This is a genomic window from Rhodobacteraceae bacterium LMO-JJ12 (assembly GCA_021555075.1).
GTDB lineage: Bacteria > Pseudomonadota > Alphaproteobacteria > Rhodobacterales > Rhodobacteraceae > JAKGBX01.
Genome location: JAKGBX010000001.1, coordinates 1,890,497 through 2,002,770 on the forward strand (window position 1 = coordinate 1,890,497; position 112,274 = coordinate 2,002,770).

The 112,274-nt window shown below is 58.8% G+C and carries 114 protein-coding genes and 4 tRNA genes (2 of these 118 running past the window's edge); 66 read left to right on the plus strand and 52 right to left on the minus strand.

What is annotated here, in order from left to right:
- From lexA to LZG00_09000, 6 genes are all read right to left on the minus strand, one after another.
- Positions 1-125, minus strand: the beginning of a protein-coding gene (gene lexA, locus LZG00_08975) for a transcriptional repressor LexA (GenBank protein ID MCF3594132.1). Its footprint begins 574 nt before the window's first position; only the first 125 of its 699 coding nucleotides appear in the window; it begins with the start codon at positions 123-125; its stop codon lies beyond the left edge, outside the window.
- 144 nt (positions 126-269) lie between these two features.
- Positions 270-1,442, minus strand: coding sequence for a molybdopterin molybdotransferase MoeA (locus LZG00_08980; GenBank protein MCF3594133.1), 1,173 nt, complete (start codon positions 1,440-1,442; stop codon positions 270-272).
- Positions 1,439-1,915 carry a cyclic pyranopterin monophosphate synthase MoaC gene (moaC, locus tag LZG00_08985; GenBank protein MCF3594134.1) on the minus strand — a complete coding sequence of 159 codons (477 nt, stop codon included), beginning with the start codon at positions 1,913-1,915 and terminating at the stop codon, positions 1,439-1,441. Before moaC ends, LZG00_08980 begins: the two co-directional genes overlap by 4 nt.
- A gap of 1 nt (position 1,916) precedes the next feature.
- A complete protein-coding gene (gene trpC, locus LZG00_08990; GenBank protein ID MCF3594135.1) occupies positions 1,917-2,729 on the minus strand; it encodes an indole-3-glycerol phosphate synthase TrpC in 813 nt (270 codons plus the stop codon).
- The gene (gene trpD, locus LZG00_08995; GenBank protein ID MCF3594136.1) at positions 2,726-3,748 is read right to left on the minus strand and encodes an anthranilate phosphoribosyltransferase; all 1,023 of its coding nucleotides are present in this window, start codon (positions 3,746-3,748) and stop codon (positions 2,726-2,728) included. The genes trpC and trpD overlap by 4 nt, the downstream gene beginning before the upstream one ends.
- Positions 3,745-4,326: an aminodeoxychorismate/anthranilate synthase component II gene (locus LZG00_09000; protein MCF3594137.1), complete on the minus strand. Its 582-nt coding sequence runs from the start codon at positions 4,324-4,326 to the stop codon at positions 3,745-3,747. Before LZG00_09000 ends, trpD begins: the two co-directional genes overlap by 4 nt.
- A 124-nt stretch (positions 4,327-4,450) precedes the next feature.
- Here LZG00_09000 and LZG00_09005 point away from each other — a divergent pair, with 124 nt between their 5' ends.
- The gene (locus tag LZG00_09005; GenBank protein MCF3594138.1) at positions 4,451-6,169 is read left to right on the plus strand and encodes a divergent polysaccharide deacetylase family protein; all 1,719 of its coding nucleotides are present in this window, start codon (positions 4,451-4,453) and stop codon (positions 6,167-6,169) included.
- A 144-nt stretch (positions 6,170-6,313) separates the two neighbouring features.
- On the opposite strand, the gene LZG00_09010 is transcribed toward LZG00_09005, so the two are convergent.
- The 7 genes from LZG00_09010 to fabI form a co-directional block, all read right to left on the minus strand.
- Complete coding sequence (locus tag LZG00_09010; GenBank protein MCF3594139.1) at positions 6,314-6,871, minus strand: pseudouridine synthase; 558 nt, start codon at positions 6,869-6,871, stop codon at positions 6,314-6,316.
- A 177-nt stretch (positions 6,872-7,048) separates the two neighbouring features.
- A complete protein-coding gene (gene trpE / locus LZG00_09015) occupies positions 7,049-8,563 on the minus strand; it encodes an anthranilate synthase component I (GenBank protein ID MCF3594140.1) in 1,515 nt (504 codons plus the stop codon).
- Between the two features lie 10 nt (positions 8,564-8,573).
- Positions 8,574-10,415, minus strand: coding sequence for a SurA N-terminal domain-containing protein (locus tag LZG00_09020; GenBank protein ID MCF3594141.1), 1,842 nt, complete (start codon positions 10,413-10,415; stop codon positions 8,574-8,576).
- A gap of 96 nt (positions 10,416-10,511) precedes the next feature.
- Positions 10,512-11,699: an aminotransferase gene (locus LZG00_09025; GenBank protein ID MCF3594142.1), complete on the minus strand. Its 1,188-nt coding sequence runs from the start codon at positions 11,697-11,699 to the stop codon at positions 10,512-10,514.
- A 139-nt stretch (positions 11,700-11,838) separates the two neighbouring features.
- Positions 11,839-12,357 carry a xanthine phosphoribosyltransferase gene (gpt, locus tag LZG00_09030; protein ID MCF3594143.1) on the minus strand — a complete coding sequence of 173 codons (519 nt, stop codon included), beginning with the start codon at positions 12,355-12,357 and terminating at the stop codon, positions 11,839-11,841.
- A gap of 13 nt (positions 12,358-12,370) precedes the next feature.
- The gene (locus LZG00_09035) at positions 12,371-12,988 is read right to left on the minus strand and encodes a LysE family translocator (protein ID MCF3594144.1); all 618 of its coding nucleotides are present in this window, start codon (positions 12,986-12,988) and stop codon (positions 12,371-12,373) included.
- 9 nt (positions 12,989-12,997) lie between these two features.
- Entirely contained in the window at positions 12,998-13,804 is an 807-nt protein-coding gene (gene fabI, locus LZG00_09040) for an enoyl-ACP reductase FabI (protein MCF3594145.1), read from the minus strand.
- Positions 13,805-13,946: 142 nt separating this feature from the next.
- Here fabI and pdxH point away from each other — a divergent pair, with 142 nt between their 5' ends.
- The 3 genes from pdxH (at position 13,947) to LZG00_09055 (ending at position 15,705) form a co-directional block, all read left to right on the plus strand.
- Positions 13,947-14,552 (plus strand): pyridoxamine 5'-phosphate oxidase, encoded by a 606-nt coding sequence (gene pdxH / locus LZG00_09045; protein ID MCF3594146.1) that lies wholly within the window; start codon positions 13,947-13,949, stop codon positions 14,550-14,552.
- Positions 14,553-14,665: 113 nt separating this feature from the next.
- Positions 14,666-15,205, plus strand: a complete 540-nt coding sequence (locus tag LZG00_09050) for a cold shock domain-containing protein (protein MCF3594147.1) — start codon at positions 14,666-14,668, stop codon at positions 15,203-15,205.
- A 47-nt stretch (positions 15,206-15,252) separates the two neighbouring features.
- Positions 15,253-15,705 carry a DUF192 domain-containing protein gene (locus LZG00_09055; GenBank protein MCF3594148.1) on the plus strand — a complete coding sequence of 151 codons (453 nt, stop codon included), beginning with the start codon at positions 15,253-15,255 and terminating at the stop codon, positions 15,703-15,705.
- 250 nt (positions 15,706-15,955) lie between these two features.
- On the opposite strand, the gene LZG00_09060 is transcribed toward LZG00_09055, so the two are convergent.
- From LZG00_09060 to LZG00_09075, 4 genes are all read right to left on the minus strand, one after another.
- Entirely contained in the window at positions 15,956-17,038 is a 1,083-nt protein-coding gene (locus tag LZG00_09060; protein ID MCF3594149.1) for a methyltetrahydrofolate cobalamin methyltransferase, read from the minus strand.
- A 3-nt stretch (positions 17,039-17,041) separates the two neighbouring features.
- The gene (locus tag LZG00_09065) at positions 17,042-17,974 is read right to left on the minus strand and encodes a methylenetetrahydrofolate reductase (protein MCF3594150.1); all 933 of its coding nucleotides are present in this window, start codon (positions 17,972-17,974) and stop codon (positions 17,042-17,044) included.
- A 28-nt stretch (positions 17,975-18,002) separates the two neighbouring features.
- Entirely contained in the window at positions 18,003-18,299 is a 297-nt protein-coding gene (locus LZG00_09070) for a virulence factor (GenBank protein MCF3594151.1), read from the minus strand.
- 509 nt (positions 18,300-18,808) lie between these two features.
- The gene (locus tag LZG00_09075; GenBank protein ID MCF3594152.1) at positions 18,809-20,689 is read right to left on the minus strand and encodes a PhoX family phosphatase; all 1,881 of its coding nucleotides are present in this window, start codon (positions 20,687-20,689) and stop codon (positions 18,809-18,811) included.
- 221 nt (positions 20,690-20,910) lie between these two features.
- Here LZG00_09075 and LZG00_09080 point away from each other — a divergent pair, with 221 nt between their 5' ends.
- Positions 20,911-22,023: a Ppx/GppA family phosphatase gene (locus LZG00_09080; protein ID MCF3594153.1), complete on the plus strand. Its 1,113-nt coding sequence runs from the start codon at positions 20,911-20,913 to the stop codon at positions 22,021-22,023.
- A 124-nt stretch (positions 22,024-22,147) separates the two neighbouring features.
- Positions 22,148-22,864 carry an RlmE family RNA methyltransferase gene (locus LZG00_09085; protein MCF3594154.1) on the plus strand — a complete coding sequence of 239 codons (717 nt, stop codon included), beginning with the start codon at positions 22,148-22,150 and terminating at the stop codon, positions 22,862-22,864.
- 16 nt (positions 22,865-22,880) lie between these two features.
- Here the strand turns inward: LZG00_09085 and LZG00_09090 are convergent, their stop codons facing one another.
- Positions 22,881-23,090 carry a hypothetical protein gene (locus LZG00_09090; GenBank protein ID MCF3594155.1) on the minus strand — a complete coding sequence of 70 codons (210 nt, stop codon included), beginning with the start codon at positions 23,088-23,090 and terminating at the stop codon, positions 22,881-22,883.
- A 278-nt stretch (positions 23,091-23,368) separates the two neighbouring features.
- Here LZG00_09090 and LZG00_09095 point away from each other — a divergent pair, with 278 nt between their 5' ends.
- Positions 23,369-23,818: an HIT family protein gene (locus LZG00_09095; GenBank protein MCF3594156.1), complete on the plus strand. Its 450-nt coding sequence runs from the start codon at positions 23,369-23,371 to the stop codon at positions 23,816-23,818.
- Between the two features lie 204 nt (positions 23,819-24,022).
- A complete protein-coding gene (locus LZG00_09100; protein ID MCF3594157.1) occupies positions 24,023-25,900 on the plus strand; it encodes an ATP-binding protein in 1,878 nt (625 codons plus the stop codon).
- Between the two features lie 176 nt (positions 25,901-26,076).
- On the opposite strand, the gene LZG00_09105 is transcribed toward LZG00_09100, so the two are convergent.
- Positions 26,077-26,151, minus strand: a tRNA-Asn gene (locus LZG00_09105).
- A gap of 79 nt (positions 26,152-26,230) precedes the next feature.
- Positions 26,231-27,142 carry an MBL fold metallo-hydrolase gene (locus LZG00_09110; protein MCF3594158.1) on the minus strand — a complete coding sequence of 304 codons (912 nt, stop codon included), beginning with the start codon at positions 27,140-27,142 and terminating at the stop codon, positions 26,231-26,233.
- Positions 27,143-27,201: 59 nt separating this feature from the next.
- On the opposite strand from LZG00_09110, the gene LZG00_09115 reads away from it, so the two are divergent.
- Positions 27,202-28,515, plus strand: a complete 1,314-nt coding sequence (locus tag LZG00_09115; protein MCF3594159.1) for an ATP-binding protein — start codon at positions 27,202-27,204, stop codon at positions 28,513-28,515.
- Between the two features lie 55 nt (positions 28,516-28,570).
- On the opposite strand, the gene LZG00_09120 is transcribed toward LZG00_09115, so the two are convergent.
- The 6 genes from LZG00_09120 to LZG00_09145 form a co-directional block, all read right to left on the minus strand.
- Positions 28,571-28,644, minus strand: a tRNA-Gly gene (locus LZG00_09120).
- Positions 28,645-28,687: 43 nt separating this feature from the next.
- Positions 28,688-30,028, minus strand: coding sequence for a DUF2235 domain-containing protein (locus LZG00_09125; protein MCF3594160.1), 1,341 nt, complete (start codon positions 30,026-30,028; stop codon positions 28,688-28,690).
- Between the two features lie 141 nt (positions 30,029-30,169).
- Complete coding sequence (locus tag LZG00_09130; GenBank protein MCF3594161.1) at positions 30,170-30,571, minus strand: cupin domain-containing protein; 402 nt, start codon at positions 30,569-30,571, stop codon at positions 30,170-30,172.
- A gap of 82 nt (positions 30,572-30,653) precedes the next feature.
- Complete coding sequence (locus LZG00_09135; protein ID MCF3594162.1) at positions 30,654-32,696, minus strand: ASKHA domain-containing protein; 2,043 nt, start codon at positions 32,694-32,696, stop codon at positions 30,654-30,656.
- Positions 32,697-32,865: 169 nt separating this feature from the next.
- On the minus strand, positions 32,866-33,357 hold the full coding sequence (locus LZG00_09140; GenBank protein ID MCF3594163.1) for a hypothetical protein: 492 nt from the start codon (positions 33,355-33,357) through the stop codon (positions 32,866-32,868).
- A 4-nt stretch (positions 33,358-33,361) separates the two neighbouring features.
- Entirely contained in the window at positions 33,362-34,321 is a 960-nt protein-coding gene (locus LZG00_09145) for an agmatinase (protein ID MCF3594164.1), read from the minus strand.
- 135 nt (positions 34,322-34,456) lie between these two features.
- Here LZG00_09145 and guaB point away from each other — a divergent pair, with 135 nt between their 5' ends.
- The 4 genes from guaB (at position 34,457) to LZG00_09165 (ending at position 40,104) form a co-directional block, all read left to right on the plus strand.
- Positions 34,457-35,905 carry an IMP dehydrogenase gene (gene guaB / locus LZG00_09150; GenBank protein MCF3594165.1) on the plus strand — a complete coding sequence of 483 codons (1,449 nt, stop codon included), beginning with the start codon at positions 34,457-34,459 and terminating at the stop codon, positions 35,903-35,905.
- 279 nt (positions 35,906-36,184) lie between these two features.
- Entirely contained in the window at positions 36,185-36,343 is a 159-nt protein-coding gene (locus LZG00_09155; GenBank protein ID MCF3594166.1) for a hypothetical protein, read from the plus strand.
- A gap of 51 nt (positions 36,344-36,394) precedes the next feature.
- A complete protein-coding gene (locus tag LZG00_09160) occupies positions 36,395-37,558 on the plus strand; it encodes an RsmB/NOP family class I SAM-dependent RNA methyltransferase (GenBank protein ID MCF3594167.1) in 1,164 nt (387 codons plus the stop codon).
- 149 nt (positions 37,559-37,707) lie between these two features.
- Entirely contained in the window at positions 37,708-40,104 is a 2,397-nt protein-coding gene (locus LZG00_09165; GenBank protein MCF3594168.1) for an ATP-binding protein, read from the plus strand.
- A gap of 326 nt (positions 40,105-40,430) precedes the next feature.
- Here the strand turns inward: LZG00_09165 and LZG00_09170 are convergent, their stop codons facing one another.
- A complete protein-coding gene (locus LZG00_09170) occupies positions 40,431-41,024 on the minus strand; it encodes a sulfotransferase family 2 domain-containing protein (protein ID MCF3594169.1) in 594 nt (197 codons plus the stop codon).
- A gap of 214 nt (positions 41,025-41,238) precedes the next feature.
- Here LZG00_09170 and recA point away from each other — a divergent pair, with 214 nt between their 5' ends.
- On the plus strand, positions 41,239-42,300 hold the full coding sequence (gene recA, locus LZG00_09175) for a recombinase RecA (protein MCF3594170.1): 1,062 nt from the start codon (positions 41,239-41,241) through the stop codon (positions 42,298-42,300).
- 171 nt (positions 42,301-42,471) lie between these two features.
- Here the strand turns inward: recA and LZG00_09180 are convergent, their stop codons facing one another.
- The 9 genes from LZG00_09180 to LZG00_09220 all read right to left on the minus strand — a co-directional run bounded on the left by LZG00_09180 (position 42,472) and on the right by LZG00_09220 (position 48,913).
- Positions 42,472-43,341 carry a DUF2189 domain-containing protein gene (locus tag LZG00_09180; protein MCF3594171.1) on the minus strand — a complete coding sequence of 290 codons (870 nt, stop codon included), beginning with the start codon at positions 43,339-43,341 and terminating at the stop codon, positions 42,472-42,474.
- A 193-nt stretch (positions 43,342-43,534) separates the two neighbouring features.
- Positions 43,535-44,404, minus strand: a complete 870-nt coding sequence (ccoP, locus tag LZG00_09185) for a cytochrome-c oxidase, cbb3-type subunit III (protein ID MCF3594172.1) — start codon at positions 44,402-44,404, stop codon at positions 43,535-43,537.
- The gene (locus tag LZG00_09190) at positions 44,401-44,589 is read right to left on the minus strand and encodes a cbb3-type cytochrome c oxidase subunit 3 (GenBank protein MCF3594173.1); all 189 of its coding nucleotides are present in this window, start codon (positions 44,587-44,589) and stop codon (positions 44,401-44,403) included. The genes ccoP and LZG00_09190 overlap by 4 nt, the downstream gene beginning before the upstream one ends.
- On the minus strand, positions 44,586-45,371 hold the full coding sequence (gene ccoO, locus LZG00_09195) for a cytochrome-c oxidase, cbb3-type subunit II (GenBank protein ID MCF3594174.1): 786 nt from the start codon (positions 45,369-45,371) through the stop codon (positions 44,586-44,588). Before ccoO ends, LZG00_09190 begins: the two co-directional genes overlap by 4 nt.
- A 4-nt stretch (positions 45,372-45,375) precedes the next feature.
- Entirely contained in the window at positions 45,376-47,028 is a 1,653-nt protein-coding gene (gene ccoN, locus LZG00_09200) for a cytochrome-c oxidase, cbb3-type subunit I (protein ID MCF3594175.1), read from the minus strand.
- A gap of 42 nt (positions 47,029-47,070) precedes the next feature.
- On the minus strand, positions 47,071-47,532 hold the full coding sequence (locus LZG00_09205) for a group III truncated hemoglobin (protein MCF3594176.1): 462 nt from the start codon (positions 47,530-47,532) through the stop codon (positions 47,071-47,073).
- A gap of 105 nt (positions 47,533-47,637) precedes the next feature.
- A complete protein-coding gene (locus tag LZG00_09210) occupies positions 47,638-47,979 on the minus strand; it encodes a carboxymuconolactone decarboxylase family protein (GenBank protein MCF3594177.1) in 342 nt (113 codons plus the stop codon).
- Positions 47,980-48,007: 28 nt separating this feature from the next.
- On the minus strand, positions 48,008-48,448 hold the full coding sequence (locus LZG00_09215; GenBank protein ID MCF3594178.1) for a CBS domain-containing protein: 441 nt from the start codon (positions 48,446-48,448) through the stop codon (positions 48,008-48,010).
- Positions 48,449-48,514: 66 nt separating this feature from the next.
- A complete protein-coding gene (locus LZG00_09220; protein ID MCF3594179.1) occupies positions 48,515-48,913 on the minus strand; it encodes a DUF6522 family protein in 399 nt (132 codons plus the stop codon).
- A gap of 1,138 nt (positions 48,914-50,051) precedes the next feature.
- Between LZG00_09220 and LZG00_09225 the strand changes: the two genes are divergently transcribed.
- The 11 genes from LZG00_09225 (at position 50,052) to LZG00_09275 (ending at position 60,543) form a co-directional block, all read left to right on the plus strand.
- A complete protein-coding gene (locus LZG00_09225) occupies positions 50,052-51,290 on the plus strand; it encodes a tyrosine-type recombinase/integrase (protein ID MCF3594180.1) in 1,239 nt (412 codons plus the stop codon).
- Positions 51,290-52,057 carry a hypothetical protein gene (locus LZG00_09230; protein ID MCF3594181.1) on the plus strand — a complete coding sequence of 256 codons (768 nt, stop codon included), beginning with the start codon at positions 51,290-51,292 and terminating at the stop codon, positions 52,055-52,057. Before LZG00_09225 ends, LZG00_09230 begins: the two co-directional genes overlap by 1 nt.
- A 104-nt stretch (positions 52,058-52,161) precedes the next feature.
- Positions 52,162-52,347: an AlpA family transcriptional regulator gene (locus LZG00_09235; GenBank protein ID MCF3594182.1), complete on the plus strand. Its 186-nt coding sequence runs from the start codon at positions 52,162-52,164 to the stop codon at positions 52,345-52,347.
- A gap of 499 nt (positions 52,348-52,846) precedes the next feature.
- Positions 52,847-53,728 carry a toprim domain-containing protein gene (locus LZG00_09240; GenBank protein ID MCF3594183.1) on the plus strand — a complete coding sequence of 294 codons (882 nt, stop codon included), beginning with the start codon at positions 52,847-52,849 and terminating at the stop codon, positions 53,726-53,728.
- Positions 53,725-55,221, plus strand: coding sequence for a DUF3987 domain-containing protein (locus LZG00_09245; protein MCF3594184.1), 1,497 nt, complete (start codon positions 53,725-53,727; stop codon positions 55,219-55,221). Before LZG00_09240 ends, LZG00_09245 begins: the two co-directional genes overlap by 4 nt.
- A 250-nt stretch (positions 55,222-55,471) precedes the next feature.
- Positions 55,472-56,026 (plus strand): hypothetical protein, encoded by a 555-nt coding sequence (locus LZG00_09250; GenBank protein ID MCF3594185.1) that lies wholly within the window; start codon positions 55,472-55,474, stop codon positions 56,024-56,026.
- Between the two features lie 81 nt (positions 56,027-56,107).
- Complete coding sequence (locus tag LZG00_09255) at positions 56,108-56,398, plus strand: hypothetical protein (protein MCF3594186.1); 291 nt, start codon at positions 56,108-56,110, stop codon at positions 56,396-56,398.
- 673 nt (positions 56,399-57,071) lie between these two features.
- Positions 57,072-58,550 (plus strand): serine protease, encoded by a 1,479-nt coding sequence (locus tag LZG00_09260; protein MCF3594187.1) that lies wholly within the window; start codon positions 57,072-57,074, stop codon positions 58,548-58,550.
- Positions 58,551-58,578: 28 nt separating this feature from the next.
- Positions 58,579-58,860: an excalibur calcium-binding domain-containing protein gene (locus LZG00_09265; GenBank protein MCF3594188.1), complete on the plus strand. Its 282-nt coding sequence runs from the start codon at positions 58,579-58,581 to the stop codon at positions 58,858-58,860.
- Entirely contained in the window at positions 58,851-59,261 is a 411-nt protein-coding gene (locus tag LZG00_09270) for a thermonuclease family protein (protein MCF3594189.1), read from the plus strand. Before LZG00_09265 ends, LZG00_09270 begins: the two co-directional genes overlap by 10 nt.
- Before the next feature lie 310 nt (positions 59,262-59,571).
- The gene (locus tag LZG00_09275) at positions 59,572-60,543 is read left to right on the plus strand and encodes a tyrosine-type recombinase/integrase (GenBank protein MCF3594190.1); all 972 of its coding nucleotides are present in this window, start codon (positions 59,572-59,574) and stop codon (positions 60,541-60,543) included.
- A gap of 380 nt (positions 60,544-60,923) precedes the next feature.
- Here LZG00_09275 and LZG00_09280 read toward each other — a convergent pair.
- Positions 60,924-61,013, minus strand: a tRNA-Ser gene (locus LZG00_09280).
- 125 nt (positions 61,014-61,138) lie between these two features.
- Here LZG00_09280 and LZG00_09285 point away from each other — a divergent pair.
- The 9 genes from LZG00_09285 (at position 61,139) to LZG00_09325 (ending at position 68,950) form a co-directional block, all read left to right on the plus strand.
- Positions 61,139-61,981 (plus strand): DUF2059 domain-containing protein, encoded by an 843-nt coding sequence (locus LZG00_09285; protein ID MCF3594191.1) that lies wholly within the window; start codon positions 61,139-61,141, stop codon positions 61,979-61,981.
- Positions 61,981-62,835, plus strand: coding sequence for a DUF2059 domain-containing protein (locus LZG00_09290; GenBank protein MCF3594192.1), 855 nt, complete (start codon positions 61,981-61,983; stop codon positions 62,833-62,835). Before LZG00_09285 ends, LZG00_09290 begins: the two co-directional genes overlap by 1 nt.
- Before the next feature lie 263 nt (positions 62,836-63,098).
- Positions 63,099-63,761: a 50S ribosomal protein L21 gene (locus LZG00_09295; GenBank protein ID MCF3594193.1), complete on the plus strand. Its 663-nt coding sequence runs from the start codon at positions 63,099-63,101 to the stop codon at positions 63,759-63,761.
- Between the two features lie 20 nt (positions 63,762-63,781).
- Positions 63,782-64,051 (plus strand): 50S ribosomal protein L27, encoded by a 270-nt coding sequence (gene rpmA, locus LZG00_09300; protein ID MCF3594194.1) that lies wholly within the window; start codon positions 63,782-63,784, stop codon positions 64,049-64,051.
- 85 nt (positions 64,052-64,136) lie between these two features.
- Positions 64,137-64,745, plus strand: a complete 609-nt coding sequence (locus tag LZG00_09305) for a LysE family translocator (GenBank protein MCF3594195.1) — start codon at positions 64,137-64,139, stop codon at positions 64,743-64,745.
- The gene (locus tag LZG00_09310; GenBank protein MCF3594196.1) at positions 64,742-65,278 is read left to right on the plus strand and encodes a GNAT family N-acetyltransferase; all 537 of its coding nucleotides are present in this window, start codon (positions 64,742-64,744) and stop codon (positions 65,276-65,278) included. Before LZG00_09305 ends, LZG00_09310 begins: the two co-directional genes overlap by 4 nt.
- Positions 65,279-65,459: 181 nt before the next feature.
- Positions 65,460-66,497: a GTPase ObgE gene (gene obgE / locus LZG00_09315; GenBank protein ID MCF3594197.1), complete on the plus strand. Its 1,038-nt coding sequence runs from the start codon at positions 65,460-65,462 to the stop codon at positions 66,495-66,497.
- Positions 66,485-67,591 (plus strand): glutamate 5-kinase, encoded by a 1,107-nt coding sequence (gene proB, locus LZG00_09320; protein MCF3594198.1) that lies wholly within the window; start codon positions 66,485-66,487, stop codon positions 67,589-67,591. The genes obgE and proB overlap by 13 nt, the downstream gene beginning before the upstream one ends.
- 93 nt (positions 67,592-67,684) lie before the next feature.
- A complete protein-coding gene (locus tag LZG00_09325) occupies positions 67,685-68,950 on the plus strand; it encodes a glutamate-5-semialdehyde dehydrogenase (protein ID MCF3594199.1) in 1,266 nt (421 codons plus the stop codon).
- A 17-nt stretch (positions 68,951-68,967) separates the two neighbouring features.
- On the opposite strand, the gene LZG00_09330 is transcribed toward LZG00_09325, so the two are convergent.
- A complete protein-coding gene (locus LZG00_09330) occupies positions 68,968-69,573 on the minus strand; it encodes a histidine phosphotransferase family protein (protein MCF3594200.1) in 606 nt (201 codons plus the stop codon).
- 24 nt (positions 69,574-69,597) lie between these two features.
- Between LZG00_09330 and LZG00_09335 the strand changes: the two genes are divergently transcribed.
- The 3 genes from LZG00_09335 (at position 69,598) to LZG00_09345 (ending at position 71,467) form a co-directional block, all read left to right on the plus strand.
- Positions 69,598-69,783, plus strand: a complete 186-nt coding sequence (locus LZG00_09335) for a DUF3553 domain-containing protein (GenBank protein MCF3594201.1) — start codon at positions 69,598-69,600, stop codon at positions 69,781-69,783.
- Positions 69,784-69,875: 92 nt separating this feature from the next.
- Positions 69,876-70,643, plus strand: a complete 768-nt coding sequence (locus LZG00_09340) for a GNAT family N-acetyltransferase (protein ID MCF3594202.1) — start codon at positions 69,876-69,878, stop codon at positions 70,641-70,643.
- Complete coding sequence (locus LZG00_09345) at positions 70,640-71,467, plus strand: 1-acyl-sn-glycerol-3-phosphate acyltransferase (protein ID MCF3594203.1); 828 nt, start codon at positions 70,640-70,642, stop codon at positions 71,465-71,467. Before LZG00_09340 ends, LZG00_09345 begins: the two co-directional genes overlap by 4 nt.
- Before the next feature lie 171 nt (positions 71,468-71,638).
- Here LZG00_09345 and LZG00_09350 read toward each other — a convergent pair whose 3' ends face one another.
- Entirely contained in the window at positions 71,639-72,259 is a 621-nt protein-coding gene (locus LZG00_09350) for a thiamine phosphate synthase (protein ID MCF3594204.1), read from the minus strand.
- Between the two features lie 70 nt (positions 72,260-72,329).
- Positions 72,330-72,656 carry a TfoX/Sxy family protein gene (locus tag LZG00_09355; protein ID MCF3594205.1) on the minus strand — a complete coding sequence of 109 codons (327 nt, stop codon included), beginning with the start codon at positions 72,654-72,656 and terminating at the stop codon, positions 72,330-72,332.
- Positions 72,657-72,800: 144 nt separating this feature from the next.
- Between LZG00_09355 and LZG00_09360 the strand changes: the two genes are divergently transcribed.
- From LZG00_09360 to LZG00_09370, 3 genes are read left to right on the plus strand one after another with little or no spacing between them, the layout of a single operon-like run.
- The gene (locus LZG00_09360) at positions 72,801-73,541 is read left to right on the plus strand and encodes an RNA methyltransferase (GenBank protein ID MCF3594206.1); all 741 of its coding nucleotides are present in this window, start codon (positions 72,801-72,803) and stop codon (positions 73,539-73,541) included.
- Between the two features lie 49 nt (positions 73,542-73,590).
- Entirely contained in the window at positions 73,591-74,730 is a 1,140-nt protein-coding gene (locus tag LZG00_09365) for a COX15/CtaA family protein (GenBank protein MCF3594207.1), read from the plus strand.
- 3 nt (positions 74,731-74,733) lie between these two features.
- On the plus strand, positions 74,734-76,209 hold the full coding sequence (locus LZG00_09370; GenBank protein MCF3594208.1) for a carboxypeptidase M32: 1,476 nt from the start codon (positions 74,734-74,736) through the stop codon (positions 76,207-76,209).
- Positions 76,210-76,236: 27 nt separating this feature from the next.
- Here LZG00_09370 and LZG00_09375 read toward each other — a convergent pair whose 3' ends face one another.
- Positions 76,237-76,587 carry a hypothetical protein gene (locus LZG00_09375; protein MCF3594209.1) on the minus strand — a complete coding sequence of 117 codons (351 nt, stop codon included), beginning with the start codon at positions 76,585-76,587 and terminating at the stop codon, positions 76,237-76,239.
- 69 nt (positions 76,588-76,656) lie between these two features.
- Positions 76,657-79,419, minus strand: coding sequence for a DNA gyrase subunit A (gyrA, locus tag LZG00_09380; GenBank protein MCF3594210.1), 2,763 nt, complete (start codon positions 79,417-79,419; stop codon positions 76,657-76,659).
- Positions 79,420-79,619: 200 nt separating this feature from the next.
- On the opposite strand from gyrA, the gene LZG00_09385 reads away from it, so the two are divergent.
- Complete coding sequence (locus LZG00_09385; GenBank protein ID MCF3594211.1) at positions 79,620-79,889, plus strand: usg protein; 270 nt, start codon at positions 79,620-79,622, stop codon at positions 79,887-79,889.
- A 151-nt stretch (positions 79,890-80,040) separates the two neighbouring features.
- On the opposite strand, the gene LZG00_09390 is transcribed toward LZG00_09385, so the two are convergent.
- Together LZG00_09390 and hemB are read right to left on the minus strand one after the other, a co-directional pair.
- Positions 80,041-80,604 (minus strand): twin-arginine translocation pathway signal, encoded by a 564-nt coding sequence (locus LZG00_09390; protein ID MCF3594212.1) that lies wholly within the window; start codon positions 80,602-80,604, stop codon positions 80,041-80,043.
- A 171-nt stretch (positions 80,605-80,775) separates the two neighbouring features.
- A complete protein-coding gene (gene hemB / locus LZG00_09395) occupies positions 80,776-81,771 on the minus strand; it encodes a porphobilinogen synthase (GenBank protein ID MCF3594213.1) in 996 nt (331 codons plus the stop codon).
- Between the two features lie 122 nt (positions 81,772-81,893).
- Here hemB and LZG00_09400 point away from each other — a divergent pair, with 122 nt between their 5' ends.
- Genes LZG00_09400 through LZG00_09410 form a run of 3 tightly spaced genes read left to right on the plus strand, consistent with a single transcriptional unit; the run spans position 81,894 to position 86,488 of the window.
- On the plus strand, positions 81,894-82,418 hold the full coding sequence (locus LZG00_09400; protein MCF3594214.1) for a component of SufBCD complex: 525 nt from the start codon (positions 81,894-81,896) through the stop codon (positions 82,416-82,418).
- Positions 82,419-82,421: 3 nt separating this feature from the next.
- Positions 82,422-85,901, plus strand: coding sequence for a transcription-repair coupling factor (gene mfd, locus LZG00_09405; protein MCF3594215.1), 3,480 nt, complete (start codon positions 82,422-82,424; stop codon positions 85,899-85,901).
- Positions 85,901-86,488: a GNAT family N-acetyltransferase gene (locus LZG00_09410; GenBank protein ID MCF3594216.1), complete on the plus strand. Its 588-nt coding sequence runs from the start codon at positions 85,901-85,903 to the stop codon at positions 86,486-86,488. Before mfd ends, LZG00_09410 begins: the two co-directional genes overlap by 1 nt.
- A 59-nt stretch (positions 86,489-86,547) precedes the next feature.
- Here the strand turns inward: LZG00_09410 and LZG00_09415 are convergent, their stop codons facing one another.
- From LZG00_09415 to LZG00_09430, 4 genes are read right to left on the minus strand one after another with little or no spacing between them, the layout of a single operon-like run.
- A complete protein-coding gene (locus LZG00_09415; protein MCF3594217.1) occupies positions 86,548-87,147 on the minus strand; it encodes an HD domain-containing protein in 600 nt (199 codons plus the stop codon).
- On the minus strand, positions 87,122-87,616 hold the full coding sequence (locus LZG00_09420) for a hypothetical protein (GenBank protein MCF3594218.1): 495 nt from the start codon (positions 87,614-87,616) through the stop codon (positions 87,122-87,124). The genes LZG00_09415 and LZG00_09420 overlap by 26 nt, the downstream gene beginning before the upstream one ends.
- Positions 87,613-87,858, minus strand: a complete 246-nt coding sequence (locus LZG00_09425; protein ID MCF3594219.1) for a hypothetical protein — start codon at positions 87,856-87,858, stop codon at positions 87,613-87,615. Before LZG00_09425 ends, LZG00_09420 begins: the two co-directional genes overlap by 4 nt.
- A gap of 1 nt (position 87,859) precedes the next feature.
- Positions 87,860-88,513 carry an alpha/beta hydrolase gene (locus LZG00_09430; protein ID MCF3594220.1) on the minus strand — a complete coding sequence of 218 codons (654 nt, stop codon included), beginning with the start codon at positions 88,511-88,513 and terminating at the stop codon, positions 87,860-87,862.
- Positions 88,514-88,713: 200 nt separating this feature from the next.
- On the opposite strand from LZG00_09430, the gene LZG00_09435 reads away from it, so the two are divergent.
- The 13 genes from LZG00_09435 (at position 88,714) to LZG00_09495 (ending at position 99,082) form a co-directional block, all read left to right on the plus strand.
- On the plus strand, positions 88,714-89,187 hold the full coding sequence (locus LZG00_09435) for an Rrf2 family transcriptional regulator (protein ID MCF3594221.1): 474 nt from the start codon (positions 88,714-88,716) through the stop codon (positions 89,185-89,187).
- A 39-nt stretch (positions 89,188-89,226) separates the two neighbouring features.
- The gene (locus tag LZG00_09440) at positions 89,227-90,282 is read left to right on the plus strand and encodes a cysteine desulfurase (protein ID MCF3594222.1); all 1,056 of its coding nucleotides are present in this window, start codon (positions 89,227-89,229) and stop codon (positions 90,280-90,282) included.
- Positions 90,283-90,310: 28 nt separating this feature from the next.
- A complete protein-coding gene (gene sufB / locus LZG00_09445; GenBank protein ID MCF3594223.1) occupies positions 90,311-91,834 on the plus strand; it encodes a Fe-S cluster assembly protein SufB in 1,524 nt (507 codons plus the stop codon).
- Positions 91,827-92,033, plus strand: coding sequence for a hypothetical protein (locus LZG00_09450; GenBank protein ID MCF3594224.1), 207 nt, complete (start codon positions 91,827-91,829; stop codon positions 92,031-92,033). Before sufB ends, LZG00_09450 begins: the two co-directional genes overlap by 8 nt.
- Before the next feature lie 15 nt (positions 92,034-92,048).
- Positions 92,049-92,840, plus strand: coding sequence for an FkbM family methyltransferase (locus tag LZG00_09455; GenBank protein ID MCF3594225.1), 792 nt, complete (start codon positions 92,049-92,051; stop codon positions 92,838-92,840).
- 1 nt (position 92,841) lies between these two features.
- Positions 92,842-93,441, plus strand: coding sequence for a hypothetical protein (locus tag LZG00_09460; protein MCF3594226.1), 600 nt, complete (start codon positions 92,842-92,844; stop codon positions 93,439-93,441).
- Between the two features lie 135 nt (positions 93,442-93,576).
- Complete coding sequence (locus LZG00_09465) at positions 93,577-94,110, plus strand: hypothetical protein (GenBank protein ID MCF3594227.1); 534 nt, start codon at positions 93,577-93,579, stop codon at positions 94,108-94,110.
- A 145-nt stretch (positions 94,111-94,255) separates the two neighbouring features.
- The gene (gene sufC, locus LZG00_09470) at positions 94,256-95,011 is read left to right on the plus strand and encodes a Fe-S cluster assembly ATPase SufC (GenBank protein ID MCF3594228.1); all 756 of its coding nucleotides are present in this window, start codon (positions 94,256-94,258) and stop codon (positions 95,009-95,011) included.
- A complete protein-coding gene (sufD, locus tag LZG00_09475) occupies positions 95,011-96,315 on the plus strand; it encodes a Fe-S cluster assembly protein SufD (protein MCF3594229.1) in 1,305 nt (434 codons plus the stop codon). Before sufC ends, sufD begins: the two co-directional genes overlap by 1 nt.
- A gap of 3 nt (positions 96,316-96,318) precedes the next feature.
- Entirely contained in the window at positions 96,319-96,801 is a 483-nt protein-coding gene (locus LZG00_09480; protein MCF3594230.1) for a YIP1 family protein, read from the plus strand.
- Positions 96,798-97,394 carry a YIP1 family protein gene (locus LZG00_09485; protein ID MCF3594231.1) on the plus strand — a complete coding sequence of 199 codons (597 nt, stop codon included), beginning with the start codon at positions 96,798-96,800 and terminating at the stop codon, positions 97,392-97,394. The genes LZG00_09480 and LZG00_09485 overlap by 4 nt, the downstream gene beginning before the upstream one ends.
- 1 nt (position 97,395) lies before the next feature.
- Positions 97,396-98,616, plus strand: coding sequence for a cysteine desulfurase (locus LZG00_09490; GenBank protein MCF3594232.1), 1,221 nt, complete (start codon positions 97,396-97,398; stop codon positions 98,614-98,616).
- Positions 98,617-99,005: 389 nt separating this feature from the next.
- Positions 99,006-99,082 (plus strand) — tRNA-Arg (locus LZG00_09495).
- Positions 99,083-99,156: 74 nt separating this feature from the next.
- On the opposite strand, the gene LZG00_09500 is transcribed toward LZG00_09495, so the two are convergent.
- On the minus strand, positions 99,157-100,143 hold the full coding sequence (locus LZG00_09500) for an LLM class flavin-dependent oxidoreductase (protein MCF3594233.1): 987 nt from the start codon (positions 100,141-100,143) through the stop codon (positions 99,157-99,159).
- A gap of 155 nt (positions 100,144-100,298) precedes the next feature.
- Here LZG00_09500 and LZG00_09505 point away from each other — a divergent pair, with 155 nt between their 5' ends.
- From LZG00_09505 to LZG00_09525, 5 genes are all read left to right on the plus strand, one after another.
- Positions 100,299-101,138 (plus strand): hypothetical protein, encoded by an 840-nt coding sequence (locus tag LZG00_09505; GenBank protein MCF3594234.1) that lies wholly within the window; start codon positions 100,299-100,301, stop codon positions 101,136-101,138.
- A gap of 149 nt (positions 101,139-101,287) precedes the next feature.
- Complete coding sequence (gene lepA / locus LZG00_09510) at positions 101,288-103,087, plus strand: translation elongation factor 4 (GenBank protein MCF3594235.1); 1,800 nt, start codon at positions 101,288-101,290, stop codon at positions 103,085-103,087.
- 156 nt (positions 103,088-103,243) lie between these two features.
- Positions 103,244-103,468, plus strand: a complete 225-nt coding sequence (locus LZG00_09515; protein MCF3594236.1) for a hypothetical protein — start codon at positions 103,244-103,246, stop codon at positions 103,466-103,468.
- A 191-nt stretch (positions 103,469-103,659) separates the two neighbouring features.
- The gene (locus tag LZG00_09520) at positions 103,660-105,336 is read left to right on the plus strand and encodes a tetrathionate reductase family octaheme c-type cytochrome (protein MCF3594237.1); all 1,677 of its coding nucleotides are present in this window, start codon (positions 103,660-103,662) and stop codon (positions 105,334-105,336) included.
- Positions 105,329-105,997: a cytochrome b/b6 domain-containing protein gene (locus tag LZG00_09525; GenBank protein MCF3594238.1), complete on the plus strand. Its 669-nt coding sequence runs from the start codon at positions 105,329-105,331 to the stop codon at positions 105,995-105,997. Before LZG00_09520 ends, LZG00_09525 begins: the two co-directional genes overlap by 8 nt.
- On the opposite strand, the gene LZG00_09530 is transcribed toward LZG00_09525, so the two are convergent.
- The 3 genes from LZG00_09530 to LZG00_09540 all read right to left on the minus strand — a co-directional run bounded on the left by LZG00_09530 (position 105,994) and on the right by LZG00_09540 (position 107,968).
- Positions 105,994-106,701 (minus strand): GNAT family N-acetyltransferase, encoded by a 708-nt coding sequence (locus tag LZG00_09530; GenBank protein MCF3594239.1) that lies wholly within the window; start codon positions 106,699-106,701, stop codon positions 105,994-105,996. The genes LZG00_09525 and LZG00_09530 overlap by 4 nt on opposite strands.
- The gene (locus LZG00_09535; GenBank protein MCF3594240.1) at positions 106,698-107,186 is read right to left on the minus strand and encodes a cupin domain-containing protein; all 489 of its coding nucleotides are present in this window, start codon (positions 107,184-107,186) and stop codon (positions 106,698-106,700) included. Before LZG00_09535 ends, LZG00_09530 begins: the two co-directional genes overlap by 4 nt.
- 212 nt (positions 107,187-107,398) lie before the next feature.
- Complete coding sequence (locus tag LZG00_09540) at positions 107,399-107,968, minus strand: DUF882 domain-containing protein (protein ID MCF3594241.1); 570 nt, start codon at positions 107,966-107,968, stop codon at positions 107,399-107,401.
- A 445-nt stretch (positions 107,969-108,413) separates the two neighbouring features.
- Here LZG00_09540 and LZG00_09545 point away from each other — a divergent pair, with 445 nt between their 5' ends.
- The 4 genes from LZG00_09545 to LZG00_09560 form a co-directional block, all read left to right on the plus strand.
- The gene (locus LZG00_09545; GenBank protein ID MCF3594242.1) at positions 108,414-109,955 is read left to right on the plus strand and encodes a L,D-transpeptidase family protein; all 1,542 of its coding nucleotides are present in this window, start codon (positions 108,414-108,416) and stop codon (positions 109,953-109,955) included.
- 29 nt (positions 109,956-109,984) lie between these two features.
- Positions 109,985-111,076 (plus strand): UDP-3-O-(3-hydroxymyristoyl)glucosamine N-acyltransferase, encoded by a 1,092-nt coding sequence (locus tag LZG00_09550; GenBank protein ID MCF3594243.1) that lies wholly within the window; start codon positions 109,985-109,987, stop codon positions 111,074-111,076.
- 95 nt (positions 111,077-111,171) lie between these two features.
- Positions 111,172-111,432 (plus strand): phosphopantetheine-binding protein, encoded by a 261-nt coding sequence (locus tag LZG00_09555; protein ID MCF3594244.1) that lies wholly within the window; start codon positions 111,172-111,174, stop codon positions 111,430-111,432.
- 7 nt (positions 111,433-111,439) lie between these two features.
- Positions 111,440-112,274: the 5' portion of a beta-ketoacyl-[acyl-carrier-protein] synthase family protein gene (locus LZG00_09560; GenBank protein ID MCF3594245.1), read on the plus strand. Its footprint extends 374 nt past the window's final position; the window shows 835 of its 1,209 coding nt (coding positions 1-835); its start codon is at positions 111,440-111,442; the stop codon falls past the right edge of the window.

A 112,274-nucleotide genomic window follows, 5' to 3' on the forward strand; every position in this document is an offset into this window, starting at 1 on the left:
TGAATGCCAGATTTTGACCGCAGATCGAGTGCGTCCTTCATTTCATCGAAAGAAGGCGGCACGCCATCGCGCTGCACCCGCTTGTGAATGAATTCCAGAAGGTCCAGCTGTTTGCGCGTCAGCATATGTTCCGCCCTTGTGTTGCTTCATTGTTAGCGTTTGTTCTACGCATGTTCCCGTTTTGTGTCAACAGGTTCGCATTTGTGAGGGTGCGAGCGGGGGCCAGCCCCCTGGACCCCCGGGATATATTCAGTCAGAGGAAGGGAGGTTCAGCGCAGCGGAATGTAGGCGATTTCGCTATCGGCGGGCTGTTCGGGTGCGTTGGGTGGGGAGATGGCGAGCGCATTGGACTGAGCGAGAACGCTGAGCAATGAGCTGTCCTGACGATCAAACACGGTGATTGCGCCGTCTGACACATGGGCGCGCTGGTAGTGTTCGCGCGGGCCGTTGGCGCCCAGAGGGCCGGTCAAGCGGGCGGACTTGCGCGGGGCGGGTGCGGCTCCAAGCCCTAGGAGAGCGCGGATCACCGGGGCAAGAAAGACATGGCCGCAGACCATTGCCGAGACCGGATTGCCGGGCAAGCCCAGCATCACCGCATTGCCCATGCGCCCAGCCATCAGCGGTTTGCCGGGGCGCATGGCAATTTTGTAGAAGGCGCGTTGCAGTCCCATGGCCTCGGCCACATCGCCGACCAGATCGTGATCGCCCACCGAAGCGCCGCCGATGGTGACGATCAAGTCGGCGTCGGCTGCGAGTTGGAACGTGGTTTCGAGGCTCTCGCGGTTGTCGCGCGCAATGGGCAGCAGCCTTGGCGTGGCGCCGAGTGCGGACAGCATGCCGTGCAGGCCGAAGGAGTTGGAGGCGATGATCTGATCCGATCCCGGTGTTTCGCCCGGCATGACCAATTCATCCCCGGTGGAGATGAGAGCCACGACAGGCCGACGACGCACGGGAACCTGAGAGATGTTCATGGCGGCCAGCAGCGCGATGTCTTCGGGGGTGAGCACACGGGGGCTTTGCATTGTTTCACCGGTGCGGAAATCCGTGCCAAGGGGGCGGATGTTGTTCTGGCTCTGATGGGCCACGATGGTGATGAGATCGCCGCGGCGTTCGACATCCTCCTGGATAACCACGTGGGTGGCGCCCTCGGGCACCGGGGCACCGGTGAAGATTCGCACGGTCTGGCCGGGTTTGATCGCACCTTCAAAGCGATGTCCTGCGGCGCTTTCGCCGATCACCTTGAATTGCGCATGCAGATCGGCTTCGGCACCGTTCAGTGCGTAGCCATCCATAGCCGAAGAGGCAAAAGGCGGCTGATCGCGGTTGGCTGAAACATCCGTGGCCAGCACCCGCCCGACCGCTGCGATGAGTGGAACGGTTTCAATCTCGAGCGGTGAAGCAAGCGAGAAGAGCTGGGAAAGGGCTGTGTCTACCGAAATCATTTTGACTCGTAACGTCCTGATTTTCCGCCGTCTTTCAAAACGACGCGAATGTCCGAAATGATCATGCCTTTGTCGACGGCCTTGACCATGTCGTGCACCGTGAGCGCGGCGATTGACACGGCGGTAAGCGCCTCCATCTCGACGCCGGTCTGACCTGTGGTCTTGACCGTCGCTTCGATCTGAACGCCGGGCAGATCGGGATCGAGCGTCAGATCAACCGTCACCTTGGTGATCGGCAGGGGATGGCAGAGCGGGATCAGGTCGGGAGTTTTCTTGGCCCCCATGATGCCGGCAAGACGTGCCACGGAGAGCACATCGCCTTTCTTGGCGCGGCCATCGGAAATCAACGCAAAGGTTTCGCGTTGCATCGTGACTTGGCCCCGGGCGACGGCGATGCGCGAGGTCACTGCTTTTTCGGAAACATCAACCATATGGGCGGCGCCCTTGGCGTCAAAATGGCTGAGCCCGGTCATGTTACATGCCCCCTACGGTGAGCGGACGGGCAAGAAGGGTGCTTGTTGCGTCGGCGACATCGTCTTGACGCATCAGGCTTTCGCCAATGAGAAAGCAGCGCACGCCATACCGGGCAATATCGGCCAGATCTTCGGGCGTGGCGAGACCGCTTTCAGAGACGATCATCCGGTCGGCGGGAACGAGCTTCGACAGTTTCCGCGTGGTTTCGAGAGTGGTCTCAAAGGTTTTCAAATTGCGGTTATTGATACCGACCATGCGAGACGAAAGCCTGCTTGCGCGCTCCAGTTCCTCTTCGTCATGCACTTCAAGAAGGGCATCCATACCCCAATCGTTGGCTGCCGCTTCGAGTTCGGCGGCTTGTTCATCCGAGACTGTGGCGAGAATGATCAGGATGCAATCGGCACCAAGGGCGCGGGCCTCGGCGACTTGATAGGGATCATACATGAAATCCTTGCGCAGAACTGGCAGCTTGCAGGCGGCGCGGGCCTCGGTGAGGAATTCCTTGGCGCCCTGGAAGCTGGGCGTGTCGGTCAGCACTGAAAGGCAGGTTGCGCCGCCGGTTTCATATGCCTGTGCCAGCGCGGCGGGGTCGAAATCTTCGCGGATCAGGCCCTTGGAGGGGCTGGCTTTCTTTATCTCGGCGATCAGCCCGTAACCCTCGCGGGCTGACTCGAACAACGCCTCTGCAAAGGGGCGCACAGGCTCGGCGGCGCGGGCTTCAGCCTCGACTTCTTCAAGCGGTTTGACGGATTTGTCGGCGGCAATCTCTTCGAGTTTGTAGGCCTTGATCTTGTCCAGGACGGTGGTTGTCATTTCGCCTCCGATGTGAGTTTCGCAAGACAGGTGATCTTGCGTTTTGCGGCGCCGGAATCGATGCTTTCGCGCGCCATTTCGACGCCTTCGCGCAAATCGTCGGTGCGCCCGGCAACCACCAACGCCGCTGCGGTGTTGAGCAGGACGGCATCACGGTAAGCCGAATGAGCTCCGTCGAGCAGGTTACTGAAAGCCTTGGCATTTTCTTCCGGCGTGCCGCCCATGATACCCTCGAACGGATGCACGGGAAGGCCGAAATCCTCAGGATGTAATTCGACCTCGCGCACGCTCTTGTCCTCTTCCAGGGCTGCGACCCAGGTGATGCCGGTGATTGTCATTTCGTCGGTGCCGTCGCTGCCATGGACGAGCCAGGCGCGTTCTGATCCCAGAGCGGCGAGCGTTTCGGCCATCGGACGGATCATGGCGCGCGAAAATGCGCCTGTGAGTTGGCGTTTGACACCGGCAGGGTTGGTAAGCGGGCCGAGGATGTTGAAAATCGTGCGCGTTCCAAGTTCGGTCCGTGACGGACCGACATGTGCCATGGCGGGGTGATGCATCGGAGCCATCATGAAGGCGATGCCGCATTCGCTCAATGCTCGTTCAACCACCGCCGGGCCGACCATCACCTTGACGCCCATTTGTGCCAAGGCATCGGCGGCCCCGGATTTGGAAGACAAGTTACGATTGCCATGTTTCGCAATGGTTAATCCCGCGCCCGCGGCCACAAAGGCGGTTGCTGTCGAGATGTTGAGCGTGCCTTTGCCATCGCCTCCGGTGCCGACGATATCCATGGCGCCTTCCGGCGCCGTCACCGCATGACATTTGGCGCGCATGACGCTGGCGGCGGCGGTGTATTCCTCGACCGTCTCACCGCGCGTGCGAAGCGCCATGAGGAAGCCGCCGATCTGGCTGGGCGTGGCTTCGCCGTCAAACAGGATCGTAAAGGCGGTCTGCGCCTCTTCGCGGGTTAGCGGACGCTCGGCGGCCGCGCCGATCAGGGGTTTAAGCGCATCGCTCATGCAGGAACCCTCATGCAGTCGAGAAAGTTTTTCAACATGGCATAGCCATGTTCCGAGGCGATGGATTCGGGATGAAACTGAACGCCATGCACCGGCAGTTCGCGATGTTGCAGGCCCATGATGGTGCCATCCGAAAGATCGGCTGTGATTTCGAGGCAGTCGGGCAGGCTGCCGCGATCGACGACGAGAGAATGATAGCGGGTGGCCTGAAACGGGCTGGGAAGATCGCGAAAGATGCCTTTGCCAGTGTGGTGAATTTCGCCCATCTTGCCATGCACGATTTCGTGACAGCGCACGACTTTTCCACCAAAGGCCTGGCCGATGGTCTGATGACCAAGGCAGACGCCAAGCAAGGGCGTGCGACTCTGGGCAGCGGCGCGTGTCAGATCCAGGCAGATGCCCGCCTGATCCGGATCGCAGGGGCCGGGGGAAAGCAGGATACCGGCCGGGTTCATCGCCATCGCAGCCTTCACATCAAGCGCATCGTTGCGTTTGACCACGACGTCGGCACCCAGTTCGCCCAGATAATGGACCAGATTATAGGTAAAACTGTCGTAATTATCTATCAGCAGCAGCATCTTGCTCACATTCGTTCTCTTAGGGCTGGAGGCCCGGCCCATGGTCGCGGTATACATGTTCAGGCTTGTCGCGCACCGTCAAGGGGCGCACTGTCCCTTAGGGCAGGAAAAAGAGGTGAATTGAGTGGCCAGAGGATTTCTGAGCGGAGCGTTTTGGGGCGTTTTGGTGGCCGTTGGCGGTGCCGGGACGCTTTCGGTTCTAAGCGGAGGGGCTGAGGCACCGCTAGGCAAACCCGAGGCGGCAGCAGTGGAAGTGCCGGCCGGGTCGGAGTTCAACCAGTCGCGCGATGACGATCAGGCGAATTTGCCTGCGAGCGAACCTGTGGTCACGGGCGCGGCGGCGCCGCGGGTGACGGCGCCGGAACCTGATGATCTTTCGCCGTTGCAGAGTGCGGATACCGATCCTGGCTCGCAGCCTTCTGCGAGTGCGCTTCAAGGTGGTATGAGCGCGCCTGTGGCGGGTCAGGGAAGTGCGCCGGATGTGGCAGCGCGCAGTGACGAGCCAGTAACGCAAGGGGGGCAGGCGGGTGCGCCGCTGGCCCCGCAGGACGAGGCAGAACTGTCGATTTCAACCGAACCGGCGCAGCCAATGGCGCCACCGGCAGATCCGGATGAAACGGCGTTTGTGGACCCCGAACCGGACGACGCGCCTGCTGGCGTGGAGCAAGCCGAGCCGGACGTTGCAACGGCACCCGCGCCGCAGGTGCAAAGCGATGCCCCGGCTTCGCCGATGAGTCCCGCGGTGAGCGAAGCGGAAGAAGCGCAACCGGTCAGCCCGGCACCTAGCCCGGCAGATAACGCGCAAGAGATTGAAAAGACAGACGTTCCGGCCATGCCCGAGGGCGGGGACGAGGAGTTGGTGATACGTGTCGCGCCCGAATCGGCGGCCCCGAGCGAGACGCGGCCAGTTGGGCAGGAAGCGGAATCGCAAGTCGTGGAGGTTGCACCGGACGAATCGGAGCCTGACAGAATGCCGGTTAGTGAACCGGAGCCGGATGTGACAGCCCCTCAATCAGATGAGCAGAGCGCAGCCGTTCGGATTGGAAAACCGGCCAGCGACCTCAAATCGCTTGGCAACGATGGTGTCCGGACCGGGCGGTTGCCTGCGGTTCGCCAGGAAGGTGAGACGCAGGGCGCACTTACAGGTGAGGCGGTGGATCGCAGCGCCATGCCGCCGATAAAGCGCTTTGCCGTCGAGGTGGAAGGCATTGAAAACAAGCCTAAAATGGCGATCGTTCTGATTGATGACGGTGGCGGGCCGGTGGCGATGGATATGTTGTCGGCGTTTCCCTATCCCTTGGCTTTCGCGGTAGATACCAGCCGCGAGGATGCGACAGACAAGATGGCGATCTACCGCGCGGCGGGGTTTGAAGTCTTGGCAATGGTGGCACTGCCCGAAGGGGCCGCGCCGAGCGATGTCGAAGTGGCGATGCCGGTGCTGATGGCGCGCGTTCCCGAGGCAGTGGCGGTGATGGAAGCGCCTGAAGATGGCATCCAGTCGGATCGACAGATCAGCGACCAGGTGGCCCAGATCCTGGCCGATAGCGGACATGGATTGTTGTTGTATCCCAAGGGGTTGAATACCGCACAAAAGCTTGCGGCAAAGAACGGCGTGCCCTCTGCCACGATCTTTCGCGACTTTGATTCCGCCGGTCAGAAGTCGCGCGCGATTCGGCGTTTTCTCGACAATGGCGCCCTTCGCGCAGGCAGTGAGGGCGGGGTTGTGATGGTCGGGCGGATGCGGCCGGATACGGTGAGCGCGTTGCTGCTTTGGGGGCTGGAAGACCGGGCGGATCAGATTGCGCTGGTGCCGGTGAGCCAGCTTCTGGAGCCCCAGAACTGAAAGCGTTAACGCAGCAGGAAGCGCGTAAATCCGGGGGGTGACTTACGGCTGTCGCGTGGCTGTTGGGCGTGCACCGCCGCGTTGCGGCGAAAATTTACCTGAAATTGAGTAATGCAGCGTGCGATGGATGGGAAGAAGCCCGTCTTATGGCAGCGAAATGGTGCGGTATTCGCCGGGGGCGAGACCGGTGAGGGCCCAGTCGCCAATGCGGACCCGGATCAGGCGCAGGGTGGGATGGCCGACGGCGGCTGTCATGCGGCGGACCTGTCGGTTGCGCCCTTCGGTCAGGGTGAGTTCAATCCAGGTGTCGGGGATGGATTGGCGCACCCGGATTGGTGGATTGCGCGGCCAGAGCCAATCGGGGGCGGGGACGCGGCGGGCCTTGGCCGGACGCGTCGGGCCATCCTTGAGCGTGACGCCGGAACGCAGGGCGGCAAGGGCGGAGTCGTCTGGCGTGCCCTCGACCTGGGCGAGGTAGGTTTTGGGCTGCTTGTGACGCGGGTCGGAAATGCGGGCTTGGAGCTTGCCGTCGTCGGTGAGCAGCAAGAGCCCTTCGCTGTCGCGGTCAAGCCGCCCGGCGGGGTAGACGCCTTTTTCGGTGATGAAGATGGAAAGCGTGGGGCGTGGGGAATCGCCCATGCCCTTGTCGGTGAATTGCGAGAGCACGCCGAAAGGTTTGTTGAAGAGGATCAGGCGGGGCATGACGTGATGAGGGGCAAAGGCGACGCTGACGGCAAGCTGTGGGTTAGAGTGGGGGCCAGCCCCCACACGCGGGTTAGAGTGGGGGCCAGTCCCCACACGCAGGACCAAGTGGGGGCCAGCCCCCACACCCCCGGGATATTTTTAGCAAGATGAAGGGCAGCAGGTTTCGCCGTGCACTCAGGCATTGCCGTTGCCGGTGAAGCGCGCGGCGTCGGCGGCGGCGCGGCGGATCGCGTTCGATTTGTGCACGGTTTCTTGGTATTCCGCCTCGGGGTCGCTGTCGTAGACCACGCCGCCACCAGCCTGAATGTAGAGTTTTTCGTCTTTGACCAAGGCGGTGCGCAGCGCGATGCAGATATCCATGTCGCCACCCGCAGAGAAATAGCCGACGCCGCCGCCGTAGAGGCCGCGTTTTTCCGGCTCAAGCTCGTCTATGATCTGCATTGCGCGCACTTTTGGGGCGCCCGAGACGGTCCCCGCGGGCAGGCCTGCGAGGAGGGCGGAGAGCGCGTCGTGATCTTCTGAGAGCTCGCCCACCACGTTGGAGACGATGTGCATCACGTGGGAATAGCGCTCGATGATGAATTTCTCGGTCGGTCGCACGGTGCCGATCTTGGAGACCTTGCCGGTATCGTTGCGCCCGAGATCGAGCAGCATCAGGTGTTCGGCCAGCTCCTTTTCATCCGAGAGCAGGTCTTTTTCCAGCGCGAGATCTTCTTCGCGGGTGGCGCCGCGTGGGCGGGTGCCGGCGATCGGGCGGATCGTCACCTCGTCGCCAAAGACGCGCACGAGGATTTCGGGGCTGGCGCCGACCACCTGAAAGCCGCCGAAATTGAAGTAGAACATGAAGGGCGAGGGGTTGGTGCGCCGCAGCGAGCGATAGAGCGCGAAGGGGGGCTGGCGGAAGGTTTGTGTCCAGCGTTGCGACGGGACCACCTGAAAGATGTCACCGGCGCGGATGTAGTCGCGCGCTTTCTCAACGGCGGCCATATAGGCCGATTTGGTGAAATTCGAAACTGGCGTTGCGTCTTCTTGCTGGGCCTGGCCGAGATCGCGGGCCTGTTGGGGCAGGGCGCGTTCGAGGTCGCGCACCGCATCCATCACACGCTCGGCCGCCTGGGCATAGGCGGCGCGCGCGGATTGGCCATCAGAGACCCAAGCGGGCGAGCAAACGGTCACATCGCCTTTGACTCCATCCAGAACGGCGACCACGGTGGGGCGCAGGAACATCGCATCGGGCAGGCCGAGTGGATCGGGGTTTATGTTCGGCAGATGTTCGACAAGGCGGATCATGTCATAGCCGAGATAGCCAAAGAGGCCTGCGGAGGCGGCAGGCAGATCGTTGGGCAGATTGATACGGGTTTCGGCCATCAGGGCGCGCAGGTTGGTCAGCGGATCGCCGGGCTGTTCCTCAAACGCGGTGGTGTCGAAACGGGCGGCGCGGTTTAGGCGGCTTTTGGTGCCGTGACATTGCCAGACCAGATCGGGTTTCATGCCGATGATCGAATAGCGCCCGCGCACTTCGCCGCCGGTGACAGATTCGAGCATGAAGGCATCGCGTGCGGCGCCTGTCAGCTTGAGCATGAGCGAGACAGGCGTGTCGAGATCGGCGGCCAGCCGGGTATAGATCAGCTGATTTTCACCGGCCTCATAGGCGCGGGCAAATTGCTCAAAAGAGGGGGTCAGCTCCATCCTGCGGCCTTTACTGGAAGTTGGCCAACACGGCATTGATCGCATTCTGGTCGAGCGCCAGCCCGGCGCGTGCCTGAACGTCGTTGATGTAATACTGATAGAGATCCTGAGCCTGGGCGCTGGCGGCCTGTTCGCTGAGTGCGGTGCGTGCGGCACCAACCTCGGGGTTTGACTCATCAGGCGCGTGGACTGCATCGAGGCGTGCAATGAGAGCGCCGCCCGGGGCTTCGAACACGCGGCTTTCGCCCGGTTCCATCTTGAAGAGGCCGGTGAGGAAGCTCTGCGGCGTGCCCGCGATGAAGTCGGTGCGGGTGATGTCGCGCTCCTCGGTGACGGTGAGGCCGAGGGCGGCCATGTCGGTTTCCTGCGTGATCTGAGGGAGCAGGGCTTCGGCTTGGGCGACCAGACGGCTTGTGATTTCTGCTTCGGCCCAGGCGTCTTCTACCTCGGTGCGGATCATTTCCAGCGGTTGCAGTTCGGGGGCAAGCACCGTGTCGAGGCGGAGCGCGAAGATGCCGCCGTCTTCCAGAGCGACGACGGAGGGGAAATCATCGACCGTGACCTTGGCGGCTTCCTCCTGAAAGGCGGCGTAGCCTGCAACATCTTCCGAGCTGTCGGCGGTCCAGTTGGTCTGACCGAGCTGCATGTCGGTTTCTTGTGCGATTTCTTCGAGGGTGGCACCGCCAGCCAGCAGGTCTTCGATATCACTGCGCATCTGGTCGATCAGGCGGCGGGCGCGATCGACGGCAAGCTCTTCGTGGAGTTGCTCGCGGGCGTCTTCGAAGCTGATGGTGCGGGCGGCCAACACGCCGTTGATGCGAAACAACGCCGGGCCGAGATCGGTTTGGAACGGGCCAATCACACCGCCGGGGTTGGCGGCAAAGACGGGTTCGCCTGCGGCACCCAAATCGGAGGCCACGACATCGCCCATGTCGATATCGCCAAGCGCCAGGCCACGCTCGGTGACGATTTGCTCAAAGCTTTTTTCACCTGCGGTGATGGCGGATTTGGCAGCCTCGGCGGCGGCAGTGTCGGGGAATACCAGCCGTTCGACAAGGCGGCGTTCGGGTTGATTGAACTCGTTGCTGCGTTCGTCGTAATTCTCTTTCAGGATGCTGTCGCCAAGCTCGACCTGATCGAGGATCATGTCGGGGGTGAGCCAGGCGTAGGTGATGCCCTTGCGCTCAGGCAGGGTGAAACGGGCGGCATTGTCGGTGTGGAACTTTGCAAGCGTTTCGGTGTCCGGCTCGGACAGTGGCGCTTCGAGGTCGTCTTCGCTGAGCGCGGCCCAGGTGAAATCGCGCCGCTCGGCCAGGAAGTTGACCAGCGTGTCGGCGTAGGTGTCGCTTGCGGGGAGGCCCGCGAGCACGGCCTGTTGCAGCAATCCGCTGGCCAGATCATCGCGCAGGCTTTGTTCGAACTCGGCTTGGGACTGATTGGTGCGGTCGAGATAAAATTGATAGGATTCGCGATCAAACTGACCGTCGATACCGCGGAACCCCTGAATTTGCAGCAGCGCAGCGTGCAGGTTTTCGTCGCCCGCGGAAATGCCCAGTTGGCTGGCTTCGTGATCGACAGCAGTGTTGGCGATGAGCCGTGCCAGAGCAACCTGGTCGAGCTGGAGCGCGCGTGCGACCGAGAACGGGATCGGCTGGCCCATGCTGGCTTCGCGGGCGCGGATTTCATCCTGCACGGCGCGGGAATAGGCGCTGACGGTGATGTCGCGATTGCCGACTGAACCGATGGAGCGCAGATGGCCCGAGAGGTTGGTAACGCCAAAGCCGCCGAGGCCCAGGATCAGAAGGCCCATCAGGATCCAGACGAGTGTTTTAGAGGTGCTGCCGCGTGCCATGAAGCGCCTTTCGGAACGGTTTGAAATCAGTCGCACGATGTCTATTGCCTGACCGCGCAAGGGGCAAGGCCTCGTGGTGATTTGCCTGCAATTGGCTTAGGTTCGGGGGGCAAACGTCAACGAGTCGAGCCGCTCGAACAATGTGGCGATGCCGGATGTGTCAATGTTGGCGAAAGCGATGCGCAATTCGCGCTGCGCGCTGGCGGTCCCGCTGGGGTAGAACATGGGGCCGGGCAGCAGAAGGACGCCCGCTTCGCGCACCAGTTGCGGCGCAAGCGCGTCGGCGTCCAATGCGAAGGGATGTTCGACATAGGCAAAATAGGCACCCGCACCGCGCAGACGCCAGCCCTTGGCGGCAAGACGCGGGAAACCGGCGTCGATAGCGGCGCGGCGCGAGAGGATCTCGCTGCGTTCGCCAGCGAGCCATTGCGAGAGGTTGCGCATCGCCCAGAGGGCCGCATGCTGCGAGGGTTGGTTGGGACAGATGGTGACGGTGTCGAGAAACTTCTCGGCCTCGGCCAGCCGCGCGGGCGAGGCGATCATCGCGCCGAGGCGATGGCCGGTGAGGCGGTAGGCCTTGGAGAAGGAATAGAGCTGAATAAGCGTGTTGTCCCAATCGGGATCACAAAAAAGATCATGCGGCGCGCCGGGGAGGGAATGAAAGTCGCGGTAGGTTTCATCTATGATGAGAGCGATTCCGGCGTCCTGCGCGAGCGTATGGAAGGCGCGCAGAAGCGCGGGCGGATATTCGACGCCGCCGGGGTTGTTGGGCGTAACCAGAGCGATGGCACGGGTGCGCGGCGTGATCAGGGCGCGCGCCGCCTCGGGGTCGGGCATGAGGGCGGTGCCGGTCGCAAGCGGAACCGCGCGCACTCCGGTCATGTCACACCACATTTTATGGTTGAAATACCAAGGCGTGGGTATGATCACCTCGTCGCCTTCGCGGGTCAAGGTCATCAGCGCAGCGGCGAAGGCCTGGTTGCAGCCGGATGTGATTGCCACCTGCGCGGCGCGCACCGGCCCGCCATAGATACCCTGCCATTGCGATGCCACCTCCTCGCGCAGGGCGGGCAGGCCAAGCACGGGACCATAGAAATGCGCCGTCGGATCGTTGCAGATCACATCCGCCATGGCCGCGCACAGTCCTTCGGGCGGGGGATCGAGGGGGGCAGCTTGGGATATGTTGATCAACGGGCGCTCGGGCGGGAAATCAACCCCTTCAAGCCAGCGGCGCGCCTGCATGACCGGAGAGACGAAGGTTGCAGCGGTGCGCGTGTCAGTCATGGGTTTGCTCGTTGTGCCAGAGGGGGGGACGCTCCGCGGGGGATATTTGGAGCAAGATGAAATCGAAAGGCCGCCTCAGGCTTCATCTTGCTCTAAGTATCCCCGCCGGAGGCTCCCTGATTTCAAACCTGCGCGCCGTTCAGTCCACGCCGCGATAGGGTTCGACATATTGCAGCGCCATGTCCCATGGGAAGAAAATCCAGGTGTCTTGGGAAACCGCCGTGATATAGGTATCGGCCTGTTTTTCGCCTTCGGGTTTGGCGTAGACACAGGCGAAATGGGCGTTGGGATAGAGTGAGCGCACTAGTTCGAGGGTTTTGCCGCTATCCACCAGATCATCGACGACAAGGATGCCGGTGCCATCGCCCATCATGTTAGCGTCGGGGGATTTGATGACTTCGGCCTCGCGGCGCTGATCTGCCTTGCCGCCACCGGAATGGTAGGATTTGACCGAGACCGTATCGACAGTGCGAATGTCGAGTTCGCGTGCCACGATCATTGCCGGGGCCATGCCGCCGCGGGTGATCGCAACAACCGCCTTCCAGGCACCGTCATCGGGGCCTTTGCCGTCAAGACGCCAGGCCAGTGCGCGCGCGTCGCGGTGCAATTGGTCCCAGCTGACGTGGAAGCCTTTTTCGTGGGGGAGACGGTCGGTCATGGCAGCTTATCCTTCAGCGATCAATGAGCAGGCGCAGCCCAAGGGTTCCAAGCACGGCGGCGGCGGTGCGGTCAAACAGCGGTTTGAGACGCAGATAGCTGTCGCGGGCCGGGCCGGTTGAGAGGGCGAGGGCAAATAGAATGTAAGCGGTGAATTCGACCAGCATGTGATTGGTCACGATCAACAGTTTTTCGCCACCGCTGAGGTTTGACGGGAAGATCACCACCAGCACCGAAGCGGCAAAGAGCACTGCTTTGGGATTGGCGAAATTCACCAGCACCCCTGACAGGAAGGCGCGGCGGCGGCGCGGCAGCGCAACAGCGGAGTCTGCGGTTGAAAGCGGTGTGGTGGCGTGGCGCCATGTTTGAATGGCGATCCAGATAAGATAGGTCGCACCGATGACTTTCAGCGTGAGATAGGCCCAGGGGAACAGAGCCAGAAGCGCATCAAGGCCAAGCAACGCAGTGCCTGTCCAGAGCGCGGCCATGGTGCCGAGGCCAAGGCCTGTGGCAATGCCGTGAGACCTTCCACCCAAAAGGGTGGCGCGGATCGCCACCAGCATGGCCGGGCCGGGGCTGGCCAAGGCGGCGAGCAACGTAAAGTTGAAGGCAATGAGGTGGGCGGGTTCCATGCGCGCGGATCAGGCCTTTTCGATATCGGGCGCGTCGACCGCTTTCATGCCGACGATGTGATAGCCGGCATCGACATGCAGGTTTTCACCGGTCACGCCCGAGCCAAGATCGGAGAGCAGGTAGAGCGCGGATTTGCCGACGTCGTCGATGGTCACGTTGCGCCGCAGCGGCGAGTTATATTCGTTCCACTTCAGGATATAGCGGAAATCGCCGATGCCGGACGCGGCCAGCGTTTTGATCGGGCCTGCCGAGATGGCGTTGACGCGGATGCCGTCCTTGCCCAGATCCTCGGCCATGTATTTGACCGAGGCCTCAAGCGCGGCCTTGGCGACGCCCATGACGTTGTAATGCGGCATGACCTGTTCGGCGCCGTAATAGGTGAGGGTGAGGGCAGAGCCGCCTGCGCCCATCAGTTTCTCGGCGCGTTGCATCACGGCAGTGAAGGAATAGACCGAGATGTCCATCGTCATCAGAAAGTTGTTTTTGGAGGTGTCGACATAGCGGCCACGCAGCTCGTTCTTGTCAGAAAAGCCGATGGCGTGGACGATGAAATCGAGCTTGCCCCATTTATCTTCGATTTCGGCGAAGGCGGCATCGAGCGAGGCGGGGTCGGAGACATCGCAATCAATCAACGTTTTGACGCCGATCTGTTCGGCCAGTGGCGCCACGCGTTTGCGAAAAGCTTCACCCATATAGGAGAAAGCCATTTCAGCGCCGGCATCGGCGCAGGCCTTGGCTATGCCCCAGGCGATGGATTTATCATTCGCGAGTCCCATTATGAGTCCACGCTTGCCTGCCATCAGGTTGTTCGACATCTGTCCCCCATCTGCGCCAATGCGACACACTTATGCTGTTTGATTTCTTTAGGCGATTGAATAGGGTGCATCAAGCGAAAGGGGCAGGGCGTGGGGCAGGAAGCCTGAACTGGGCGTGCCTGAAACATGAGGATTGATCGGCGTGGCAGACAGAAACGGTATATTTGCGGGGGACGATCCGTTTGTGATTGCCAGGACCTGGCTTGACGAAGCCGAGGCGTCAGAACCCAATGATCCCAACGCCATCGCTTTGGCCACGGTGGATAGCGCTGGACTGCCCAATGTGCGCATGGTTTTGCTCAAGGAGATCGAGGCGCAAGCCTTTGTATTTTATACCAATTACAACAGCGCCAAGGCCCGCGAGATCGAGACGGGTGGCAAGGCGGCGTTTGTGCTACACTGGAAAAGTCTCAGACGGCAAATCCGGGTGCGCGGGCTGGTTGAGCGAGAGGATGGGCCGCAGGCGGATGCCTATTACGCCTCGCGTTCGCTCAAGAGTCGGCTGGGGGCATGGGCTTCGGCGCAGTCGCAACCGTTGAGTTCACGCGCTGCTCTGGTGGCGGAAGTGGCAAAGGTTACAGCGCGGGAAGGTGCGAACCCCAAGCGGCCGCCCTTCTGGGGGGGATTTCGGATCATACCGTTGGAGATCGAATTCTGGGCCGATGGAATGTTTCGCTTGCATGACAGGTTCCGTTGGCGGCGCACAACGCCCGAGGAAAACTGGGGGATTCAACGTCTGAACCCGTGAGTTTTATGAATCGCGAAAAGCAAGCAATTGATAGTAATTAGTTTTTTCTTCTTGAAACTGGACGCCTCATTGCGCATGACAGAAGCTGGGGATGGAAAAAATGGACACTTATTTTGAAACAGGATGCGAATAGCACCCGTGAAGTGTCTGGTCAGGTAAAGTGGTTTGATCCTGTCAAGGGATTTGGTTTTGTGGTGGCCGATGAAGGCGGACCAGACATTTTATTGCACGCAAACGTCTTGCGTAACTTCGGGCAAAGCTCGGTTGCGGATGGCGCGCGCGTGCAAATCATGGTGCAGGAAACAGACCGCGGTGTTCAGGCCGTGGACGTGTTGCGAATAGACCCGCCAGAGTGTGTTGGTCCCGCGTCACTGGCGGATTTTGCTGATATTGATCCCGAAGTGATGCGCACAGCACCACTGGAGCCTGCGCGGGTGAAATGGTTCGACAAGGGCAAGGGGTTTGGCTTTGCCAATGTTTTTGGTCGTGACGAGGATGTATTTGTGCACATTGAAGTGCTGCGGCGCTCTGGGTTTGCCGAGTTGCAGCCTGGGGAGGCGCTGGCCATTCGGGTGATAGACGGTAAACGCGGGCGTATGGCGACAGAGGTTTGTGCCTGGGAAACAGCGCTGCTGGATGAGTGCAAGAGGTGAGTCGGTTGAGCGCTTGGGCAGTAAGAATCTTGGCAAGGCGTCTGGCCTTGGCATTGGCGTTTTTGCTTTTCGGCGCGGCACCGATTCTGGCTGAGTCCTGTCGTGAGGATACTGTGTTTCTACGCGGCGAATGGGGCACGGCACGATTCAACGTTGAATTGGCTGATACGGTCCGCCTGCGGGCGCGCGGGTTGATGCATCGCGATAGCCTGCCGACCAGCGCGGGCATGCTGTTCATCTATCCGCGACCCAGTTTCGTAGCATTCTGGATGAAAAATACACGCATTCCGCTCGACATGATCTTCTTGGACGCGCAAGGCGTGGTGCAGCGGGTGCATCATCAGGCAGTGCCCGGCGATTTGACACAGATTCCTGGGGGATCGAATATCCTGGCGGTGTTGGAGATCAATGGTGGGCTGGCGCGCGCGATTGGCATCACCGAGGGAAGCGAAATGCACCATCCAGCCTTTGGTGCAAAGGCGGCCTGGCCCTGTGAGTAGAGCGCGGGTGGTGTGACGAGCGGCAGATTGTTCATCAAGCCGCAGCACTGATGGTTGTCTTGGCCCCAAACCGTATCGAAGTTGGTTGTTTCACCCCCAAACCACATAGATATTGGGGGTTTACCCCCAAACCCCCAGGATATTTCCGGTCAGAGGAAGACCCGGCGGAGGGCTGTCCCTTGAGCTGTGCGGGAGAAAAGGAAACCCCGCCCGATTGGGGGCGGGGCTGAGATCACGGCAAAGTTTGGGATCAGGCGCGGCGGCGGCGCCCACCGGTGCGGCCAGCGCGGCCACGGGTTTCATGACCGGCCTTGGGTGCGACCTTGTTGAAGTGAATCCACTCGGAGCCGCCTTCGTCGTTGTTGGTGAGGAAGTTGGCGGCGCGGATTGCTTCCATTTCCTTGCCGGGGCGCGGTTTGGTTGAGCCGAGGCCGAACAGGATGCAGAAGGTTTCATCGTCGATATCGGCGGGCAGGATGATGCCTGCGGCCTCAATCTCGGCTTTCTTCTCGGCCAGTTTGGTCGGGCCGACGGGGATGGCGATGGGGTTCATGATGGCGCTGGTCATGCCGGCACCCATGGCCATGGGCAGGAAGGCGTTGTTGATGCCATGACGGTTGGGCAGGCCGAACGAGATGTTGGAGGCGCCGCAGGTGGTGTTGACGCCGAGTTCTTCGCGCAGACGGCGCACCAGTGTGAAAACCTGCAAACCGGCCGTGCCCATGGCGCCGATCGGCATGACCAGCGGGTCAACCACGATGTCATGTGCGGGAATGCCGAAATCGGCGGCGCGTTCGACGATCTTCTTGGCGACGGCAAAGCGCACGTCGGGGTCTTCGGAAATGCCGGTGTCGTCGTTGGAGATTGCGACCACCGGAACGTTGTATTTCTTGACCAGCGGCAGGACCAGTTCCAGGCGCTCTTCTTCACCGGTGACCGAGTTCAGGAGCGGGCGGCCTTCGGCGGTGGCGAGGCCATTTTCCAGCGCGCCGGGCACCGAGCTGTCAATGCAGAGCGGGATGTCGGTCACGGCCTGAACACAGGCGATCAGCTTTTTCATCAGGTCGGGTTCAACAAAGTTGTTGTCGGCATAGCGCGGGTCTTCGGCCATCTTGTTGGAGAAGACGGCGCCCGAATTGATGTCGAGAATGTTGGCACCGGCGGCGACCTGGGCGATTGCGTCGGCTTCGACGCGGGAAAAATCACCGCGTTCAAGCTCTTCGTTGAGGATCTTGCGGCCCGTGGGGTTGATCCGCTCGCCGATCACGCAGAACGGTTGGTCAAAGCCGATGATGGCGGTTTTGGTTTTGGATTCGACGATAGTGCGGGTCATTGATTATCCTTGTTGGTTTGCCGGAACGCCCGAAGCGCCGCCGTGATCCTGGGCCCAGGTGGCATTGGTCTTGATACCGCCAAGCGGGAAGAAATGCACCTGTTCGATGTTGCTGTCAGGGTTTGCAGCCTTGTGAGCGGCGAGTTGGGTGAGCACTTCGGTGGGCTCAAACGGCAGCAAGAGCTTGGTCACATCCTTGGCGCGACGTTGCAGCACGCGCAGCGAGGGGCCGACGCCACAGGTGACGGCGAATTTGATCATGGTTTGCAGCTTGGCCGGGCCGGCGATGCCGATATGGATGGGCAGGGTGATGCCCGCCTCCTTGAGACCATCAGCCCAGGCGATGATCGGGGCGGCCTCGAATGCGAATTGCGTGGCGAGGGCCATTTTGGCGTCGGTGCGTTCGGAAAATTTCTGTTTCCATTGAAGGGCCTCGTCGACCAGGCGGGTGCCGCCCTTGGGGTCAATATCGCGGTTGCCTTCGGGGTGACCGGCGACGTGCAGGCGGGTGAAACCGGCCTTGTCGAAGAGCCCGGTTTCAAGGAGTTGCATCGAACAGTGGAAATCGCCCTGGGGCTGATCGAGGCCACCGGCGAGCAGAAGCGCCTGTTTCACGCCCGCTTCGCCCTGATACATGTCGATCCAGTTTTGCAGGGTGGCTTTGTCGGCGATGATGCGGGCCGGGAAATGCGGCATCACGTCATAGCCCTCAAGCGCCAGGCGCGCGGCGGTGGCGACCATTTCCTCGATCGGGGTGCCGTCGATATGGGCGATATAGACGCGGGTTCCACGCGGCAGGTGATCGCGGAAATCCTCGACCTTGCTGGCGGTGCGCGGCATCACCTCGATGGAATACCCCTTGAGAAAGGCCTCAAGCTCGGGGTTGACGGGGGCGGCCGGGGCCGTTGCTTTCTTGCGGAAATTCAGCAGTGACATCATCACACTCCAAAGGCGCATAGGGGCTTCAGGCCCAGCCATCGTTGGCAATCAGGGCCTTGATGCGCTCCTGATCGTATTCAGTGTCGAGCCGTGCAGCCTCAGCCGCCACGATCTCGGAGGGGTCTCCTTGGACGGAGTAGGAAGGGGCTTTGCGCCATTCGGCCAGATAGGCATCGGCATCACGGGCGCCGATTTTCATCGCGGCGCGGTCGATGGCCTGCTCGAAACGCTCGGGCAGGGGCATTTTTGACCCGCGACGCCCTTTACCCACGATCACTTGGGCCGGGATGTCGCGCCAGTAGACGATTGTGACGTCGGGCATGGATGATTCCTTCCTTATCCTGTCGTCCCTCATACTGGAGCATATGGGTGGAAAACGGGCGGATTTCGACTTTGCACGCGCGCTTAGCGACGTTCGAAGCATAGGGTAGAGCGCAAGGACAGGGGGCGCCATGGGGGGAGGCTTGCGAAATATTCATGATGATGTTGAAGGGAATCGTGGGGTTCACCTATACAGGCAGAGTGTCGAAGACATTTGTGTGCGGGCAGAATGCGCAATGGGCCGGGTCGCATTGGATGGCTATGTGTGCAAATCGACATTGCGCCTATTTCCGCGTTCGCCGATTTGAGACGTATCCTGCTTAGCCTGGCTGGGTGTTGCCCGCGCCTTGGCCTTTGGTGCGATGGGCGTGATCTGTCGTGCGCTTCATCGCCATTGGGTTCACCTCACACGAAGAGCGTAGATTCGGGAGAGTGAGGGGATTGGCGGACTGCTTCGCTGACTGGGGCAGTTCGGTTTCGACACATTTCCAGTGATCCTGCTTGATCGGATCACCCCACCGGGCCGCCGTCGCGCCGGGTGATGGCGATGATGGCAGAGCGCGGCACGCTATCGCCACCGTCGGGCCAATGGCTGCCGCCCTTGTCGCCCGGGTGTTGAATGCCGACGAACATGGTGCGCCGGTCGGGCGACCAGCAGAGGCCCGAAACCTCGCATTCAACCGGGCCGGTGAGGAAGCGATGAATCTCGCCCGTTGCGGGATCGCCTGCCAGCATTTGATTGTTGCCGTGGCCCGCGAAGGGGCCGGTGTTGCTATCGTTGCCGTCGGTTTGAATCCACAGCAGGCCAGAGGGGGAGAAATGCAGCCCGTCGGGGGAATTGAACATATTGTTTTCGGTGATGTTTTCAGAGCCGCGATTTGCGTCGGAATGGAGCGACGGGTTGCCTGCCAGTGCGTAGAGATCCCATGTGAAGGTATCTGAGGCATGGTTGCCCGTGTCGGGGCGCCAGCGCACGATCTGGCCATAGATATTGGCGGCACGCGGGTTGGGGCCGCTTGCGGGCGTGGGATCGCCGCCGGCGTTGGGTTTGAGCGCGCGATTCTTGTTGTTGGTGAGGGCGCAATAGACCTCGGGCTTGTTGGGGTTGATGGCGACCCATTCGGGGCGGTCCATGGTTGTCGCGCCCAGCGCAGAGGCGGCAAGGCGGGTGTGGATGCAGATTTCTGCGGGCGACATGCCGGTGCTTTCCGGGGTGAGTGGCAGCCATTCGCCCGCCCCTGTGTCGTGGAATTTGGCGGCATAGAGCGTGCCGTTTTCCATCAGATCGTCGGTATCGACGTCGGGTGCGTAGGGATGCGCCGAGACATAGCGATAGAGAAATTCACCGCGTTCATCATCGCCCATGTAGATGACAAGACGGCCATCGCGCGCCAGCACGCATTCGGCGTTTTCATGTTTGAAACGGCCCAGAGCGGTGCGTTTTTTCGGGGTCGAGGTGGGGTCGCGCGGGTCGATTTCAACGACGTAGCCGGCGCGGTTTGCCTCGTTCGGGGTGCGTGCGATATCAAATCGAGGATCAATCTGTGACCATCCATAGCCCCAATCGCGCGATGAGAGGCCATAGCGGGTTTGTGCGGGGGTGGGGGAGAAGGTCTTGTCTGTGGTGGCGAAGTAGCCGTTGAAGTTTTCTTCACAGGCGAGGTAGCTGCCCCAAGGGGTCTGGCCCGATCCGCAGTTGTTCCATGTGCCTATTGCCTGGGTGCCGGTCGGGTCGGCGGGGGTCTGCATCAAGGGGTGGCCACGGGCGGGGCCGGTGATGTGCATCGGAGTGCGCGGGGTGATGCGGCGGTTGAACGGGCTGTCGATGACAGGGTGCCAGCCTTTTGTGCCCTGTGCGTTCTGGGCCAGTTCGACCACCGTGACACCATGAGCGAGCATGCCCTTTTCGATGTCGTCGGGCGTTTCGGGCCAGCCATCGGCGCGGTTGCCCCAGATCACCCGGCGGTTGGCGTATTCGCTATTGACCACGAGGAGGGTGCGGCCCGCGTGCGAAAAGAGCTTCATGCCGTCGGTATTGTCGCCAAAGGCGCGGGCTTGTGACGCGGCGGTGCCACGGGTGAGGGGATCAAACGCGGCACCATCCGACCAGAGCGGATCACCCCAACGCAGCACAACCTCGGCCTTGTAGCGGGGGGGCACGCGCACCGTGTCATCGGTTGAAGCGGTGATGGGGGCAAACGGAAAGCGGCGCGATTGCGCCGTGGCGGGCAGGCCAGCGAGGGTGGCGATGCCACCGAGGGCCATCACACCGCCGAGAAAGCCACGTCGCGAGAGGGCGCGCGCGACGACACCATCAAAGCCTGTTTCTGTGGGGCGGGGGAAATGGATATCGTCAAAGGTGTCAAAGCTCGGGTCGTGCTGTTGTGTCATCTGATGCGGCCTTTTCCCGGTTGGATGCAGTATTAAACGGTGCTGGCGCGCTGTCCAAAGCGTTTTGCGCGCGACCTGTTGACCCGTGTGACCCATGTGCGGGGCCAGGTGCGCAATATGCAGGCGGGCAGGGTTGGGTTAAGGCGGGGTGTGGTGAAATCCCTTGCGTGCGGCGTGGGGCGTGCCTAGATTGAGGGCAACTCGAAATGGAGGGCGTGAGTATGGCGCCCAAGCGTCCCGAAGGTGCGGGCGCATTCCCGAAACCGGTAGAGAGCCCCGCGCCCAATCCGCCGGATCCATCGCAGCTCTATGCCGCGCTCGATCTCGGTACCAATAGTTGTCGGATGCTGATTGCCCAACCCAAGGGCAATCAGTTTCACGTCGTGGATTCGTTCTCGAAGTCCGTGCAGTTGGGCGCCGGGCTGGAACGTACCGGGCGTCTTAGCCGGGCATCGATGGGGCGCACGGTTCAGGCGCTGCGCATCTGTCAGCAAAAGCTCAAACGTCATAATGTGAAGCATATGCGGCTGGTCGCGACAGAAGCCTGTCGGCGGGCGGTGAATGCCCGTGAATTCATGGCCCATGTGCGGCGCGAAACCGGTCTCAGCCTGGAAATCATCCAGACCGAGGAGGAGGCGCGGCTGGCGGTGATCTCGTGTGCGCCTCTGGTCAGCATCAACACCGAACAATTGCTGGTGGTTGATATCGGCGGTGGTTCGACCGAGTTGGTCTGGATTGATCTGAGCCAGGTGCCCAAACGTGACCGTCCGCGCGCTATCATGCGGTTGCACAGCGGGTTTAACGGGACAGGGTCGCGGTTTCCCGCCGCCAAGGTGGTTGACTGGATATCGGTGCCGCTTGGGGTGGTGACGCTGCGCGATCAGTTTCGCGATGTTGAGGATGACTCGGCGCGCTTTGCGCTGATGAGCTGGTTTTTCGAGGAAAACCTGGCGGAATTTGCGCCCTATAAAGACGAGCAGGCCCGCGAAGGGTTTCAGATTGTCGGCACCTCGGGCACGGTGACGACGGTGGCGGCGTCGCATCTGGGGTTGAACCGGTATGACCGCTCAAAGGTGGATGGGCTGCGTATGACCAGCGATCAGATCGATCTGGTGATCCGCGATTATTTGCGGCTTGGTCCGGCGGGGCGGCGGCGCGATCCGCGTATCGGGCAGGACCGTCAAGCCTTGATCATGAGCGGGGCCGCGATCTTGCAGGCCTTGCTGCGCTGTTGGCCCACCGACCGGCTGAGCGTGGCGGATCGGGGGCTGCGCGAGGGGCTGCTCTATGCCCAGATGAGCGCCGATGGTGTGCTGGAGGGTGGACCGTTCTGATGCGCGCGGAGCTGTCAGCGGTTTTCGGACGTTGAAAGAGGCGTTTCATTAGGTCGGTTTTCGGTGTAACGCTTCGCCGGTTCAAAGGGGTCGGTTCAGCGGGACCGGTCCAAAGGGGAAAGACATGGCCAAGACACCCAGCGGCAAGAATACATCCGGGCGCGGGCAGCGTGATCTGAAGGTGAAGGTGAAAACGGCGCGCGGGCGCACGCTTTCGTCAACCCGATGGTTGCAGCGTCAGTTGAACGATCCCTATGTGGTGCGAGCCCAGAAAGAGGGTTATCGCGGGCGCGCGGCGTTCAAGATCCTTGAGCTGGATGAGAAATACCGTTTTCTGGTGCCGGGCGCGCGGGTCGTCGATCTGGGCTGTGCGCCGGGGGGCTGGTGTCAGGTGGCGGTGCCACGGGTCAATGCGCTTGGCGACAAGGGCGGCAAGGCGGTGGGCCGGATCCTGGGTGTCGATTTGCAGGAGGTCGAGCCGATTGCGGGCTGTGAGCTTCATCAGCTTGATTTCATGGCCGATGATGCCGATTTGCAGGTCAAGGAGTGGCTGGGCGGCAAGGCGGATGTGGTGATGAGCGACATGGCCGCGTCAAGCTCGGGACATAAGCAGACGGACCATCTGCGCATCATCGCGCTGTGCGAGGCGGCGGCCTATTTCGCGTTTGATGTGCTGGAAATCGGCGGCACCTTCGTGGCCAAGGTTCTGGCCGGGGGGGCCGAGGGCGATTTGCAAAAGCTGCTCAAGCAGAAATTCGAGAAAGTGGCGAATGTGAAGCCGCCAAGCAGCCGGGCGGACAGTTCTGAAAAATTCGTAGTGGCGACGGGTTTCAGGGGCTAGAGGCGTGACGCACCTCTCAGCGACCAAAACTTGACGTGATGCCAATGGCTTGTTGTTCTTGTGGCAACAGAGATGTGCGGCTTGGTTGGGCGGTTTCACGCAGAGTTTGCGGCGCGGGCTGTGACGGTGTGTGGGCCGCGATCGTGTTCTGGCGGATCAACTCGAACAGGCGCATGTGACGCGGCGCGCCGCGGTTGGTGTGTGTCTGTAGATCAGCGGTTGTCATGTCTGTCGCCCTCCTGGGGTCTGGGTGCCGGCGTGGCCCCTTTGTCAGGCGTCAGAATCGGAAACAATTGTGGCGTGTTGTGTCCGAAATCGAAACAATTCCGGGGAATTTTGGGGGTGAATGCGGCATGATCTAGGCGGTGGGCGGATGTGTTTCCCGTTGTGTTGGCCCCGGATTGCGCATTGCACAAAGTCGCGTAAGTGTTTGCAATTGTGCCATTTAACAGCCAAGATAAGCGGCAGAATGCACCCGATGGGCGCGCGTGAAAGAGCGAACACATGAATGACAGTTGCCTGTTTTGCCGGATCGCTTCCGGCGATTTGCCAGCCCATCGCATCTATGAGGACGACCATATCCTGGCCTTTCTCGATCTGCATCCGATCCGTGCCGGCCATGCGCTCATCATTCCGAAAGCGCACTATGTCTGGTTTGAAGACCTGCCCGAAGATCTGGCGACGCGGATTACCAGTTGCGCGCAACGTCTGGCTCCGCAAATGAAGGCGCTCTATGGGGTCGAGCGCGTGGCCATGTTTTACACTGGCATCCATGTGCCTCATGCCCATGCTCATGTCGTGCCTATGCACCATGTGCATGACGTGACCTCGCAGGTGTATTTCGGGGCAGGCCCTGACGAATACGCGACGCCGCCGCAACTTCCGGACGCCGAAATGGAAGAGATTGCCCGGCAACTCAGCGCGAGTTTGCAGCCCTCAAAAGGCTTGGCCTGACAGATTGTATTCGTTGAATTCAATTATTGCCATATTTGTAACAACTTCACCTATTAACTTTGCTGTGCCGCAGGTTCGAAACGAAGAATTTGCGGTTTGGTATGTGCGAATTGAATAGTTTTGGGTACAGACCTGAAGAAATCTCAGCTTGGCATCTCGCCCCGACATGGCGCGGAATGCCAAGCTGACCTGCAAGAGTAGAGCATGACCTGCCTGACGAGCTTGGAATTCACCATCGTGCCTGCAGCTGTGGCCACACTGTGGGCGATTTGCGCCATCGTATTGGCTTGGGTCGCGCGGAATAATCGCTTTGCAGGCAAACCCGCCTTTATGCTGACATTCGTGGCGATGCTGTGGTGGTTGTTCACCGTTGCGTTCGATTTGGCCTCACAGGGGTTATCATGCAAGGTCGGTTGGTCCCTGGCGGCCTGGCCCGGGATTACATTGCTGCCAATTGCTTGGACGTTCTTCGTGTTCGACTATACGATGAACACCTACAAGGGCCGCAAGCCGATCCGTCTTTTGCTCTACATCGGATTGCCATCGCTGGTGAGTGCGATTGCTCTGACGAATAGCCAGACCCAGCTGCTTTACGGCACCGACACCCGCCTCGTGACCGAGGGAGCCAATACGTTCGTCATTTTTGACCACGGGCCGCTGTTTTATGCAGTCGCCGCAGGGCTCTACATCTTTATAGCGAGCACTTTGAGCGTGCTCACCTATGCCTACTTCAAGGCCAAGAAGAACATCCGACCATTCCTCGGCGTCTTGATTTCCATTACCGCCGCTCCATTGGTTGCCAATGTAGCCTATGTCGGCTGGGGGTTCACCGTATTCGGGTTCGACCCGACGCCCTTTATGTTCGCTGTCGCGCTTGTGGCCTTCAGTTGGCTTCTGATGAACAACAGGATGATGGATACCGCCGCCCAGGGGAGAGACCTGCTATTCTATGCCACGCACGATCCGGTGATCATCATAGATGCGGTGGGGCGGTTTGCTGGCGCAAACTCTGCGGCAAAAGCGATCTTTGAGGAAAATCTACCCACGTGTGGTGGGGCGCTCGGCCACCTGGAGATGATTGGCCCGATACTGAGTTTGCTTGGGGAAGCAGATGAACTCAGCGCTGCGGAGCCGATCTTGTTGGGGGATCGCACATACGAGCCGCAAGCCCTGCGAATTGAAAGCCCGATCCAGACGAAAGGACATCTGTTGGGCTGGTCGGTAAGGCTGTTCGATGTCACTGAAAGGGAACAATCGGCCGAAGCGCTGCGTCAAGCCGTTGCGCGTGCAGAGGCGGCCAACCGCGCAAAATCCGAGTTTCTCGCCGTGATCAGCCACGAATTGCGCACGCCCATGACATCTGTCAGAGGGGGCCTTGATCTGGCGCTTCATAGCGCCGCAGGTGATGTCAGCGCGCCCGTAAGAAACGTGTTGAGCATTGTTCAGAGGAATACCGTCAGGCTACAGATATTGATCGACGACATCCTCGATCTTCAAAAACTCGATCTGAACGCGATCACTCTCAATTGTCAGGAGTTGGATGCAGACGACTTCTTGCGGGAAACCATACAGGAATACGAAGCACATGCTGCTGAAGCCAAGGTTGAGATTCGCACTGTCTCAGAGGATGTAAACAGGAAGGTGAAGGCCGACTCGGGCCGTTTGAAGCAGGTCGTCGGGAACGTTCTTTCAAACGCCGTGAAGTTCTCGCCCGAAGGTGGGCAAGTTGAATGCTCGGCTCGTTTGACTGATACCATGCTGAGACTGTCAATTCGCGATAGTGGAATAGGTATTCCCGAAGATGCAGAGGATCAGGTTTTCGGACGGTTCAATCAGGTGGAGAGTTCGGTGACGCAGACGCCCGGAGGTTCCGGTCTCGGGATGCATATAGCCAAGCTTCTGATCGAGCGAATGGGGGGGGCCATTTCTTATGAAAGCCGCCTTGGCACAGGCACCACTTTCCACATCGACATCCCGCTTTCGTCACACGAGCTCCAGCCCCAATGGATATCAAACCCCGAGATTGAACGCCACCGCACGCGCGACGGTCTCAGCCTCGATCCCTTGCCACAGCTCGGATGAAAATGCCTGCGAATTTTCCCAATTGAGCCTAGCGGTCCAAGCATAGTCTCGTGACGGTGCTTTGAACCGTCGTTTGATGACGGTTCGAGCCGGACGTGCACCAGTTTGTGCACGTGCACGGGTGGCTCCGACTCTTGTCGGGGCTCAACCAATGAAATCAACCGCTTAGGTGATTTTGGCTCCGGCGGTAGGGATCGAACCTACGACCAATTGATTAACAGTCAACTGCTCTACCGCTGAGCTACGCCGGAACACGTCTGGCCATATAGCAATCGCAGTATGCCCCGTCCAGAGGGATTTCGAACTATTTTTGGGTTTTCGCTAAAGCCCTTAAATCAAATGGAATTCGGCCTCTGCACTGAGGCGTGGACGGGGAGCGACGCGCCTTTTGCCTGTCAGATCAACGAGATGGGCAAAGACATTGCGTGTGGCGGCACCGATGAAGTGTTTTGGCAGCTCGGTATAGATGCGGCAGGCCAGCGTGTAGGCGCTGGCAGGGCCTTCCTGCAAGGCTGCGAGGATTTCGGTTTCGCGCATCTGGCGGTGCGAGACCAGCCAGTCAAGCCGCCCGGCAGGATCGTCAATCGGGGCGCCGTGACCGGAATGAAAAACCCGCCAGCTATGACGTTGCAAACGTGTGCAAGACGCCATGAAATCAGTCAGATCGCCATCGGGTGGAGACACCAGAGAACTCGACCAGCCCATCACGTGATCGCCGCAAAACAACGTATCCCCCCAGGCAAAGCTTATGTGGTTGCCATAATGCCCGGGCGTGTGAATTACCCGGAGATCCCAGCCGTCGCCAGCGATCTCCTGTCCGTCCTGCAGTGTGATGTCCGGGTGAAAGGCGGCGTCAACGCCTTCGCCTCCGCCGGCGAGGCCTTCGGCGGCAAGCTCCTGCATCACGGCCGAGCGCCCGGCCTGCCAATCGCCAAAGGCCAGAACCGGCGCGCCCGTGGTCTGGGAAAGGGCGCGTGACAGTGGCGAGTGGTCGAGATGTGAATGGGTGACAAGGATGTGGGTGATCTCTTGTCCGGGGGCGACGGCGGCGAGGATGGCAGCAAGATGGGTTTCATCCTCGGGCCCCGGATCAATCACGGCGAGACCACGGGTGCCCAGAAGATAGGTGTTGGTGCCGCGATAGGTCATCGGCGAGGGGTTGGGGCAGAGAACGCGCCTGAGTCCGGGTTCAAGTTCGATGGCCTCGCCCGTGGGCGGGTTGAAGTCATCCGGGGCTTGCAGTTGGCTGGACATGGGCAATGCGCTCTTTCTTCATCGGGATATCGTCGCTAGGAATAGGCATGTTTTTCGCTTGGCTCAAACGCTATATGCCGCGCTCGCTCTATGGACGGGCGGCGTTGATCCTTATTTTACCGGTCGTGTCGTTGCAATTGGTGCTGTCGGTGGTGATTGCACAGCGCCATTTCGAAGGCGTCACCCGGCAGATGAGCGTGAGCGTAAGCCGCGAGATCCGGTTGTTGATGGCCCCGGAAACCAGCCAGGAGACGAAGGATTCCGCGGCGCAGATGTTGGATATTGAGATGCAGCCGGTGCAACCCGAAGAACTGCCGGTGCACAATTTGCGGCGCTGGTATGATTTCTCGGCGTTCATCATATTTGCGGAGTTGGAACAGCGGGTGCCGGGCATTCTGGCGATCGAGCTGCCAGACGACAATGTGGTGCGGGTCTTTGTGCAGGGGGCTGAAGGGCCGGTGCAGTTGGAATTCGACCGGGTGAGAATCTCGGCACGCAACCCGCATCAGTTATTTGCCAACATGCTGTTTTTTGGTGCGCTTCTTACGGTGATTGCCTTCATTTATCTGCGCAATCAGCTGCGCCCGATCAAGCGGCTGGCGGGCGCAGCCGAGGCGTTTGGTCGTGGGCGGCATGTGCCATACCGTCCGACCGGTGCGATAGAAGTGCGCGCGGCGGGCAATGCCTTTCTTGACATGCGCGCCCGGATCGAACGCCAGATCGAACAGCGCACCCTGATGCTGTCGGGGGTGAGTCATGACCTCCGCACGCCTCTGACTCGAATGAAGCTTGGCTTGTCGTTGCTTGAGCCGGAAGATCGTGAGCCGCTGGAGCGCGATGTCGAGGAAATGCGGCGGCTGGTGGATGAGTTCCTGTCTTTCGTGCGCGACGCATCCGAAGGGGAGCCGGAGCCGGTCGACCCGGTGGCGTTGGTCGCGCAGGTTGTCGAGGATTTTCAGCGCAGTGGCCGCGACGTGGTGCTGAACCTGGTAAGCGGCAAGACACAAAGTGATGACCGGCTGGTGAACCTGCGGCCTGTTGCAATCCGTCGTGCCGTTGAAAACCTGATTTCCAATGCGGTGCGCTATGGATCAAAAGCTGTAGTGTCGGTTGATCTGACTGAGAAAAGCCTGCGCGTGCGGGTCGAAGACGATGGCCCGGGAATCCCGGCGGATCGTCGGGAAGAGGCGGTGCGCCCGTTCACGCGTCTTGACGTGGCGCGCAACCAGAACAAGGGCACGGGTGTCGGGCTTGGATTGTCCATCGCGGTCGATGTGGCGCGGGCCCATGGCGGGGTGCTTCGCCTTGGCGAGAGCGAGGCTCTGGGGGGGCTGCGTGCTGACATCGTGATCGCGCGGTGACGCGCATCGTTGTCGGGATGAAACCCGGAAGCAGCAGTGTCATAGGGGCGTGGATTGGAGCGGGTAGCGGGAATCGAACCCGCGCGTTCAGCTTGGGAAGCTGACAGGCTACCATTACATCATACCCGCCGCGACCGACGAGATAGCGCGCGGGCGTAGTATGGTCAAGCCGTCAGCGCGGATGGGCCTCGGCGCTGGGGTCGGTCTCGTCGTCTTCGGGAATACGGCGTGGTTCGAACAGCGGGAGATACCAGAAAATCAACCAACCGCGGCGATACCAGGCCACCGGTCCGCTTTCGCGCCGACGCAGGGATTTAGGGAAGAATTGCAGCAATATCCAGAGCGGCGCCAGCGGGCCGTTGGTGTGAGAATTGTGGATTAGCGCATGGGCGTCGGGCTTGGCATAGGGCAGGCCGCCGGGGGTTTGGGCGTCTTTGACGCTGCCTTCGAAATAGCGGGCGCGCGCGCCACGTTTAAGGCTCAGCCCAAGGCGGCGCGGGCCGGGCAGAGGCGCGCGGTGGGCCTGCTTGCGCAAGGCGGTGTCTTCGGCATCGGCCTTTCGTTCTGCGGCTTTCAGGGCGTCGAGCATCCACAAAAGCGTGATTTTGCCAATGCCGCTTTCATCTTCTCGCGGTGAGCCACCGATGTCGGAATGAAACCCCGGAAACCAGCGTTGCGTGACATATTGGCGGCGCTTGGTTTTCGAGTTGCGGAAGTTGTTGCCGAAATAGACTGGCTCTTTGGTTTCCTTGTCGCGTTCCGGCAGCCAGGATTGTGCGCGAAACATCGAGCGACATTCATGAATCGCCAGCGCATGCAGCACGATACGGACCGAAACGTTGGCGTTGACCGAAGGGTGGGTGCCCATCTCGGCAAAGGAAGCGAAATGGCGCAGGTTGTAGAGCGGACGGCGGAAGCGCACCATTGAGCTGACCGTGTCAAAGAGCAGCAGTGCGCGGATCGGTGCGGGCTCGGGATCAAGCACGCGCTCGTATTCGCGCAGCGCCTGAAACACGCGTTCGTCTTTTTCAGAGCTGTCAAAATCGGTGACTCGGCGATAGGCGCGAAAAACCGGCGTGATAAGGTGGAGATTGTCAGGCGTGACCAGCCCGAAGTTATGAATGAACCCGGCCAGCACGCGCGCCGCATAGGCGCCACGCGAAAAGCCGACAAGATAGATGTGATCCCCCTCGGCGGCATCATCGGACAAGCCGGGATCGAGCGCCTGTTTTTGTTCGCGGCTTTGATAGGTGCGGCAGAGATAGCGGTAGGATTCAAGAACGTCATCTTCCAACCCATAACCGAATGCCTGCCCCAGCAGGCCGCTGACGACCTGGCGGGTGCGGCCCAGAAATTGCGGTCCGTCATAGGTGCCCACGCCCATGACATAGCGCGCGATCTGTCTTTCGGGTTTGGATTTGTCGAGAGCCTTGTAGAGTTTGAGAATGTTGGATTCACGATCGCCGATCTCGTTGCCGGTGCCGTCAATGCAGACGATGATCTTGCGCGACATGGGCGAGCCTCAAAAAATACATGGAGAGGATTGCCCGTATCAAAACAGGTCAGGGCCGAAAAATCAACTTTGACGGGAGAATGGCGTGCAGGGTCGACCCATGGTTATAGGGCGCGAAAACGCGCGGTGTGCGCGAATGTCTCAGGCGTCGCGCAGGTAATCGGCGTCAGTTACCTTTTCGAGCCAGTCAGAGGCGATATCGCCGTCTTTTTCCTGCATTGCAAGATGGGTCATGGCACAGTCGGGCGCTGCGCCGTGCCAATGTTCTTCACCCGGTGCAAACCAGATGACATCACCGGGAAAGACTTCGCGAATGGCGTTGCCGCGGGTGGCGATGCGGCCCTTGCCAGACATGATCAGCAAGGTTTGACCGTAGGGATGGGTATGCCATGCGGTGCGCGCGCCGGGCTCAAATGTGACGCTTAGTGCGTTGAGCCGAGCAGGAACTGGCGCGGAGATCACCGGGTCGAAACGCACCGTGCCAGTGAAGTAATCGGGATTGGCCGGAGCCGAAGGGCGAGAGCCGGCGCGGTGGATGTCCATGGGTGTTAGTCCTTTTGCGGCGATGACAGTTGGCTGGGCTATTTTAACGGGTTTTGGCACTTTTGAGGGTGCTTGGGTGTGCTTAGCCCCTGCGACGGCGACGTCTGCGGGCTCCACCGTCGCCTTCGTCACCGCCGGTATTGAAGCTGACATCGGGCAGGCTGACGATGGATTCCAAGATAGGGAACGGCTCAACCGCGTTGGGAATGGCCGAGGCGTTGACGAAATGCTCCTGAAAACGTGGTTCGACCGCAGTTTCGATCTTGTGGATATTGCGCACGGTTTCTTCGATTTCGCTACGTGCTTCGCTGTTGAGCAGAGCGATGCGCGCGCCGGTGCCAGCGGCGTTGCCTGCTGAGGTGACCTTTTCGAGCGGGCAATCAGGGATCATGCCCAGCACCATTGCGTGTTTGGAGGAGATATGCGCGCCAAAAGCCCCGGCGAGCACGACGCGGTCAACCGTATCGACGCCGAATTTATCCATCAAGAGGCGTGCGCCGGAATAGAGCGCCGCTTTGGCCATCTGGATGGCGCGGATATCGGGGTTGGTGACGGTGATTTTCGCGCTGTCCTCGGAACCTTCCCAGAGCACATAGGCCTGTGTGCGCCCGTCGGGGATACAGCGTGCAGTGCCGGTTTGCGCCGCCGAGCCGATCAGACCGGAAGGGTCGAGTAGCCCGGCCATGCGCATTTCAGCAATCGCTTCAATAATGCCTGAGCCGCAGATGCCGGTAATTCCAGTGGTGGCGATGGCGGCTGCGAAATCTGGATCGTCAGACCACAGATCAGAGCCGATGACGCGGAAGCGCGGTTCTTTCGTCACTGGATCAATCTCAACCCGTTCAATGGCACCGGGGGCCGCGCGTTGGCCCGAACTGATCTGCGCGCCTTCGAAGGCGGGGCCGGTGGGTGAGGAGCAGGCGAGGACCTTCTCGCGGTTGCCCAAGAGTATCTCGGCATTGGTGCCGACATCGACCACCAGCACAAGGTCTTCGGATTTGTCTGGTGCCTCGGAGAGCGCCACGGCGGCGGCGTCGGCCCCGACATGACCGGCGATGCAGGGCAGCAGATAGACCCGCGCGGCGGGATGCAGGACAAGATCGAGATCGGATGCGCGCAGGCGCAGGGCGTTTGAGGTGGCAAGCGCGAAGGGGGCCTGACCCAGCTCATAGGGGTCGATACCGAGAAAGAGGTGGTGCATCACGGGGTTGCAGACGAAAACCGCGTCCATGATCAGGGTCTTGTCGATATCGGCCTCGGCCGAGACCTCATCAAACAGCACGTTCATGCCGGCACGCACGGCGTCTGTCATTTCATTGGCGCCGCCGGGGTTCATCATCGAATAGGAAACCCGGCTCATCAGGTCTTCGCCAAAGCGAATCTGGGGGTTCATGATACCCGAAGAGGCGATAACTTCGCCCGATTGCAATTCGCACAGATGCGCGGCGATGGTGGTGGAACCGAGATCGACGGCGAGGCCATAAATCGAGCCTTCGTAGAAGCCGGACCAGAGGTGCATGATCTTGGGCGGGTTTTCGGCGTCGCCGAGGTGAATGGCGGCGGTGACCTTCCATGCGCCTTTGCGCAACGTGGTCTGGAGAGAGGTCAGGATGTGAAGATCGGCCCGCAAGTCTTTGATATTCCATCCTTCGTCAAGGGCAGACACCAGCCGTTCAAGATCGCCGGAGGGCTCGTGCATGTCCGGTTCTTCGACTTCGACATAGAACAGTTTGACCGAAGGGTTGAGGGTGATGTCGCGCGCTTCTGCGCGCTTGCGCACCACTTGCTTGTGGACCTGAGATTCGGGCGGCACGTCGATCACCACGTCATGCTGAATCTGGGCCTGGCAGCCAAGGCGGCGGCCCTTGGGCAAACCGCGCTTGTCATCATAACGTTGCTCGACGGCATTCCAGTCGGATAGGGCATCTGGTGCCACGGTGACGCCATGCTTGGGGAATTCGCCGTAAGCCGGTGTAATCTGACATTTCGAGCAGATGCCACGGCCGCCGCAGACGCTATCGAGATCGACGCCGAGTTGACGTGCGGCGGTGAGCACCGGGGTGCCGACAGGGAAATGGCCACGTTTGCCCGAAGGGGTGAATATGACGAGGGGATCTTTGCTCATGCCTGCGCGCCTTTTGACCGGTTTGGGATGACAATAGGATGTTTGCGGGCAGGTGAAAGATGCATAGCGGCATTATCTTTTCCGCAAGCGGCATTTTCCGGAATTCAAGTTGCGCAATCGCGCGAGGGGGCTCTGGTAAGGTTCGTCTGTGCAGAGCGAAACGGGGGTGTCAGGTCAGGAGGCGACGCCGGGCCGAAGCGAGCAGGGCGCGGGAATAAAGCTTGTGAAACCCCAGGAGCAGGCGAAAGGGCAGGCCGAGACCCGTGCTCCTGTGTCGGGGGACAACGGCGGAACCGAACCAAAGCCGGGTGGTGCCGGGTGTTTCACCTGCGGTCGTCATCAGCCAAGAGCGGGTGCTGCCTGCGAGATCGCGCAGCAGAAGCTGATCGGCGGCGCGGGCTTCCACGGTCCAGGCGGCGAAACTGTCGGATTCGCCGGTTGCCAGACGGGCGGCGTCGGCATCATCGGAAGGGCGGCGCAGGATCAGACGCAGGATTGAGCGTTCCAGTTTGAACAGCGGCGTGGTGTAGAAGGCGGTAGCATACGTCGCGAAGTCGATATCGCGCGTGATTTCAGTGCTGTAGCAATCGGCAAAGCACGCCGGGTCATCATGATAACGGCGCAGCAGGGCAAAACCGGGCAGGGCGGTTGGCGTCACCACGGGCCTAGCGGAAACCGCGGGCGTAGAAGATGAAACCCAGCGTGTTGAGAAGGATCTGTGCCGCGAGGACTGCGGTCGAGCCGGTGGGGTCGTAGTCTGGTGCGACCTCAACCAGATCGAGGCCGACGATCTCGTGGTTTCTCGCCGCACCTTGCAGCAGCTCCAGAACCTCGTAGTAGAGAAAACCGCCATGTGACGGCGTGCCGGTGCCAGGCGCGATGGAGGGGCAGAAACCGTCGATATCTATGGTGATGTAGAGCCGCGCGCCTTTGGGGATGCGTTTGAGCACCTCTTTGGTTCCAAGTTCACGGGTTTGTCGGACCGAGAGGATGTCGGTCCCCATGGCGCGCGCGTCGTCATAGCCTTCCTTGGTGGTTGAGCTGACATTGCGGATACCCAGTTGGGTTAGGCCGGTGACATATGGTTTCTCGGCGGCGCGGCGCATCGGGTTGCCATGGCCATAGCGCACGCCATGGCGCACATCGACGAAATCGAGATGGGCGTCGATTTGCAGGATGTGAATGTCGCCTTGATCATCGAAGGCGTTGATGCAGGGGATGTTGACCGAATGATCACCACCGATGATCACCGGTAGCGCACCGGCGGCCAAAGCGGCGCGCACGCCGGTTTCGATATTGGCATGGCTGGTCAGGGTATCTGTGTGCACGATATCGGCGTCGCCCATATCAACGATGCGCACCGAGCCCGGCAGATAGGTCGCATCGTCTTCGTGGTCATAAGCACCCGCATGGCCAAAACTGAATAGTGTCGACGCCTCGCGCACGGCACGCGGCCCAAAGCGCGCACCGGCGCGCCATTGGGTGCCAAAGTCAAAAGGCGCGCCAAGTATGGCGATATCGGCCTCGAGTCTTGACCAATCCTCGACATAGGGGCGTTTGCCGAAGGTGGCGATTCCGACGAAGGGCAGGTTGAGTCGCCCGGTTTCATGGCTGTGAGTGGTCATTGATCGCTCCTGCTGAGGAATTGTGCGGAGCGTGGCTCTGATTTCGGCAAGGAGCAAGGGCGAATGGGGGTTTCCCCCCGGCCACTTCCATGAAATAGAGACGTGCCTAACGATCCCAAGCTTTGGAGAGCTCAAATGGAGATTCGTGAGGCTCTGACCTTCGATGATGTTCTACTTGTTCCCGGTGCGTCCAGCGTGCTGCCCAGCACTGCCGATACGCGCACGTGGGTTACCCGTGGCATTCGGATGAATATCCCGCTTTTGTCCAGTGCGATGGACACCGTGACCGAGGCGCGCATGGCGATTGCCATGGCACAAGCCGGCGGTATCGGCGTGGTTCACAAGAATCTGACCATCGAGGAACAGGCGCAAGAAGTGCGTCGCGTGAAGCGGTTTGAGAGCGGAATCGTCTATAGTCCGGTGACGCTGAAAGCCAGCGACACGATTGCCGACGCCAGGGAACTGGTCGAGCGGTATAACTTCACGGGCTTCCCGGTGGTCGATGATGAGGGTCGAATCGTGGGTATCGTGACCAACCGCGACATGCGGTTTGCCACCTCTGAAAAGATGCCGGTCAGCGCGGTGATGACCACGAACGATCTGGCGATGCTAGCCGAGCCTGCGGATCTGGACGAAGCCAAGAGCCTGATGCGGTCGCGCCGGATCGAGAAACTTCTGGTGCATGATGGCAAGGGCAAGCTGACCGGGCTTTTGACGTTGAAAGATACCGAACAGGCGGTGTTGAACCCAACCGCATGCAAGGATCAGTTGGGACGGCTTCGGGTTGCCGCGGCAACCTCGGTTGGTGACAGCGGTTTTGAGCGCACCGAGGCGTTGATTGAGGCGGGCTGCGATGTGGTGGTTATTGATACTGCACATGGACATTCCGACGGGGTGATCGAAGCCGTACGCCGTGCCAAGAGCCTGTCAAACGAGGTGCAGATCATTGCCGGGAACGTGGCCACAAGTGAGGCGACGCGGGCGCTGATCGATGCAGGTGCAGATGCGGTCAAGGTGGGGATCGGGCCGGGCTCGATCTGTACAACACGGATGGTCGCCGGTGTCGGTGTGCCGCAGCTTTCCGCCATTCTGGACTGTTCGCGTGCTGCCGGTGATGTGCCGGTGATCGCTGATGGCGGCATCAAGTTCTCGGGCGATTTTGCCAAGGCAATCGCTGCTGGTGCGTCCTGTGCCATGGTGGGCAGCATGATTGCCGGGACCGATGAAAGCCCGGGCGAGGTCGTTCTCTATCAAGGCCGGTCGTTCAAATCCTATCGTGGTATGGGCAGTCTTGGCGCGATGGCGCGCGGCTCGGCGGATCGTTATTTCCAGAAAGATGCCGCCAGCGACAAGCTGGTGCCTGAGGGGATCGAAGGCCAAGTGCCCTACAAGGGATCTGCAAGCGCGGTGGTGCATCAGCTTGTCGGCGGGTTACGCGCCGCGATGGGGTATACGGGCTGTGCCACTGTGCAAGAGATGCGCAGCAACTGCCAGTTTGTGAAGATCACAGGCGCAGGGTTGAAGGAAAGCCATGTGCATGATGTTCAAATCACGCGGGAAAGTCCGAATTATCGGATGGGTTAGATCATTGAAAAAGGGCGCTTCGGGTTTTGTTCTGAAGTGTCTTTGCCTCTGAATTCTTGAAACAGATCAGGAACTATCGCCGAGAACCGATGCAATGGAGATGCAAGCAAGGCCGGGATAAGAGCGACCGATGCTGTCGGACAGGGGACGAAGGCGAACGCCATCAAGCGCCATGGCGGCTCCTTTCGAAACAATTGGCCCACCCCAGCGCTGCATCGCCCCTGTGCCGTAGGCGGTATCCGTAAAGCGCTTGAAGACGAACGGTGGCCAGAGATAAAGGTGCAGTTCAATCTTGACCTAGGGGTAGAGCCAAGTCAGCAACAGAAGATTGATCCGGCGCGCGTGACTTGGCCGGAAGGTGATACGTCAAAGGTGCAGGAAGGCTTCAATGGTGACGAAAACAACAAGAAAGAAACACGTGGCCAGCCATGTGCATGATGTTCGGATCACTTGCGAAGGTCTGGCAATTCGCACGGGCGGGAACACAGGATGACACCGGGCGCACGGGTTCAGGCAGCAATCGAGTGTCTTGATCGTATTTTGGCCGGTGAAGCGGCGGAAAAGGTTCTGACCGGCTGGGCGCGCGGTTCACGTTATGCCGGATCAAAGGATCGTGCGGCGGTGCGTGATCATGTCTATGATGTGTTGCGCTCCAAGCGCGCCTGTGCGGCGTTTGGTGGTGGGGGCGAAAGCGGCCGCGCCCTGATGTTGGGTTTGATCAGGATGCAGGGTGGAGACGTGGCGGCGGCCTTTGGCGGCGGGCCTTATGGCCCTGCACCGCTGAGCGCATCCGAGGCTGAAGCTCCCGTATCTGGCACCGTATCTGTGCCGGAAGTTCCCGACTGGTTAATGCCGAAATTCGAGGGTCGCTATGGCGCCGACATGGTTGCCGCACTGGCACCGCTTACCCGCCGGGCTGAGGTGTTTCTTCGGGTCAATATGCGCAAGGTGACGCCCGAAAAGGCGATTGCGGGATTGGCAGAGGATGACATCACGGCGGTGCCGAACGCGCTGGCGCAGGGCGCGCTTGAAGTTACGCAAGGGGCGCGCAAGGTGGCACGTGTAGCAGCCTATCTGGATGGGGGTGTCGAATTGCAGGACGCAGCCAGCCAGGCCGCGATGGAGAGCCTGCCGCTTCGTCCCGGCATGACGGTGCTGGATTATTGTGCGGGAGGGGGGGGCAAGACGCTGGCCCTGGCCGGGCGCATTGACGCGACGTTCTTTGCCCATGACGCCAACCCGGGAAGAATGCGGGATTTGCCAGTTCGTGCCAAGCGGGCCGGGGTGATGGTGAATGTGTTGACCACCGAAGCTTTGGCGGAGCAGGGGCCCTATGATCTGGTGCTTTGCGACGTTCCTTGTTCAGGCAGCGGAACGTGGGCGCGCGATCCCGATGCCAAATGGCGATTCACACCTGAGAAGCTGGAGGCGTTGAACCATACGCAGGACGGTATCTTGGAAGCTGCTGCCCCGCTTGTGGGCGAAGGCGGTCTCTTGGCTTATTCCACCTGTTCGCTGCTCGCCGAGGAGAACGAGCATCGGATCGCCGTGTTCCTTGCGCAGCATCCCGATTGGCGGATGGTCTATTCGCGGCAGTGGACCTTGCAAGACGGTGCCGATGGATTTTTCATCGCACACTTGTGCCGCGTCTGAAACTATCTAAACTCAACTGTGAGATGTAAATTGACCAGGTTAACGCCAGTTTAAGACTTTGCAGACAAAGTCGGTCAAGGATTCGACAGCGGGGTTCTTTTTCAGTGGCGCACACGGCTCTTACGCCTGGACAGTTGACACGCACTGCGATGCAGGCTCAGCCGCGCGCAGTGCTGATTGCAGTGATCGCTGCGTTGTTTGGCGGCGCTGCATTCTGGAGCGGTGGCGGCTGGATGGCGCAGGCGTTTGGACTTGCGGGTGGCACCCTGCTGGCGCTTGTGGGGGTCATTTATGGGACCGTCTGGATATTCAGGTATAACAATCGGCGTGCGCAGAAAACCATTGCCGAATTTGTGGCGCATGATGCAGCACCCTGTTTCGTTACCGATGACGAAGGTGAGCTCTGGTATTTCAACGATGCTGCGAAAGAGCGTTTTCGCGGCGATGCAATAACCCTTGCAGGGTTATTGGGGGATGTCTTTGCCAATCCGCTCGCTGTATTGCATCGGCTGCGTCAGCGCGCCGAGAAGACAGGCGCAGCACGCGAAGATATCGTGACGCGACGTGGTAGTGTTCGGCTATCGACGCATCAGCTTGCCGGAGGTGAATTCCTTTGGCGCATCGAAGAAATTGCGGATCGGGCCAACCTAGGTGGCGGCGATTTGAACTTTCTGCCGATGGTCAGCGTTGGGCGCAATGGCACAGTACTCTACATGAACGAAGCCGCGCGCCGGTTGGTGGGCGAACGGGTCAAGAATATTGATCGGCTGTTTGATCAGATGCCCCCGCGGGCGAGGGCTCTGAATGCGATTCGGGCAGCGCAGGGTCAGGTCATGTGTTTTCTGGCTGAACGCGAATTGCCTGGTGCGCGCCGCGAGATGATTCTCGTACCGGCCGCGGTGGCTGCTTCCTGCGAGACCGGCAGGACGGCGAAGGGTGTCGCGTCGGGGCCGGTTTTGCATGATCAGACACGCGGCTGGAATGATGTCGAAGCGCTGCCCGTGCCCCTGTTGAAAGTGGCACGAGATGGCAAGGTTCTGTTGTCAAACCGACTGGCACGGGATTTGTTGGGACACGGCAAATGCGAGGGGCGGCATCTTGCCACGTTGATGGAAGGTCTCGGGCGGAGCCTGACCGATTGGCTGTGCGAAGTGGCCATGGGGCGAGAGACCCACAGCTCGGAGTTCCTGCGTGTATCACGCGATGATCGCGAAGTCTTTGTGCAGGTGACGCTGAAACGTGCGGCAGATCCAGACGATCTGTCGCTGATTGCGGTGCTTAACGACGCCACTGAGTTGAAAACTCTGGAGGCACAATTCGTTCAGAGCCAGAAAATGCAGGCCATCGGGCAGCTGGCTGGTGGGGTGGCGCATGATTTCAACAATTTGTTGACGGCCATTTCGGGCCATTGCGATCTCCTGCTCTTGCGGCATGACCAGGGTGATCCCGATTACAACGACTTGGTGCAGATCAATCAGAACGCCAATCGGGCTGCGGCACTGATAGGGCAGTTACTGGCTTTCTCACGCAAGCAGACCTTGCGGCTGGAGGTGCTCGACCTGCGCGACACGCTGAGCGATCTGACCCATCTTCTGAACCGGCTGGTAGGGGAAACGGTAAGCCTGACGCTTGATCATGAGCCTAGGTTGCATGCGCTGCGCGCCGACAAGCGCCAGCTTGAGCAGGTGGTGATGAACCTGGTAGTGAACGCGCGCGACGCGATGGCCACGGGCGGCGAAATTTCGCTTCGAACTCGCAATGTCACGTTCCAGAAAGCGCAACCCCGAGACCGCGCCACGGTGCCGGCCGGCGATTATGTATCGGTCGAGATCATAGATCAGGGAACGGGTATTCCCAGCGACAAGATGCAAAAGATCTTTGAACCGTTTTACACGACCAAACGCACCGGGGAAGGTACAGGCCTGGGTTTGTCGACGGCTTACGGCATTATCAAGCAAAGTGGCGGGTTCATCTTCGCTGATAGCGAGCCCGGAAAGGGATCGACGTTTACATTGTTGTTCCCGACCTATCAGGCGGAGCCGGAAAACCCGACCGCTGAGAGGCACGAACAACTGGCGTCTAAATCGACAAGCACAGGGGCGCCACTGGTCGCGACTGCCCATGAAACCAACGGCGTGGAACCCGCGATTGACGCGGGCCCGGCCATGCAAGGAGAAGGCCGCGAATGTGTGATCCTGCTGGTCGAAGACGAAGCACCTGTGCGCGCTTTTGCTTCGCGGGCTCTGCGACTGAAGGGCTACACCGTTCTCGAAGCGGACTCTGCCGAAGATGCTCTCAAAACATTGGAGGAAACCGATCTGGCGATTGATATCTTTGTAACGGATGTGGTGATGCCGGGTATGGATGGCCCGAGTTGGGTGCGCAAGGCCTTGCAAGAAAGGCCGAATGTGCGCGTGGTGTTCGTCTCGGGTTATGCCGAAGACGCTTTTGGAGAAGGAACGGTGGAGATTCCAAATTCAATCTTCCTGCCGAAGCCATTCTCGCTCACCGAACTGACCGAGACGATCCGTCGTCAGCTACATTGAAGCTATGTAGCAGGTTTCAAGCTAAGGCGGGCGAACCGCCGCGTGCCAGAGTCAGCGCGGTGGGCACGGGCACCCGACGCAAGTTCAGACAGCCCGAGCGCGTCATCCAGTTTGCGGGTTTCATGGATCCCCCAGAGAGTGCGGTTTGCAAGCGAGATAATCGGTTGGATTTCCTCCGTCCCGTGGACTGGAATTTCGCGGCACGCAGTAGGGTACGGACGGAGGACGGCTGGTGATGCGCGCTGCGCATCCATCAACATGATGATTTGCATGATAAATGCGCGATCATGGCAGCAAGATCAGCGAATTTTCTGCGGGATGCTAGATCAACCCAAGCTGCCCCAAAGTTCAAAATCGTGTGCGCAGCCTGCACGCAAACGAGCTTCCGTCTCATCTGAGAGAGTGAGTTCGGCGTTTGGGGAGACATTACTGCGCGGTAGCGTGATGTTGATCCCGAGACGGTTTTGCAGATAGGCAATCGCATCGTCAAGTTGCTCGTAGCGAAACAGGCGGTTGACCTCGACACCATTGGGGCGGGGTTCGAGGAACTTCGCTTGCGAACCGACGTCTGCAAAACCTTTGCGGGGTTCAGTTAGATAGGCCTGAACGAATTCTTCGAAACTCAGACCCGCGGTCGATTGCGGCTGACCATCAAGAAAGCTGCGTTGCCGATAACGATACCAGCTTCCAAGCCAGCTTCTGGGTTCGCGGATCATTGCCATCACCTCGATCTCGCTGCCAATGAATTTCTCGATCATTGGACGAAAGAACCGGTTGTAACGATAGACCGGCGCATGCTTCAACTCAGGTGGATCGAGCACGGCGATCGCCGCATGTGGCGCCAGAACCGTCTCAATTGCCGTTGTTCCGGTTTTCGGCACCGACAACAACACCAGTCTGGCCTTGGAAAATACCAACATATTCAATTCCTTCCCGCCAAGGCGCAAATTTCCACCTGTCGTAAACTACTTCTTAACCAATATGCAAAAAAGTGGGGACAGGAAATTTTCAATTGCAATGTTCTCGTTTTGATCTTACTTAGAACAAGAGGTGAACAAAAACTCCGCATTGCCGCCCTTGGACGGCTGTGGAATAAGAAAGGCAGCAGCAATGGCAATGGCAGAAGTTCTCAAAATGAACAAAGGCGACTCCGACAAGCAAAAGGCGCTCGACAGCGCATTGGCGCAGATCGAACGGCAGTTCGGTAAGGGCTCGATCATGAAGTTGGGCGCGGAAAACGCGGTGCAGCAGATCGAATCGACATCCACAGGATCCTTGGGGCTCGATATTGCACTGGGCATTGGCGGTCTGCCCAAAGGTCGGATCATCGAGATCTATGGCCCGGAAAGTTCAGGTAAGACCACGCTGACGCTGCATGTGGTCGCCGAGGAACAGAAAAAAGGCGGTGTTTGCGCCTTTGTCGACGCCGAACACGCGCTTGATCCGCAATACGCCAAGAAGCTTGGCGTGAACCTTGATGAGCTTTTGATCAGCCAGCCCGATACGGGCGAACAAGCGCTGGAAATCGTTGATACGCTGGTTCGGTCCGGTGCGGTGAACATGGTGGTAATCGATTCCGTGGCCGCGCTCACACCGAAGAGTGAGTTGGAAGGCGAAATGGGCGATTCGAGTGTTGGGGTGCACGCGCGACTGATGAGTCAGGCGATGCGCAAGCTTACCGGTTCGATTTCGCGTAGCAACTGCATGGTCATCTTTATCAACCAGATCCGGATGAAGATTGGCGTGATGTTCGGCTCGCCAGAAACCACAACCGGCGGCAACGCGCTTAAATTCTATTCTTCGGTGCGGCTTGATATTCGCCGGATTGGCGCGGTCAAGGATCGCGACGAAGTCATCGGCAACCAAACGCGCGTGAAAGTCGTCAAGAACAAGGTGGCGCCTCCGTTTCGCCAGGTGGAGTTTGATATTCTTTATGGTGAAGGGATTTCAAAAACCGGCGAACTGCTCGACCTGGGTGTGGCGGCTGGTGTGGTGCAGAAGTCAGGTTCATGGTTCTCCTATGGCGACGAGCGTATAGGCCAGGGCCGCGAAAATGCTCGGACATACATGAAAGAGAATCCAAAGATCGCACTCGAGATCGAAGACAAGATCCGTGCGGCTCATGGGCTTGAATTTGACATGTTGGATCCGCCGAAGGCGGAAGATGACGCAGATGACGCCTTGCTGGACGGCTAAAACCCCCGTCTGGTCTTAGCGGGCCACGGATATCATGGTTGACGGAATGCCAGAGCAGCCATGATATCGGGGCAAGCCGCCCTTTTGCAGCAATGCGCGATTGCTGGTTGATCGAGATGTCGGTGGAGGCGCGAGGTAAAGCGGTTGTTTGTCGCCCGAGCCTTGTTGTTGTCACGCCGGGCTGAGAAGGACGCGCTCAGCCTCTTCGGGGATGCGGCGGATGCTTCGATAGGCATGCCATGTCGCGTGACCCAATAGCGGGAATGTCACAATCAGACCGATAAATCCGGTCAGGACTGACAGGACGAAGAGTGCCAGCACAATCCCACCCCAGGCGAGCATTGCGGGCAAGTTATTCCAGACCAGTGCCATGCTGATGCCCATGGCGGATAGCGCATCGACGTCTTCCACCAGCAGCATTGGTACGGAAAAGATGCTGATCGCGAAGGCGAAGGCGGCAAACAACGCGCCAACAACGCAACCCACCAACAGGATCGACCAACCGGTTGGCGTGAACAACAACATTGGCAAGAGATCGTCGGTTCCCGGAAATGGCTGGATTCCGAAGAACAGGGCGTAGATCAGCACCGCTGCGCGAATCCAGAGCGTGAAGAGCAGGAGCAAGATTACACCAAGAAACACCCCTTGATAGCGCGACTTCGGGCGCAAGAATATCATTTGCCGGAATCGAGTTTTCTTGCCCCGTTCCAGCCGACGACTCTTGACATAGAGCCCATTGGCAAAGACCGGACCGACCACCATGAAGCCAGCCAGTGCAGGAAACAGGAAGTGTTCGATTTCGGTTTGAAACATCCCCAATACCAGCAATAGCGACAACGCAAAGAGCATCAACCCGTAGAGCAGGCTGGCAATCGGGTTGGTCCAGAGGTCGCGCCATCCGCCCATCAGCCAGGTGAAGGCGGTTTGCCATGGCAAGCCTTGTGCATACGGATTGTCGCGCGGCAGGGGCGGGACGATCTCTGGCAGTCCTCTGGATGTTTTGGGCAGCGGATCGGGCGGGGGTAGATTGTCGCTCAGCATGATGGTTTCGCCGCGCGGTATGTGGCGACGCCTTGTTTCGGGGTTTTCAGATGTGGCACGCAATCTGGCTGACTGAAGACGGCGAGCGCGATGAGATGGGCATTGGCGGCGGCAAAAATCGCAAGGACGGCAAAGGCCGAAAGAGCGCCGAGACAACGGCCGCGCGTCCAAAAGCGGGGGGAAGTCTGCACGTTCATTGCGCCACCTGTTTCAGGTTTTCCAGATAGACCGTCAGCAGCTTTCTGTCTGTCTCGTCAAGGCGGTCTTCCCAGCTTGGCATCCAGCCCCTGCGCCCGTGAATGATGGTGGTGAACATCGCTTGTTTGTCACCGCCATAGATCCAGAAATCATCGGTCAAGTTCGGGGCGCCCAGATCGGTGTTGCCGGTTGCTTCTTCGCCGTGGCAAGAGGCGCAATTGTCGATGAAGAGGGACTCTCCAAGTAGCAACCTGTCGGGATCGGTTCCAGTTTGCAGACCTGACAATGATCGCACGTAATCGACAACCGTGCGGATTTCATCGCGTGTGAGCGTTCCGTCAAACGCCAGCATTTCGGAGTAGTGCGTATCGGGATGGTCGGCATTGATACCGACGCGCAGGGTTTCCAGTATCGCTTCCGGGCTGTCGCCCCAGAGCCATGAATTGTCTATCAAGCTGGGAAAACCGGGCGCGCCTTGGCCATTTGCGCCATGGCACGCGGCGCAATTGTCACCGAACAGCGCCGGACCGGTGCTTGCCACCATGGCGGACAACTCGGGGCTGGCACGGATTGTCGTAACCGGCAGAGTTGCGATCTGGTCACGCCAGGGCGCGCGCGATTGGTGCATTTCTGCAACCTGGCGTTCGACGCGGTCGCGTTGATCAATGCCGAGGAGCCCCTTTGTATAGCCATTGATCCCTGGCCATGCCGGCAGCAGGATCCAAGCGATTAGCGCGTAGAGATGACTGAGCAGGATGAACCACCAGATTGCTCTGGGTATCGAGGTGTTCAATTCGGTGATGCCGTTCCATTCGTGACCCGTGGTCTGATGGCCCGTCAGTGGATCGCGTTGTCTGACGCTCATCGTGGTTCCTCCGCGCTCAATGGGCCGTTCTCGTCATCGAAGATCGCGTGTTTGGCGTGTTCAAAACGATCGCGATTGCGGGGCCAGAATGCATAGAGGCAGACGCAGATGGAGAGCGCGATCAGGTAAAACAGACCGAAAGACTTGGCGGCGGCGACCACGGTATCATGCGACAGCCCCATCATTGTGTCGCCTCGCGGGTCTTGGAGATTGCGGAGGCTTGCATTTGGTCGGCCACATCGGTCAGCTTGCCAAGGATTTGCAGATAGGCGACGAGAGCATCCATTTCGCTGACTGGTCCGGCTTGACCGCCAAAACGGCGCACATGTGTTGCTTCGCCGTAGCGCTCAAACACACCATCAGCAGCGGCGCTATCGGGGCGAGCCTGTGCGGTGGCATCTCGCTCGGCATTGGCAATCATTTCGTCATCGTAGGGCACGCCGACGCGGCGCAGCGCGGTCAGGCGGGCGGGAAGGCTTGCCGTTTCAAGCGGTGTTTCAGCGAGAAAGGCATATTGCGGCATGACCGATTGCGGCACCACGGCGCGCGGATCGATCAGATGCGCGACATGCCAGTCGTCGGAGTATTTCGCGCCCAGTCGTGCGATGTCCGGCCCGGTGCGTTTGGACCCCCAGAGCATTGGGTGGTCATATTTGCTTTCCACCGCCAGAGAATAGGGGCCGTAGCGGTCGACCTCATCGGCCAATGTGCGGATCATCTGACTGTGACAGGCGTAGCAACCTTCGCGAATATAGATATCGCGTCCGGCTTGTTCCAATGGGGTGTAGAGACGCATATCGGGTGCATCCTCGACCGTTTCGTCGATGGTGAAAAGCGGTGCGATCTCGACGAAACCGCCGATCATTGCGGCGAAGATAATACCGAATGTGAGGCCCATCGAGTGCTTTTCCAGACGGTAATGGCCGGCCTGGATCGGATAGTAGAGCTTTTGAAGCAAACGGATCATCACATTACTCCGCAACCGGGACGGCAATCTCGCCGGCCCCGGATTCTGTGGGCACATCCAGCACTTTGCTTTCGTGTCCTGTCACTCGAATTGTCATCCAGATGTTGTAGGCGCCGATCACCGCGCCGCTGAAGAACAGCAAGCCACCGATGGCGCGGGCGATGTAATAGGGGTGCATCGCCACCATACTATCGACGAAGGAATATTTCAGCGTGCCGGCTTCAGTATAGGTGCGCCACATCAGTCCCTGCACAATGCCGGAATTCCACATCGAAATGACGTAGATAAGCGTGCCTGCAAGGGCGAGCCAGAAGTGCCATTCGACCAGTTTCCAAGAATACATCGTCTCGCGCCGCCAGATCATCGGCACCGCGGCATAGATCGAACCAAAAGTGATCAGTGCGACCCAGCCCATTGCGCCTGCATGAACATGCGCCACCGTCCAGTCGGTGTAATGCGACAGTGAGTTAACCGGTCGGATTGCCATGAAGGAGCCCTCGAATGTCGAGAGGCCATAGAACACGGCGGCGACGAACATGAAGCGTAGGGTCGCGTCGTCACGCACCTTGTGCCACGCGCCATTCAGCGTCATCAGAGCGTTACCCGCGCTGGCCCAGCTTGGCACCAGGAGCATGATGGAAAACGTCATGCCGAGCGTCTGCACCCAATGGGGCAGGGCGGTGTAATGCAGGTGATGCGAGCCGACCCAGATGTAAAAGAAGGTGATGCCCCAGAACGACAGGATCGACAGGCGATAGGAATAGATCGGTCGCCCCGCTCGTTTTGGTAGATAGTAATAGAGCATGCCGAGAAAGCCCGCTGTCAGGAAGAAGGCCACTGCGTTATGGCCATACCACCACTGGGTCATCGCGTCCTGTACACCCGAAAACAGCGAATAGCTTTTGGCCGCAGTGAAGGATGCGGGAACGGCAAGGTTGTTGACGATATGCAGCACCGCCACGACTAGGATGAACGCCAAATAATACCAGTTGGCGACGTAGATATGCGGCTCATTCCGTCGCGCGAGGGTGCGGATGTAGAGCACGAAATAGGTGACCCAGACGATCACCAGCCAGATATCGGCATACCATTCGGCCTCGGCATATTCCTTGGACTGGGTAACGCCCATGAGGTATCCGGTGACCGCCATGATCACGAAGAGGTTGTAGCCGATAATGACGAACCACGGGGCAAGCTGACTGACCAAACGGGCGCGGCTGGTGCGTTGCATGACGTGGAACGAGGTCGCGATCAGCGCATTGCCGCCAAAGCCAAAGATCACGCCGGTGGTGTGGATCGGGCGCAGCCTTCCAAAGCTTGACCATGCGCCGTCAAACCGCGCCTCGGGATAGGCCAGCATCCAAGCCACCCAATCGCCCACGCCCATGGCGATCACCGCCCAGATCATCGCCACAACGATGCCGAATTTGATCGGGTCGTCATAATAAGCACGGCTTCGGTCTTCGGTGGGTGCAGGGGCATAGAGTGCAGCCCCCACAACAAAAATCAGAGCAAGGCTTATGAAAAGCACAATGAATCCGTGCACACTCATCGCGTCACCTGCGCCGAGGGCGGCCATTGTCAGACCCACCAGCGCGGTCAGGCAGAGCAGGGCAAGCGCAAACTGGCGTTCAGCGATTGTGAATTTCTCAACCATGTGCTGGCATTCCTTTTTCCAACGGCTCTAAGAGTGACTCGCTTAACTCAGAGATGGCACGCCGCTTTCGTTTCTCTCAAACATCGCGTAGCGCAGGCTTTTCGCGATGCGTTCGGCGCGAAACATCAGGTAATTCACGGCTTCTGGTGTCGCTGCAGTGTCCTCCAACGTTGCGCGGAACAAGACCAGCCAACGTTCAAAATCCTTGGGCTCGACGCCGCCAATCTGCTGATGAACGGCGACGGGCTTTCCCGAGTAATTCCCGGCATTCAACGCGACGGAGGTCCAGAACCGTTTCATCACCTCAAGATGCGGGGCCCAGTTGTCGCCAATCTCGGCCTCAAAGATCGGGCCAAGACGCACATCATCGCGGATGCGAGCATAAAATTGCTCAACCATGCGTGACAGATAGCCCTCGTCTATGCCGATGATCGCTGCGGCCTCCCTTATCTGCGCGCGTTTCTTTTCGGCGTAGGAAGGTTCGATGGAAAATTCTGCGCTCATGTTTGGCTCTCCTCTGGTGTCACTGAAAACGCTTTGGGAAAAATTATCTGCGACACCGTTAATTTCGATCCTGCGAGGGGCGTGCGCATCCGGCAGACCCGCGCCTCAGCTTTTTGCGGCGGCTTTTTCCATCTCCTCAAGGGCAAGTGCGGAATGGGCATAGGCCCCACCGGCGCGCATTTCGGCGGCGACCCAGATTGCTTCCATGATTTCGCCCTCGCTTGCCTCGTGGTGCAGCGCCGCTTTGGTATGGCCCTTGATGCAATAGGGGCATTGGGTGACATGGGCGACGGCCACGGCGATCAGTTGTTTGGTTTTCACGTCCAGCGCGCCATTCGCGAACACTGCCTGACTAAACGCGATGAATGCTTTTTCAGCCTCTGGTGTCAGGTCCCTGCGACGTTTGGCGTGCGCGGTTGTATTGGTTGGAAATAGCGTGTCAGACATGGGTGTTCCTTTCGGGACTTGCGCGCACTTAGCGGTAGCCGAGGCTCATTGCGTAATCGCGCAACAGCGCTTCTTCGTAGCGGACCTCCTGCAACTGAGTGAGAAGGGCGTCGCGTGCGTTCAAAACGCCCAGCACAACGCCGCTTTCCTCGAGCACGGGAATGTTTTTCAGGCCGAGATCATTCATCACCTGCCAGATATCCTGCAACAAGGTCGTGGGGTTTGTCGTGACGATTTCAGTGGTCATTGCTTGTGCGACGGGGGCCGTGCAACTGGCGCCTGTGCAACGCCCTGTTACGCGCACAATGTCAGTCTTGGTCACGATACCGACCAAATGCCTGGTATCGTCACAGACCAGCACCATGTCGTTGCCCTTATCCAACAAACGCGCGGCTTTCAGCAGCGTTGCTTCGGGTTCGATACAGAGCAACCGTTTGCGAACGGCGGGCATGATTTTATCAATCAACATGTCGCTCTCATTTGTTGCAATACCATCCGGATTAGGCGCGTCTTCACAGGAAAGATTATGTCCTTCTCAACTGCGATGATCAAAGCTCAGGGCGACCGGATCACTGGCGGGAAAGGTATCGTTCAGGGCATCATCAAGCATCGCGTCGAGTTTTTGACGATCTGGCGAAACAGTTGGAGTGGCTGCTTTGGGCGAAGCAGTTGGACGTGACGAGCGTGAGAAGTCAGCGCCAGTGCAAGTCAGAACCATGCCGGTCGTATCGGCGGTGATCCGGGCGCGGCGCGTATCGGAAAAGAACGTTAACCGAACGCGACCGGCATCGTCGCCTTCGCCGCGTTCAAAGCGGCTTGTTACTGTTCCCTGGCGCATTCTGGCTTGCAAATCCTGGGGAGCCAGTTTCAGGGCTTTCGCGACAATCTCGGCGTCGATCTGAATTTGATCTGTGCCAATTTCAATTGCGGGCATTTGATTTCTCCTTCTCATCAGGCCGCCGCGCCCGTTGTCGGGGCACGATCGGCCATGATTGAATGGTCGAGGCTTTTCTGGAACGCATCCCGGGCCGATGGAATGCGGAGTTTCGAGCGGTGACGGGGCTTGCAGATGCGCCACCTGCCTTTTGACTGAGCGCATTCGAAAAGGCTGCGATGATGCCCCAGAAGGCGTAGGATTCTGTCGTGGATGAATTCGTCTGGGTTACGCGCCAAACCAGGTGCGACTTTGGCTTGTTGAGGGTGCGATGCTACGAACTTCGGCGCTAGACTGGCTGCCTCTGAACGATCATCGAGGCCGCGTGCCAGTCCTATCAGGCTCTGCAATCCGGCATCTGTAAAGGTCGCGTGGCGCATTGGAGTTTCCAGAAGGTATATTGACAATGTATATAATAGCGCAACTTAATTGGTATTGTAAATACTTATTCCAGTATACTGATTGTGCCTACGTTGCTGTCAATATCCGCGCGGTTCCGAACGTTGTGTGCCGGATAACCCTGACGCTTGCGGCGTTCTTGCAATACGTCGCCCATACAAGACACAGGCCGGTTGTGTCGGTCTTGGGCAAACTTGTCGGCCTGACCTGATCGAAGGTACAGGCCAAGCCGTAGAGGTTTTATACGCTGGAAAATGCGCTGTGGGCAGTACGAGGGGCGCCAGTGGTGGTTCGCAAGCCAATCAAACGCATGTTGAACATAATGAAGACAAGCCAGGGTGCACGAAAGCGCATCAAGGGCTCCGCGTCGACCAAGTCAGCGTGGAGTAACGGCAAAGGGTATGGCGCAGGCGCATCGTTCACGAATGCGTCAACATGTATGCCTCCTGCAACCGGTGCTTACGCAGTATTGAAATGTGATTTCAAATGTCTACGGATCTTGCGCTAAACGTGCCAAGTTACCCCTAAGCAACTGTAAATGATTAGGACTAGGGGATAATTGGCGGAGAGACAGTCCGCCATGATGACTTCCAGTGGCGTTCGCAGGTGCCTATTATCACTTTGAAAATAAATGGTAAATCGATTTACATCTTCCGGTGTGGTCCGAGGGTTTCCGTTTACATCCCACAAAAAGTGTGGGAAATAATGTGGGAAATACTAATGGATGTGCGGAGGAAAAATGGCGCGAGCAGAGACAGGTAGCAAACGGCACCCCGACAAGGCGCTATCTGCCGTGTTCGTTCGGCAGGTTATTGAGCCTGGCAAGTATTCCGATGGGAATGGTTTGTTCCTTCTGGTGCAGCCGAACGGCTCTAAGTCATGGGTGCAGCGCATCACCATTCGCGGTAAGAGAACCGACATAGGTTTAGGCGGCGCGACTTTCGTTTCCTTGGCTGATGCACGCGAGGTGGCGTTGACAAACAAGAAGCTGGCGAGGGCAGGGGGCGACCCATTGCAGGCCAAGCGCGAGGCGCAGGCGGTGCTAACCTTTGCAGACGCCGCGCGCAAGGTTCATGAAATGCACAAGCCGACATGGCGCAATGAAAAGCACGCGGCGCAATTTATCAACACGCTTGAAACCTATGCCTTCCCCAAGATGGGAACGCGCAAGATGGCCGAGGTGACAACGGCGGATGTGTTGGCGGTGTTGCAACCGATCTGGTTGGAAAAACCCGAAACTGCGCGGCGGGTGCGGCAGCGCATCGGAACGGTGATGAAATGGGCGGTTGCGCAAGGCTGGCGGCAAGACAACCCGGCGGAAAACATCGGGCAGGCTTTGCCCAAGCACGAAAGCATAAAAGCGCATCGCAAAGCGCTTCCCTATGCGGAGGTGGCAAATTGCATCGCGGTATTACAGGCGTCGAACGCATGGCCTGCAACAAAGCTGGCGCTGGAATTTCTCATTCTGACCGCAGGCCGCTCTGGCGAAGTGCGCGGGGCGCTTTGGAAGGAAATCGAATTTCACGGTGGGGAGGCTGCTACAACCGCTACATCCGCTACATGGATAATTCCAGCAAGCCGCATGAAGATGAAAAAGCCGCATCGCGTGCCACTTTCAGGCCGCGCTTTGGAAATCCTGCGAGAGGCCGAGGCGTTGCGTGGCGCATCCGGGTTGGTGTTTCCGTCTATGCGAGACAAGCCGCTTTCTGACATGACTCTTTCTAAGCTGGTGAAGGAACAGGGCTTTGATGCGCATGTGCATGGCTTTCGCACGTCTTTCCGAACTTGGGCGCAGGAACAGACAAATTTCCCACGTGAGGTGGCCGAGGCCGCGCTGGCGCATACCGTCAAGAACAAGGCTGAGGCCGCTTATGCGCGTTCTGATATGTTCGAGAAGCGCCGCAAGATGATGGAAAGTTGGGCGGGGTATCTGTCTGCGCGGCGGGGTGAAATTGTTGATTTTGGGAACGCCGTTTGATGGCGGAGTTTTGGGCGAGAGTTCGTCAATCTCACGACTTCGTTGGGTATCCTTTTGAAAACTGGTTCACCGTCTTTGTTCCGTTCCAACCTTGGCATGTGGCACGTCTTGGAATTGAGAGACAGGCCGATCTGACTGGCGTTGGCAATGTTGACGTAAAGGTTGTCTTTCCCTCAGTCGACGGGCCTTCCTGGACATTTGAGCAAGCGGTCGAGTATTGCGAGGCGGTTTTTCAAGCGCATGCCAAAATTAGCGACCCAGAAGGTCTACTTTTCAGCCTGTCTCTTGAAGCTTTCTCGGTTGTTGATGGCGCGCGTTTGGCCCCACTTTGCGCTGCGCCAAACAAGCAATTGTCGCAACCTGTCTGTGTTCCGAAAGAAGCGTTAAAGTTGGAAATCAAGAAGTCTCGTCGCGACGTTTTTTCTTTTCTCATGCTTCAAAATGCGGGCATCCAAACTATTCGGACAAAGTCGATGGACCAGTGTTGCAGCGAATTTCGAGAATGGTTCGCGGGATATCTAAATCAAGCGCACAAAATGCCGGGAAGACGTCCCAAGAACTGGGCACTTATATCTCGGGATTGGATGCTTTTCCAAGTCATTGCCAAACTGACCCAGCACGGGCTAACCAAAACACGCAATGACGTTAGTGCTGCTACAAGCGCCTTCGATGCTGTAGCCCTAGCAGCTGTTAAGACAAAACTCGGCGGTGTAACCAGTTATGAAACTGTAAAAAGCATAGTCAAAAGGCGCGCAAATCGTGGGTGAGATAATCCTGAGTTAACTCACCCATGCGTTGGGCCTCGTTTTTCACCACCTTTCCGGTATGAGCCGCAACAATCCCGTTGGGGCCTATCCATAAGGAACGAAAAATGTTTAAACGCATTTTGCGCAGACCCGAAGTAGAAGTTCGCACCGGGCTTTCCCGCTCTACCCTTTACGCCATGATGGCCGAAGGTACCTTTCCCAAGCCGGTCAAGTTGGGCAAGCGTGCAGTTGGTTGGCGCGAAGCCGATATTGCTGCTTGGCTGGAAAGCCGCGAACAAGACGCGGCATAGTCGATGAGAGGCAAAAGAGTAGCGCCGTGCAGCTTGGGGGCTGACACGGCGCGGGATGTATCGTTTGCGGTAGCGACGAACACCCGAAGGATAGCAGGCAAGCGTTCAAAATGCCATAGCAGCGGCACGCTTTATCGTATCACTTCCAGTACGGGCGAGGCTTTCAACATCGTGGTTTTAGGGCGTGACCGATGGGCGCTCGAACAGTTGCGTAAAGCGGGGAAAAAAGGCTGCACACCTATCGACAACCCAGCGCCTCGTTGGAGTGCATATGTCTTCAACCTTCGTGAATTGGGCGTTGAAATTGACACTCTGACCGAACCGCATGGTGGGGAGTTTTCAGGGCATCACGCTCGCTATGTGTTGCGCTCTGTTGTGTCTCTTGGCTGGAAAGGGGGTGCGGCATGAACCGGCTGCAAATCGCTTTCTTGATGCGCGTGCATGGCCTGACAGAAGCCCAGGCGCATGCTCTGGCTGTTCTGATCTGGGGGGCGTGCTGATGATGGACGCGAAACAGATTACCGATGCCCTTTGCGGCAAGTGGTATGGCCGTTATGGCAGCGCGCCTTGTCCGGTTTGTCAGTCCGCACGCGAAAAGGGACAGAACGCCCTGACGTTAGCGGATGGGAATGACGGGCGGCTTTTGGCGCACTGCAAGAAATCCGCCTGCACATTTCGCGATATTCTGGCAGCGGCGGGAATTGCCCCCGGTGACTATGCTGCGCCGGACCCGTTTGAGGCTGCACAGAGGCAGGCAAAGGACCGTGCCGAAGCCGAGAAACGCGCAGCGCAGGCGCAACGACTTTGGCATGAGGCGCAGCCGATCAACAGCACCTTGGCAGAAACGTATCTGAGGGGGCGGGGCATTTCCTGCCCCCTTCCCGAAACGCTGCGCTACCTTCCGGCGTGCTGGCATCCGACTGCTAAGCGGTTTCCGGCGATGTTGAGTATTGTTGAGGTTGGCACAGGCTTTGCGGTGCATCGCACCTACCTTGCCCCCGATGGCAGCGCCAAGGCCGAGGTTGAACCTAACAAGCTGATGCTGGGCCGTGTCTCTGGCGGCGCTGTAAGGCTGACAGAGGCTCAGGGGCCGCTTGTGGTGGCCGAGGGCATTGAGACTGCCCTAAGTCTTGCCAGCGGGCTACTACGCGCGCCTGCAACCATCTGGGCGGCGCTTTCAACGTCTGGCATGCGGGGGCTGTATTTGCCTGTAGAAACAGCGCGCATAACCATCGCGCCGGATGGTGATGCACCGGGCCGCGAGGCTGCAAATGCCTTGGCCGAACGTGCAACCGGGTTGGGCTGGCAGGTATCGCTTTTACCTGCCCCGGATGGCCGAGACTGGAACGACATTCTGACCATGAAAGGGGAAGCCGCATGAACGCCCCCGAACCTATCCCCTTCAAAGCTGAGGGGCCGCAACCGCTTCTACGGGAAACAACGGTTAGCGAACCCTATCCTCTTAACGCCCTGGGGCCGCTAAAACAGGCCGTGGAGGCGGTGCAGGGAATGGCCCTCGCCCCTGTTGCCATTCCCGCACAATCGGCGCTGGCGGTGGCATCTTTGGCGGTGCAGGGCTTTGCCAATGTCGAAACGCTAGGCGGGCCGCGTCCCTTGTCGCTCTATTGCCTGACCATCGCGGCAAGTGGCGAGCGCAAGTCAAGCTGCGATGCGCCGTTGATGGCCGCATTGCGCGAACACGAAATGGAACAGGCCAAGGCCCAGCGCGACGATGAGTTAAGCTGGCAGAATGCGCATGCGCTCTGGAAAGGCGAGCGCGACCGCATCCTTGGCGAGGCCAAGAAAGGCAAGGGCGAAAAGCGGGTTGCAGCGCAAGCTGATCTTGCCGCGCTAGGCGGGGAACCGGCTGCACCGCCCAGCCCTGACCGAGTAGTAACGGAACCGACCTTTGAAGGGCTGACCCGGCTCTACGTGACCGGGCAACCTTCGCTTGGCATCTTTTCGGATGAAGGCGGGCAATTCCTTGGCGGGCATGCCATGAACTCGGACAATCGGCAAAAAACGCTGACCGCACTCAATGACCTGTGGCAGGGCAACCCGATCCGGCGCACGCGGGCTGGTGACGGGGCATACACGCTCTATGGGCGGCGGTTGGCGGTGCATCTGATGGCGCAACCCGGCGTGGCACATGCCTTTATGGCCGATCCGTTGGCGGCGGATAGCGGGTTTCTGCCCCGCTTCCTGATCTGCGAACCGCCCAGCGCAATCGGCACAAGGCTGCACCGGTTTGTAACGGTGGATAACGGTGCGCTGGCGGCTTTCTCCGACAGGCTGCGCAGCATCCTTGAAGCGCAATTACCGATGGATGCGGAGACCCGCGAACTGCAACCGCGCATCCTTGCCTTGAGCGGCACGGCGCGAGCGCTATTGATCCAATTTGCAGATGCAATCGAACTGGCGCAGGGCAAGGGCGGCACTCTTGAACACATTCCCGGCACGGCATCGAAGGCGGCGGAACAGGCGGCACGCATCGCGGGCGTGCTGACCCTCTGGCGTGACCTGCATGCAGCGGAAGTATCGGCTCAGGATATGGCCGATGCAATCACGCTGGCGCAATTCTATCTGGGCGAGGCTTCACGCCTTGCCAGCGCGGCCACGGTATCTGCTGAGATTGACCGGGCAGAAAAGCTGCGTAAATGGCTTTTGGAAAGCTGGGCGGAACCTGAAGTTGTGCCGCGCGAGGTGCTACAATATGGGCCGTATGTTCTGCGCGACAGTCCGAAAGCAACGGCGGCTTTGACGGTCTTGGAAAGGCACGGTTGGCTTGTGCCGCTCGAACCGGGTGCAGTTGTTAGGGGCGCAGCGCGCAAGTCGGCATGGCGCATCGTGCGAGCGGCTGGCGATGTGGTTTGATGCGCAGGCCGCTCTAGCAAACATCGAAGGGGGCGACATGCCCCTTTCTTTCCCTATGCCCAAAGCTACCCCGACAAGGCCGAATGTAGCGGGTGTAGCGGGTGTAGCAGGGGGTGGCGACTATTCCCCGGGAGGGGCAGGGCAAAAGTATAGAGCGGGAAGGCCGTAGACCGTGCGTAGGGGTGACTTTCTTACGCGGGCAATATGAAAGCAAAAAAGCCGATCTGTAAAACACGAGAAAAACGGGCTGATGGCAAAAGCGAGCAAAGGCAGGGCAATGACACAAGAAAACAATTATGCAGTAAGTGAAAGAAAACGCACGTCTCCAAAGCTGGGCATAACGACAGATGAAAACGGGGTTTACCAAATTGATTGCGAAGGCGACCTCGAACCGCTTTTGCGCGCATCTGGAAACGTGAACGTGGCACATGGGCTGTTGATGCAGATGGCGGCGCTTGGCTCGCATGGAAACCGGATCGATGAAAACGCGACAAATTTTGCTTTGGGGTTTGTTGATTCAATGAAGCCGAAGGACGCAACTGAGGTGCTATTGGTTTCGCAAATGGCGGCGATACATCAAGCGACAATGATGCTCGCACGGCGCTTGAATCACGTCGAGAACATACCGCAACAAGACGCGGCGGAACGGGCATTGAACAAGCTGGCACGAACCTTCGCGGCTCAAGTCGATACATTGAAGCGGTATCGATCGAAAGGGCAACAAACAGTTCGCGTCGAACGCGTTACGGTTCAGGAAGGCGGGCAAGCAATTGTTGGCAATGTTCAAAGGGGATGTCCGAAATAATTTGGTTTTATTGCATCTTCTAATACATAATTCACAACATGAATGTTCGATTGAAAGTGGTGAAATCAGGAGGCCGTGCATTTGAACTGGAAAGAATGTGTTAAGTTTAATGAGGCACACGGGCTTGCGGACCGCTTCGACTGGCCTGTTGGGCCGAACTTGTCTGGTTTTGACTGCAACGAGGCTTTTACGTTTAACGATGTTTGGGGAGCTGTTGCTTGGGTTTGGAACTGGCCGGGAGACTACATACTAAACTCTGATGCTGTAAAAGGCTTTTTTGAAATCGGACCGGAAACAATAGTTGCTGGCATGTTTTCAATATGGTTGCCGATTATACTCTTGTTTATAATGGGAATCTTTCTTGATAGCTAACCTGAGGCCAGACCAGTATATGGAAAAATTTGCTAGGGGGGCTGCAAGTTGAAACCTGACACTTACCCCATGCACCGTGCGCCCAGATGCACGGCAAACTCAAAGCGCACCGGCCTGCCATGCAAAAGCCCGGCGGTGCGCGGCTGGTCGGTTTGCAGGATGCACGGGGCGCGTGGTGGTGCTAGAGCGGGAAAGGCGCACCCGAACTACAAACATGGCGAACGCTCGATAGAAGCACAGGTTGTGCGCGGGCTGGTTCGTATGCTGGTGAGCGAATCGCAAAATCTGCCTGATTAGAACAGGTACCGCAAAATCTAATTGCCCGGTTAAGAGAGGCGTCACAAATAGATGGACGCGCGACATAGGTTTCCGAAATTCGGCGTCATAAATACCCGGAGATATATGTATCTAGCTATAGGCTTAGCCGTAAACCTACCGTTATTACGGTGGTGGAAATGAATGGCCAATCGCCGCGGAAAAGTGACCATTACGCGCGCGCGAGCGCAGCCTCTTTGAAGTCTCGACTAAAGAGTTTGCTGCTCAACATTGTCAAACTAGTGCCAAAGTTGCGACTTGATACAAAGCTAGGCTTGGTAAACACTGGAAACTGAAACCACAAGTTAGGCGACTACTCTTTCCTTTAAGAGAAGGAATTTAGCAGGAGTAATTCGTAATGATGCGGAAAATCAGACTAACGGGACGCTTCGCAAGGCAGTGGCTTCTTTGTGCGCTCCTAGCTGCATTCGGGTTCTTTGCCGCCTCAACAAGCCTACAATCTCAGAACTACGCCGAATTGTTTCGGGACTTCGACGCGCGCGCATTGACCAAAGACGATAAGCGCTTCCTTCAAACCGCGCTCGCCTTTGAGGGCCACTACAATGGCTTACTTGATGGCGCTTGGGGCCGACTGAGCCAGCGAGCGCTCGAGCGGTATTCCGTGAACGAGTTTGGCGGTGGCGCAGAAGATTGGCATATGGCTGTTTTGGCATTTGGCCTGCTCGAACGGTATGAGACTGATGGCTGGAGCATGCGTCATTTTGGCAGCTTGGGTATGTCATTACTGCTCCCCAGCAAAACCTTGATACAAGACCCCCCCACGGAGAATTTTGTCAATTTCAGGCATCAAAGAAGCAGCTTGTCGATATCGATTGGCATCTTGTCGAAGCGCACTGCCCAGAACGTTCATGACTACACACAAGGCACTCATGAATCGGGAACTACACCTTACTCGGTGCGCAAAACGAGCTTTGCAGTTTCCACTGGAACAGACCGAACCGGAAAGACCCTCTATACCCGGTCAAATCTAATCAATGGGTATTGGTCCACAATCATGTTGTCAGCGTCGCAGCGCGACAAAGGCATATTGAATGCGGTCGCAGCTAGTATCGCCGTTGGCAGAACGCCTAATCTCGACATAACCAAAGGTGGGCACTTGGAAACAGTGCTCAAGAACACTTTGACGGCTATCGATGAGCTGGAGAAGGATAAGAAGCAGGAAGCGAAGAGAAACGTGACGGCTTCAAATCAGCCCGCCGAACAGAATATTGCTAAGGTTGGTAGCGGGTTTTGGGTATCTGACCGGGGCCACCTCCTTACCAATGCGCATGTAATATCCGGGTGCCGCAATCTCTTAGTGGACGGAAAGAAAGCTGAAGTCTTAGAAGCCTCTGAAACGTTCGACTTAGCTTTGTTATTTTCGCCAGATACCGATATAAGAGCGGCGGCGGTGTTTTCCTCTAGTCCAGCAAAGCTGAATTCAGACGTTACAGCGGTCGGCTATCCATACGCGGGACTGTTAGGCGGCCTCAATGTGACAAGAGGCGCGGTTTCCTCTCTTAAGGGATTGCGTGGAGACCCAACCACCATGCAGATTTCCGCACCTGTCCAAAGTGGGAATTCTGGAGGTCCGCTTCTCGGCCCCAATGGCGTAGTGGTGGGGGTGGTCGTGTCAAAGCTCGATTCTGAAAGAGTTGCAGACGCATTAGGCGACGTTCCGCAAAATGTTAATTTTGCCATTAGAGGCGAAATAGCCAAGCTCTTCTTAGCTCAAAATGGAATCAATCCAGTCCTCAGTAATTCTGAAGCGGCGCTCAAGCCTGAGCAACTGGCTGAGAAAGCAGCGCAATTCACTGTGTTCATTGAGTGTGACTAAACCGGCTAGGCCAAAGGCAAAACTAGATATGAGACTATTGCTAATTTGCACGCTGGTGTTTGCTGTCCCTGCCTTTGCGCAGCATGAGAGCGCATCAAATCCATATTTGCTTGCGCAAAGCTACTCCTGCGGAAAAACTTGTGGACAGGTGCGAAGTTGCAAAGAGGCGGTTTATCAGTGGTGTGTTTGCGGCTATCGCCGCGCAGACGGCGACAACGATGGTGTTCCTTGTGAAAAGCTGTGCGGACAAAGTAGTAAGCGGAACCTAGACCGGGTCAGAAAATATGTGAGGGAATTGGGATGCAATTGATGCGGTCTGTCCTAATAGCTTTGACCATCATACTTGCCATGTTGCCGTTTGAGACTTTCGCTATCGGCAAGTGTGATAGCGGGCAACGAGTCACCTGCGTTGTTGATGGTGACACAATTTGGTTTGAGGGCGAGAAAATCCGCATTATGGATTACGATACCCCAGAACCAATGACCAACATCTGCGGCGGTGATGCGGAGGTCCGTTTAGCGCATAGGGCGTCAGACCGATTAGTCGAGTTGCTGAACAGAGGCAGTGTTTCAATTGAGCGTCACGGTGCGGACAAGTATGGGCGTACTTTGGCAGTGATCCGCGTTGAGGGGCAAAACGTTGGCGATATTCTGGTAGCAGAAGGCTTGGCGCGATACTGGCCCGACGGACCGGAGTTTTGGTGTCGCTGAGATTTAAAGTACGCCGGTTACTATCCTGTGAGGGAAAGACGAAAATAGGGTGTGTATACGTGAGAACGTGTGACTCAATGGTCCAGTTGTAGGATGATACGGCAAGACAAACACGAGCCTCATCGTTGACGACTTTTTCGCTGTTCTGTTGAGAGGGCCGCAAACAACTGGCTTTGATATCTCATGTGCTGCGAGACTCTTGTAGTTTACGCGGGCATAGGCTCGCGAACAACAAATCAGTGATAATATGCGTTCTTCGACAATCCGTTCGGTGCCTCAATGGCCTGACGAATCACGAAAGGAACATATAATGCGCGAGACATACCAGCGCTGCGAACAACGCGTGGCAAGAATTATAGAATTTGTTGGTGCCGAAGATCAGCGAGCGCTCTTGGCGCTTGAGTACAAGAAACGCTATCAAGACGCCTTTTCGCCACAGACTTTGACAAACATTGATACGTCTTGGCGCCTGTTTCAGCGCTGGTGCCATGAATTTGGTCATAGCCCTGAGTTGCCAATTAGTCCTGTAGTAATGGCTGAATATGTTGATTACCTTGGAGGCAAGGTGAAGGCGCACACCATCCAGACACGATTGTGGGGTTTGGGGGAATGCCATCGTGCAGAATTCTACCCCTCTCCATGCCGTCATCGACTCGTTTTGATCGCCCTGCGTGCGGTTAAACGCAAATACGGATCAATGATTGGGCAAGCGCCACCTCTCTGCAAGTCTGAGGTTCTTGCAATTATAAAGAGCTTAGGCAACACAAGAGTAGAATTGCGGAACAAGGCACTGCTTATCACGGCATCGGATAGTTGGTGCAGGGCTTCTGAACTGGTAGCAATGAAGGTGGAGCATCTCTCGCCTCAAGATGATGGGTCCGCGGTAATTTCCATCAACAACTCTAAAACGGACCCTTATGGCAGGGGAGAGTACGGCTATTTGTCGAAGCTTGGGTCAAGGGTTGTTTATGACTGGATAAGCAACAAGGGCTTGAACCGCGATGACTATATCTTCACCAATGCCAGGAAGGCCACTAGCCGAAAGCCGATTGTCCCAACAACGGTTTCGCGAGTATTCAAAAAACTTACGGGACGTAAAGACGTATCTGCACATAGTACAAGAGTTGGTGGCGTTCACGACGCGCTTCGACTTGGTTGCGACCTAGGCGCAATCATGGTTGCGGGACGTTGGGCTTCGCCAGAGATGCCTGCTGTCTACGGGCGAAAAATTCTAGCCTCAAACTCCGCAGCAGCCGTGGTCGCAAGGGCGTATGAGGAATGAATGTGTTTACAGTCTATTAATCTTTTACACCTACGCTTAGCGCGCGGAGGAAAAACATGACTGAAAACCAAATATGCGAGATGCGTTCAGTGTTGCTGGAGTATATCGAAAAATATGGACTTACAGACCGTGCACGGGAACTGTTTCGGAATTTGGACCGGCAAGGCGACACGGGACGGTCGAAGTCTAGTAACCCAAACTTATAATCATTTCGCGGAACGGCTCTGCAGTTTCACATACGACACCAAGACCCAATACTAATAGAGGTTCAGAGGTCAACAAGGACTAGCCACCTAAAAATAGATGTGGGAATAAATGTGGGAAGGAAGAATTCAAATTCTCTGCAAGATATTGATCTAAAACAAAAAATAAGAATACTGTGGCGGAGAGACAGGGATTCGAACCCTGGGACCCCTTGCAGGGTCAACGGTTTTCGAGACCGCCCCGTTCGACCACTCCGGCACCTCTCCGCGGGGGTCTGGCCATGAGCGTTTAATCGCCTTTGTCGGCTCGTGCAAGGCCCGTTTTGCATTGTTTTGAAGCAGAAATCGCTTAGGTTCTGAGGAGAGATCCAAGCAAGGCGAAGGAGACCGGATTGGCACAGGGATATCAGGCAAGAGGGTGGCTTTTGCTCGTTGCTACGTTGCTTATTGGCGTGATGGCACAGGCCGGGCAGGCGGCTGACCGGGAGAGGCTCAAGGCATTTCTGGGGATCACCGGCTTTGATGTTGCGCTCGATTCGATCGCGCTTTCGGCCGAGAACGCGCCCTTGATGTTGGGCATGCAGGCGGATGATTTCGGCTATCAGTGGACCCGCACGACCAAGCAGGTCTTTGATAGTGATCGAATGCAAGCAATGGCGCTGGACTTGTTGGAGAAGACGCTGTCGGACGAACTTCTGACGCATGCAGCGTCGTTTTATGCCACGCCGCTGGGGCTTCGTCTGGTCGAGGTGGAAAATTCCAGCCATATGATGGAGGACGACACCCTCAAGAAGGCGCAGGGCGAGGCGTTGATCGCAAAGATGCGCAGCGAGGATCCAGAGCGGCTGGAGCTGATCCGAAAGATGAACGACGCAATCGATAGCGCAGGGCTTGGGGTGCGTGCGGTGCAGGAGATTCAGTTGCGTTTCATTATGGCAGCGAATGCGGCCGGGGTGTTGACCCTGAAGATTGATGAAGAGGGGCTGCGTGCCCGATTGCGCGAGAACGAAGATGAGCTGCGCCAGAGTCTGGCAGCGTCGGCGCTGACCAATGCGGCCTACACCTACAGGGACTTTACCAATGACGAGATCGAAACCTATGCAGAGGCGTTGATCGATCCGCGGATGAACACGGTTTATGATCTGATGAACGCGATTCAGTGGGAGATTATGGCCAACCGTTTTGAGGCACTGGCCGTGAAGATGGCCGATATGAGCCCAGGAGAAGAATTGTGATGCGCGTTAAGCGGATTACACCGATGGCCGCGCCGGTTGCCGCCGTTCTGCTGTGGCTGGTGCTGGGGGTGGCGGCGCTGGCCCAGGCTCAGGGACCGACCCAGAGTTCCAGGGATGCGCTGATTGACGCGTTGGGTATTCCCGCGCTGCTGGACGTGATGCGCAGCGAGGGTCAGAGCTATGGCGTCGAACTCGGCGCCGACTTCCTGCCCGATGGCGGCGGTGCGAGCTGGGGCGCAGTGGTCATGCGGCTCTATGATCCCGTGAAAATGCGGATGTCGGTGGCGCAGGCGCTGGAGGCCGGGATTCCCGCGCAACATCTCGACCCGCTGCTGGCCTTTTTCAACTCTGCCACAGGAAAGCGGATCGTGGAGCAGGAAATCCTGGCGCGCGAGGCCTTTCTGGATGGCGCCGCAGAAGAAGCCGCCCGCGCGACTTTCCGTGATGCCTCTGATGCGCAAGCCGACCGGCTCGCGCTTCTCAAGGAATATGTCGCGATCAATGATCTTGTTGAATTCAACGTTGCCGGCGCATTGACCGCGAACCTTCGGTTCTATCGCGGACTTGTCGAAGGCGGAGCGATGGAAATGAGCGAGGAGGAGATGCTCGCTGAAGTCTGGGAGCAAGAGAGCGAAATTCGTGCCGATACCGAGGAATGGCTGATGTCATACCTGTTGATGGCCTATGCGCCGCTTTCGGATGCGGAGGTGGGTGAATATGTGGCACTGTCAGGCAGTGCGGCCGGGCAGGCGTTGAACCGCGCGCTGTTTGTCGGGTTTGACGCGATGTATGCCGATCTGAGCTATGCCTTAGGTCTGGCGGTTGCACAGCAGATGAAGGGGGAAGATCTGTGACAAGGCGTTTTTCGGGGGCCGGCCCCCGAACCCCCGGGGTATTTTGGGAAAGATGAAGCGGCAGGGCGTGAAAAGCTGAATGCTGGCTCTTGACTTGGGGCAGGGATTTGAAGATAAGCGCGCGACTGGTCACGAGGTAAAGCACGTGGCCTGTTGTTGTTTTGAAATGACGCCCGAACGGGCGCGCTGTTCGAGGCGGGGTGCGAACCCTGAAAACACCGCAAAGCGGGGCCACAGAACGCGAAAAGCAAAAGGAAGACGCGATGTTCGCGGTTATGAAAACCGGCGGCAAACAGTACAAGGTTCAATCGGGCGACACGCTCAAGGTTGAAAAGCTGGCTGCCGATGCGGGTGAAAAGATTCAATTCAATGAAGTGTTGATGCTGGGCGGCGACAAGGTTGTCGTTGGCGCACCGTTGATCGAAGGCGCGGCCGTGCAGGCCGAAGTGGTCGATCAGATCAAGGGTGACAAGGTCATTCACTTCGTTAAACGCCGTCGTAAGCACGGCTCCAAGCGCACCAAAGGCCACCGTCAACAGTTGACCATGCTCAAGATCACCGAGATCCTGGCATCCGGCGGTGACAAATCAGGCGTAAAAGCTGCCGTCGGCGCAGGCTCTGTTGCGGCTGTGGCCGTGGCCGTAAAAGAAGCCAAGAAGCCGGCCAAGAAAGCCGAGCCGAAGGCCGAGAAAAAGGTTGCTCCGAAGGCCGCCGCCAAGGCCGATACCGGCGCGGACGATCTCAAGCAACTGTCGGGCGTGGGCCCGGCGCTGGAAAAGAAGCTGCATGAAAATGGCGTTACGACTTTCGCTCAGATTGCAGCATGGAAAGCAGACGATATTGCTGCTATGGATGAGAAACTTAACTTCAAGGGGCGCATCGAGCGCGAGGGCTGGGTTGACCAGGCCGTGAAGTTGACCAAGTAAGACGGTAAAGGAGAGATCAGATGGCACATAAGAAAGCAGGCGGTTCATCCCGCAACGGCCGCGACTCTGCCGGTCGTCGTCTTGGCGTCAAGAAATACGGTGGCGAAGTTGTTGTTCCCGGGAACATCATCATCCGTCAGCGCGGCACGAAATGCTGGCCCGGCGAAGGCGTAGGCATGGGGCGGGATCACACGATCTTCGCGACAGTCGACGGCAACGTGAAGTTTCACAAGGGGCTCAAGGGCCGCACCTTTATTTCGGTTCTCCCGGTGGCGGAGGCCGCTGAGTAAGCCGACCTTAAGGTTTTATACATAAAGGGGGATCGGCGCGAACCGCCGGTCCCCCTTTTTCGTTTTGGGTAGAGAAGGGCATATCATGCCTGTCGCCACGATCAGTTTTCTTGCGTTTGGAGCCAGCCAGGTCGGCACACCCGGCCCTGCCAATATGGCGATGATGGCAACCGGCGCGCGATTAGGCTTTCACGCGGCGTTGCCGTTCGTGGCGGGCGTGGTTTTGGGCAAGCAATTGATCATCTGGCCAATCGGTTTTGGTCTGATGGAAATTGCCGAGTCCGCCCCGTGGCTCTTTACCGCGTTGAAATGGGCCAGTGTCGTTTATATTTCGTGGTTGGCATGGAAGGTGGCGAACCTTCGGCTTACAGAAAAGGGCGATGTAGCGGAGGTGCCCGGCTTTCTTGCGGGCATGGCGGTGCATCCGCTCAATCCCAAGGCCTGGGCGATGATTGTCACGGGATTTACCAGTTTCGTGACCCCGGACACCCCAGCCTTGCAGGCGACGGCCGTGATCGCCATCTGTCTGTTGAGCCTGCAACTTGTGCTGCACCCAATCTGGACTTTTGGAGGAGACCGGATTGCCCATCTCGTGGCCGGAACGCGAGCCGAGAAATATTTGATGTGGGGGTTGGCGGTGCTGACTGTGGCGTCTGTGGTATTCGTGCTTTTTGGAGGAGAAAAAAGCGCATGATATTTGAAAAGGTTATCAATCAACCGGTGATCGAAACCGAGCGTTTCGATCTGCGGCCCTTGCGCTTGTCGGATATGGGGCTGATCGAGCTTTATGCCGGTGATCAACGGGTCGCAAAGAACACCGCGTCGATCCCGCACCCGTTGCCTCCGGGGACAACGGAAGATTTCGTACGCCGCGCGCAAGCCGATGACCGGCAGGAAGATGTCTGGGCGATGGACGCAACCAAAGCGGAAGGGCCCGCATTGATGGGGGTCGTCGGGATGACGCGGATGGACCGAAATCATAGTGAGATCGGGTATTGGGTGGCGCCGGCCTTCTGGAACACTGGCATTGCGCAACAAGCAGTGGCGGCCATTCTCCAAGCCAACCCGCTGAACAGCGAAACGATCTTTGCCAGCGTGTTTCAGGATAACCCGGCCTCGGCCCGGGTGCTGACCAACCAGGGTTTCGAATATCTGGGCGATGCAGAGACCTTTTCGGTTGCGCGCGCAGCGACAGTTCCAACTTGGACCTACTCATTGAAATGCTGATGGCGGCGAGGGCAAATTGTTCATGCTATGCTTGCGGTGTGGGCCGTGCAGGCCTAAGGCATTCCAACATATCGCTAAGTCACAGCGGTAAGTCGAAACGCCCGGGACGAGTGAGTGATACACGCGTTTCGAGTCCAAGTTATGTTTCAACTTAAACTCGAAACGCTTTAGGAAGACTTTCATGAAATTTCTCGATCTCGCCAAAGTCTATATTCGCTCGGGTTCGGGCGGCAACGGATGCATCAGCTTCCGACGCGAAAAATATATCGAGTATGGCGGGCCTGATGGTGGCGATGGCGGCGGCGGAGGTGATGTCTGGGCCGAAGCGGTCGAAGGGCTGAACACGCTGATTGATTTTCGCTACCAGCAACATTTCTTTGCCCAGAATGGCCAGGGGGGGATGGGCAGACAACGTACTGGCAAAGATGGCGAGGACATCGTCCTGCGCGTACCGGTTGGCACCGAAATACTGGATGAAGATGAAGAAACCGTAATTGCCGACGTTACCGAGATCGGCGAACGTGTCTTGTTGGCCAAGGGCGGTAACGGCGGTTTTGGCAACCTGCATTTCAAGTCTTCCACCAATCAGGCTCCGCGCCGGTCCAATCCCGGCCAGGATGGAGTGGAGCGCACCATCTGGCTGCGGCTGAAACTGATTGCTGATGCCGGGTTGTTGGGCCTGCCCAACGCCGGAAAGTCGACCTTTCTTGCAGCCAGCTCGAACGCGCGGCCCAAGATTGCGGATTACCCGTTTACGACGTTGCACCCCAATCTCGGCGTTGTCGGCGTGGATGGGGCCGAGTTTGTCATGGCCGACATTCCAGGCCTGATTGCAGGCGCGCATGAAGGCAAGGGAATTGGCGACCGGTTTCTGGGCCATGTCGAACGGTGCTCGGTGCTGTTGCATCTGGTCGATGGGACGAGCGCGACGATAGGCGAAGATTACCGCACCATCATTGGCGAGCTCGAAGCCTATGGCGGGCATTTGGCCGACAAACCGCGTGTGACCGCGCTCAACAAGATTGATGCGCTGGATGAAGAGGCGCGAGCCGAGGCCAAGGCCGAGCTCGAAGCTGAGGTGGGTGGCCCTGTTCTGATGCTATCGGGCGTTTCGCGTGAAGGTCTTACCGAAGTGCTGCGTGCGGTGCGTGCCGAGATTGAGGATGACCGGCTGCGCTTCAAGAAAGCGGCGACGGAGGCGGAACAGTGGCGTCCCTGAGTAATGCCCGCAGGCTGGTCATCAAGATCGGCTCGGCCCTGCTGGTGGATCGCACAACCGGCGGGTTGCGGTCGGATTGGCTGCATGCACTGGCCGAGGATGTGGTTTGGCTGAAATCACGGGGTCAGGATGTCGTGCTGGTTTCATCCGGCTCGATTGCATTGGGTCGTGGGGTGTTGAAACTTCCTATGACGGAATTGGCGCTGGAACAGAGCCAGGCAGCGGCGGCGGTGGGCCAGATCCGGCTTGCGCGCGCCTATGAAGAGGCGCTGGCGCCGCACGGTATCACCACGGCGCAGATCTTGGTTACATTGGAAGATTCCACCGACCGGCGACGCTATCTTAATTCGCGCGCCACGATGGAGCAACTGCTGGCACTTGGCGTGGTGCCGATTGTCAACGAGAACGATACCGTGGCGACGGACGAAATCCGCTATGGCGACAATGACCGGCTTGCGGCGCAGGTTGCCGTGACGGTAGGGGCCGATGTGCTGGTGCTTTTATCGGATATTGACGGGTTCTACTCCGCCAACCCATCGCAGGACGCGAGCGCGCTACGCTATGATGTGATTGACGAGATTACACCCAATATCGAGGCGATGGCGGGGGACGCAGGCTCGGGCCTGTCGAAAGGCGGTATGATCACCAAACTGATGGCGGCAAAAACAGCGACATCTGCGGGTTGTGCCATGGCGATCACCGAAGGCGCACGCCTCAGGCCTCTGAAGGCACTGGACGAGGGCGCCAATGCCACATGGTTTACCGCCAAACTCGATCCGCACACGGCGCGCAAACGTTGGATCGCTGCCATGAAGCCGAAGGGGGCTATCACGGTTGATAACGGTGCTGTCGCCGCGCTCTTGCGGGGCAATTCGCTGTTGCCTGCCGGCGTAAGTGTAGTGACCGGCAGTTTTGAGCGCGGCGCACCTGTGGCCATTCTCAACACTGAGGGGCACAAGATCGGGCAAGGGCTTTGCTCCTACACTTCAGTCGAAGCGGCCGCGATCAAGGGGCAAAAGTCTGACCGGATCGAGCCGATCTTGGGCTATCCGGGCCGCGCCGCTCTGATCCACCGTGATGATATGGCGCTTTGATCCGCCCGCTATGGTGCCCATTGCCTCATCTTGCTAAAAATACACCCGCCGGAGACATCTACCGCTCTCCACCCAAACCAGAGGTTTGATCCGATGAAAGACAGTGCCGATATTCACGCCTTGATGGCCGATCTCGGAGCGCGCGCCAAATCCGCGGCTGCTCAACTGGCCTTTACCAGTGGCGAGAGCAAGCATGCCGCGTTGGTCGGAGCCGCCGAAGCGGTTTGGGCAAGACGCGACGAGATAATCGCGGCCAACACAAAAGATCTGGATTATGGTCGCGACAAAGGGCTTTCGGCAGCGATGATGGACCGATTGATGCTGGATGAAGCACGGATTCGTGCCATGGTCGATGGATTGCGCGCTGTGGCCGAGCAGCCCGATCCAATCGGCGAGGTTCTGGCCGAGTGGGATCAACCTAGTGGCCTGCACATCCGCCGGGTTCGCACGCCTTTGGGTGTTATTGGCGTAATCTATGAGAGCCGTCCCAATGTGACGGCAGATGCCGGGGCGCTGTGCCTCAAAGCGGGCAATGCGGTGATCCTGCGCGGTGGCTCGGAGAGTTTTCATTCAGCCGGTGCCATCCATTCCTGTTTGCAGGAGGGGCTGAGCGCAGCCGGCCTGCCCGAAGACGCGATCCAGCTGGTGCCAACACGAGACCGCGCTGCAGTGAGCGAGATGCTGACCATGACCGATACGATCGACGTGATTGTGCCGCGCGGTGGCAAGGGATTGGTTGGTCTGGTGCAACGCGAAGCACGAGTGCCGGTCTTTGCCCATCTCGAAGGCATTGTGCATATTTATCTCGACAAAGCGGCCGATCCGGTGAAGGCGTTGAATGTCGTGATGAACGCGAAAACGCGGCGTACGGGGATTTGCGGTGCGGCTGAATGCTTGCTGATTCATCATGATCTGCTCGACACTATTGGTCAGGGTGTGATCCGGGCACTGATCGATGCGGGTGTGCGGGTTCACGCCGATGAGACGCTGCAAGTGATCGAGCGCACCATTGCAGCGACAGACGAGGATTGGGGGCGTGAATATCTTGACATGGATATCGCTGCAAAAGTAGTCCCCGATATTGACGCTGCAATCGCCCATATTCGCACCTATGGATCCGACCATACCGATTGTATCATCACTGAGGACGACGAGGCGGCGGCGCTCTTTTTTGAGCGGCTGGACAGTGCGATTTTGATGCGCAACGCTTCCACCCAGTTTGCGGACGGTGGAGAATTTGGAATGGGTGCCGAGATCGGAATTGCTACGGGCAAGATGCACGCCCGCGGACCGGTGGGCGCGGCGCAACTGACCAGCTTCAAATACCTTGTTGAAGGCGATGGCGCGGTGCGCACCTGAAAGGCGTGAGCAGAATTTCAGAAGGTAATGCTGAGGCTGCCGTCGCCGGCGGCAATCACAGGCATGCGGCCCAGATCGGCCAATGCAAGTGGCAGGAGGGCGAACTGTACCTGGTCGGGCCGCAGATCGCCAAATCCCGAACTGCCCCCTTCCAATCTGCTCCAAAGCGTCTTGTCGTGCGCCACACGTCCCCCAGAACCCGACACACAGAGTTTGTCGCCATGTTGCGTTACTGTGATCAAACCGCCCCGAGGCAGAGCGGATTCGATGCAAAGCAGGGCGAGGAACGCCGCCTGGACTTCGGCACGGCTGACATCGCCTTGGGCATCCCATCTGGCGCGCTGGCGTCCTTCACAGTAGGTGTCAGAAACAATTGGAACAACTGTCGCAGACCCCAAGGTTTGCTCCGGCGAAGCCACACCAAAGGCGATGCGAAAAAACTTGATGCGCGCGGCGGCATTCGACACGCTATCAGAGATCAGAGTGAGCTCGGGTGTGTCGATCGGGCCCCCCATTGCAATGAGTTCGATTCCGTTGTTGATCGCACCCACCGGGCTGATCAGATCGTGACAGATGCGCGAACCGACCAGTGTGGCAAGTGAAAGAGTAGTAGTATTGGGCATGTTGCGCTCCGAAATGAGGAAATGATGAACGATTTGAATGCGATATTGGCACCAGGTATGCGCGTGCGCCACCCGAACCGATATGATTGGGGGGTCGGACAGGTGCAATCCAATATACTCGGCAAGATCACGGTCAACTTCCCCGAAGCTGGTAAGGTGGTTATTGATGGTGCGCGCATTGCGCTTGAACCTGTTCTTGATGACGGGTGAAAGTTATCAAATGGTTAACGGGTGTTAACCCTCCCTTGCACGGTGGCGGCTACCCGCCTAGAACCGCATCGGATCAGGTAGGATTGGGGCAGATGGCCGAGCCGCAATACGAAGTGAGACTGGCGGAATGTGAAGCTGATCTTTTGGCGGCGCAGAGGTTGCGCTATCGCGTCTTCGTCGAGGAGCTTGGCAGCGGTGGGGCGCTGGTGGACCATGTCGGCCGGTTTGAACGCGACCGGTTCGACCCATACTTTGACCATCTGATCCTGATCGACCACAGCCGCAATGCGATGGCATTGGATCATGTGGTGGGTGTCTATCGGCTGATGCGTTCGGGAATGGCGCGAGAGGCCGGGCAGTTTTACTCAGAAGATGAATACGATCTTGGGCCGCTGCGCCAGAGCGGGCGCGAATTGTTGGAGCTGGGGCGGTCGTGCCTTTTGCCCGAGTATCGCGGTGGGGCGGCCATGTATCACCTTTGGAACGGGCTGGCGGCCTATGTCGATACCCATGGCATCGAAATCTTGTTTGGTGTGGCCAGCTTTCATGGCACGGATGTCGCCGCTCTGGCACAGCCATTATCTTTGCTCTATCATCGACACCTTGCACCAGAACATCTTTGCGTTCGCTCTAAACTCTATCAAAACATGGACTTGATGGACGAAGCTCAGCTAGATAGACGAGCGGCGATGGTGCAAGTGCCCGCATTGATCAAGGCCTATCTGCGGCTCGGTGGCGTGGTGGGCGATGGCGCTTTTGTGGATCACGCATTCAACACCACCGACATTTGCCTGATCATGGATACGGCGCGAATGAACGCCAAGCGCCGACGAATTTATGCAAGGGAAAGCCGCGCATGAGCACGTGGAATCCGCAAATGGAGCCGCCGGAGGTTGTGATCGGGCCGCTGGGCTGGCTGCGGGTGGTGCTACGCGGCCTGATCCTGGGGGTAATCGTTTTTGGTGGGCTGGTAATTCTGCTCTTGTTGCGGCTGATCGAACGGCCGCTTTTCGGGCTACATCGGCCCTGGACGCCGTGGATTGTACAGGCGGTGTGCCGGGCGGCGTTTCGGATACTCGGGATGGCGCATCGGGTCGAGGGCGTGCGTATGCGCGAACGGGGAGCAGTGGTGTCTAACCATGCGTCATGGCTGGATATTTTTGCGCTGAACGCCTGCAAGCGGGTGTATTTCGTATCAAAGTCCGAGGTGGCGGGATGGCCGGGTATCGGATGGCTGGCGCGGGCGACGGGCACGGTTTTCATCCGCCGCGACCCGCGCGACGCGCGCGCGCAACAAGAGATTTTCGAGGAACGGCTCTTGGCGGGGCATCGCCTGCTCTTTTTTCCGGAAGGGACTTCGACGGACGGAAGGCGCGTTTTACCTTTTAAATCAACGCTTTTTCAGGCGTTCTTTACGCCGCATCTGGTGCATGAGCTTTATATTCAACCCGTCACATTGATCTATCGCCCGCCAAATGGGGCCGACCCCAGAATTTATGGCTGGTGGGGGGATATGGCATTTGGTCCGCATCTTGTGCAAACACTGGCGGCGGCGCGGCAGGGAACGGTCTCAGTGGTTTATCATACCCCGCTGAAAGTAGATGAATTTGACGATCGCAAGGCGCTGGCGCGGGCCTGTGAGAGGGCGGTGCGCAGTGGGTTGCCCGAGGATGTGGCGGCGTAGAATACGGCGCGATCCATGCGGTTTGGGAATGGTTAATCCCGCCTCGGGCAGCGACTCATAGGGGTGATTTGCGTGCACCGGTCTGCGCACAGGGCGTGCACCCTATGGCCGCGAAACAGGCAAAAACGGCGCGGTTAAGGCTGCGCTCGCTGCTTTGCTCCGGTTTTCAGATCAGGCCAGGGGGGCGATGAGAGTCTTGAGGGCCGCAACCGGATCGTCGGCGAGCCAGATCTCGTCTCCGATGCCGAAGAAATCGGTGACCGGGGCAAGATCGGCGATGAGGTCAACATCAAGCGCACCTTCGGCTACGACGGGCACTTCGACAACTTCGCTCCACCACTGAAAAAGGTCACGTTCGGCCACGCTGCCGTCGCCCAAGGGGGTTTCGCCAATGGGTCCGAAGCTGATGTAATCGGCGCCGGCTTCGCCCGCATTGAGGCCATCATGGCGCGAGGCGCCGCAGAACGCGCCGACGATTGCATCCTGGCCCAGTTCCTGGCGCACCTTGCGCACCAGACGCGCGCCATCGGTGAGATGCACACCGTCAAGGCCGAGACGTTCGACGAGGAGGATGTGACGCTCGATCACCAGGGCGACGTCGCGCGCGATGGTGACTTCGCGCACTGCATCCGCCGCGCGGCAAAGCGTGTCTTCGTCATGGCTGGACAGGGCCAGCCGGACGCAGGCAACCGCCTGGGCGTCAAGCACGCGGGCGAGTTGATCCGGGAAACGGCTGAGTTCGATCTCGGCGGGGGTGATGATGTAGAGTTGCGGCGTCTCGGGCGCGTCCATTGTCTTGTCCTCGAACCGGGGGCGTCGCGCTGCTATAGCGCGGAAAAACGCGCCGGGGCAAGCGATTGCCTCACTTGGCTGGCAAGGTTGCGTTGAAAGCGAGGGCGAGGCGCATCAGCGCGGCGCGGGTGGTGTCGTCTTCAAGGGCCTCGGGCGCGGCATCGACAAAGGCACCCATCCGCCGCCCGGTCATTTCCATATAGTCCACGTCGGGCAACGCGAGGGCAATTTCGACGTTGGGTTTGCCGACGCGGAAGAGCGCGCCGTTCTTGTGGGTGCCGCAGAGCATGTTGCCGCGCAGCATGAAGCAAACCCCGCCGAACATGCGCTTTTCTTCGACCTCATGATCAGCGAGATCGTCGCGCAGCAATGCGGTGTGGCCCGGGTCATAGGTCATGGTACGTCCCTTTACGTTTCACGACGAACCTAGCGTATTGTTGCAGGGTGGGATTGGATATTTTTGGCAAGATGAAGCGGTGAGGGGGTTTTATTGTGCTCTGGCGTGGCGTATCCGCGCGACAGACGTCAGGAGAATAGCCCCATGCCAAGCGAAACCCCGCAACCTGCATTCGTTCTGGTGCGCCCGCAGATGGGTGAAAATATCGGCGCGGCAGCGCGTGCGATGTGGAATTTCGGGTTGGACCGGATGCGTGTGGTGGCGCCGCGCGATGGCTGGCCGAGCGAGCGGGCGGTGGCGATGGCGAGCGGGGCGGGGCGGCTTTTGGATGAGGCGCTGCTCTATGACGATCTGGCCGGGGCGCTGGAAGATTGCACCTATGTTTATGCCACGACGGCGCGGGCGCGCGAGTTGACCAAGCCGGTATTGAGCCCGGAACGGGCGATGGCCGACGCGGCCGAGCGGATTGCGGCAGGTGAGAAGGTGGGCGTGTTGTTCGGACCAGAGCGCGCAGGGTTGGAAAACGACGATGTGGCGCGCGCCAATGCGATTATTTCGGTGCCGGTCAATCCGCGCTTTGCCTCGCTCAACCTAGGGCAATGTGTTTTGTTGACCGGCTATGAGTGGATGCGCGCGGCGGGGGATGTTGTGCATGAAAGCTATGTGCCGAGTCGGGGCGATTGGGCCACGGGGCAGGATGTTGAAAAGCTGGGCGAGCATTATGAGCGGGAGCTGGATGCGTCGGGGTTCTTCTATCCGCCCGAGAAGGCCGAGGGCATGAAAATCAGGCTGCGCAATCTCTGGAGCCGGATGCGATTGACGCGCACGGATGTGCAGATGTTGCATGGCGTGCTGCGACAGATGGTGCACACCAACACCCGTTGAAGCGGGCGGCGTCCCGGCATAGGGTTGGCGGCGGTGATGGAGACTTGGAATGGCAGAGAAACGCTCAATTTTTGAAGAGGTTGGTGAGGGCGCGCGCAAGACGATCGTCCCCGAAGGCGGGATGATTGATCGCGGGCGCAGGGGTGCGCGGGGCGCGATCCGCGCCTGGCTTTTGGTGCTGTTTGCGCTGGTGGTGATCATGATCGCCGTGGGTGGTTTGACCCGGCTGACCGATAGTGGGCTTTCGATTACGGAATGGCGACCGGTGACCGGGGCGATGCCGCCGATGAATGAGGCCGATTGGCAGGCGGAATTTGAAAAATATCAGGCCAGTCCGCAGTTTCAAATCGAAAACAAGTGGATGCAACTGCATGACTTCAAGGTCATCTACTGGTGGGAATGGGGGCATCGCCAGCTTGGCCGGGTGATTGGTCTGGTTTGGGCCGTTGGCTTCGTGTTCTTCTGGCTGAGCAAGCGGATACCGCCGGGGTGGACCGGGCGGCTTTTGCTTGTCGGGGGGCTTGGCGGATTGCAGGGGGCCGTTGGCTGGTGGATGGTGGCCAGCGGGCTTACGGGGTCGATGACCAGCGTGGCGAGCTATCGTTTGGCAACGCACCTGGGGCTGGCCTTTGTCATCCTCGGGTTCATCGCTTGGTATGTCTTGGTGTTGGGGCGCGAGGAACGTGATCTGATGCAGGCACGGCGCGGGCGCGAGGCGAAGCTGTTTGCAATTTCAACCGGATGGATGCATTTCGCTTTCCTGCAGATCCTTCTGGGGGCGCTGGTGGCGGGGATTGACGCCGGGCGCTCTTATACCGATTGGCCCTTGATGGGTGGGCAGGTGATTCCGCCCGGTGCGATGATGATCGAGCCGGCATGGCGCAATTTCTTTGAAAACCCCGGAACGGTGCAGTTTGTGCATCGCATCGTGGGCTATTTGCTGGCGGCATATACGATCAGGGCCTGGATGCGCGGCCGGCGCAGCGCCAATCGCAAAACGCAGCAGGCGTTTTCGCTGGCCGCGATTGGGGTGGCGTTGCAGGTTGTTCTGGGCATTTACACGGTGATGACGGCAGCCCCTTGGGAGATTGCGATTGCGCATCAGCTGGGCGCCGTGGCGGTGTTTGTCTTGATCATCCGGGCGCGGTTTGCGGCCGCTTATCCACAAGTTACGTCGATCAGAGGGTGAATGATGACAGCATATGACGAGTTGATGGCGCATGAGCGCCTGACGGGTGCGCTTGGGCAGGTGGCCGGGCGGCTGGGCTGGGATCAGGAGACCATGATGCCGCGCGAAGCGGGTGAACAACGTGCCGAGGAAAGCGCGGCGATGGGGGCGATTTTGCACGCGCGCCGCTCTGATCCGCGTATTGGTGAATGGCTGGCCGCGATTGACGAGAACGCGTTGGACGCCGTGGGACAGGCCAATTTGCGCCATATCCGACGCTCGTTTGAGCGCACGGTGCGCGTTCCCGAAGCATTGGCGACGGCGTTGGCGCGGCTGACCAGTCGGGCGCAGGGGCAATGGGCACGTGCGCGCGGTGATGAAGATGTGGCCAGTTTCGTGCCGGTGCTGGACGAAATTGTCAGGTTGAAGCGCGAAGAGGCGGCGGCGTTGGCCGATGGCGGCGATCTTTATGATGCGCTTTTGGATGACTATGAGCCAGAGGCCAAGGCAAGCGAGTTGGCAGATATGTTTGGCGCTCTGCGGCCCCGGTTGGTGGCGCTGCAAGAGGCGGCTCTGGCGGCCAAAGCCCCCGCGCCTCTGCACGGCACGTTTGATGAACAGGCGCAGATGAAGCTGGCGCGCAAGCTGGCCAAGACCTTTGGTTATGATATGAGCCGCGGGCGGATCGACAAGGCGGTGCATCCGTTTTCGTCTGGATCGTTCAATGATGTGCGCATTACCACGCGCACCGACCCCAACGATCCGTTCAATTGTCTTTATTCGACCATTCATGAGACTGGTCATGCCTGTTACGAGCAAAATATCGCACAGGAATATGGGTTTACGCCGTTGGGGCAGGGGGTCTCAATGGGGGTGCATGAAAGCCAGAGTCGGATTTATGAAAATCAACTGGGGCGTTCGCGCGCCTTTACCGGCTGGCTTTTTGGCGAGATGAAAGATGCGTTTGGCGATTTTGGCGTGGTGGATGAGGATGCGTTCTTTGCCACGGTGAACCGTCTACACCGCGGCTATATCCGCACCGAGGCGGACGAGGTGCAATATAATCTGCACGTGCTTTTGCGCTTTGATCTGGAACGCGCGTTGATCGCGGGCGACTTGCAGGTCGGTGATCTGGAAAGTGCCTGGAACGAGCGGTTCGAGGCGGATTTCGGCTTTGCCGTGGACAAGCCATCAAACGGGTGTTTGCAGGATGTGCATTGGTCGGTTGGGTTGTTTGGCTATTTCCCGACTTATAGCCTTGGCAATGTTTATGCCGGGTGTTTGCATGAAGCATTGCGCAAGGCGGTGCCGGAATTGGACGATCAGCTGGCTCGCGGCGATCTGGAGCCTGCGACGGAATGGTTGCGGGTGAATGTTCAGCAATATGGCGGGCTTTACCGACCTCGTGAGGTGATTGAGCGCGCCTGTGGTGCGGCGCCAAGCGAGGCGCCATTGCTTGATTATGTCGAGGCGAAGTTCAAAGGGATCTATGGGCTTTGATTGGGACGGTGGGCAGATTGCCCACCCCTAGAGAAGCCCCATACGTTCAACCCGTTCGGAATCGGGGAACGGACGGTAGAGCGCGAAATCGGCGTGTGCAATCAGGGTGTGCACATTGCGGTAGGCGGTGTTGACCGCTTCGTCCTCCTCCCCAGAAACATGGAAGGCGCGATCGAGTTGATCGAGGCTTTCGACCGCCACTTCGAGCAATAAATCACGATAGGGGGTGTCGGCGAGATTGAGTTTGCGCCGCATCAGGCGCCAATCGAGGATTACGCCGCGCGATTTGAGCAGACCCATCCATTGATCGAGCGCATGGGCAAAAGCCAGCGCCTTGGCGTCGTCCTTGAGATCAATTGAGCAGAGATAGGAATTCATTGGCGCATATCCGGGCAAGAGTTTCACCCGGATATGCCATGAAACATTTACGAAGCGGTTAAGCCGATTCTATTCCGTCGCGGGTGCGTCGATTACATCGTCGGCATCGTCTTCATCACCCTGATCGGCGATCCAGGCGACGGAAACGACCACTTCGTTTTTGCCGGTGTTGAACACTTTCACACCACCAGCGCTGCGCGAGCGGAAGGAGATGCCTTCAACCGGGACACGGATCGATTGGCCTTTGGAGGTGGCGAGCATGATCTGGTCGTCAAGTTCGACCGGGAAGGAGGCGACGATATCGCCGCCGCGCATCGCTTTGTCCATCGCCTGAACGCCCATTCCGCCACGCCCGCGCACGGGGTAATCATGGCTGGAGGAGAGCTTGCCCGCGCCGCCAGAGGTGATGGTGAGGATGAGATTTTCAGCGGCTGACATTTCGGCGTAGCGTTCTTGGCTCAATTCGCCGGGGGCGGCCTCGTCTTCGTCTTCAATCTCGGCATCGTCGGCGAGCCCGGCCATGGCGCGGCGCATCTTGAGATAGGCGGCGCGCTCGTCGGCTTCGGCCTTGAAGTGGCGGATGACGGACATCGAGACGACTTCATCATCGCCCTTGAGGCGGATACCACGCACGCCAACCGAATTGCGGCTGTTAAAGACGCGCACTTCGGTGGTCGGGAAGCGGATGGCGCGGCCCGAATTGGTGACCAGCATCACGTCGTCATCTTCGGAGCAGATGCGGGCGTTGATCAGGCGGGTGTTGGCATTGTCGTCTTCAAACTTCATCGCAATCTTGCCGTTGCGCATGACGTTGGTGAAATCGGACAATCGGTTGCGCCGCACCGAACCGGCGGAGGTGGCAAAGACGATTTGCAGATCGGCCCATTCGCTTTCATCGCGATCGACCGGCATGATGGCGGCGATGCTGACGCCTGCCGGGATCGGCAGGATGTTGACGATCGCCTTGCCCTTGGAGGTGCGACCACCCTGGGGCAGGCGCCATGTCTTGAGCTTGTAGACCATGCCATCGGTGGTGAAGAACAAAAGCTGCGTATGCGTATTGGCAACAAAGAGCGTGGTGACCACGTCCTCTTCCTTGGTCTGCATCCCGGCCAGCCCTTTGCCGCCGCGTTTCTGGGCACGGAAATCGGCCAGAGCGGTGCGTTTGATATAGCCGCCCGAGGTGACGGTGACGACCATGTCTTCGCGCTCGATCAGGTCTTCGTCGTCCATGTCGCCGGACCAGTCGACAATCTCGGTGCGACGCGGCACGGCAAAGAGATCGCGCACCTCTGTAAGCTCATCAGAAATGATCGACATAATCCGGTCGCGCGATCCGAGAATTTCAAGGTATTCCTTGATCTTACGGGCCAGTTCTTCAAGTTCGTCGGTGACTTCCTTGACGCCGAGTTGGGTGAGGCGTTGAAGGCGCAGATCAAGAATGGCGCGGGCCTGGGTTTCGGAAAGATTATAGGTGCCATCGTCGTTCATTGTGTGGGTCGGATCGTCGATCAGACGAATGTAGTCTGCGATGTCGGCGGCGGGCCAGCGTCGCTCCATCAACCTTTCACGCGCGGTGGCGGCGTCGGCAGAGCTACGGATCGTTGCAACGACCTCGTCAATATTGGAAACCGCAACAGCCAGACCGCAGAGGATATGGCTACGTTCGCGGGCTTTTCTAAGCTCGAATGCGGTGCGGCGGGCGACGACCTCCTCGCGGAAATCAATGAAGGATGTCAGGAACTTGCGCAGCGTAAGTTGTTCAGGACGACCGCCATTCAGAGCCAGCATGTTGCAGCCGAAATAGGTCTGCATCGGGGTGAAGCGGAAGAGTTGATTGAGCACCACTTCGGCGGTGGCGTCGCGTTTGAGTTCGACCACCACACGCACGCCGTTGCGGTCGGATTCGTCCTGCACATGGGCGACGCCTTCGATCTTCTTGTCGCGCACCTGTTCAGCGATCTTCTCGATCATCGACGCCTTGTTTACCTGATAGGGAATCTCATCGACGATGATGGCCCAGCGATCCTTGCGAATTTCCTCGATCCGGGTCTTGGCGCGGATGATGACGCTGCCGCGCCCTTCAAGATAGGCTTTGCGCGCGCCTGTCCGCCCCAGCATGATGCCACCGGTGGGGAAATCGGGGCCGGGAACATAGTCGATCAGTTGTTCGCTGGTGAGATCGGGCTCCTCAATCAGCGCAAGGCAGGCATCAATCACTTCGCCAAGGTTATGGGGCGGAATGTTGGTCGCCATGCCGACGGCAATGCCGCCCGCGCCGTTGACCAGCATGTTCGGGAAACGGGCGGGAAGAACCGTCGGTTCCTTGTCTTTGCCGTCATAATTGTCTTGGAAATCCACGGTATCCTTGTCGATATCGGCAAGGACATAGGCGGCGGGTTTGTCCATCCGCACTTCGGTATAGCGCATCGCGGCGGCGTTATCGCCGTCCATCGAGCCAAAGTTGCCTTGCCCATCCAGAAGCGGCAGAGACATCGAGAAATCCTGCGCCATGCGCACAAGGGCGTCATAGATCGCAGAGTCACCATGCGGGTGGTATTTACCCATGACGTCGCCGACCGGGCGGGCCGATTTTCGATAGGGTTTATCGTGGGCATTGTTGGTCTCATGCATCGCATAAAGAATGCGGCGATGCACCGGTTTGAGGCCATCACGCAGATCAGGGATGGCGCGCGAAACGATCACGCTCATCGCATAGTCGAGATAGCTCGTCTTCATCTCATCAGTGATGGAGATGGTCGGGCCATCATAGACGTATTTGCCAGACGGTATTTCGTCTTCGTTTTCAGGTGTTTCCGGAGTGTCGTTCACGTGGTCTGCCCGTCCGCTTCCAGGGGTCTTCGTCGTGACCCATATATTGTTTTCGCGACTATACCAGACCCCACCAATGGGGTGCAATCAGAGTCTTCCCCGGCGTTCGGTTCTGCGATGCTGTGGGGCAATGCGTTGATTTTATTTGATTTTAAAAACGAATCTGGCATCATCAAGAGCAGAGCAGGAAAGGACACGCAATGACGATGTCGGAAACTGAGCTTATGTTGAAGGGATACGGGCTAACGACGGCGGAGCTTTACTATCACATGCCGGATTATACCCATGTGCTGAATTCCTTCGTCTGGCAGCATTATGATCTGGCCCCGGATCACCCTAAACTCTTTGAATTCATTGAGTTTTGGCAGCGTGAGATCGACGGGCCGTTGCATTCAGTGCGGTTCAATCACCGCAAGATGATCAGCCCGGGAGAATGGCGCAACGTGGTGGGTGAATTCACCATTCATTGAGGTGAGTGCGCAGCCAAGGGGCCGAGGCTGAAACACAAGAGGCGGCAGAGAGGCCTCACGCCGTGCGGCAACCGGGCGCTTGGGCACAAGGGCAAAGAGGGCGCGCGTTGGTGAACTGAAAGATGGTTCACTGGACAGGAACCACCCCGGTTCAGGGAATAATGCGCGTGTATTTCACGCCTTCCAGTGTGGCCCCGAGATGCAACCCGGCCTGACCGAAGATCACCGCAATGACCGGCGCGGTCGAGGTGGTGGTTTCGGCGCGGATATTGCCGGCCTGATCACCGGCCACGTATTCCACGTCGGCGCCAGCCGCCCAGCCTTGTGAGCGGCGGAATTTCATCAGCGCCTCATTGGTCATGAAAAACAGCACATGGGCATATTGCTGGGCGCCGATCTGAAGCCCGAAGCTGCCCTTGGTGGCGGAATAGTAATCGACGGTTGTGCCATCGATGCGCAGGGCGCCACGGCCATAGCCACCGCCAAAGCCCAATCCTGCCTCGGTAATCAGCGGCATCACCAGCATACCGTGGGAATTGCCGGCCAGTTCCTGAGTGGCGGGGTATTTGCTGTAGAGATACTCAAGCGTCTTGTTGACGCGCGCGTCGATCTTGGCGCTGCCGTTGGAGCCGACGCCGTTGCCGCAAGCCGCAAGCGTGGTGGTACCAGCCGCCATAAGGGAGAGCGCGAATCCGCGCCGCGAGAAATTGTTCATGATGGGTCCGCCTGTCTCAGATGTTGCCTGACTGCTCGTGTGGCCGGTTTTCCGGTCTTCGGGTGCAGTATAGGCAGAGTTTCGCCTTGTGTCACTAGGGTGCGCACCGTCGGCGGGAAGGTGCGCAAGAAGGCGCAGTCGGCCCGCGATGCGGGGGGCTTTCGGCGCGCCTCAGCTCAGGGCCTGGGCGACATCGGGGGCGAAATAGGTCAACACCCCGTCACATCCCGCGCGCTTGAAGCACATCAGGCTTTCCATCATCGCGCGTTCGCCATCAATCCAGCCATTTTGCGCGGCGGCCATGATCATCGCGTATTCGCCCGACACTTGATAGGCGAATGTGGGCGCGCCAAACGCATCCTTCACCCGGCGCGCAATGTCGAGATAGGGCATACCCGGCTTGACCATCACCATGTCGGCGCCTTCACGCAGGTCGCGTTCGACACAGCGCAGGGCTTCGTCTGAATTGGCCGGGTTGATCTGATAGGTCGATTTGTCGCCCTTGAGCGCCCCGGAGGCCCCCACGGCATCGCGAAACGGGCCATAGAAGGCCGAGGCGAACTTGGCGGCGTAGCTGAGGATTGCGGTGTTGGTGTAGCCCTTGTCTTCGAGAGCGTCGCGAATCGCGCCAATACGGCCATCCATCATGTCGGAGGGGCCGATGATGTCGATGCCGGCTTCGGCCTGGGCCAGCGCCTGTTTGACCAGCGCGTCGACAGATTCATCATTCAAAATCTCGCCGTCGCGCACAATTCCGTCGTGGCCGAGGGAATTGTAAGGGTCGAGCGCCACATCGGACATGATGGCAATGTTCGGGGCGGCCTGTTTGATGGCGCGGGTCGCGCGGTTGGACAGGTTTTCGGGGTTCCATGCCTCTTCGCAACCCGGTGTCTTGAGCGACGGATCGGTATAGGGAAAGAGGCAGATCGCAGGAATACCAAGCGCTTCGGCCATCACCGCGGCTTCGACCACACGATCGACCGAGCGGCGCTTGACGCCGGGCATGGAGGCGACATCTTGCTCAACCCCGTCACCGTCGCAGACAAAAATCGGCCAGATCAGGTCACCGACAGAGAGCGTATTTTCCTGAACCATGGCGCGCAAACGGGCGTTTTTGCGGGTGCGCCGCAGGCGCGTGATGGGGAAGGGGGCTTGGACGGGTCGCATGATGTGCGCTCCTTCTTGAACTGGCCTCAACGCAATGGCATGCAGGGCAGATATCTTCAAGGGTAGGAAATACCGCAAAGCGGCGTTAGAAGCTGTTTCGAAATCATAAAGGGCCGCGCAATTTGGACTGGTACCAATCCATCTTTGAACTGATAGACATGCGCAGCTTTTCGAACCTGTGGTTCTGGATCGCGCTTGCGGTGCTTTGGTCAACCGCATCGCATTGGGTGTTGGGGGTGCCATGGGACATGGTGATCCGGGCGCGCCGCCAAGGCGGGCAATACGCCGAAGATCTTGAGGATCTGGTGCGAATCTATACCAATCGGTTGCTCTATATCGCGCGCATCTCCGGGCTCTGGCTTTTGGGGTTTGCCTGTTTCTTTCTCACGCTGCTGGGGCTGTTGGGTTTTATCTATGGGTATGAATTTGCCCAAGCGGTGTTTTTGCTGCTGTTTCCGATGACGCTTGTCGGCGCGCTCAGCCTCAATACCGCGCGGCTGATCCAGGATAATCACGACAGTGGCGAACAGCTTTACCGGCGGTTGATGACGCATCGTATCCTCACCCAGACGATCGGGATGATCTCGATTTTCGTCACCGCCCTCTGGGGCATGTTTCAGAACCTGACGCTCGGCCCGTTTGGTTAAGCGATGAGCGCGCACGGCCATATCAAGGTAGGCGGGGCGCCGGAGGGGTTTGATGCGCGTCTCGTGCTTGACGAGCTGGCGAAATTGCCGCCCGGCGCGGCAGGTGTCATCCATGTGGCGCGCGACGACAAACGGATGGCGGCGATGGAGGCCGCCTTGCGGTTCTTCGCGCCCGACATGCCTATCCTGCGCTTTCCCGGTTGGGATTGTCTGCCATATGACCGGGTTTCGCCGCATGCCGATATTTCGGCGGCGCGCATGGCGACCCTGGCGGGATTGGCGACCGGTGCGATGCCCGAGCGGTTTGTGCTGCTCACCTCGCTCAACGCGGCGACGCAATATCTGCCGGCGCGTGCAGTGTTGCAAAAGGCGGCATTCGTGGCCGAGGTCGGCCAACGGATCGACGAGGCAGCCTTGCGCGATTTTCTTGTGCGTATGGGCTTTTCGCAGGCCCCCACAGTAATGGAGCCGGGCGATTATGCGGTGCGCGGCGGCATCATCGACATCTATCCGCCGGGCGATGGCGGGCCGGTGCGGCTTGATCTGTTTGGCGATGTGCTGGACGGGGCGCGCCGGTTCGATCCGGCGACCCAACGCACCACGCAAAAGCTTGATGTTGTTGAACTGGCCCCGGTTTCCGAAGTGATACTGGACGAGTCGTCGATTTTGCGGTTCCGCCAGAATTATCGCATCGAATTTGGTGCGGCGGGCACGGATGACCCCCTGTATGAGGCCGTGAGCGCGGGGCGCAAACATGCGGGCGTCGAGCATTGGCTGCCATTTTTCCATGAGCGGCTTGAGACGCTTTTTGACTATCTGCCTGATGCGACGGTCACGCTGGATGATGGGCTGACAGGGCAGCGGCTGGCACGGTGGGACAGCATTGCGGACCAATATGAAACGCGCCGTCTTGCCATGGGAGACCGCAGCCGGATCGACACGGTCTATAAGCCCGTGCCGGCAGAGCAGCTTTACCTGACCGATGCGGCCTGGGAAAAGGCCGTGGGCGGCAAGCGGGTGCTGCAATTCAACGCGCTGCCCCAGGCCAGTGGGCCGGGGGTTGTGGACGCAGGCGGGCGGATTGGGCGCAGTTTTGCACCCGAACGAAAGTTGGAAAATGTTAGCCTTTTCAGTGTTCTGAAAGACCATATTGAAGCGCGACTGGTTGAGGGGCCGGTGATTGTTGCCTCATATTCCACGGGCGCGCGCGAGCGTATCGAAGGCCTGTTGGAGGATGAGGGGTTGCTTGGTGCGGTGTCGCTGCGCGATGCGTCCGGGCTTGGCAAACGCGGGCTGCATCTGGCGGTTTGGCCGCTTGAGGCGGGGTTTCATGCCCCCGGGCTGACAGTGATTTCCGAGCAGGATGTGCTGGGCGATCGTCTGATCCGAACGACGCGCAAGAAGCGGCGGGCGGAGAATTTCCTGACCGAGACACAAAGCCTCAGCCCGCGTGATCTGGTGGTGCATGTGGATCATGGGGTCGGGCGCTATCTTGGGCTTGAAGTGATTACCGCACTGGGCGCAGCGCATGAGTGTTTGACGCTGGAATATGCCGATGATGCAAAGCTTTACCTGCCCGTGGTGAACATCGAACTGCTGAGCAAATATGGTCATGATGAGGGCTTGCTCGACCGGTTGGGCGGGGGTGCCTGGCAGGCCAAGAAGGCCAAGCTGAAAGAGCGCATTCGTGAGATGGCCGAGCGTCTGATCCGGGTTGCGGCAGAGCGCGAATTGCGCCGCGCGCCGGTGCTGGAGGCGCAGCATCACGCCTGGGAAGAATTCGCGGCGCGTTTCCCTTATGAAGAAACCGACGACCAATTGAGCGCGATTGGCGATGTGCTGGGCGATCTGGCGTCAGGGCGGCCGATGGACCGGCTGATCTGTGGCGATGTCGGCTTTGGCAAAACCGAGGTGGCGATGCGTGCGGCCTTTGTGACGGCCATGGCCGGGCAACAGGTGGCAGTGGTTGCCCCAACGACCCTGTTGGCGCGTCAACATTTGAAAAGTTTTGCGGACAGGTTTCGTGGCTTCCCTATTAATGTCAGTGGATTGTCTAGGTTTGTTAAAGCATCGGATGCGACACGAACGCGCGAGGGGATGGCCAAAGGATTGGTTGATATTGTGGTCGGCACGCATGCGCTTTTGGCCAAGAATATTCGGTTCAAAGACCTTGGCTTGTTGATTGTTGACGAAGAACAGCATTTTGGCGTGGCGCACAAAGAGCGGCTGAAGGCGTTGAAATCGGATGTGCATGTATTAACCCTTACGGCGACGCCTATACCGCGCACCTTGCAGTTGAGCCTGAGCGGGGTGCGTGATCTTAGCATTATCGGCACGCCGCCGGTCGATCGGTTGGCGATTCGCACCTATGTGAGCGAGTTTGATGCGGTGACGATCCGCGAGGCGTTGCTGCGCGAGCATTATCGCGGTGGGCAGTCCTTCTATGTGGTGCCGCGAATAACCGATCTGCCCGAGATCGAGGCGTTCTTGCGCGATCAGGTGCCCGAGGTGAGCGTGGTGGTGGCGCATGGGCAGATGGCGGCGGGGGAACTCGATGACCGAATGAACGCGTTTTACGACGGTAAATACGATGTTCTGCTGGCCACGACGATCGTGGAATCGGGGCTGGATATTCCGACCGCCAACACGATGGTGGTGCATCGCGCCGATATGTTCGGGCTGAGCCAGCTTTACCAGATCAGGGGGCGTGTCGGGCGCTCTAAAACCCGTGCTTACGCGTATTTGACAACGAAACCGCGTGCGCGTCTGACCCCGGCGGCGGAGAAGCGGCTTCGGGTTCTAGGCTCGCTTGATACGTTGGGGGCGGGCTTTACGCTGGCATCGCAGGATTTGGATATTCGCGGGGCGGGCAATTTGCTGGGCGAGGAACAGTCCGGGCAGATGCGCGATGTGGGCTATGAACTTTACCAACAGATGCTGGAGGAGGCGATTGCCAAGATCCGCGCCGGTGAGCTGGAAGGGCTGAGCGAGCCGGATGAGCAATGGGCGCCGCAGATCAATCTTGGCGTGCCGGTTCTGATCCCGTCGGATTATGTGCCTGATCTTGATGTGAGATTGGGATTGTATCGTCGTCTCAGTGGGTTGCATGATAAAGTTGAACTGGAAGGTTTTGCCGCCGAGTTGATTGATCGGTTTGGCAAGCTGCCGCGCGAGGTGAACACGCTCTTGTTGATCGTGCGCATCAAGGAGATGTGCAAACGCGCCGGGATTGCCAAGCTCGATGGTGGGCCGAAAGGCGCGACGATCCAGTTTCACAACGACAAATTCGCCTCGCCCAAGGGGTTGGTGGAGTTCATCGAGGATCAACGCGGGCTGGCCAAGGTGCGTGACAACAAGATCGTGGTGCGGCGCGACTGGAAGAACGACAGCGACAAGATCAAGGGCGCGTTCGCGATTGCGCGGGATCTGGCAGCGAAGGTTGTGGCCGAGAAAAAGCGGGCCAAAGCCGCCAAGGGGGGGTGATGTTGGCGCCGGGGTTTCATGACGTGCCGCCAGGGTTTCTGGCGACGGTGGTGACGCATCTGGAAATGCGCGCACCGCAGTTGCGTCCCGAGCGGGACGGTTTCGCGCTGCGCCGGGTCGAGCGGCCTGATGTGGGTTGGTATCTAGAGCTGTTTCGCCGCGTCGGGGCCGAGGATTGGCTGTGGTTTTCGCGGCTGGTGATGAAGGAATCGGAGCTGGCGGCGATCTTGGAAGACCCGGAGGTGCATGTCTATGTGCTGGAGTTCGAGGGTGCCGAGGCCGGGCTTCTGGAGCTGGATTTTCGTCAGAGCGGCGCCTGTGAGTTGGCGTTTTTCGGGCTGGTGAAGGGGTTGATCGGGGCGGGCGCCGGGCGTTGGCTGATGAACCGGGCGATCAAGCGGGCGTTCCGCCCCGGGGTGACGCGGTTTCATCTGCACACCTGCACGATGGATTCGCCGCGCGCGCTGGACTTTTATCGCCGCTCCGGGTTCGTGGCGACGCATCAGCAGGTCGAGGTGCTGCGCGATCCGCGTCTCAGCGGGCTTTTGGCGGAAGATGCCGCGCCGCATGTTCCGATTTTCCGCTGACCGTGCGGACTTTGGGCTGGGGAGCCTGCGGCGCGGATATTTAAAGCAAGATGAAGCAGTTAGCGGCGGGACTTGAACCAAGCCGTGACCTGGGGTTTGAGCCAGGACCAGAGTGCGGGAGCGCCGGATTTGACCTTGGAGCCGACGCGGGCGCGGAAGGTTTCATAGTCGATATTATAGGCGATCCATGAGCCGCCGCCCGAGGCCAGATTTTGATTGGGGGGCTGGAAGCGGTCGAGCGATTTGGCGAAGCGCGCGTCGGGGGTTTCGTTGGCTTCAAATTCATCCCAGAGGGCGCGAAAACTGGCCGCCTGATCGGGGGGGAGCAGGCCGAAGATACGGCGCGCCGCGCTGTCTTCGGCTTTTGCCATTTCTCCCGCGTCATGCGTGCCGAACACCGGGGCATCGCCGGCGTCGATTTCTACCAGATCGTGCAGCAGGAGCATGGCGATCACGCGGGATTTGTCGACCTCTACGGGCGCGTGTTCGGCAAGGGTGAGTGCATAGAGCGCGATGTGCCAGCTATGTTCACCGGAGTTTTCAAAACGCGACCCGTCGCAAAGCGTGGTGCCGCGGATCACGGATTTGAGCTTGTCGGCCTCGTTGAGGAAAGCCATCTGGGCGGTGAGACGGTCATTGGGGGTTTGTTGGGTCGTCATGGCGGCAGGCTCCGGCAAGGCATGTCAGTTTGTTGGCGAGAAGGGCCATGAGCGTGCCGAGTATGGCGAAGAGCGGCAGGCTGAGTGAGGAATCGGCACCCTTGCGGTCACAGTCATGTTGGCCCGAGGGCGGCAGAAGGGTCCAGAGGTAAAAAAGCACAAAGACGGCGAGTGTAATCAGAAGCGTGCGGCGCTGTGCGCGGCTTTTGGCAAAAAAGAAGAACAGGGCGAAAAGCAGGCTTGGGCCGAAATGCAGCAACGTCATCAGCGGGTGCGAGAAGGGTGGTGTCAGGGTTTCCAGCAGAACCTGGGTAAGCTCGCCTGAAGCAAAGAGAGAGGGGAGCGGGGGTGTCGCGCTATCGCCATAAGCAAAGCAATGAAACCAGTCACGTTCCCCCAGAGCCAGCAGAAAAGAGAGCAGGAACCCCGGTAGGAGCAACACGGCCAGCGCGGCGCAGAGCCGGATCATTTGGGCGGTTGAGCAGCCTTTGCGGCCTTGGTCAGCTCGCCCACTTTTTCCTTGAGGAACGCCTTGGCCGCCTTGCCTGCCAGGCGCACGCGCACTTCCGTAAGGTAGGCTTCCTCCAGGGTCTGCGACGAGGCGCCGAGCACGTCGGCGACCTCGTAATGCAGGCGGTCTTCACCGGTTTTCTCCATGATTTTCATCGTGGTATCGGCCAGATCGGAAGCGATTTGTTCAAGCGTGGACATCTTAGCGTGTGGTCTCGGTCAGGCGACGTTTGACATAGCTGGTCACGTTGCCGGTCAGCGTATCCATATGCTCGTTCTCGAAGAAATGCCCGGCACCTTCGACTTCGGTATGGGTGACGGTGATGCCTTTTTGCTCGTGCAGCTTGTTGACCAGCGCCACGGTATCGGGCGGCGGCGCGACGCGATCGGCCAGACCATTGATGATCAGGCCCGAGCTGGGGCAGGGCGCGAGGAACGAGAAATCATACATGTTGGCGGGGGGCGACACCGAAATGAAGCCGGTGATCTCGGGGCGGCGCATCAAGAGCTGCATGCCGATCCAGGCACCAAAGGAAAAGCCCGCGACCCAGCAATGTTTCGAGTTCTGGTTCATCGACTGAAGATAGTCGAGCGCAGAGGCGGCATCGGACAATTCACCGACACCTTGGTCATATTCACCCTGCGACCGCCCGACACCTCGGAAATTGAAGCGCAACACGGTAAACCCCATGTTGTAGAACGTGTAATGCAGGTTATAGACGACCTTGTTGTTCATCGTTCCGCCAAACTGTGGATGCGGATGCAGAACGATGGCAATGGGTGCGTCTTTTTCGGGTTGCGGATGATAGCGGCCTTCGAGGCGGCCTTCTGGTCCGGGAAAAATCACCTCGGGCATGGGTTGATATCGTCTCCTGGGTCAGGTGCGGGGATATTCTTGACGAAATCGCTCGGACACCTTAGAACATTTCTAAACTGGCCCGGTACCGGATCGGTGCGGGCGGGTTTCAACGAGATAGTGCGTAGCCCGGGCAAGGTCAATGAATTCCCAATAAATTTGGGATTAGAGTGCGGTTTGGCCGCGGGGAGAGAGAAGCGATGAAACTGAGTACCAAGGGACGTTACGCAATGGTGGCGCTGACCGATATTGCGCTGCAGGCTGATAGCGCGCTGGTGACGCTGGGCGAAGTCTCAAAGCGGCAGGATGTTTCGCTGCCGTATCTGGAGCAGCTTTTCGTCAAGCTGCGCCGGGCCGGATTGGTGGCATCGGTGCGCGGTCCGGGAGGCGGCTATCGGTTGGCGCGCCCGGCCAGCGAGATTCGGGTTGTCGAAATTCTGGCGGCTGTCGATGAGACGGTGGATGCGATGCACAAGGGGGCGGGCGCCAGCGGTGGTGCGTCGGGCAGCCGGGCACAATCGCTGAGCAACCGGCTTTGGGAGAGTCTGAGTGCGCATGTCTATGTCTGGCTGCATCAGGCGCGGTTGTCGGATGTGATCGAAAACACGCTTGCACCCTGTCCGGCGGTGCCGGGAATCTTCAACATTGTCGATGATGTCGAGGACGGGGCGTGAGTATTTTGGGAAAGATGAAACGGGAAGTTGGTGACTGAGGTGCAACGCGTTTATCTCGATCATAATGCGACGACGCCGCTACGCGTTGAGGCGCGTGCGGCGATGATTGCGGCCATGGATGTGGTCGGCAACCCGTCGAGCGTGCACGGCGAGGGGCGCGCCGCAAAAGGGTTGATCGAGCGGGCGCGCGTGCAGGTGGCGCGTGCGATTGGCGCCGAGGGGGCCGAGGTTGTCTTTACCGCCAGTGCGACCGAAGCGGCGGCGATGGTGTTGAGTGGCATGACGTTGCAGGGCGCACCAATTGAGCATGATGCGGTGGGGGCCTGGGTTAGTGGTGATCTGCCCGTGGATAGGCAGGGGCGGGTGACGGTGGCCAATCCGGGGCGGGCGACGCTGCAATTGGCCAATTCGGAAACCGGGGTGATTCAGCAATTGCCGGACGGTTTGATGCTGTCGGATATGACGCAGGGCTTTGGCAAGATCGAGGTGGATTTCCTGCGTTCGGGTGCGGTGATGGGAATCGTTTCGGCGCATAAGCTTGGCGGACCCAAGGGCGTGGGGGCTTTGATCTTGCGACGCGGAATCGATCTTCCAGCGCTGCTCAAGGGGGGCGGCCAGGAGATGGGGCGGCGCGCGGGGACGGAAAATGTGATCGGTATCGCCGGATTCGGCGCGGCGGCAGAGGCGGCGGCGGGGGATGTGGCGATGGGTCGCTGGAAAGATACCTCGAAAATGCGTGATTTCCTGGAAAGTGCCATTGCGAAAGTTGCAAATAAGACTATTTTTGTCGGGAAAGGTGCTGAGCGCTTACCGAACACCAGCTGTTTTGCGACCCCCGGATGGAAGGGCGAGACGCAGGTGATGCAGATGGATCTGGCAGGATTCGCAATTTCCGCCGGATCGGCCTGTTCTTCGGGCAAGGTGCGGGCAAGCCGGGTTTTGACGGCTTGTGGATATGACGAGGCCGTAGCGGCGTGCGCGATTCGCGTGTCGTTGGGGCTTGAGACAACGATGGACGATGTGACCCGCTTTGCTGAGGCATGGGGCGCAGCATTTGAGAGATTTCGCGACCGCGCAAAAATCAGCGCGGCGTGAGACGGAACTGAAACGGAAAGGAAGACCCATGGCGGACGCAAAAAACGTGCAGGTCAAGGACGGCGTTGAGGAAGAAACAGTCAAGGCTGTTCGTTCCCTGGGTGATAAATACGAACACGGTTGGGAAACCGATATCGAGATGGAATACGCCCCCAAGGGCGTGAACCCCGATATCGTCAGGCTGATCTCGGAAAAGAACAAAGAGCCCGAATGGATGACCGAATGGCGTCTTCAGGCCTTTGAACGCTGGGAACAGATGGAAGAGCCGACCTGGGCTATGGTCAACTATCCCGAAATCGACTTTCAGGATCAGTATTACTATGCTCGTCCGAAAAGCATGATGGAAAAGCCGAAATCGCTTGATGAGGTCGACCCGAAACTGCTGGCCACCTATAAAAAGCTCGGCATTCCGCTTCAGGAACAGATGATTCTGGCCGGGGTGGAGGGCGCCGATGCGACGCCTGCTGAAGCGCGCCGCGTGGCCGTGGATGCGGTGTTTGATTCGGTCTCTCTGGGCACCACATTCCAGAAGGATCTTATGGAAGCAGGGGTCATCTTCTGCTCGATCTCGGAGGCGATTCGCGAACATCCCGAGTTGGTGAAGAAATACCTCGGGTCGGTCGTGCCGGTATCAGACAATTATTATGCCACGCTTAACAGTGCGGTGTTCTCGGATGGCTCGTTTGTTTATGTGCCGCCGGGGGTGCGTTGCCCGATGGAGCTTAGCACGTATTTCCGTATCAACGCCGAGAATACCGGCCAGTTCGAGCGCACGCTGATCATTGCCGACAAGGGGTCACACGTGTCCTATCTTGAAGGGTGCACGGCGCCGAAGCGCGATGTGGCGCAGCTTCATGCCGCGGTGGTGGAAATCATCGTCGAGGAAGACGCCGAGGTGAAGTATTCGACCGTTCAGAACTGGTATCCCGGGGATGAGAACGGCGTTGGCGGGATCTATAACTTTGTGACCAAGCGTGCCGATTGCCGGGGCGACCGGGCCAAGGTGATGTGGACGCAGGTTGAGACCGGATCGGCCGTGACGTGGAAGTATCCGAGCTGTATTCTGCGCGGTGCAGAGTCGCAGGGCGAGTTCTATTCCATCGCCATCGCCAACAACCATCAGCAGGCCGATACCGGCACCAAGATGGTACATCTGGGGCGCAACACGAAAAGTCGTATCGTGTCCAAGGGGATCAGCGCGGGGGTGGCACAAAACACCTATCGCGGGCTTGTGTCGATGCACCCCAAGGCGACGAATTCGCGCAACTATACGCAATGTGACAGCCTGTTGATCGGAGACGCCTGTGGCGCGCATACGGTGCCTTACATCGAGGTGAAGAACAATTCATCGCGCGTCGAGCATGAGGCGACCACATCCAAGGTGGATGACGAACAGCTGTTTTATTGCCGTCAGCGCGGCATGAGCGAAGAATCGGCAGTGGCCTTGATCGTCAATGGTTTTGCCAAGGACGTGTTGCAGGCGCTGCCAATGGAGTTCGCCATGGAAGCCCAACAGTTGGTGGCGATTTCGCTGGAGGGGTCTGTTGGCTGATCGTGGTCCAAAGTCGTTCAAGGAATTGCTTCTGAGCTGGATGCCCTTTGCGTTTCCCGCGATTGGCGGGACGCTTGGCATGATTCTGGTCAATTCCTATCCGACGGCGTTCATCAATCCGGTGGTTGCCGTCGGTGGCGGGATATTCCTGGGCTGGGCGATCTCGGCTCTGATCTTTCGCTTTATCGAATACAGATGAGGACGCGAGGGTAAGATGGACGAGCGGAAATCATCGCAGAGTGGATTCAAGCTGGGCCGTGCGCGGCGTCGGCTGGCAAGCGGTGATCCCGTGATTGTCGAGGATGTGGATGTGGTGTTCACCCGCATTCATGGCCGCGATTTTCGCTTTGTGACGACCCATGCGCGCGACCCGATTCAGCGCAAATGGCGCAAGGGCGTGTTTTATGAGCCAAAGGAGCTGGCTGCGATCAAGGCGCATTTTCCGCACGGCGGTACCTTTGTCGATATCGGTGCCAATGTCGGCAACCATTCGCTCTATGTCGCCGGGTTCATGGCACCCGCCAAGGTGATTCCGTTTGAGCCGAATCCGGCGGCCTACAAGCTTTTGATTGCCAATATCGCGATGAACGGATTTCTCGATGTGTTCGATCTGAGCCATCTCGGTGTCGGGCTGGCCGATCGTGTGGCCGATGGCTTTGCCATGGTCGAGCAGCCACGCAATCTGGGCGGCTCGCGGATGCGCGAAGGCGCGCAGGAGGGCGAGGGCGGGGGTTTGCAGGTCGTGGTCGGTGATGATGCGCTGAAATCCGAGAGCCCGGACATGATCAAGGTCGATGTCGAGGGCATGGAGATGATGGTGTTGCGCGGGTTGCAACAAACCATTGCGCGGGCGCGCCCGATCCTTTTGCTGGAAATTGACGACGAGAACGATGCCGCGTTTCAGGAATGGCTCGCGCCGTTGGGTTATGACGTGGTGGAAAAGGTTCGCCGCTATCAGAACAACACCAATTACGTGCTGGTGCCAAGCGCGGGCGTAGGCGTTTGAAATGAATGACGTGTCCACCATATCGCGCCCCGAATTGACCCTGCCACCGGCAGAGGCGGAAGCGGTGCGCGCGGCCTATGCGGGGGCCGAAACGATTCTGGAATATGGGTCGGGGGGCTCGACCGTCTTGGCGGGTGAGATGACCGGCAAGCAGGTGTTTTCGGTTGAGAGCGATGCGGGCTGGGCCGAAATGATGCGTTCGTGGTTCAAGGCCAACCCGCCACAATCGCAGGTGCGGGTGATTCATGCGGATATCGGCGCGACGACAGAGTGGGGCCACCCGGCGGATGATAGCGCCTGGAAACGGTTTGCACGCTATCCGCTGGGCATCTGGGAGAGTGGCCGGATGGGGCAACCCGATGTTGTGCTGGTCGATGGACGGTTTCGCATGGGCTGTGTGCTGGCGGCGGCGTTTCACACGCAAAAGCCTCTTCCGCTGTTGTTTGACGACTATATAAGGCGCACCCATTATCACGCCATCGAAGAGGTGATCGGCGCGCCGAAAGAGATCATCGGACGCATGGCGCGGTTTGAAATTTCGCCTACGCCGCTCCCGATCGAGCGGCTTTCTTGGGTCATTCGGGCGATGACGAATCCATGAAATTGCATGTGCCATATCCCCCAGACCCTGCGCGGCAGGGTGTCGCGGACCGTGAATTTGATCGGTTCCTGCCTCATTGCTGTCGGATTGTTCAGACAGATTTGACCTTGAGCAAAGATTGCGAGAGGCCGAAAGATGGCTGCAACAGCACACAACGACGTATTCGCAGCCCGTTTGGCACGAATCAACAAGAATTGCGGCGCTCCGCCCGTCCTTCTGACCGGCGTTGGCGACGTTCCGACACAGCGAAAGGTCGCGCACCAGGTCAAACGTGCCGCGCGCGTCTCGCTCAAGGCGGTGCTGGGCTATCCCTTTGCCTTTGCCCTTGGGGCCGTCGCGATGGTGGCCGGACATGCGGCGAGCTATCGCTTTCTCGATCATGCCGTGAATGCAGCCGATGCGCTTGGGCTTACCAGCCTGGTTGCCGCCGATATCGCGCTGGCCAGCGTGCTATCACTTATCGTGCTGTTGCTGTGCGGGCTTGCCCGCAAGACCTATGTGTTGACGGCCGTTCTGGGCTTTGCCGCGATCATCACCAACGAAATCGAGCTGGCGCGGGCCTTTCCCGACATCTGGGCGCAGATCTATTCGCCGAATTTCGTCGAACGCAGCTTGCAGGCGGGGCGTTTGCTGCTGCCCGAGATCGCGACCTCGTACAGCCTGACCTGACGACAGACTCCCGACATTCCATCACGACCTTCGCGTTTGCCGATCCTCTGGGGTCGGCGGGCGCATTTGCGTCGTCTGGTCATCGAACATCACTTGAAAACGCCGGCGCAGCAACGCGCTGTAACGGATAGGAAAGGAAAATCTCATGCTGGAAATCAAAGGCTTGAAAGTCAAACTTCAAGAAGAAGACAAGCAAATCCTGAAGGGTATTGATCTGACGGTCGAGCCCGGCACAGTGCATGCGATCATGGGCCCCAACGGGTCGGGAAAATCGACCCTCAGCTATGTTCTGTCAGGGCGTGAAGGTTATGAGGTGACGGAAGGCAGCGCCACTCTGGACGGAAATGATCTGTTGGGGCTGGACCCTGAGGAACGTGCGGCCCTTGGGCTGTTCCTGGCCTTTCAATACCCGGTGGAAATTCCCGGTGTGGGCAATATGACGTTCCTGCGCACTGCCGTGAACTCGCAACGCAAGGCGCGCGGCGAAGAAGAGATGAGCGCGACCGAATTTCTCAAGGTGATCCGCGCCAAGGCCAAGACGCTGAAAATCGACGCTGACATGCTCAAACGGCCTGTCAATGTGGGCTTTTCGGGCGGCGAAAAGAAGCGCAACGAGATCCTGCAAATGGCGATGCTGGAACCCAAGATGTGCATCCTTGACGAGACCGATTCAGGGCTTGATGTGGACGCGATGAAGCTGGTTTCTGAAGGCGTTAACGCGCTGAGAAACGAAGGGCGTGGTTTCCTCGTTATTACGCATTATCAACGGCTTCTGGACCATATCAAACCCGATGTTGTGCATATTCTGGCCGATGGGCGGATCGTGAAATCCGGCGGACCTGAACTGGCTCTGGAAGTTGAAAACAACGGCTATGCCGATATTCTGGCCGAGGTGGCGTAATGTCTGCTCTGAAACGAACGGCCCTGAGAGAGGCCAAGCAGGAGGCCGCGCGCACGCGCCTTGATGCTATGAGTTTGCCCGGTGACACCGGCTGGATTGCTGCGACGCGTGACGATGCGTTGGCACGGGTGAGGGAAATGGGTCTGCCCGGTCGGCGTGATGAATACTGGAAATACACGCGACCGGATACGCTAACCCAGATTGAAGCGCCCAACGCCGCCGCGTTCGTCAATGATGAAACACCTTTGTTTGACGGGATCGAGCGTCTCAGGATCGTTTTTGTCGATGGCGTGTTTGATGCCGATGCCTCTGATCCATTGGAGTTGAGTGGCGTCGAGATTGAGCAGCTGTCCGATGCGGCGGGGGCCGACATCCATTGGGGTAAAGACCTTTACGGTGTGTTGGAGGCCCGCGGCCAGAACCCGGTGGAACGGCCTTTGGCAGCGCTGAATACGGCGCTGGCGAAAGACGGCGTGATGATCCGCGTGACAGGTCGTGCAGAGCGGCCTGTGAGTCTGGTTTATCGACATGAATCAGATAGTTCTGATGCGATCGTCCATAATGTCATCCGGTTGGAAAAGGGGGCGGATCTGACCCTTTTGGAGAATGGACCGGCGGCGGCGCGGCTTAACAAGGTGATGGAGGTGGATGTCGCCGATGGCGCCAGTTTTCATCACGTGCGCGCACAGGGGCGCGACCATGAACGCCGCGCAGCAACGCATATCTTTGCGCGTCTGGGCGAAGAATCAGTGTTCAAGAGCTTTACGCTGACGGTTAACGGCGCGCTGACCCGCAACGAATGCGTGGTCGAACTCTGCGGTGATGACGCAGTCGCGCATGTTGCGGGCGCCTGTCTGGGCGACGGTGCATTTGTGCATGATGACACTGTGTTCATCACCCATGACGCGGTGAATTGCGAAAGCCGACAGGTGTTCAAGAAGGTGCTCAGAAACGGCGCAACAGGCGTGTTTCAGGGCAAGATCCTGGTCAAGGCCGGGGCGCAGAAAACCGACGGGTATCAGAAGTCGCAGTCATTGATGCTGGACGGGGACAGCCAGTTCCTGGCCAAGCCAGAGCTTGAGATCTATGCCGATGATGTGGCTTGTTCACATGGCAGCACCTCGGGTGCGATCGACGATGAAGCCTTGTTCTATCTGCGGTCGCGCGGTGTGTCGGTGGCCGATGCAACCGACCTTCTGACGCTGGCCTTTTTGGCCGAGGCGGTCGATGAGATCGAGAATCCGCAGCTGGCCGAGGAGATCGTTGGGCGGCTTGAGGGTTGGCTGGCGCGGCACCGGGGCTGACGCATGTCTGCCGTGAGCGATATCGTGGCCACCTATGGCGGCCCGCGTCGGGTGGTCCGGCGGATTTTGCAGGCGGGCGTGCGCGAAGAGCGCGCGCTCGTCATCCTGATGGCGGGCTGTGTGGTGGTTTTTGTGGCGCAATGGCCGCGGCTGGCGCGTCAGGCGCACGAACACGGGCAGGAGCTTAATCCGCTTCTGGGCGGCGCGCTTTTCGCCTGGCTGTTTGTCATGCCGCTGGTGCTTTACACTCTGGCACTGATCAGCCATTGGGTGCTCAGGATTCTTGGTGGCAAGGGGCAACCGTTCGGGGCGCGTATCGCGCTGTTCTGGGCGCTGTTGGCCAGCGGGCCGATCATGCTTCTCTGGGGGCTGACGGCGGGGTTTGTCGGACCCGGGAGCGCGCTCACCCTGGTGGGGGTTATCTGGATCGCTGTTTTTTTATGGGTCTGGTTTTCCGGGCTGACCGAAGTCTGGAGGGGCGCATGAGCTTCACTATTCAAGCGCTTGTAAAGCAAACACTTTCCAATCCTCGCGAAGCGGCTGGTCAGCTGATTGCGATGCGCCACGGGCTGGGGTTTGATACACTTTGGAGTGCGGTCGTTCTGGCTGCGGTTCTGAATGCGCTGGTGATTTCGGCGGGCATGTATGTGTTTCCCCCGGCGCCGGAACAAGTCGAACTGATGCCGCGCTTGTTCTTTCGACCCGGTCTTTTGGCGGTAGTGGCCGCTGGGGCGATTGTGGTGCTGGTTTTCGTGCTGCACTGGGCCGGGCGGATGCTCGGGGGCAAGGGCGAATTGCGCGACATGCTGGTGGTGGTCACGTGGCTTCAGATCGTGCAGGTCGGCTTGCAACTTGGGGTGCTGGTGCTTGCGATCGTGGCGATGCCTCTGGCCAGTCTGGCCAATATGGTGGCGTTTTTCTGGGGTCTGTGGATCCTGATAGCCTTTGTCGACCGGGTGCATGGATTCATGAGTCCGATGAAGTCGCTGGCTGTGCTGGCGACAGGGGTCGCGCTGCTTCTCGTCGGCGTCACCGTTTTTCTGCTCCTTTTCGGGGCCGTGGCCAAGGGAGCCGCCTGATATGTATGACGTCGAAAAGATCCGCGCCGATTTCCCGATCCTTAGTCGAGAAGTGAACGGCAAACCTTTGGTTTACCTGGATAATGGCGCATCGGCGCAAAAGCCGAAAGTTGTCATTGATGCGATCACCCAAAGCTATTCGCACGAATATGCCAACGTGCATCGCGGCCTGCATTACCTGAGCAATCTGGCGACTGACAAATACGAGGCGGTGCGCGCCACCGTGGCCAAGTTTCTTGGTGTGAAAGACGAAAACGAAATCGTCTTTACGTCGGGCACCACCGAGGGGATCAACCTTGTGGCCTATGGTTGGGCCATGGCACGGATGCAGGCGGGCGATGAGATCATTCTCAGCGTGATGGAGCATCACGCCAATATCGTGCCCTGGCATTTCCTGCGCGAACGCCTTGGGGTGGTTTTGAAATGGGTCGATGTCGATGTTACCGGCGCGCTGGACCCTCAGGCGGTGATCGATGCCATCGGACCCAAAACCAAGCTGATCGCGATTACCCAACTTTCCAACGTGTTGGGAACCGTTGTTGATGTAAAAACTATCTGCTCGGAAGCCCGCAAACAGGGTGTTCCCGTGTTGGTCGATGGCTCGCAAGGGTCGGTGCATGCACCGGTGAACCTTGAGGATATGGGCTGTGATTTCTACCCGATCACCGGGCATAAGCTCTATGGTCCGTCAGGCTCGGGCGCGATTTATATCCGCAAGGAACGCATGGCGGAGATGCGCCCCTTCATGGGCGGCGGCGACATGATCCGCGAAGTGACCAAGGACAACGTGACCTATAACGACCCGCCGATGATGTTCGAGGCCGGCACGCCCGGCATCGTGCAGACCATTGGCATGGGCGTGGCGCTGGACTATCTGATGGATCTTGGAATGGAGAATGTGGCCGCGCATGAGGCTGACCTCGCACGCTATGCCGCCGAGAAGATGGGCGGGCTGAACTGGCTCAACATTCAGGGTATGACGCCGGACAAGGCCGCGATCTTCTCGTTCACCATGCAGGGCGCGGCGCATGCGCATGACATCTCGACCATCCTCGACAAGAAGGGCGTGGCGGTGCGGGCGGGGCATCATTGCGCTGCACCTCTGATGGCACATTTCGGAGTGAGCGCCACCTGTCGGGCAAGCTTTGGGCTCTATAATACGCGCGAAGAGGTCGACAAGCTGATCGAGGCATTGGAGTTGGCGCATAAGCTTTTTGGTTGAATCTCTGGCGAGCCGTTTTGCTCTGGCGGGAACTTGCACGCCTGAAAACAGCGTGTCGACAGAACCCGACGCATTCGCTAGAGTTGGGGGAGTTGTTTAATAATGGAGTTCAAACATGAAGTTGATCAAAGCTGCTCTGATCCTGTCCAGCGTGTCGTTCCTTGTCGCATGCGCGCAACCCGAGCCCGAAGTGACCTATGTCGCCCCCGAGCCCACATATGACAAATACGGCAACGTCGTGAACTGATAGACGCCACAAAGGCGTCTTTGAGAGTCCCGGACAAGCCAGGCGCTTGTCCGGGATTTTTTATTTGTCGGAGTATTTTCCGGCTGCTCACTCAGATTGACGATTGCGCTGCGCGGGCGGCTTCGGTAAAGACGCCGCTCAGGGACCCATAGCTCAGCTGGATAGAGCGCTGCCCTCCGAAGGCAGAGGCCAGAGGTTCGAATCCTCTTGGGTCCGCCATTTCCCCCATCTGCTTCGCTGTCGCTTGTTCAATGGATCGCGCGGTTGTTTCGTGCCGTCAAAGGCGCGCGCGATCAGAGCGATCCCATCACCTCGGCGGCAATTTCAAATGACCTGAGGCGCGCGCCGTGGTCATGGGTGGCGCTCGACAGGATCACCTCGTCTGGTTGGTGACGCGCGATCAAGGCCTTGAGCTGGCTGCGCACCGATTCCGGGCTGCCGACGGCCGAGACCCGCAGCGCGGCATTGGCGGCTTGCAGCACCTGGGGGGACACATCGATCGCCGATTCATCCGCCACCGGCGCAGGCAGCGGGCCGGGGCGGCCGGTGCGCAGGTTGATGAAGGCTTGCAGTTGCGAGGTGCGCAGGGCGCGGGCCTCGGCGTCGGTTTCGGCGGCAAAGACATTCGCCGCCAGCATGAAACGCGGCGCGTCGGTAATGCCGGCACGAAAGGTGCTGCGATAGGTTTCAATCGCGGGTTCCAGCGCATCGGGGGCAAAATGGCTGGCAAACGCATAGGGCAGGCCGAGATGCGCAGCCAATTGCGCGCCATAAAGCGAGGAGCCGAGAATCCAGATCGGAACCTGGGTGCCTTCACCGGGGATGGCGCGCACCGGCTGACCGGGCTGGGCGGGGGCGAGATAGCCCAGCATCTCAATCACCTCATCGGGGAAATCATCGCCCTGCATCCGGCCCCGGCGCAGAGCATGGGCCGTGCGCCCGTCGGTCCCCGGCGCGCGCCCGAGGCCAAGGTCGATCCGGTCACCGTGCAATGTGGCCAGTGTGCCGAACTGTTCCGCGATCACCAGCGGCGCATGGTTGGGCAACATCACCCCGCCCGAGCCGACGCGGATGCTTTTGGTCGCTGCCGCGATATGGCCAATCAGCACGGCTGTGGCCGAGCTGGCGATGCCGGGCATGTTGTGATGTTCGGCCAGCCAGTAGCGTGAATAGCCCCAGTCTTCGGCATGCTGGGCCAGATCGGTGCTGCGGCGCAGTGCTTCGGCGGCGTCAAAGCCTTGGGGGATCGGGGCGAGATCGAGAATGGAATAGGGGGTCATATGCGTCTCCTGTTGCCCCAAGAGCTAGGGGTCGGGCGTGGCAATGTCATCGGGGGCGGCGCAGTTTCGTTACGTCGTGATGCTCTATGGCGCCAGAAGGGCTTAGGCGTTAAACGGGAAACCGGCTTTGACGCATATAGGGCGAGGAGGATGAAATGCTGGATGAGGGTGAGATCGGCTGGCTCGAATTCGAGGGGCCCTGTTCGCCCGACCTTCTGGCGCAGTTCATCGAGGAGGGCGGCATCGCGCAGAACCGGATGATCGTTCTGCGCGATGTGGTGAAGGCCGATATCTGCGACCGGTTGGCGACACAGTTTGATGCGCTGATCGCGGCGCATGGCAGCAAGCGGGGCGAGGACGGCTTTGTGCGCACCCAGCAGATCGGCGCGACCCAGTTTTCCCATGGTGGCGCCAGCTATATGCGCGCAGTAGCGGAACAGATGGTCCAGGTACTGGACCTGTTTTCGGTGTTGGAGCCGGGGCAGGTGAACCGGTTGTTTCTGGATGACATGCTGGAACGGGAATTCGCCCGGCGCGGCAAGATTTATCGCCGTGCCCAGCATCAGGGCGGCATGGCCAATTTCGCCACCACCCGCAAATGGCTCAACAATGGAGAAATGGCCTTGCACCCCCATGAGGACAGTGCGCAATTGACCTCGGCCAAACGAGACGGCTTTGAGATCGCCACAGGTAGCCATACCATCGCGGCGAATATTTGTATCGCCGACGATGTCGAGGGAAGCGAAACGGTCTTGTGGAACCACCGCCCAAGCGGGGCCGAGCGGCGCGCCCTGGGGCTTGAGGAGAGCGGCTATCCTTATCCGCGCGACTACGCCGACGGGTTTGACAGCATTCGCGTGAAGATCCGCCGGGGCGATCTCTATTTCATGAACGCCTCGTATTTGCATGGGGTGGAAAATGCGCCCACCAACAACCGGATCACGGCCGGACGGTTTTTGACCTGTGTGGACGACAAGGTGCTGAGCTGGACGTGATGCGGTAAGGGCGAGGGCCGGACGCAAGGATCGGGGGCCAGCCCCCGGACCCCCGGGATATTTCCAGTCAGAGGAAGGGCAGGGGGAGTTTTGGTCGGGGCCGCGCGCGCTCACTTGACCGGGCGCGAAATCCCTTCCATATGCAAGCCATGACAGACCTGAAACACATCCGCAATTTCTCGATCGTGGCGCATATCGACCACGGTAAATCGACGCTGGCTGACCGCCTCATTCAGGAGACCGGAACCGTTTCGGACCGGGACATGAAAGCGCAGCTTCTGGATAGTATGGATATCGAGCGTGAGCGCGGTATCACCATCAAGGCCCAGACCGTGCGGATTGATTATACCGCCGATGATGGCGAGAAATATGTGCTCAATCTGATCGACACGCCGGGGCATGTGGACTTTGCCTATGAGGTGAGCCGAAGCATGCGTGCGGTCGAGGGGTCGTTGTTGGTGGTCGATAGCACCCAAGGGGTTGAAGCGCAGACGCTGGCCAATGTGTATCACGCTCTGGATGCGGATCACGAGATCGTGCCGGTTCTCAACAAGATCGATCTGCCGGCCAGCGATTGTGACCGTGTGGCCGAGCAGATCGAGGATGTGATCGGGATTGATGCGTCGGGCGCGATTCGGGTTTCGGCCAAGACCGGGCAGGGCATTCACGAGACGCTGGAAGCCATCGTGCACCATCTTCCTGCACCCAAGGGTGAACGCGACGCGCCATTGAAGGCGATGCTGGTGGACAGTTGGTATGACGCCTATCTCGGGGTGATCGTCTTGGTGCGGATCATGGACGGGGTGATGAAAAAGGGCGACCGGGTGCGGATGATGCAGAACGGGTCTGTTCATCTGATCGACCGGATCGGCGTGTTTCGTCCCGGCATGATGCCGGTGGACGAATTGGGGCCGGGCGAGATCGGCTTTATCACGGCGCAGATCAAACAGGTGCGCGACACCCGCGTGGGCGACACCATCACCCATGAGAAGAAGGGCGCAGAGGCGCCTTTGCCGGGGTTCAAGCCGAGCCAGCCGGTGGTGTTTTGTGGCCTCTTCCCGGTGGATTCATCGGAATTCGAAGACCTGCGCGAGGCGATCGAGAAGCTGGCGCTGAATGACGCGTCGTTCTCTTACGAGATGGAGACCTCGGCCGCGTTGGGCTTTGGCTTTCGCTGTGGCTTCCTTGGACTGTTGCACCTTGAAGTGATCCGCGACCGGATTGAGCGGGAATATGACATTGAGCTGATCACCACGGCGCCCTCGGTTATTTACAACATCTACTTGCGGGATGGGTCGCATTTCGAGTTGCACAACCCCGCCGATATGCCCGACCCGTCGACCATCGACCACCTTGAGGAACCGCGCATCAAGGCGACAATCCTTGTGCCGGATGAATACCTCGGCGATGTGCTCAAGCTCTGTCAGGACCGGCGCGGCATTCAGTTGGATCTGACTTATGCCGGGTCACGGGCGATGGTGGTTTACGATTTACCGCTCAACGAGGTGGTGTTTGATTTCTATGACCGGTTGAAATCGGTGACCAAGGGCTATGCCAGCTTTGACTATCAGATCATCGGCTACCGACAGGACAATCTGGTGAAGATGTCGATCTTGGTGAATGATGAGCCTGTGGATGCCTTGAGCACCATGGTGCACCGCGACCGCGCCGAGATGCGGGGGCGGGCGATGGTTGAAAAGCTGAAAGACCTGATCCCGCGCCACATGTTCAAGATCCCGATTCAGGCGGCGATTGGTGGCAAGGTGATTGCGCGCGAGACTTTGTCTGCGATGCGCAAGGACGTGACGGCGAAATGCTATGGCGGCGATGCGACGCGGAAGAAGAAGCTCCTGGAGAAGCAGAAGGCCGGGAAGAAGAAGATGCGCCAGTTCGGGAAAGTGGATATCCCGCAGGAGGCGTTTATTTCGGCGTTGAAGATGGATGGGTAATCCATTTTAGGTGACGGTCGACTGAAGAGATTGCCGCAGGCTATTGCGTGCCCACACCGTTGAAATAAGGGCGTTGGGATTCCCCCACTCCCCCATCCCCGGAACCTTCCCCCACTCCCACGCGTTCCTCTCCTGACAACCGAAAGGAGACATGCCATGAAATATGGATGGAAGCTTATCTTCACACCGCTTTGGGTGCTTTGCGTCGCCGGGGCGGCATTGGTCGGGTTTTTCGTGGTTGGCTGGTACAGCTGGGCCGCGTTTGTGACCGCCGGGGTGATCGGGCTGGTCGTGGGGATTCCTGCGGGGGTCTGGAACACCCGTAAGGTGCGCCGCGAAGATCCGAACTGGCGAAATGGCCACCATGTGGGCGATATTTAAGGCAAATCAGACACGATAGAGGGCAGGTTTCGCGCGCGCGTATCTGTAAGGGTAAGGTTCGCGCGCCCGGAGGGGCCGGATGCGGCCACTCATATGCCAATTTTGACATATGTCATTCTCGCTGCTCTGCTGATGCATTAGCATGCATGGGCAGGGTATTGACTTCCGCTCAAGCGGGGAGGGCTATTGTTTTGAAACTATTGGCGAAATCAATCGCGCTTTGGGGAGTCGTGGCGATTCTCGGGGGCGCAGCATGGGCCGAGACTCCGGGCGCATCCGAGGCGATATTGCCCCCTGACGCGCCCAAATCGACCACCCCGAAGGGCGCGAGTACGGCGGATCATACGAAATTCGAGACGCTCAAGAAGCAATTCGCGTCGGGGCCGGAGGTTACCGAAGCCTGCATCAGCTGCCATACCGAAGCCAGCGACCAGATGATGCATTCGATCCATTTCAAATGGGAATTCGACCATCCGAGAACCGGTCAGAAGCTGGGCAAATCGCATGTGATCAACTCGTTTTGCGGGTCGGTCGCGGGTAATGAGGCGCGTTGCACCTCGTGTCATACCGGCTATGGCTGGGAGGATATGAGCCAGCCAGCGCCGCAGAAGACGAATGCGGTTGATTGCCTGGTCTGTCATGACCGCTCGGGGCAGTATACAAAATCGGCCACCGGGGCAGGGCATCCGCCGCTTGATCCGGTGAAGCCCGGAACACAGACCATCACCGGCGCGCCAGCATGGCCTGTGGATCTGAGCAAAGCGGCGCAATCGGTGGGCCTGCCGGGGCGTGACAACTGCGGCAATTGCCACTTTTACGGTGGTGGCGGCGACAACGTAAAACACGGCGATCTTAGCTCGGTGCTCTATCAGCCCGAAAAATCGGTAGATGTGCATATGTCGCCCGAGGGCGAGAACATGACCTGTTCGACCTGCCATGTCAGCGACCAGCACCAATGGCCGGGGTCGCGTTATGACGTCAAGGCGGTTGATCCGCACGTCAATGACCCGCTCAAACCCGGCGCGCGGCGCGATGTTGCGACCTGCGAAAGCTGTCACAGTGCGACGCCACACCCGGCGACCCTGATCGGAATGAAGCTGAATGCGCATACTGATACGCTGGCCTGTCAGACCTGTCATATCCCGGAGTTTGCCCGTGGCGGCGTTGCGACCAAGACGTTTTGGGATTGGTCGACCGCTGGTCGGTTGGACGCCGACGGCAAGCCGATCTCGGAAAACAATTTCACCCAATCGGATGGCAAGGAGCTGCACACCTATCTCTCGACCAAGGGCGATTTCGAGTATGGCGAGGATGTAGTGCCTTACTATGCCTGGTTCGATGGACAGGTCAGCTATTCTTTGCCCGATCAAGAGATCGACCCGACACAGGTGGTCGATGTGAACAGCATCAAGGGCGATCCGGAAGATGGCGCCTCGCGGATCTGGCCGTTCAAACAGATGATCGGACGCCAGGCCTATGACAGCAAGCTCAACCGGTTGGTCTATACCCATGTCTGGGGGCCAAGCACCGATACCGCGTTCTGGACCAATTTCGATTGGGGGCGTGCGATTGAGGCCGGGATGAAAGCGGCCGGAGCTGAGTATTCCGGCGAGTTCGGCTTTGTCGACACGCATATGTATTGGCCGATCACCCATATGGTCGCGCCCGCCGACAAGGCCGTCAAATGCGGCCAATGCCACGCCGAAGACGGCCGGATGCAGGGCTTGGCAGGTGTATTCCTGCCCGGCACAAACAGCATGAGTTGGGTTGGCCTGTTGGGTCGTCTGATGGTTCTGGCGACGATGGCCGGGGTTTTGCTGCATATCTTTCTGCGCCTGTTCTCGAAGAAGGAGACGCGCCATGACTAAGCGTATCGTCAAGGTTTATCCGCGCTTCGAGCGGTTGTGGCACTGGGGGCAGGCGCTGTTGATCTTCACGCTGATCTTCACCGGCTTTGGACTCAACGGGGTGCATGATTTCCTGCCCTTTGGTCCGGCGGTCATGCTGCATACCGCGGCGGCGCTCGCGCTTCTGGCGCTCTGGATTTTTGCCACGTTCTGGCTCGTTACCACCGGCACATGGCGACAGTTCGTGCCGACGCTGGAGGGGATGTTTCAGGTCATACTCTATTATGCCTGGGGTGTGTTCAAGGGGCGTAAGCATCCTTACAAGAAGGTGCTCTTGCGCAAGCATAACCCGCTTCAGGCGGCGACGTATTTCGGGCTGAAATGGTTCGTCTTTCCCGCAATCTGGATCAGTGGGCTGCTCTATCTCAGTTACAACCTGTGGGAAGGTGCGGTGCCAGAGAGCAGTTTCTGGCTCTGGCTGGTGGCCAATCTGCACCTGCTTGCGGCATATGTGATCGTCGCGTTCATTATCGTGCATGTCTATCTGTTGACTGTCGGCCATGGGTTCGGCGCACATGTGAAACCGATGATCACCGGGTATGACGAGGTCGAGCTGAGCGACGCCGAGGAAGCATATCTGCAAGCAGATGAGCCTTGGCGGCTGAAGGCGAAGGACGTTTAAACCCGTTCGCGCGGAATTTTGAGCGGGGTCATCTGTTGCCCATCGGCGGCGAAATTCGCCGGGTCGAGCCAGCGTTGAAATTCGCCCCTTGCGGCGGGCCAATCGCCATCGAGCATGGCATACCATGCGGTATCGCGGTTGCGTCCCTTGTAATGCGTGGCCTGACGGAAGGTGCCTTCATAACTAAAGCCCAGCCGCTCTGCCGCGCGGCGAGAGGGGGCGTTCAGATCATCACATTTCCATTCATAGCGGCGATAGCCGAGATCGTCGAACACATGCGCCATCATCAGGAACATCGCCTCGGTGCTGGCGCGCGTGCCTTGCATCAGGTGCGAGAAGTTGATGAAGCCGACCTCGATTACTCCGGCTTCGGGCGTGATTCTGAGATAGCTGGCGGTGCCGAGCGGGCGGTCATCGGGGGAAAGAACCGTATAGAACAGAGGGTCGCGGCTTGTCTCTGCGGTCTTGAGCCAGTCGGCATAGGCCCCGAGCGTGGCGAACGGGCCGTGCGGCAGATAGGTCCAGCCGCGATCATCAGGCGCGCTGCTATAGGCGGCGTGCAGCCCCGCCGCATGGGTCGCGGCATCGAGCGGCACCAGCCTGCAATAGCGCCCGTTCAGCGCCGAATGCGGGGGCAGGGGTCGCGGGAACTCCGCCTTCAGAGGGGCTCCGACCGGTTGGCCCAGGTCGTTGAGAACGCTCACTTCTTGGCACCGGCAACGGGTGTTTCAATAGCGGCGTGATCCACAAGGTTCCATGGCAGGCCTGCGTTGCGATAGAGGCGTTTGCCCTTGTCGGGATAGTCGCCAACGTCATGCGCCAAACGTTCCCCCACAACGATCAGGCGCAGCGGTGCATCACCAGTATTGGTGATCGAATGCGCCAGCCCACCCTTGCGGTAACCGATGAAATCGCCCGGGCCGATTGCATGGCGGGTTTCGCCGATCCGCGCGGTTGCGGTGCCCGACAGCACATAAACGCATTCGTCTTCGAAATGGTGCAGGTGATGTTCCGTCGTGTGACAGCCCGGAGCAACCTCGATAATATGAAAACCAAACCCGGTAAGCCCGGTCAAATCGCCAAGCGACTTGTTGTTGCGGCGCGCCTCGGGGTTGAGGAAATGGGTTTTTTCGAGACCAGACATCGCCGCAATCTCGTCACGGGTCACGATATAGCTGTTGTCATCCATTGTTCGGGGCTCCTTTTTCGCGACGCTAACGCTTTTTGCAGCCGTGCTGAATTGAAAAAAGCGCTGATGTCGTGTGCCATTTCTGTGTTGTCTGGGGTTTCATCCGCCTGGTGGCGCAGGGCGAAGCGAAATGACAAACAAAAACGCCCGCCGAAAAGCGGGCGCGAGTTCAGGGAGGAATTGTGCCGCGAGGGCGGGGCGAAACGCCGGGCTTATCTGCCCCAGCTGCGCACCGGTCCGCAATCCATATGCACGAAATTTGAGCCGGAATAGCGTCCTACACCGCCGGCGCGGCAGGATGCAGCGGCGCGCGCCATTTGGCCAACCGAGCGTGAAGCAAGGCGCAAATCAGCCGCTTCGCCCTTCATGTGCAGCGAATTCTTGGCCACACCACGCGAACGCGAACGCAGCATCGCGTTGGTCTGCGGGCTGCGATAACCCGAGAGCAACATGTAGGGTTCTTTGACATCAAGAAGATTGTGCGAGGCCGCCATGATATCGAGGGTGCGCATGTCGATGTTCATCACCTGGCTGTTGCGCCAATCGCGCATGAACCAGGTCACTTCCTTGACCGCGTCCTTGATATATTTGCCTTCGATCCAATATATCATATCAAGCTTTTCACCGGTACGGGCCGAATACATCTTGAGTCTTCGGATATCGCCTGCACCGCGCAGGAAGCCTGCTGCCTTGGAGAATGTGGGGGCTGCCGAGAGTGTGGTTGCCGCGAATGCGCCCAAAAGCGCACGCCGTGAGAAACTCACCGAACTGCTGTCAGTCATGTATAGAGCGCCGTCCCGTCGCTTAAGTTAGTTACCTGTTTAACGCGATGTTACGCGTGTCCTGCCATCTCTTCCCCAGATGCAACGCTTCTATGCCATAGATCGAATCGTCGACCAAGCGTGAATCCGGCGAGGACGGGCATCGCATCAATTTTAGGCGGAAATTTGCTGAAATTTGGTTAAATGTGCCTTGTCGGGAACTGTTGCCTTCCCGTCACGCAATAGAGCGCTCTGGCCGATGTGATTTTGCATCATTTGGGTCAGGTTTTTCTGACTATCACAGATGTGAATAGACAAGATATGGGTGTTTGAGGCTATAGAGGCCCACATTACAGTGTTAACATGCGAACGGCTTTTTTGGGGGAACGACATGACCACTCTTACGGCAAGAAACGGCGCGCGCGTCTGGATCGCGGCGGCTCTGGCTTTGATACTGACGCTGATCATGGCGCCAAACCAGGGAACCGCACAGGTCACGGCCTTTAAACAGGCGGTGGCAGAAGGCGCATCCAAAGACAGCGATATTGCGGCGTTTTACAAGGCCAATGGCTATCAAGGCATTTGGACTGGCGCTTTTGGCAAGGATGCCAGCCGCCGCAAAGCACTGTTCGCCAATATCCAAAGGGCTCCGGTGCACGGTCTGTCAATCGCGCGCTATGATCCCGACGGGCTGATGGCCAAATTGAAAGCGGCCAAAACCCCGCGTGAGCGCGGCTTTGTTGAGGTCGAGATGTCGCGCACCTTCCTGCGTCTTGCACGTGATATGCAGACCGGCATGCTTGAACCACGTAAGATCGACAGCGGTATCGTTCGCGCCATCCCCCTGCGCGACCGCACATCGTATCTGACCAATTTCACCAAGAGCAATCCCAATGGCTTCTTTCGCGCACTGCCGCCCAAAACGCCGGAATACACGCGGCTGATGAAAGAAAAGATGCGCCTTGAGAAGTTGCTGGCCCGCGGTGGCTGGGGTGCGCATGTGCCTGCCAAGGCGCTCAAACCCGGTCAGACAGGCGGGGCCGTGGTGGCGCTGCGCGACCGTCTCGTTGCAATGGGCTATCTGCGCCGGTCTGCGGCCCAGACCTATGACGCCAGCATTCAAACCGCTGTGCAGCAGTTTCAGGACGATCACGGGTTGGAAGCCGACGGCGAAGCCGGTGCCAGCACGATGGCCGAGATCAACAAGGATGTGGAAGACCGTCTGAAATCAGTGATCGTGGCGATGGAGCGCGAACGCTGGCTCAACCTGCCGCGCGGCAAACGCCATGTCCTGGTGAACCTGACCGACTTCACAGCCCAGATCGTCGACAACGGCAAAGTCACCTTTCAAACCCGTTCGGTCATTGGGGCCACAGCGAGTGATCGTCGCACCCCGGAATTCTCCGATATCATGTCACACATGGTGATCAATCCGACGTGGAACGTGCCGCGCTCGATCGCGGTGAAAGAATACCTGCCGATGATGAAGCGCAACCCCAACGCCGCCGGTCATCTTAGACTGGTTGACAGCCGGGGCCGCACGGTCAGCCGCAGTTCGGTGAATTTCGGCGCCTATAACGCGCGCAATTTCCCCTTTGCGATCAAGCAGCCACCAAGCCGGCGCAACGCGCTGGGGCTGGTAAAATTCATGTTTCCCAACAAATACAACATCTACCTGCACGACACGCCGTCCAAGAACCTGTTCCTGCGTGAATCGCGCGCTTACAGCCATGGCTGCATCCGGTTGCAACAACCGTTTGACTTTGCCTATGCGCTGCTGGCCAAACAGACCAACGACCCGGAAGGTGATTTCAAACGCATCCTGAATACCGGGCGCGAAACGGCAGTGAAGCTGAAAGAGAAGGTGCCGGTGCATCTGATCTATCGCACCGCCTTTACCCAAGCCAAAGGGCAGACCCAATACCGCCGCGACGTCTATGGGCGCGATGCGCGTATCTGGTCTGCGTTGGCCAACGCAGGGGTGGCGTTGCGCGCGGTTCGCGGGTAATCCTTGCCCCCGTAATACGGGGTGAGACCATGGGCCAGACAATCGCAGAAATCGCCGAGGCGCTCGGGGCGCAAGCCCTGGGCGCGCTCGATTTGGTAATCACCGGAGCGGCGGAACCCTCGGATGCCGGGCCAAACGATCTGGCCCTGGCGATGAGCGAGAAATACGCCGCCGGATTGGCCAATGGCCGCGCACGCGCGGCAATGCTCTGGCAGGGTGCCGACTGGCGCGCGCTTGGGTTGGAAGCGGCGATCATTCCGGCGCGTCCGCGCTATGCCATGGCGGGGCTGACTGCGGCGCTTGATCCCGGTCCGGGCTATATCAGCGGCATTCATCCCACCGCGATCATCGGCGAGGGCGTTGATTTGGGCGAGGGGATTTCTGTCGGACCCTATGCCGTGATCGGCGCGGGCGCGCGCATCGGCGCAGGCTCGGTTCTTGGGCCACAGGTTTATGTCGGCGTGGACAGTGAGATCGGGGCAGACGCGCTGCTGCATGTCGGGGCCAAGATAGGGCCACGTGTAAAGATCGGCGCGCGCTTTATCGGCCACCCCGGTATCTGCATCGGGATGGACGGGTTTTCGTTTGTTACCCCCGAGGTCAATGCCGTGGAAAAAGGCCGTGCCAGCCTTGGCGCAGAGACAGATGCACAGGCACAATCCTGGGTGCGCATTCATAGCCTCGGCGCGGTCGAGATCGGCGAGGATGTCGAGATCGGTTGCAACACATGCGTTGATGCGGGCACGATCCGCCCGACCCGGATCGGCAATCGCACCAAGATGGACAACCTTTGCCACATCGCACACAACGTCGTGGTCGGAGAAGATTGTCTTTTTGCCGGGATGGTCGGCATTGCGGGTTCGGCCACAATTGGCAACAACGTGGTGTTTGGCGGTCAGGTGGGCGTCAGCGACAATATCACCATCGGCGATGGCGTTGTTGGCGGCGGCGCGGCAGTGATCCTGTCGAAAGTACCGGCGGGACGCATGGTTCTGGGCTATCCGGCGGTCAAGATGGATCTGCATGTCGATATGTATAAGGCGCAACGTCGTCTGCCGCGAATGATGCAGGAACTTTCCGATATGAAGGCGCGGCTGGCAGCGCTTGAAGGCAAAAGCTGACGTGAGGATGTCTTGAAACTGTAGCAAATCCCTTGTTCCGCTTTCCCATCAAAACACTTACACCAGCGGCATCATTGATGCGGAGGATCTGAGAAATGAACATCAGAGACGAAGTGATCCGGATCATCGCCGAACAGGCGGTTCTGGAGCCATCCGACGTCACCGACGAGGCGACTTTGGAAAGCCTTGGCATAGACAGCCTCGGGCTGGTGGAATCGATCTTTGCCATTGAAGAGACATTCGATATCTCTGTGCCGTTCAACGCCAACGCGCCCGGGGAGAGCGATTTCGACATTTCCTCGGTGGCGTCGATCATTGCGGGCATCACCACGTTGGTGGCCGAGCAAAAGGGCTGAGGTGAAGATGCGCCGGGTTGTCATCACAGGGGCCGGAACGATCAACGCGCTTGGCCATAATGTGCCAGACACGCTCGCCGCCATGCGCGAGGGGCGCTGTGGTATCGGCCCGATAGACATTCCCGATGTCGACCGGCTGACCATCCAGATTGGCGGACAGGTCAAGGGGTTCGAGGCCGAAGGCATATTCAACCGCCAGCAGATGTCGCTCTATGACCGCTTTACCCAGTTCACTCTGGTCGCCGCACGCGAAGCCATCGCGCAATCGGGGCTTGAGTTTCACGGCGAGCTGGCAGCGCTTTCGGGGGTGGTTCTGGGCAACTCGGGCGGCGGAATGACAACGCTCGACGAGAATTACCGCAGCGTTTACGAGCAGGGCAAGAACCGGGTGCATCCATTTGTCGTGCCCAAACTGATGAACAATGCCGCCGCCAGCCATGTCAGCATGGAGTTCAACCTCAAAGGACCAAGCTTTACGGTCGCCTCGGCCTGTGCCAGCTCGAACCACGCAATGGCGCAGGCATTTCAGATGGTACGCACAGGCATGGCCCCGGTGATGATCTCGGGTGGTTCGGAATCGATGCTGTGTTTTGGCGGGGTCAAGGCTTGGGAGGGGTTGCGCGTGATGTCAAAGGACGCCTGCCGACCCTTCAGCGCCAATCGCAACGGCATGGTACAGGGTGAGGGCGCGGGTGTCTTCGTTTTCGAGGATTATGAGCACGCGAAACAACGCGGCGCAGAAATCCTGGCCGAGATGGCCGGTTTTGCCATGACCTCGGACGCCGCCGATATCGTGATGCCCAGCAAACAGGGCGCAGCGCGCGCCATCGCAGGCGCACTTG

What these genes read in the sequence shown, in the direction of transcription:
- LZG00_08980 (MCF3594133.1), bottom strand. Translation starts at nt 1,442, where the DNA reads ATGATTTCGGTAGACACAGCCCTTTCCCAGCTCTTCTCGCTTGCTTCA.
- moaC (MCF3594134.1), bottom strand. Translation starts at nt 1,915, where the DNA reads ATGACCGGGCTCAGCCATTTTGACGCCAAGGGCGCCGCCCATATGGTT.
- trpC (MCF3594135.1), bottom strand. Translation starts at nt 2,729, where the DNA reads ATGACAACCACCGTCCTGGACAAGATCAAGGCCTACAAACTCGAAGAG.
- trpD (MCF3594136.1), bottom strand. Translation starts at nt 3,748, where the DNA reads ATGAGCGATGCGCTTAAACCCCTGATCGGCGCGGCCGCCGAGCGTCCG.
- LZG00_09000 (MCF3594137.1), bottom strand. Translation starts at nt 4,326, where the DNA reads ATGCTGCTGCTGATAGATAATTACGACAGTTTTACCTATAATCTGGTC.
- LZG00_09010 (MCF3594139.1), bottom strand. Translation starts at nt 6,871, where the DNA reads ATGCCCCGCCTGATCCTCTTCAACAAACCTTTCGGCGTGCTCTCGCAA.
- trpE (MCF3594140.1), bottom strand. Translation starts at nt 8,563, where the DNA reads ATGGAGCTGACCCCCTCTTTTGAGCAATTTGCCCGCGCCTATGAGGCC.
- LZG00_09020 (MCF3594141.1), bottom strand. Translation starts at nt 10,415, where the DNA reads ATGGCACGCGGCAGCACCTCTAAAACACTCGTCTGGATCCTGATGGGC.
- LZG00_09025 (MCF3594142.1), bottom strand. Translation starts at nt 11,699, where the DNA reads ATGACTGACACGCGCACCGCTGCAACCTTCGTCTCTCCGGTCATGCAG.
- gpt (MCF3594143.1), bottom strand. Translation starts at nt 12,357, where the DNA reads ATGACCGACCGTCTCCCCCACGAAAAAGGCTTCCACGTCAGCTGGGAC.
- LZG00_09035 (MCF3594144.1), bottom strand. Translation starts at nt 12,988, where the DNA reads ATGGAACCCGCCCACCTCATTGCCTTCAACTTTACGTTGCTCGCCGCC.
- fabI (MCF3594145.1), bottom strand. Translation starts at nt 13,804, where the DNA reads ATGTCGAACAACCTGATGGCAGGCAAGCGTGGACTCATAATGGGACTC.
- LZG00_09060 (MCF3594149.1), bottom strand. Translation starts at nt 17,038, where the DNA reads ATGACCCGCACTATCGTCGAATCCAAAACCAAAACCGCCATCATCGGC.
- LZG00_09065 (MCF3594150.1), bottom strand. Translation starts at nt 17,974, where the DNA reads ATGTCACTGCTGAATTTCCGCAAGAAAGCAACGGCCCCGGCCGCCCCC.
- LZG00_09070 (MCF3594151.1), bottom strand. Translation starts at nt 18,299, where the DNA reads ATGCCCGACGTCACAATCGTCTACTGGCGCGACATCCCGGCCCAAGTG.
- LZG00_09075 (MCF3594152.1), bottom strand. Translation starts at nt 20,689, where the DNA reads ATGACACAACAGCACGACCCGAGCTTTGACACCTTTGACGATATCCAT.
- LZG00_09080 (MCF3594153.1), top strand. Translation starts at nt 20,911, where the DNA reads ATGGCGCCCAAGCGTCCCGAAGGTGCGGGCGCATTCCCGAAACCGGTA.
- LZG00_09085 (MCF3594154.1), top strand. Translation starts at nt 22,148, where the DNA reads ATGGCCAAGACACCCAGCGGCAAGAATACATCCGGGCGCGGGCAGCGT.
- LZG00_09090 (MCF3594155.1), bottom strand. Translation starts at nt 23,090, where the DNA reads ATGACAACCGCTGATCTACAGACACACACCAACCGCGGCGCGCCGCGT.
- LZG00_09095 (MCF3594156.1), top strand. Translation starts at nt 23,369, where the DNA reads ATGAATGACAGTTGCCTGTTTTGCCGGATCGCTTCCGGCGATTTGCCA.
- LZG00_09100 (MCF3594157.1), top strand. Translation starts at nt 24,023, where the DNA reads ATGACCTGCCTGACGAGCTTGGAATTCACCATCGTGCCTGCAGCTGTG.
- LZG00_09115 (MCF3594159.1), top strand. Translation starts at nt 27,202, where the DNA reads ATGTTTTTCGCTTGGCTCAAACGCTATATGCCGCGCTCGCTCTATGGA.
- LZG00_09125 (MCF3594160.1), bottom strand. Translation starts at nt 30,028, where the DNA reads ATGTCGCGCAAGATCATCGTCTGCATTGACGGCACCGGCAACGAGATC.
- LZG00_09130 (MCF3594161.1), bottom strand. Translation starts at nt 30,571, where the DNA reads ATGGACATCCACCGCGCCGGCTCTCGCCCTTCGGCTCCGGCCAATCCC.
- LZG00_09135 (MCF3594162.1), bottom strand. Translation starts at nt 32,696, where the DNA reads ATGAGCAAAGATCCCCTCGTCATATTCACCCCTTCGGGCAAACGTGGC.
- LZG00_09145 (MCF3594164.1), bottom strand. Translation starts at nt 34,321, where the DNA reads ATGACCACTCACAGCCATGAAACCGGGCGACTCAACCTGCCCTTCGTC.
- guaB (MCF3594165.1), top strand. Translation starts at nt 34,457, where the DNA reads ATGGAGATTCGTGAGGCTCTGACCTTCGATGATGTTCTACTTGTTCCC.
- LZG00_09160 (MCF3594167.1), top strand. Translation starts at nt 36,395, where the DNA reads ATGACACCGGGCGCACGGGTTCAGGCAGCAATCGAGTGTCTTGATCGT.
- LZG00_09165 (MCF3594168.1), top strand. Translation starts at nt 37,708, where the DNA reads ATGCAGGCTCAGCCGCGCGCAGTGCTGATTGCAGTGATCGCTGCGTTG.
- LZG00_09170 (MCF3594169.1), bottom strand. Translation starts at nt 41,024, where the DNA reads ATGTTGGTATTTTCCAAGGCCAGACTGGTGTTGTTGTCGGTGCCGAAA.
- recA (MCF3594170.1), top strand. Translation starts at nt 41,239, where the DNA reads ATGAACAAAGGCGACTCCGACAAGCAAAAGGCGCTCGACAGCGCATTG.
- LZG00_09180 (MCF3594171.1), bottom strand. Translation starts at nt 43,341, where the DNA reads ATGCTGAGCGACAATCTACCCCCGCCCGATCCGCTGCCCAAAACATCC.
- ccoP (MCF3594172.1), bottom strand. Translation starts at nt 44,404, where the DNA reads ATGAGCGTCAGACAACGCGATCCACTGACGGGCCATCAGACCACGGGT.
- LZG00_09190 (MCF3594173.1), bottom strand. Translation starts at nt 44,589, where the DNA reads ATGATGGGGCTGTCGCATGATACCGTGGTCGCCGCCGCCAAGTCTTTC.
- ccoO (MCF3594174.1), bottom strand. Translation starts at nt 45,371, where the DNA reads ATGATCCGTTTGCTTCAAAAGCTCTACTATCCGATCCAGGCCGGCCAT.
- ccoN (MCF3594175.1), bottom strand. Translation starts at nt 47,028, where the DNA reads ATGGTTGAGAAATTCACAATCGCTGAACGCCAGTTTGCGCTTGCCCTG.
- LZG00_09205 (MCF3594176.1), bottom strand. Translation starts at nt 47,532, where the DNA reads ATGAGCGCAGAATTTTCCATCGAACCTTCCTACGCCGAAAAGAAACGC.
- LZG00_09210 (MCF3594177.1), bottom strand. Translation starts at nt 47,979, where the DNA reads ATGTCTGACACGCTATTTCCAACCAATACAACCGCGCACGCCAAACGT.
- LZG00_09215 (MCF3594178.1), bottom strand. Translation starts at nt 48,448, where the DNA reads ATGTTGATTGATAAAATCATGCCCGCCGTTCGCAAACGGTTGCTCTGT.
- LZG00_09220 (MCF3594179.1), bottom strand. Translation starts at nt 48,913, where the DNA reads ATGCCCGCAATTGAAATTGGCACAGATCAAATTCAGATCGACGCCGAG.
- LZG00_09225 (MCF3594180.1), top strand. Translation starts at nt 50,052, where the DNA reads ATGGCGCGAGCAGAGACAGGTAGCAAACGGCACCCCGACAAGGCGCTA.
- LZG00_09230 (MCF3594181.1), top strand. Translation starts at nt 51,290, where the DNA reads ATGGCGGAGTTTTGGGCGAGAGTTCGTCAATCTCACGACTTCGTTGGG.
- LZG00_09235 (MCF3594182.1), top strand. Translation starts at nt 52,162, where the DNA reads ATGTTTAAACGCATTTTGCGCAGACCCGAAGTAGAAGTTCGCACCGGG.
- LZG00_09240 (MCF3594183.1), top strand. Translation starts at nt 52,847, where the DNA reads ATGATGGACGCGAAACAGATTACCGATGCCCTTTGCGGCAAGTGGTAT.
- LZG00_09245 (MCF3594184.1), top strand. Translation starts at nt 53,725, where the DNA reads ATGAACGCCCCCGAACCTATCCCCTTCAAAGCTGAGGGGCCGCAACCG.
- LZG00_09250 (MCF3594185.1), top strand. Translation starts at nt 55,472, where the DNA reads ATGGCAAAAGCGAGCAAAGGCAGGGCAATGACACAAGAAAACAATTAT.
- LZG00_09260 (MCF3594187.1), top strand. Translation starts at nt 57,072, where the DNA reads ATGATGCGGAAAATCAGACTAACGGGACGCTTCGCAAGGCAGTGGCTT.
- LZG00_09265 (MCF3594188.1), top strand. Translation starts at nt 58,579, where the DNA reads ATGAGACTATTGCTAATTTGCACGCTGGTGTTTGCTGTCCCTGCCTTT.
- LZG00_09270 (MCF3594189.1), top strand. Translation starts at nt 58,851, where the DNA reads ATGCAATTGATGCGGTCTGTCCTAATAGCTTTGACCATCATACTTGCC.
- LZG00_09275 (MCF3594190.1), top strand. Translation starts at nt 59,572, where the DNA reads ATGCGCGAGACATACCAGCGCTGCGAACAACGCGTGGCAAGAATTATA.
- LZG00_09290 (MCF3594192.1), top strand. Translation starts at nt 61,981, where the DNA reads ATGCGCGTTAAGCGGATTACACCGATGGCCGCGCCGGTTGCCGCCGTT.
- LZG00_09295 (MCF3594193.1), top strand. Translation starts at nt 63,099, where the DNA reads ATGTTCGCGGTTATGAAAACCGGCGGCAAACAGTACAAGGTTCAATCG.
- rpmA (MCF3594194.1), top strand. Translation starts at nt 63,782, where the DNA reads ATGGCACATAAGAAAGCAGGCGGTTCATCCCGCAACGGCCGCGACTCT.
- LZG00_09305 (MCF3594195.1), top strand. Translation starts at nt 64,137, where the DNA reads ATGCCTGTCGCCACGATCAGTTTTCTTGCGTTTGGAGCCAGCCAGGTC.
- LZG00_09310 (MCF3594196.1), top strand. Translation starts at nt 64,742, where the DNA reads ATGATATTTGAAAAGGTTATCAATCAACCGGTGATCGAAACCGAGCGT.
- obgE (MCF3594197.1), top strand. Translation starts at nt 65,460, where the DNA reads ATGAAATTTCTCGATCTCGCCAAAGTCTATATTCGCTCGGGTTCGGGC.
- LZG00_09325 (MCF3594199.1), top strand. Translation starts at nt 67,685, where the DNA reads ATGAAAGACAGTGCCGATATTCACGCCTTGATGGCCGATCTCGGAGCG.
- LZG00_09330 (MCF3594200.1), bottom strand. Translation starts at nt 69,573, where the DNA reads ATGCCCAATACTACTACTCTTTCACTTGCCACACTGGTCGGTTCGCGC.
- LZG00_09335 (MCF3594201.1), top strand. Translation starts at nt 69,598, where the DNA reads ATGAACGATTTGAATGCGATATTGGCACCAGGTATGCGCGTGCGCCAC.
- LZG00_09340 (MCF3594202.1), top strand. Translation starts at nt 69,876, where the DNA reads ATGGCCGAGCCGCAATACGAAGTGAGACTGGCGGAATGTGAAGCTGAT.
- LZG00_09345 (MCF3594203.1), top strand. Translation starts at nt 70,640, where the DNA reads ATGAGCACGTGGAATCCGCAAATGGAGCCGCCGGAGGTTGTGATCGGG.
- LZG00_09350 (MCF3594204.1), bottom strand. Translation starts at nt 72,259, where the DNA reads ATGGACGCGCCCGAGACGCCGCAACTCTACATCATCACCCCCGCCGAG.
- LZG00_09355 (MCF3594205.1), bottom strand. Translation starts at nt 72,656, where the DNA reads ATGACCTATGACCCGGGCCACACCGCATTGCTGCGCGACGATCTCGCT.
- LZG00_09360 (MCF3594206.1), top strand. Translation starts at nt 72,801, where the DNA reads ATGCCAAGCGAAACCCCGCAACCTGCATTCGTTCTGGTGCGCCCGCAG.
- LZG00_09365 (MCF3594207.1), top strand. Translation starts at nt 73,591, where the DNA reads ATGGCAGAGAAACGCTCAATTTTTGAAGAGGTTGGTGAGGGCGCGCGC.
- LZG00_09370 (MCF3594208.1), top strand. Translation starts at nt 74,734, where the DNA reads ATGACAGCATATGACGAGTTGATGGCGCATGAGCGCCTGACGGGTGCG.
- LZG00_09375 (MCF3594209.1), bottom strand. Translation starts at nt 76,587, where the DNA reads ATGAATTCCTATCTCTGCTCAATTGATCTCAAGGACGACGCCAAGGCG.
- LZG00_09385 (MCF3594211.1), top strand. Translation starts at nt 79,620, where the DNA reads ATGACGATGTCGGAAACTGAGCTTATGTTGAAGGGATACGGGCTAACG.
- LZG00_09390 (MCF3594212.1), bottom strand. Translation starts at nt 80,604, where the DNA reads ATGAACAATTTCTCGCGGCGCGGATTCGCGCTCTCCCTTATGGCGGCT.
- hemB (MCF3594213.1), bottom strand. Translation starts at nt 81,771, where the DNA reads ATGCGACCCGTCCAAGCCCCCTTCCCCATCACGCGCCTGCGGCGCACC.
- mfd (MCF3594215.1), top strand. Translation starts at nt 82,422, where the DNA reads ATGAGCGCGCACGGCCATATCAAGGTAGGCGGGGCGCCGGAGGGGTTT.
- LZG00_09410 (MCF3594216.1), top strand. Translation starts at nt 85,901, where the DNA reads ATGTTGGCGCCGGGGTTTCATGACGTGCCGCCAGGGTTTCTGGCGACG.
- LZG00_09415 (MCF3594217.1), bottom strand. Translation starts at nt 87,147, where the DNA reads ATGACGACCCAACAAACCCCCAATGACCGTCTCACCGCCCAGATGGCT.
- LZG00_09420 (MCF3594218.1), bottom strand. Translation starts at nt 87,616, where the DNA reads ATGATCCGGCTCTGCGCCGCGCTGGCCGTGTTGCTCCTACCGGGGTTC.
- LZG00_09425 (MCF3594219.1), bottom strand. Translation starts at nt 87,858, where the DNA reads ATGTCCACGCTTGAACAAATCGCTTCCGATCTGGCCGATACCACGATG.
- LZG00_09430 (MCF3594220.1), bottom strand. Translation starts at nt 88,513, where the DNA reads ATGCCCGAGGTGATTTTTCCCGGACCAGAAGGCCGCCTCGAAGGCCGC.
- LZG00_09435 (MCF3594221.1), top strand. Translation starts at nt 88,714, where the DNA reads ATGAAACTGAGTACCAAGGGACGTTACGCAATGGTGGCGCTGACCGAT.
- sufB (MCF3594223.1), top strand. Translation starts at nt 90,311, where the DNA reads ATGGCGGACGCAAAAAACGTGCAGGTCAAGGACGGCGTTGAGGAAGAA.
- LZG00_09455 (MCF3594225.1), top strand. Translation starts at nt 92,049, where the DNA reads ATGGACGAGCGGAAATCATCGCAGAGTGGATTCAAGCTGGGCCGTGCG.
- LZG00_09460 (MCF3594226.1), top strand. Translation starts at nt 92,842, where the DNA reads ATGAATGACGTGTCCACCATATCGCGCCCCGAATTGACCCTGCCACCG.
- LZG00_09465 (MCF3594227.1), top strand. Translation starts at nt 93,577, where the DNA reads ATGGCTGCAACAGCACACAACGACGTATTCGCAGCCCGTTTGGCACGA.
- sufC (MCF3594228.1), top strand. Translation starts at nt 94,256, where the DNA reads ATGCTGGAAATCAAAGGCTTGAAAGTCAAACTTCAAGAAGAAGACAAG.
- sufD (MCF3594229.1), top strand. Translation starts at nt 95,011, where the DNA reads ATGTCTGCTCTGAAACGAACGGCCCTGAGAGAGGCCAAGCAGGAGGCC.
- LZG00_09480 (MCF3594230.1), top strand. Translation starts at nt 96,319, where the DNA reads ATGTCTGCCGTGAGCGATATCGTGGCCACCTATGGCGGCCCGCGTCGG.
- LZG00_09485 (MCF3594231.1), top strand. Translation starts at nt 96,798, where the DNA reads ATGAGCTTCACTATTCAAGCGCTTGTAAAGCAAACACTTTCCAATCCT.
- LZG00_09490 (MCF3594232.1), top strand. Translation starts at nt 97,396, where the DNA reads ATGTATGACGTCGAAAAGATCCGCGCCGATTTCCCGATCCTTAGTCGA.
- LZG00_09500 (MCF3594233.1), bottom strand. Translation starts at nt 100,143, where the DNA reads ATGACCCCCTATTCCATTCTCGATCTCGCCCCGATCCCCCAAGGCTTT.
- LZG00_09505 (MCF3594234.1), top strand. Translation starts at nt 100,299, where the DNA reads ATGCTGGATGAGGGTGAGATCGGCTGGCTCGAATTCGAGGGGCCCTGT.
- lepA (MCF3594235.1), top strand. Translation starts at nt 101,288, where the DNA reads ATGACAGACCTGAAACACATCCGCAATTTCTCGATCGTGGCGCATATC.
- LZG00_09515 (MCF3594236.1), top strand. Translation starts at nt 103,244, where the DNA reads ATGAAATATGGATGGAAGCTTATCTTCACACCGCTTTGGGTGCTTTGC.
- LZG00_09525 (MCF3594238.1), top strand. Translation starts at nt 105,329, where the DNA reads ATGACTAAGCGTATCGTCAAGGTTTATCCGCGCTTCGAGCGGTTGTGG.
- LZG00_09535 (MCF3594240.1), bottom strand. Translation starts at nt 107,186, where the DNA reads ATGGATGACAACAGCTATATCGTGACCCGTGACGAGATTGCGGCGATG.
- LZG00_09540 (MCF3594241.1), bottom strand. Translation starts at nt 107,968, where the DNA reads ATGACTGACAGCAGTTCGGTGAGTTTCTCACGGCGTGCGCTTTTGGGC.
- LZG00_09545 (MCF3594242.1), top strand. Translation starts at nt 108,414, where the DNA reads ATGGCGCCAAACCAGGGAACCGCACAGGTCACGGCCTTTAAACAGGCG.
- LZG00_09550 (MCF3594243.1), top strand. Translation starts at nt 109,985, where the DNA reads ATGGGCCAGACAATCGCAGAAATCGCCGAGGCGCTCGGGGCGCAAGCC.
- LZG00_09555 (MCF3594244.1), top strand. Translation starts at nt 111,172, where the DNA reads ATGAACATCAGAGACGAAGTGATCCGGATCATCGCCGAACAGGCGGTT.